The sequence below is a fragment of the Coprococcus sp. AF16-5 genome (assembly GCF_003479365.1).
GTDB lineage: Bacteria > Bacillota > Clostridia > Lachnospirales > Lachnospiraceae > Coprococcus > Coprococcus aceti.
On the sequence record NZ_QUGZ01000002.1, the window covers coordinates 463874 to 579216 of the forward strand.

Sequence of the window (115343 nt, forward strand, 5' to 3'; positions counted from 1 at the left end):
CATGGTTATAGGTACGGCTATCATAGGGCGATATTTTATCACTGGAACTTATGGCCGTAATCACTCACTGCAGCTTTTATATTCGGAGGACGATCCGGTCAATGATGTGTACAAATCTCTGTCCACATTGCGTGAGGAAGTTATAAGCAAGGTGAAGAAGAATCCTTCATACTATACAACCCAGGATAATGCAGATGCACTGGATGAAAAGAGCTCGGTATTAAATACTCATATAGCAGTGAAGAAGGATGGAGAGTACATATATAGTTCCGTTGATCCTTTTTCTGAGAGCCTGAAGGAGCAGTTAAAGAGAAATGATAACAGTTCGAATATCAATGCGATAGATGGTGATTCGATTGATACCGGAAATAACAGTGATATAAAGGTTCAGGAATATCTCATAACCCAGCCGTCATTCTATCTGTGCAACCAGGTATCATATGTGCTGGATGGAAGTCAGGTAGATATTTACATGCTCACATACTATGGTAATTATATGGCGAAGTTCAGGGGAACCATCATGGGTTATTCCATACTGATGGTTCTAATGATGATGCTCCTGAGCGGTGTCGTGGCATTCCTTGTATACCAGCAGTTTGTGAATCCTCTTGTCAAGCTCAAGGAGGCAGCAGAGCGTATGGGCTCAGGCAACCTTGACGAGAAGATAGACTTTGGCGATAACAGAGTCGATGAGGTTGGTGAGCTCTGTGAGTCATTTGAGGATATGAGACAGAAACTGTCAGACTTTACCAAGGCGAAGATGAGATATGAGGAAGAGAACAGGCAGCTCATAAGCAATATATCACACGATCTCCGTACTCCTATCACGACCATCAAGGGTTATGTGGAGGGAATCATGGATGGAGTTGCAGATACCCCTGAGAAGCAGGAGAGATATCTGAAGATGATATACAGCAAGGCAAATGAGATGGACAGCCTCATCAATGAGCTTTCACTGTATACGAATATCAACAACAACGCCATACCATATGAGTTCCACAGGGTATCGGTGAAGGATTATTTTGATGACTGTATGGAGGAGGTATATACGACGCTCCTTTCCAAGAACATGACGCTCACATACAAGAACTATTGTGATGACGATGTGAAGGTCATAGTTGATCCTGACCAGCTCAAGAGGGTCATCAACAACATAATTACAAATGCTATCAAGTATACCGATAAGGAATATGGACAGATAGATATCAACATATATGACAATGACGCGGAGGTTAAGGTATCCATAAGCGACAATGGCCGTGGAATAGATTCAGAGAGCCTGCCTCATATATTTGACAGAATGTACAGAGCTGACAGCGCAAGACAGTCAAGAGGCGGAAGTGGTCTTGGACTTGCTATATGCAAGAAGATCGTTGAGGAGCACGGCGGCAACATATATGCCACAAGCCAGCTTGGTGTTGGAACAACGATAGTATTTACCCTGAAGAAGTATATTCCAAAGGTTGAGGAGATCGAGGGTGATACTTCTGACGCCAGCGGTGAACAGCAGGCAAATGTAAAAAAGGATACACAGAAAAAAGATGATCAGAGAAAAGACAATCAGAAAAAGGATGGTCAGAGAAAAGGATCATTGCAGATCATAAATACACTAAAGAAAAGGAGAGATACAGATGAGTAAGATATTGATCATAGAAGATGAGCTTAGTATTGCAGAGCTTGAGAGAGATTATCTGGAGCTCAATGATTTCGAGGTAGAGATAGAGACAAATGGACTTAAGGGTCTTGAGAAGGCATTGGATGAGGAATACAGTCTTATCCTTCTGGATCTCATGCTCCCTGAGGTGGATGGATTTGAGATATGCCGACAGATAAGGGAGAAGAAGGATATTCCGATCATCATGGTAACAGCCAAGAAGAATGATATAGACAAGATCAGAGGTCTTGGTCTGGGAGTTGACGACTATGTCACAAAGCCATTCAGTCCAAGTGAGCTGGTGGCAAGAGTCAAGGCGCACATATCCAGATACGAGAGACTTGTTGGTTCAACGGCACTCAAGAATGACGTCATCGAGATCAGAGGTCTTAAGATAGACAAGACGGACAGAAGAGTGTATGTTGATAACGAGGAGAAGGTATTTACGAATAAGGAGTTCGATATACTGTGCTTCCTTGCCAGCAACCCAAACAAGGTATTTTCCAAGGATGAGCTGTTCAGCAAGATATGGAATATGGACAGCATAGGAGATATAGCCACGGTTACTGTTCATATCAAGAAGATCAGAGAGAAGATTGAATTTGACACATCGAATCCACAGTACATAGAGACTGTGTGGGGCGTGGGCTATAGATTTAGGATGTGATAAGAAAGCCCCAGACGGCGAACATGCAGCGTTCATGCTTGCATGAAACGCTGCATGTTCATCGGATGGGCAGATATTCATGAGCATGTATGCCGATAGGCAGGAATGCGAATGAATGTGCGATTACGAGAGCCACGAAGTGGCGAAGTAATCGTAAGGCTTTCTTATCACAATTATAATAAGCCCCAGACGGCGAATGAGGAGAAAATAAATGAAATTAAACATTTTACATGAGGATAATGATATAATCGTGGCTGTAAAGCCATGTGGTGTGCCAACTCAGCCGGACAAGACCAATTCAGAGAGCATGGTGAGTATGCTCAAGCTCAGGATATACGAGAAGGAGAACAGAAAAGAGGAGCCATATCTTGTGCCTATACACAGACTGGACAGGCCTGTAGGCGGAGTTATGGTATTTGCCAAGACTCCTGAGGCGGCTGCAAATCTCTCAAAGCAGAGCGAGGATGGTTCTATGATGAAGTATTATCAGGCGATCCTCACTGGTGAGCTTTCAAATGACCAGGGAGTTTTGAAGGATTATCTTCTTCACGATACTAAGGACAATGTGACAAAGGTCGTGGACAAGGACACACCTGGAGCAAAGTATTCCGAGCTGGAATATGAGGTGCTGGATGTCATGGATACGGACGAGGGAGTTCTGTCATATATACTTGTTGAACTCATAACTGGAAGACATCATCAGATCAGGGCACAGTTTGCAAAGAGAAAGTGTGGAATCTGGGGTGACACAAAGTACAATCCTAAATTTCAGAGGACAAATAAGAAGTACAAGGAGATAGGACTTCACGCGTCCAGATTGGAATTTGACCATCCGACAACAGGGGAACACATGGTGTTCAAGCATGAGCCGGAGGGCGGAGCATTTGCCATTCTGGATCTGGATGAGTTTTAGTTAAAATGGTATTTACAGGGCGGATGTTGGCATGTTTCGTGTTGACATACGTCCTGAAATTTTGTAGATTAAAGAGTGTATGCATTAGGTAGTTCAGCTATGCAGCAGATATAGAATGTTTTAGAATTAAGGAGATAAATAAGATGGCAAACGATAAGAAGATGGTTGAAGCTATCACTTCCATGGATGAAGATTTTGCACAGTGGTATACAGACGTTGTCCTCAAGGCAGGACTTATCGCATATACCAACGTGAAGGGATGTATGGCTATCAAGCCCGCAGGATATGCAATCTGGGAACTTATACAGAAGCAGCTTGATGAGAGATTCAAGGCAACAGGCGTGGAGAATGTGTACATGCCTATGCTTATTCCAGAGAGCCTTCTTGAGAAGGAGAAGGATCACGTTGAGGGATTTGCACCTGAGGTAGCATGGGTTACTTATGGCGGACTCAATCCACTCACAGAGCGTATGTGTGTAAGACCTACATCAGAGACTTTGTTCTGTGATTTCTACAAGAATGATATCCAGTCATATCGTGATCTGCCAAGGGTATATAATCAGTGGTGTTCAGTTATGCGTTGGGAGAAGGAGACAAGACCATTCCTTCGTTCAAGAGAGTTCCTGTGGCAGGAGGGACACACTGCACATGCAACAGCCGAGGAGGCTGAGGCAAGAACAATACAGATGCTGAATCTGTATGCAGACTTCTGTGAGGATGTACTGGCTATGCCTGTTATCCGTGGACAGAAGACAGAGAAGGAGAAGTTCGCAGGAGCAGAGGCAACATACACAATAGAGGCACTTATGCACGATGGCAAGGCGCTCCAGTCAGGAACAAGCCATAACTTCGGAGACGGATTTGCCAAGGCATTTGGAATACAGTTTACAGACAAGGACAACAAGCTCAAGTATGTTCATCAGACGTCATGGGGTATGACAACAAGACTTATCGGAGCCATCATCATGGTTCACGGAGACAATTCAGGTCTTGTACTTCCTCCAAAGGTTGCTCCAACTCAGGTCATGATCATTCCTATCATGCAGAAGAAAGCAGGAGTGCTTGAGAAGGCAGCAGAGCTCCGTGAGAAGCTTGGAGCATTCAGAGTAAAGGTCGATGACAGCGACAAGAGCCCAGGCTGGAAGTTCTCAGAGCAGGAGATGAGAGGTATTCCTATCAGAGTTGAGATCGGACCAAAGGATATCGAGGCCAATCAGGCAGTTCTGGTACGCCGTGACACAAGAGAGAAGATCACAGTATCACTTGATGAGATAGATACAAAGGTTGGAGAGCTTCTTGAGACTATCCAGAAGGATATGTTCGAGAGAGCAAAGGCTCACAGAGATTCACATACACATGCAGCTCTTAACTGGGATGAGTTCAAGAATATCATCGACAACGAGCAGGGCTTTGTAAAGGCTATGTGGTGCGGCGAGACAGCTTGTGAGGAGGCTATCAAGGATGAGACAGGAGCATCCACAAGATGTATGCCATTTGCACAGGAGCATCTTTCAGATGTATGTGTACACTGCGGCAAGCCGGCCAAGAAGATGGTATACTTCGGAAGAGCATACTAAAATATAGATAATAATCATGTATAATAACTTCTTCAGCATTTTGCTGGAGAAGTTATTATTTTACAGATATAAAGATGCGGAGAGAAAATATATGAGAATAGACATTCCAGAGGGAGCAAATAAAGTTATAGAGGGTCTTGAGGCAGCAGGCTATGAGGCCTATATAGTCGGCGGCTGCGTGAGAGACAGCATACTCGGAAGAGAGCCGGGGGACTGGGATATCACCACATCTGCCAGACCTGAGCAGGTCAAGGAGATATTCAGGCGAACCGTAGATACAGGAATAGAGCATGGAACCGTAACAGTCATGATGGGCAAGGAAGGCTATGAGGTCACGACGTACAGGATAGATGGAGAGTACAGTGATCACAGGAGACCGGATCAGGTGGAGTTCACAGCCAGCCTTGAGGAGGATCTGAAGAGAAGAGACTTCACCATAAATGCCATGGCGTACAGCCACAGCAAGGGCATAATAGATATGTTTGGCGGTGTGCAGGATCTGAATGACAAGGTTATAAGAGCTGTCGGTGTGGCAAGGGACAGATTCGATGAGGATGCACTTAGGATACTCAGAGCCATAAGATTTGCGGGACAGCTTGGATTTGACATAGAGAGGGATACCCGAAAGGCCATGATCATCCAGGCACAGTACCTCAAGGATATAAGTGCGGAGAGGATCAGGGTGGAGCTCACAAAGCTCCTTGTATCAGATCACCCGGACAAGCTGCTCGAGGCCTATGTTACAGGGATCACTGCATATATCCTTCCTGAATTTGACAAGATGATGGAGCAGCCACAGAACAACCAGTATCACAGATACAATGTGGGTGTACACTCCATTGAGGCGGTTAAGAATATAAGAGCTGACGTCACCATGAGATGGGCGGCGCTTCTCCACGATATAGGCAAGCCATCCACACACACTGTGGACGAGAATGGAACAGATCACTTTTACGACCACCAGATCGCGGGAGTTCCACTGGCGGAGGCGGTTCTCAGAAGACTGAAGTTTGACAACAATACCATCAAGGACGTGTGCAAGCTGGTGAGATGGCATGACTTTGGCATGGGCTGCGTTCCGAAGAAGAATACCATCAGGAAGCTTCTCGGAGAGGTTGGAAAGGATTTCTTCCCATATATAATCGAGATCAAGAAAGCCGATATGGCTGCCCAGAGCGATTACAAGCTGGAGGAGAGACAGAGCCAGCTTGCGGAGCTTGAGAAGAAATATGAAGAGATCGTGGCAGATGCTGACTGCGTCAGGATCAAGGACCTCAAGGTAAATGGCGGAGACCTCATAAAGCTGGGAATAAAGCCGGGACCTCAGATGGGCGAGATACTTCAGAAACTGCTGGATATGGTTATAGAAGACCCGGAGAAGAACGACAGGGAATATCTTATTGAACAGGTCAAAATGATGTAAGGAGTACGTATTTCCCATATCATATAAAAAAGAATTATTGGATGATGCGATAACAGTCGTAAAAAAATCCGGTAAAATATAATAACTTAAGAATGAATCTTAACAGCCCCTCATACAATAATTTAGCAGGTTATTATTGCTATAAAGTGAGCGACAGTTGTAGGAGGGGGTTTTTATTTGGCTGAAAAAATGGGTGAAGTGTATGAAGCATACGATATGGAAGTACAGGGAACGGGCAGAGGCAGAGGTGCTGTGATCCTGATGACGGACAAGGGGGTCAGACAGGTGTCATCCTTGAATGGAACTGACGAGAGGCTTCAGCAGGAGAAGGAATTCAAGGATAAGATATATGAAAAGGGCTTCTGTAATATAGACCGGGTCGTGGCCAACAGAGAAGACGAGCTGGTGACCTGCGACAGGTATGGAAATCCATTTGTGTGCAGGGAATATTTCCAAGGGCGGGAGTGTAATGCATCAAGCATAAGGGATCTTGAGAAAGCAGTTATAAATCTGGCGTGGTTTCACAGAGCCGGAAGGGAACTGTACATGGAGGAGAATACGTCATACACAAAAAAAACTCCGGGAAATCTGGACAGAAAGGTAAATGAGCTTCGCAGGATAAGAAATTTTGTCAGCAGGAGAACCCTGAAGAATGATTTTGAGATGCTGTACATAAAGACATTTGATTATTTTTACAGCCAGGCAGAGAAGTGCCTGTCGCTGTTTCAGGATAATTTCACATACAACGACAAATGGCTTGGCTATTGTCACGGCTCGTATAATTATCACAGCGTGATGTTTTGTGATGGATACATAGCAACCATAAATTTTGACCGGTTCCATGTGGGATACCAGCTCATGGATCTGTACCAGTTTCTCCGCAAAGCCATGGAGAAGAACAGGTATGATATCGCCATGGCGAAGGACATTCTGAGTGCGTACAGTCAGATCAATTATCTTGAACATGAGGATTATGAATTCATATATCTTATGTACAGTTTCCCGGAGAAGTTCTGGAAGATAAGTAACCGGTATATGAACACCAGAAAGAGCTACATATCCCCGGTTTTGATGGAAAAACTCCAAAAAGTTATCGAAGATGACCAAGAAAAGCTCAAAATTTTGAGTGAAATTAACGATACCTATGGACTTCACAAGCTGACAAATTAAGAGTATAATGTTGGGGCGTGGATAATAATTGAGTTAGACACGTGATACTGAATTGTGATGTATTTTACAGATGGTTTTTTCGTGTGTGTGTTTTCCATTTGTAGGATGCTCTATGGGTAACATAAAGCAATAGATTTCACAGGAGGCAAAATGATGAGCGATTATAATTACAAGGACGTGTATGAGCAGTGGGTGAACAATCCTTTGTTTGGTCAGGAAACCAAGGATGAGCTCTTAGCGATCAAGGACGACGAGAAAGAGATAGAAGAAAGATTCTATTGTGATCTTGTATTTGGAACAGCCGGACTTCGAGGCATCATCGGAGCTGGTACTAACAGAATGAACATATATGTAGTGCGCAAGGCTACACAGGGACTTGCAAACTACATCATCAAGGCGGGCAAGCAGGACAAAGGTGTGGCAATAGCTTATGATTCAAGAAGAATGTCACCTGAGTTCTCTATGGAGGCAGCTCTCTGCCTGGCAGCAAATGGCATAAAGGCTTACAGATTCGAGTCACTTAGACCGACACCTGAGCTTTCATTTGCAGTGAGATATCTGGACTGTGTAGCTGGTATCAATGTAACAGCATCACACAACCCACCAGAGTACAATGGATATAAGGTATACTGGGAGGATGGCGCACAGATCACACCACCTCATGACCAGGGAATCATGGCCGAGGTAAAGGCCATCACAGATTTCGCAGATACAAAGACCATGGACATGGTAGAGGCAAAGAAGAAGGGGCTTCTTGTAACTATCGGTTCAGAGGTTGATGACGCATACATGGGCGAGCTCAAGAAGCTCATTCTCAATCAGGATGCAATTGACAAGTATGGTAAGGATCTCAAGATAGTGTACACACCACTTCACGGAACAGGCAACATCCCTGTAAGAAGGATTCTCAAGGAGATCGGATTTGAGAATGTGTACGTGGTTCCTGAGCAGGAGCTTCCGGATGGAGATTTCCCAACAGTTGAGTATCCAAACCCAGAGGCAAAGGAAGCATTTGCACTGGCACTCAAGCTGGCAAAGGAGGTCGATGCAGATCTCGTTCTGGCAACAGACCCTGATGCCGACAGACTCGGATGCTATGCCAAGGATTCCAAGACAGGTGAGTACAAGGTATTCACAGGTAACATGTCAGGAAGCTTACTCTGCGAGTATGAGGTAAGCCAGATGAAGGAGAAGAATGGCAGCCTTCCAGCAGACGGAGCAATCATCAAGACTATCGTTACTACCAACATGGTAGATGCTATAGCAAAGTATTATGGAACAGATCTCATCGAGTGTTTCACAGGTTTCAAGAACATTGGCCGTGAGATCCTCAGATTTGAGCAGACAGGCAAGGGAACATACCTCTTCGGATTCGAGGAGAGCTACGGATGCCTGATCGGAACCCACGCAAGAGACAAGGATGCCGTTGTTGCAACTATGGCTCTCTGTGAGGCAGCAGCTTACTACAGAGGTCAGGGCAAGACTCTCTGGGATGCGATGATGGATATGTACGAGAAGTACGGATATTATGTAGATGACATCAAGACCGTAACACTCAAGGGTGTTGAGGGATCTAAGAAGATCGGACACATCATGAATATCCTCCGTGCAAATGTACCTGAGGATGTTGCAGGCTACAAGACAAAGGTAGTTCGTGACTACCGTCTTGAGTATATAAGAAACATCGAGACAGGCGAGGTTAAGCCTACCGGTTTCCCTAATGCAAATGTACTCTACTATGAGCTTGAGAACGATGCATGGCTTGCAGTAAGACCTTCAGGAACTGAGCCAAAGATCAAGTTCTACTACGGAGTAAAGGGTTCATCATACGATGAGGCACAGAAGGAGTCAGCAGCATTTGGTGACAAGGTCATGGATCTTATCTACGATATACTTGAAAAGTAATAAAGAAAAATAATCATAAACAAACGGATTGTTACAGTGACGTATAATATACGGTCACAATGTAGCAGTCCGTTTTTTATTTTAAAATAAATTAAGTATACAAAGGAGGTAAACTGCTCTTATTATATGGGCAAAGACAGTGGGAGAATAGATTATGACAGAGAGTGTAAAGAAAAATAAAGAAATCAGGACAAATCGGTATTTCTGGATCGCATGCATAGTGCTGGTGTTACTGCAGTATGGACTGTGCATCCACTACGGGCTTAAGAGACAGTATCTGTTTTGTGATGAGGTGTACAGCTATGGCCTTGCAAACTCCACGGACAAGACTTTTCTCCATCCGGGAGAGGACAACACGCCACTTGATGAGTGGGTGACGGGGTCATATTTTGAGAACTATATGAATTATAACGATGATTCATTCAACTACAGTGCGGCATACAGAAATCAGGAAAATGATGTCCACCCGCCGGTATATTATATGCTGCTGCATACGGTGTGCTACTTTTTCAAAGGAGCGGGATACAGTGCAGTTCCGGGAATAGTGCTCAACCTCATACTCCTGATATTTGTGGATATTCTTCTGTTGTATGTGGCGGCATATCTGCTTGGAAACAGATGGTATGGACTGATGGCGGCAGCTCTGTGGGGCGTATCATCGGTGGGCATAAGCAACTGTATGCTCATACGGATGTATCTTCTTCAGACCTTGAATGTATTGCTGCTGACGGCGGTTCATGTATATATACTGAGACATAAAAAGAAGATGACCGTGCCGTATTTTATATTGCTGGCACTGGCGGTCATGTTCGGCGGACTCACACACTATTATTTCTACTTCTATGTTGCCGGACTTGGATTGTGTGTATGTATATACCTGCTGTATATGCGAAAGGTAAAGCAGATGTTTGCGTATGGCTTTAGTCTTGTTGCTGGACTTGGTGCGGCAATAGCGGTATTTCCCGCGACGATAAAGCACATATTTGGTTACAGGGGAAGCTATGCTACCGATAATCTGATAGGACTTTCCGGTCACAAATTCTTATATTATATCAGTTATATAAACAGGTCGTATTTTGCAGGACTGCTTCCGCTGATCGTGCTTGTGGCACTGGTGCTCATCGTGGCAAGGATAGTGCTTTCATTTGTGGATATAAAGATATCCTTGGTCAGGGAAAATGATGGATTATCCTACAGAGTATGTATACACAGGAGAGATATAGATGCGGACAGAACAGGAAGGATAGAGTCACGCTCACTGTTATTGGCGGGGGTTATCGTGGCTGACGCCGTTCTTGCATTTGTGGGAATACAGGGGTCCGAGCTTGTAAATGCAAGATATATTTACTCGGCACTTCCTATAGTGGCTGTGTTTATGATATGGTGTATGATGAAGCTGGTTCCAGTAATAACCAGGAAGAGATGTGCAGTTGTAACCGCTGTCATATGCCTGGTATTATGTGCAGGCAGTATAGCTGTAAAGGGTATAGACTGGCAGTACATGGGCTACAGCGACTGGAGCACAGCCTTGGAGGAGATGAAGGGACAGGACTGTATCATACTGTGTCACGGAGATGGCAAATGGAACAACGTGTACGCGGGAATGAACGTATTTTCCCAGATGGGAAGATGCCGGTATGTGTACGAGGATGATATAGACAGCATCGCTGATCTGGTGAAGGACTGCGGCGATGAGATATATGTGGCGGTCATCAATGATCCAAAATTTGAAGAGAAAAAGATACACAAGATGACTGAGAAAATAGCAGAGATAACAAAGTATACAAAGAAATCTATAGAATACAGATTTTCAGGAATACGAATTTATAAATTTAAAGCAGGTGAAACAAAATGAAAAAAGTTAGTTTGATAATTCCATGCTATAACGAAGAGCAGGCTCTTCCGATATTTGCAGGGGAGCTGGACAAGGTGAGACAGGAACTCAGACAGTATGATTTTGAGGTTCTTATGGTAAATGATGGTTCGTCGGATAAGACTCTTGAGACCATGAAAAAGATCTCAGAGGAATACGATTATTTCAAGTATTTGTCATTTTCCAGAAACTTTGGTAAGGAGGCTGCAATGTATGCGGGCTTCTGCAATGCAGATGGGGATTACGTGGCGGTGATGGATGCCGACATGCAGGATCCGCCAAGTCTGCTCCCGGAGATGCTCGGTATACTTGAGCAGGGAGAATATGACAGTGTGGCGACCAGAAGAGTCACCAGAAAGGGCGAGCCGCCGATAAGATCTTGGTTTGCGCGGATGTTCTACAAGATCATCAACAAGATATCCGACGCCGATGTCGTGGATGGCGCCAGGGATTTCAGGCTTATGAAGGCAGAGATGAAGGATGCCATCGTGTCGATGTGCGAGTACAACAGATTTTCCAAGGGAATATTTGGCTGGATCGGGTTCAGGACAAAATGGCTGGAATACGAGAATGTGGAGAGAGTTGCGGGCGAGACGAAGTGGAACTTCTGGAAGCTTTTCAAATACGCACTGGACGGAATAATCAACTTCTCCGAGGCGCCGATGAGTATAGCTTCAGGATTTGGAATATTTTGTACATTTGTCGCATTCGTCATGATGCTGTTCTTCTTCATAAGAAAGCTGGTGTGGGGAGACCCTGTTGCGGGATGGCCGTCACTTGTGTGCATCATACTGTTTGTATCAGGACTCCAGTTCCTGTGCATAGGAATAATGGGTAAATATATCGCCAAGACATATATGGAGACCAAGGGAAGACCACATTATATAATTTCCGACACCAATAAAGACGACGTGAATAAGATAAATTGATAACATTATGAAGCTGTATTGTGATGGAATGGTTATGATACAGCTTTATTTGGATGATAAGACGTTTTATGTAATATTTACATCCGTTACAGGTACATATAGTTGTAATTTGACTACTTGATAGCTTATAATTTAGATGATACAGTTTTAGTCAAATGGGGCTTATGTTTGGTAGACATGGGGGTAACATGCAATGAATCTTACAGTAAAATGTCCATCCTGCGGCGGTGTTGTGGTACTGAATCCTAAGACGAGGCAGCTGCAGTGTACGCAGTGTGATTCGGTGATCAGCAGAGGCATAGGAGAAGAAAACTCTGCCATGGTCAGGAATGAGGATGGAGAGCTTGTAGATAAGAGAAGCTATAAGGCAATTCAGAAGATTGCCAGAATAAAAAGATACATAACGGATGCCACGGATACGATATACACATTGGATGAGATCAATATTGGAAAGGATGATGAATCACCAAGGTATATGGATATGAATCTATATGAATGTACATCCTGTGGTGCAAGACTTATGGTGAAATCCACGGAAACTTCCAGTTTCTGTGCGTATTGCGGGCAGCCGATGATATTGGTTGACAGAGTTAAGGATGAACTGGAGCCGGACCTTATTATTCCATTTGGAATTTCTCAGAAGAGAGCAGAACAGCTTATACGTGACAGGTTCTGTAAGGGGTGGTTTGTTCCGGATGAGATAAAGAAATTTGAGATTGATAAGATACGAGGAATATATATACCATATTGGCTGGCATCTTATCATGTTAGAAAAAAGCTCAAGTATGTATTTCAGGAGAATGAAAAAGGCGAGCGCGTTAGTAATTATGAAAAATGCTTTGGTTCTATAGCAGCAGTTGCACAGAAAACTGCAGACAAAACAGTCACACACAATTGTATGAGAGATTGTGAGTGTACAGTTCCAAGGGTACCTGGTGATGCAACAAGAAGATTGAATGATCACATTTCGGCAAGACTGGAGCCTTATGATTTAGAGAAGGCTTTGACGTTTTCTCCAGAATATCTGTCCGGATTTTACACGGACAGGTACGATGTACCAGCTGCCGAGATCGCAGCCGTTGCAAAGAGAAAGAGCAATGATGCGGTGAAGGAAGAGATGATGAGCGATGTTCCGAAAAACGCCCGGATTACTGAGGAAAAAACGGATATAAAGATGACAGATATCGAGTATGCATTGCTGCCAGCGTGGTTCATGACTTTTCGTTATCAGGGAATACTCTATACCGTGGCGGTGAATGGGCAGACCGGCAAGGTCGTGGGAAATGTCCCATCCAACAGATTTAAGGTTGGGGCATCCATAGCGATACTTATGACAGTGATGGTTGTGCTTTGTACATATGTATCTGTATTTGTTGGGGGACTTATGACGGATCTGTATAGGATAAGTGCAGGTGTGGGTGATTCAGGTGGAGCTTTTATGGTATTTTCCGTGTATGTGGCCGGAGTTATATATAGTTTGGTGAGTTTCTGGCGTGCGATCAACAAGCTTCACAGATCTAGAATAGATATTCACAGATTCAGAAGCTATGGCACTATAGAATACGTTAAGGAAAGGCAGGATAAGACATGGGTTCGATAGTATTTTTGTATGTTGCAATAGGTATCGTGTGCGGGATATGCTTAACGGTATCCATAGTGATTTCTGCTCTTGTAAGATCCAACAATATTGGACAGAATGAGGAGAAGAAAGCGGAATACGTTGATTATACTACATTTGTGTATCATGCAAAGTATGACAGCCACAGCCCGATTAACTATTTCGATGGATATTATAAGGATTGAGTCAGATCCTTCGATATCGCACAGAAGTTTATAGAGCAATGATATGATGACAAAACCAGGGGGATTTGGTATCATATTTTTGATATATTTTCACACAGGCAAAGGAATTGGAGGTAACAGGAATGAACGAGAATCAGGATCAGCAGTTTAGTCAGCCACAGGGAGAACAGCAGGTGGCAGATCAGGCACAGACAAATCAGCAGGCGGCGGAGAACAGCCAGCCACAGGCAGATCAGCAGGCAGCGGCTTACAGCCAGCCGCAGATGAGTCAGCAGGGAGTGTACAATCAGCAAGGCTATGGCCAGCAGATGAACCAGCAGGGTGCATACAATCAACAGGGTTACGGCCAGCAGATGAACCAGCAGGGTGCATACAACCAGCAGGGCTACGGTCAGCAGATGAACCAGCAGATGTATAATCAGCAGGGTTATGGCCAGCAGATGAACCAGGGAGCATACAATCAGCAGGGCTACGGTCAGCAGATGAACCAGCAGATGTATGGTCAGCAGGGCTACGGCCAGCCACAGATGAACCAGCAGATGTACGGCCAGCAGGGCTATGCACAGCCACAGCCGAAGAAGCCATCAGCAGTGGGCAATATGATAAATGATCTTCTCAAGAATGTGATAGGTCTTTTCAAGAGCCCTGCAGATACAGCGGGTGAGATGGTTCAGAGTGACAACATGGTTCCTGGCGGAATACTTGCAGGAGTAAATGCCATCCTCTCACTTATATTTGTAACTGTCGGATTCCTCATAATGGGATTTGACTTTGGCGATTCAATAGCAAAGGGATTCTACATGTTCTTCTTCACTATAATCGCAGCAGTCATCATGACAGCAGCGGTATTTATCGCCGGAGGAATTATATTCAAGGGTGGAATCACATTTGGAAAAGCACTTAACGCCGTTGGTGTATTTGCACTTTATGAGGCAATAGCAATGGTTGCAGGAATCATATTTGAGATCATCTCAGCACTCTTCCACAAGGTTGATTTCCTCAGCGGAATCATCGGAGGCTTTGGATACATACTCTTCCTCGGAATAAGCCTTTGCGGAATCGTGATCGCAGCTCATGCGTTATTCGATAACCTTGAGACAAATGACAACTCAAAGATATTTGCAGTTATCGCTGCTATAGTTATCTCAGTATTCCTCATCACTGTTATAGATAACATCGCAGAAAAGATATTCAGTGACAGCGCAACATGTGCAGAGCAGGTACTCAGCTACTTCAAGAACGCTGCAACAGTATTTGGTTACCGTCACTGGTAAGACATAATTTATAAATATTTTACGGGAAGCAGACAGATCTGAAAATTGACAGGTTTGTCTGCTTTTGTTAAAATATAAAGGTGTTTTTGGTGTTAACTTATATAAAAGGGTGGCAAAGATATGGTAAAGGAAAGGACGGGTTATGGTAAGAAAGGTTGGTTTAACTGACAGTGTTGGTTTTGCTTGTCTGGAAGATCTACAGTTGTCGAACTCCTATATGTGGGGTACCGCAATCAGTCTGGACTATTGTGGCAGAGAGGATTGTATAAAAGGCTGGAAGTTTGGTCCATACGTCAGAGAATCATATGTTATCCATATGGTAAAGAAGGGCAAGGGTACATTTACAATTGCGGGGAAGACTTATGAACTGGGACCTGGACAGGCGTTTATCATCAGACCTGGTGAGGAGACTACTTACAGGGCTGACGATGATGATCCATGGAGCTACATGTGGGTTGGATTTCATGGCTACAGAGCTGAAGATTTTATTGAGGCGATGGGGTATGTAAAGGGCTCACCTATCATCAAGATAGAGCAGATGGATACGTGTGCAGAATGTATCAACAAGATGCTCGAATATTCCCAGATCACACGTATAAACGAGGTGAAGAGAATGAGTGCACTGATGCTTCTCTTCGCAACCATTATGGAGGATAATGCCTCCGATGCGCAGGAAGATGATAACATTGAGTATCCAAGTAAGATATATGTAAAGGCTGCTGTCGACTTCATAACAGAGAAGTACATGAACAAGATCAAGATCGATGACATTGCGGATTTCATAGGAATCAGCAGAAGTCATCTGACAGGAAGCTTCAAGAAGGAGATGGGTGTATCTCCTCAGGAGTATCTTATCAACTTCAGATTGGAGAAAGCTGCAAGTCTTCTCCGGTCATCAAAGGAACAGATCAATATAATCGCATATCAGTGTGGTTATGAGGATTCTCTTTCTTTCTCCAAAGCATTCAAGCAGAAGTTTGGAATGAGTCCTAAGTCATTCAGGAATCTTGAGGTTGAGCTTGAGACGAAGGATGCCAAGTTTGGACATGAGGCTTCGAAGCTGTAAGATATAATTGAATCAAAAAATTTGAATTAAGCAAAAGGCGGGTGTGCGATTTGTCGCACATCCGCCTTTGCTGTATTTACGATATACGGTAAAAACTACTGTCTGCCATGATATGAATTGTCAACGATAAGCTTCTTGGTCACCTTTGTGGATTCGGGATTATCCTCATCTGATTCAGATGTCTGGTCATCGCTGTGCATCCATGAAGCAGGATCGTCGTCCGTGTACTTCTTTGTGACCTCATCCAGATATGGGGTGAATGCCTTCAAAAACATGAATGATGATACATATGCTATAAGGCCAAAGCCACATACTATAAACACGAATATACCTACCATGAATACCTGAGTGCTGGATAGCAGAACATATGCAGGCAGAGTGTAGAGAACCATGATCACTATTGTAAATATGAAGTTCTTGGCCGCCAGGTAAATGGACTGCAAGAGAAGGTTCTTCAATGTGTTCTTAAATGCACTTATGACAGGGAACAGGTAAATTGCGATGAAGCATGTCAATATCATAAGCACGACACTGGTGTAGTACATGAGCTTGTTCTCCTGTGGACCACCCTTGCCAAAAAGGTTGAAATCCAGAGTGAATATAAATGATATAAGAAGGAATAGCAGCCATGAAATCGTTGACTGTTTGAAATTATCCTTGAAGCCTTTGAAGAATAATTTCACTACACCTCCATTTTCGCCTGTCCTCTGCTTCTTTAACAGAGTGAAATACATTGCGCTCATGGAAGCTCCCATGGTGACTATGGGAATACTACACAATATAAATAGAATGTTCACTATTATAATATCGCCGAGCGTTCCAAAAAATCTGGAAAACCAGCCGTCACTGTTGAAAATGTTCATAAAATTCCTCCTGATGTAAAAAGTGATAATATCGTTTGTTTAACTATAGCACAAAAAGGTATGCCAATATATAGCGAATTTTACAATTTACCATATGTATTCTACATTTTACTATAAAATAGCACAAAAACAGCGAACTTAACTACTTAAAAATATACATTTGTGACAAAAACCCATGATATTTTGACATTTTTCCATGTGAAAATGTTCACCAAAATTTTGTAAGTCAATCATAGAAAGCACACAGAACGCCGTAAGGCGAACCGGCAGAACAGGACGCAGAATTCAGGGTATGAAAGAGAATGTGGGTGTCGTAAATCCTGCCGGTGATGTAAAAAGGAGGAAGGTTTTATGAGAAGAACATTAAAGAAAACAGTAGCAGTTGGACTTGCAGCAGCAACAGCATTTTCACTTTGCGCATGTGGCGGAAGCGGCGACGGAAGCAAGAGCGGCAGCAAGGATTCACTTGAGGTAGTTATCTGGGATAACAACCAGCAGAAGGGTCTGCAGCAGATATGTGATCTCTTCACAGAAGAGACAGGCATCAAGGTTGATGTACAGGTTAAGGAGTGGGATTCATACTGGACACTTCTTGAGGCTGGAGCATCAGGTGGAGATATGCCGGATGTATTCTGGATGCACTCCAACAACTCACAGATGTACATGAAGAACAACAAGCTCTTAAAGCTCGATGACTACATTGAGAAGAGCGATAAGGTTGATATGAGCAACTACATGCCAGAGATTACAGAGCTCTACACATATGATGGCTCATATTACGCAGTACCAAAGGATTACGATACAATCGCTCTCTGGTACAACAAGAAGATGTTTGATGATGCAGGACTTTCTTATCCAGATGAGACATGGACATGGGATGACCTCTATGAGGCAGCTAAGAAGCTCACAACTGGCGACAAGTACGGTTTCTGTATGAACACATCAAACGATCAGGACACATACTACAACATGGTTTACTCAATGGGCGGTTACATCGTAAATGATGATCACACAAAGTCAGGATACGATGATGCCAACACTATCAAGGCTATGGATTATGTAGGAAAGCTCCTCGAGGATTGCTGCCCACCGGCAACAACAATGTCAGAGACAGGTACAGACGTTTTGTTCCAGTCAGGTACAGTAGCAATGATCACACAGGGTTCATGGATGACAGCAGGATTCCTTGACAACGAGTATCTCGTTGAGAACTGTGACGTAGCAATTCTTCCATACGACAAGACAACAGGTAAGAGAACTTCTATCTGTAACGGACTTGGATGGGCTGCATCAGCAGACACAAAGAGACCAGATGACTGCTGGAAGCTTATCGAGTGGTTAGGTTCAAAGGAGATGCAGGAGAAGCAGGCTGAGCTTGGTGTAACAATGTCAGCTTACAACAACACATCAGACAAGTGGGTTAACTGCACAGACAAGTTCAACCTCAACGCTTACCTTGACATCACAAAGGATTCAACAGTAGCAGGTGTTACAAATGAGCTCGTGCTCAGACCTTACACATACAACTCAACAGTTTGGTCACAGGCAGCACAGACATTCTTCGCAGATGCATGGGCAGATCCATCAAAGATGGAGCAGTCATGTAAGGACTTCGCAGTTCAGATGAACCAGTACATCGATGAGGAAGACAAGTAATCCTACAGAGCATTTATAAGATAACATAACAGTGGGTAGGATGAAGGTCCTGCCCATTGCTTACCAGAAACAATGGGGTGTTAATTACAGTATAAATGATAAGAGGAGGGATTTTATGTCAGATAACAACAAGAAAGTTGAAGAAAAAGCGGCTGAGATAATTCAGGCTACAGAGACACAGACAGTTAAGCCGGCAGCAGCAGAAGATAAAGAGTTCAAGAAAAAGAAGTCAACAACATGGGAAAGAAACCAGCGCAAATGGGGCTGGGCATTCATCCTCCCAACAATGATAGGAATCATCGTACTTAACTTATGGCCTATAGTACAGACGATATATCAGTCATTCTGCAAGGTCGGTTCATTCGGAGATTCATCATTTGCAGGATTTGCAAATTACAAGAAGATGTTTGCTGACCCTGAGGTATGGCAGTCACTTCTCAATACATTCAAGTATGCGATCATTGAGGTTCCATTCTCAATCGCAATTGCACTTATACTTGCAGTATTCCTGAATCGTAAGATGCATGGAAGAACAATATACAGAGCAATATTTTTCCTGCCAATGGTAGTTGCACCAGCAGCCGTAGCCATGGTATGGAGATGGTTATACAATTCACAGTTCGGTCTGTTAAACCACATCCTTGGTGCAAAGATCGAGTGGATATCCAATCCAAAGATCGCATGGATCTCAGTTGCGATCATCGGTGTTTGGTCGATTATAGGTTACAACATGGTTCTGTTCCTTGCAGGACTTCAGGAGATACCTAAGGATTACTACGAGGCAGCAGATATTGACGGAGCATCAGGAGTAAGAGCATTCTTCAAGATCACTCTTCCACTTCTCTCCCCTACAGTATTCTTCGTACTCGTAACAAGAGTAATCGGAGCACTTCAGGTATTCGACCTTGTATACATGGTAATGGATATTTCCAATCCGGCTCTCAAGAAGACAGAGTCCATCGTATATCTGTTCTACCAGTACTCATTCCAGAATGGTAACAAGGGTTATGGATCAGCAATAGTAGTTCTTCTTCTCGCAGTCATCATGGTACTTACAGTATTCCAGATGATCGGTCAGAAGAAGTGGGTTCATTATAACTAGGAAGGGGGAATCGATATGACAAGAGGCGTACAGTTTAAGAGAAGAATGCAGAGATTATTGATTCACCTCATTCTGATCATATTCTCAATCATTATGATAGTGCCATTTGTATGGATGACACTCACAGCATTTAAGACAGTAACAGAGGCAACTTCGGTAAGTCCATTCGTAATATTCCCATCACAGTGGCGTACAGACGCGTTCACTACTGTTTGGAATAACATGAACTTCCTTGTTCTCTACAAGAACACATTATTGCTCATATTCTTCAGAGTTGTGTGTGCATGTCTCACAGCAACACTCGCAGGATATGCATTTGCAAGACTTAAGTTCAAGGGCAGAGACTTTATGTTCTCCCTGATACTTTTCCAGATGATGATTCCTTCACAGATATTCATCATCCCACAGTTCCTGATGATCAGTAAGATGGGCATGACAAATACAATGTTTGCTCTGGTATTCCCGGGAATTGTAACAGCGTTCGGTACTTTCCTGCTCAAGCAGGCTTACATGGGACTTCCTGGAGATCTCGAGGAGGCAGCGAGACTTGACGGATGTAACATTCCAAAGACATTCGTGTTTGTCATGGCTCCGCTTGCAAGATCATCGATGGTTGCCCTCGGTATATTCACAGCAGTGTTCGCATTCAAGGATCTGATGTGGCCACTGGTTGTAAACAGCAGTGCAAACAAGATGCCGCTCTCAGCAGCTCTTGCAACAATGCAGGGACAGTATCAGTCCAATTATCCACAGCTGATGGCTGCATCTCTTATATCATGTATACCAATGATCGTTATATACCTGATATTCCAGAAGCAGTTCGTAGAAGGTATCGCAACATCAGGTGGAAAGCTCTAAAGAAAGTTAAAGAAGATATTATATATGACCACAGGGTGACGTCAGTTACTGACGCCACCCTTGTGAAATATATCGTAAATACGAAGTATTTACGATGCTGCAGACGCCGCGCGAAGCGCCTCTCATGCGTCTGTTCCAAAATATATCGTAAATACGAAGTATTTACTATGCCGTGGACGCCGCGCGAAGCGCCTCTCACGCGTCCACTCAACACAGAAACAAAAGGAGGACGTCTATGAGAAAGCCGATAATCACGGAAGAAGAAAAACAGAAGATCAAAGAGATGGACTCCACCCGCAAAAAAATAGGATATATCTGGGATTATTACAAGCTTTGGATAATCGGTGCGGTCGTTCTCGTGGGACTTGTAGTGTATTTCACTGTTGTGTTTGCAACGAGGGAGGACAAGCCGATACTGGATGTCGTCCTTGTGAACAACTACGATGATGTTTCAGAGGACTGCAGGCTGACACAGGGATTTGTGTCGTATGTAGGGGAAGAAAATCTCCCGGGAAGGGTTACGTTTGACAACAATGCATTTTTTAATCTGGCAAATAACTCAGATTATAAGAACAGTTACTATATGAAGGTGCTGGCATACCTTGAGGCGGACACTGCTCAGGCAGTCTTGTGCCAGTATGACAATCTCATAGGTCTGGCGAAGAGCGGCAGACTTGCAGACCTGTCGGATGAGAAGGTCGGCGATATATATGATAAGTATAAGGATAGGATAATTTATTACGAGGATGAAGAGGGGAAGAAGATACCTGTCGGAATAGATGTATCTGAAGGATACAAGGCGGCAGGACTTACTGAGTACACAGATGGCAAGGCATATATTGGATTGTCAGCATATGCGGCGGATTATGGATATGTGGAGAAATTTGTGGACTACATGGTGGAACTTGGAATACAATCCGGCGGAGCTGGTTGTAGATAAATTATGAGGAAAGACCAGTCAAATGAAATTTGGCTGTAGAGAAACTGGAGATCACGAAAAGGAGGACTTGGGCATGGCAATATTGATAAATGAAGAGAAAAAGCTTTTCACATTGAACACCAAAAATACTACATATCAGATGAAGGTGATCGACTATGGGTATCTGGCTCATCTGTATTATGGCAAGAAAATGGACGGGGATATGTCATATGTCATAACTCATTACGATAGAGGATTCTCAGGCAATCCTTATGAAGCACAGGAGCACAGAGAATTCTCTCTGGACAACATTCCACTGGAATATAGCTGCTACGGCAACGGAGATTTCAGGACTCCGGCATTCAACATAAAGGACATAGAGGGAATACATGGATGTGATCTCAGATATGTTTCATATGAGGTGATGGACAGTAAGTATAGTCTCAAGGGACTTCCTGCTGCTTACACAAATGACGGCGAGAAGGGTGAGACCCTTAAGATCGTTCTTCAGGATCCTCAGGTGGGAGTGGAGGTTGATCTTCTGTATGGAATTATAGAGGATAAGGATCTGATCACAAGATCAGCTATAGTCAGAAATATAAGCGATGCGGATATATTTGTGGCAAAGGCATCAAGTGTGAGCCTGGATTTTGTGACAGGTGATTATGATCTCATCCACTTCCACGGAAGACATGCTATGGAGCGCATGTATGAGAGAGAAGCTATAAATCATGGTGTGAAGAAGATCGGAAGCACAAGGGGTACATCAAGCCATCAGCACAGCCCATTTGTGGTTATAGCAGGCAAGGATGCGAATGAGGATGCAGGTGACTGCTATGGAATCTCACTTCTCTACAGCGGAAGCTTCAACTGTGAGGTTGAGAAGGATCAGACAGATCAGGTGAGACTCAATATGGGTGTTCAGGATGAGATGTTTGAGTATGTGCTCTATCCTGAGAGTGAGTTTGTGGCACCTGAGGTAGTTATGGTTTATTCACCTGATGGATTTGCTGACATGTCACATAAGATGCATGACGTTGTGAGATACAATATCTGCCGCGGTGAGTACAAGACAAAGAGGAGACCTATTCTCATCAACAGTTGGGAGGCAGTATACTTCGATTTCAATGGTGATGATATAGTTAATATAGCAAAGCAGGCTTCGGAGCTCGGCGTTGAAATGCTGGTTCTGGATGATGGCTGGTTCGGTGTGAGAAATGACGACAAGTCAGGTCTAGGCGACTGGTTTGTAAATGAGGATAAGATGGGCGGCCCTATGGCTGATGTTGTCAAGAGGGTTAAGGCTCTCGGCATGAAGTTCGGTATCTGGATCGAGCCTGAGATGGTATCCGAGAAGAGTAACCTGTTCAAGGAGCATCCGGATTATGCATTTGTGATCCCTGGAAGAAAGCCTGTCATGGGAAGAAGCCAGCTCAATCTGGACTTCTCAAGAAAAGAGGTCGTAAACTGCATATTTGACCAGATGACAGCAGTGCTGGACAAGATAGATGTTGATTACATAAAGATGGATATGAACAGAAGCATCTTAAATGTATACTCCATGACTGAGGGAATCCAGAACAATGGAACTATCCTCTACAAGTATGTACTCGGTGTATATGACTTTATGGAGAGGCTTCAGGCGAGATATCCAAAGATGTTCATCGAGGGCTGCAGCGGCGGCGGCGGAAGATTTGATGCCGGAATGATGTATTACACACCACAGATCTGGTGCAGTGATGATACAGATGCCATCTGCAGACTTGACATACAGTATGGAACTTCATTTGGCTATCCTATATCGGTGGTTGGTTCACACGTATCAGCGGTTCCAAATCATCAGACAGGCAGGACAACTCCATTCAATACAAGAGCCGTTGTTGCCATGGCAGGAAGCTTTGGCTACGAGCTTGATCTGAACAAGGTCAGCGATGAGGAGAAGGAAGAGGTAAAGGCTCAGGTAGAAAACTACAAGAAGTACTGGAATCTTCTTCATAATGGACTTTACTACAGACTGACGGATGCGGATAAGAGCAAAGGTGTAGCTGCATGGTCATTTGTCGCAAGGGACAAGTCAGAGACCCTTGTCAATATCGTGACGGTGGAGAGCTTCTGCAATGCCCCTGTACCTTTTGTCAGAGTAAAGGGACTTGATGTGGATGCCACATATGTTGACGAGGAGACCGGCGCAGAGTACAGCGGACAGGGACTTGAACAGATAGGACTTCCTGTACCACTCAAGTTCGGCGAGTACAATGCTTACCAGATCCATCTGGTTAGAAAGTAAAATTGCATAAGTGATATTGTGTTATTTATACATAAATATTAATTATATTGTATTAAATTACAGCTTCATGATAATATGAGGCTGTAATTTTTTGTGCTTATATATTCGGCATAAATGTGCTGAATATGTATGGGAGAAAAAGGGAGGTTACATATGAAATTGAAGGGGATAATGGCTGCGGCTGTAACTGTAGCCATGGTGTCGTCGTGCATTCATATACCGATGACGACTGCACAGGCACAGACTTTACTGTCAAATATGACAGCGTATGCCGTACAGATGAATGAAGCTGAGATATCAGCAGCTACAGAGGATATTTCAGAGCTTGAGGGTGACTATGGGGTTGTGAACATAGTTAATGGCAAGGAGAGTAAAATATCATTTGTCACGGATGAGACAGGATATTATGAGATAATATTGCAGGGAAGCCAGTCACGGCTGATGCTTCAGGAGACCTTGTATAACAGTAAGAGTAAGCGCCTTGCTACAGGTAAAAAGGATGGCAGTGGATGCTGCAGGCTGGTATACAAGTGCACTGCGGGGGAGAAATACATTCTTGGGTCTAAGTATGCCCGTTCTTATACAGTTTCCGAAAGTGCAAATATAAGCGTGAGAAAGCTTCCGGATGTGGCGGCAATAAAAATGGTGCCGGATAATACAACGATACTGGAGGGAACACCAGACTCCATAACATCGGCGTACGCAACGGTAACCTATTCCGGTGGAAAGGTGCGCAGTTCAGGTATCAGCGGCTCAGACTGTAAGATAGATGGAGTTACATACAGTCTGTGGGTGAAGGATTCCAAGGGAAGTTATTATTATGAGGGCGATGAAGGGGATATGGTATCGTATGCGGATGCGGAAAAACTTCCGGCCGGTACGTATACTGTTCAGCTTACAGATAAAATGGATAGTGAGCCGAACCAGTCGACCAAGATATACGATTCGTACACTGCAAAGGTGCAGACTCCTGCTGAATATTTTGTAGGAAAAAGGAATATCAGTGAGACGGATACCTACGCATATGATACCAGGGTGGACGGTTACGAGTATTACAGATTTATACCATCTGCAACTGCTGACTTTGTGTTTGAAGTAGATAAATCATCAACTGCATTTATAGATGTATATGATTCGGACATGGCGGTGGTTGAGACCGATAATGACAGGTATTCATTTGTCAAGGGAAAGACCTATTATGTCAGACTTTCAGGAACAACGGATGATGACAATGAAACATTGAATGAGGTCAGGCTCAAGGCGAAGAAGTATGCGGCACCTTCAGGGGTGACATTGAAGCTGGCAAAGAGCGAATGGGCAGCCGGAACGCCGATAAGCTTCATGAATGGTGCGAGCAGTACAATAAAGTATAATGATAAGTCCACGGAAAGCATAGATCTGACCGGTGGAAGTGGATACAGTAATGGAAACAGATATACAGTATATTATTCGTCATCTGATGATAACTGGAAAGAGTACGAATATGAAAAAGGTGTAACTCTTTCAGAGGGCGAGTACAAAGTAGCTGTGGGATATGATGCGGCTGAGGAAGATCAGGAGCTGCTCGGCACGGCAGTGCTTAAGGTAGTGTCCATAGACAAGCTGAGCGCAGGACAGCTCTCCGAAGGTGACAACAATGTGAGTGTCGGAACGGATGAGTATGACAAGGCCTATTACAGTTTTGTCATGCCATTTGACGGAAGTGTGGTAATAGAAAGCGACAGTCCTTATTGTGTATATGAGTCCGGTGATGAGGGCCCGGTAGAGGTTACAGGAAAACTTACTGGAGGCAGCACTTATTACGTAGGCTTGTATAATGAGTTATCTACTTCCAAGACAAATGTGAGACTGAGCTTTATTCCGAAAGTAACAGATATGATTGCTGTTCCCGAGAACACAGATTTTATCAGAATGGGCAGCTATGATAAGGATATCAGCAGTTATGTAGATGGAACCAGAGTAAAGATCTCGTATGCTGACGGAAAAACAGAGGAGCTGGTGTTTGACGATTCGGACAGTGTGGAAACCTCCAGAGGAGACGAGGTACGTGCTGAGATAGTTACAGATATGGAAAATGAGTGCCCTGTCGGAGAGGCACAGATTAGGATATACACACTGTATAGTGAGGACTCTTATGCATATGACATAGAGATAAAGGATATAGAGGATGTTGCTGTCGGAAGTCTTGCGGAGGGATCTAATCAGGTAAGTCTGTCGGAGAATGGCAGTGTATATTATACGTTTAAGCCTTCGACATCCGCCAGGTATACATTTGCCCCAGTGGGTGGCATGGAGATCTACAGCAAGATCGACGCTGACGATGAGACAATGTATGATCTGAAGAAACTTAGTGTATCGGATGGCGAGGCTGCACTTGAGAGCGGCAATACATACTATATCTGTCTCGATGGCGGAGTAGAGGACAAGTGGGGAGATACGCAGACCAGTTGGAGCATGAATGTGACAAGGGGAGAAACTTTGTCAAATTCAAAGATCAGTTCATGGAAGCTGAGAGATAACAGAACCTATGAATTCCTTCCAAATATGAAATTATCAGGTATCAAAAACCTTCTGGATAGAGAGACTCTCCAGTTTGTATATGATGATGGCAGTGTAAAAGAGGCCAGTGTCGGTGACAGCGAGGATAATGAGCTGATCACGAGTACATGGTACAGATATAACGAGAAAACTGGAAAGTATGTCGAGATCGCAGGCTTTGGCAGCAGGGTTGATACTGGCAGATACATGGTTGAACTTGCAATCGCTGGTGCGGATGGCATGGATACGGTTGATATACCATTTGCAGTGAAGACTGCACAGAGCATGAGCCTTGGAACATGGGACGGCTCAAAGACGCTTGATATTTCAGGCGACAGATATGTGTATGTATATAAGGTAAGTGCCCAGGCGGGTTCGTATGTGGTATCCGCTGATGAGAAGATCGATGGCATCAGGATTTTAGATGCAAATGGAACAGAGATAACGACTAACAACGTGGCTTATTCATCTGATGGATTTGGCAGTGCGGGATTTGACACAGCAGGCGGGGATCTGTATGTATGTGTGTATCCGGGAAAAAATGTAAATAAATGCGGCGTGACAATGAAGGAGATCGTCAAGGCTGTAAGTGTAAGCACAACCGTTTCTAAGACTGAATATCTGAGGAAATTTGATGAGATCAAGGGCAGCATAAAAACCGTTGTCACATATTCTGATGGAAGTACCAGAACATTTGGCGCGGATGACGATGATATAAGCTTTACGATCAAGAAAAACGGCAGGGTGAGCAGCTATTTAAGCATCGACACGATAACAGAACAGACCGGATCATATGAGATAATACCTTCCATATGGGGAATGGCTGACGATTGTGAAGTTCAGGGAGCATCATTTGACGTCGTAGATCTGAATGTGGATGAGCTGGAGTACCTGATATCAGATGAGCCTGTGGTGCTTTCAGGTGTTGAGAACACTGGGGATGTAAAGCTGTACAGATTTGATATTGCGTCAGATGGAGTGGTATCCCTTCAGAGACAGGGCTTTGAGCTTAAGGGTATATATACCATTGAGGATGATGGCAGCTTTTCAGATACATATAGCAGTGGAGATGCTTTCTCTCTGAAAAAGGGAAGCTATATTATAGCACTCTATGCGAGAGAGAAAGATGATCAGATAACATTTACATATCACGATTCGTATGTGACAGGTAATGGAAAAATAACACCGGGTCAGAAGACAACAGCGGATATAAGCTATGACGGAGAGGGCATCGAGTATGAATTTATCCCAACGGAGACCGGAGAGTACAGATTTACGGTGGACTGCGGAGATAATACAGTATACACCAGAATCTATGCTGATGGGGTTCTGGAAAAGACATACTCACGGAACGGCGGACAACTCATTATAGACAGGACATTTGAGGCGAACCGCAGTTATACATTCAGGATCAGCCTTGCGTCGCAGCAGACAGGAAGCGTGACGATCACTCCTGAGAAGGTGGAGGCAGAGGTAGAGAACGAGTACGATATCTCCGCTGTGAGCATATCAGGATGCAAGGTGAAGAAGACGGAGGACGGATACAGTGTAACCGGAGATATAAAGATAACATATGCAAATAATGAGAGTCAGAAGACACCATTTATCAGCGGAAGATGGACAGATGCATATGGAAATACCATTCAGGGAATCATGTCTGTTGTGGAAAATGACACATACACAGATGTGACCTTGGATCTCAGATATAAGAATACGGGTTCATCAGAGTGGATATATGCTGAGTCAAAGACCCAGAAGTTTGGGGCTGGAGATGACGAGGGATGGATCATAACCAAGACTCCGACATGTACTGAGAACGGAGAGAAGACAAGGTACATTGAGGATGAGGATATATATGAGACCGAGGTGATCCCTGCTACAGGACACAGCTTCACAAAGTATGAGTCAGATGGAAATGCCACATGTTCGCAGAAGGGAACCAAGACGGCAAAGTGTGACAATAACTGCGGAGAAAAGGATACTATCATAGACGATGAGACCACAGTTCCTCACGATTATCAGACGGTGTGGACGGTTAAGAAAAAGGCATCACAGACCCGTGACGGATATAAGGTGCATGTGTGCAAAAACTGCAAGTCAGCCAGCAAGGAAACTCAGAGTATATACAGGATAAAGAGTATCAGGCTTGCATACAGCGCTGTTGAGTATGATGGTACAGCTAAGAAGCCTGCTGTAGAGGTCAAAGACTCAAAGGGCAGAAAGGTTGCCGCAGGAAATTACAGCGTTTCATATTCAAATAACAAGAATATCGGCAAGGCCAAAGTTGTCATCAAATTCAAGGGTGACTATGAAGGGGAGAAGACACTCACATTTGACATCAAGATGGGTGTGAGAAAAGTTGAGTCCATTGACAACACAGCAAATGGAATAAAGTTGAGCTGGAAGAAGTATAAAGCGGCATCGGGATATGTTGTTTACAGAGGAGTAAATGGAAAAGCATATACGATAGCAGGTGTTGTTCAGAATCCGGATACAACATCGTTCGTGGACGTCACAGCTAAAAATGTGGGTGTAAAGTATACATATAAGATAAGAACTTATAAGACATTTGGCGATGTGACATACAATTCGGCATTTGGCGGCGAGAAGACAGGAAGTTATGTACCTGCCGTGAAGCTGAAGAAATTCACAAGTGCATCGGCCGGAACAGCCAAGGTTACATATAATAAGGTAGCCAAGGCCACCGGATATCAGATACAGTATGCAGACAATGCATCGTTTAAATCTGCAAAGACGGCCAATGTAAACGGAGGTTCAGTTACAAGTAAGACCATCAAACGACTTACTAAGGGCAAGAGATATTATGTCAGAGTACGAAGCTTTAAGAAGATTGATGGTAAGGTTTACTATTCCGCATGGAGTGGAAAGAAATCGGTTGTAATAAAGAAGAGATAATATCAAAAGAAATAGAAGAATCCGCCATGGATACAATTTGTATCCGTGGCGGATTGTTTTTTTATTCTGTGTGTTCATCATCATAACGCCTTTTATTACATAATAGCGAAAGAAAACAGGTAATAAAGTGTAAAATTTGAGGTAATGTGATGTTTTTAGTTGGACATGGCAGATATAAAATGCTACCATGATTCTATGGGAACATTATTGTTCCAGAGCAGCAAAAGGGATGAGCAGAATAAGGAGAGAAAGATGGACGAGAATAACGTAAATGGATTTAATGATATGGACGACGATGAGGACGAGGGAACTACTGTCCTCACGACTCCGGGAGTGAGCGCATTTTCTCCGGTGCAGAACAGTGCACAAGGGCAGCCGAACCCGGGTCAGCCACAGCAGAATCAGCAGCCGGGTGGATTTGGACAGCCGATGGGCGGACAGTATGGAGGATTTGGACAGCCACAGTATGGTCAGCCGCAGTACGGTCAGGGTCAGCAGTTTGGTGGAAATGTCCAGTCGACAGGTGGACAGTATGGAGGATTTGGACAGCCACAGTATGGTCAGCCGCAGTACGGTCAGGGTCAGCAGTTTGGTGGAAATGTCCAGCCGACAGGTGGACAGTATGGAGGATTTGGGCAGCCACAGTATGGGCAGCCACAGTACAGCCAGCAGCCGGGCATGACTCCGGGTGTTATGGAGCCGGGTAAAAAGGTGAACAAGAAGCTTATAGCAATAATAGGAGGAATCGCAGCGGCAGTCCTGATCGCGATAATAGTCGTTGTTCTGATCCTGGCGGGTGGTTCCGGTGAGAGAAGTGCCAAGAAGGTCGGAGACAAGCTGGTGACAGCCTATGAAAAAGGCGATGCCGATGCCATGGTTGATCTGATGGACAAGGAATATTACAAGCTGTATAACAGAATAAGAAGCTATACAGGCAGTGATGACTATGTCAAGGATACATTCAACGAGCAGGTCAGCGACATGGTAGATGAGGTAGGCAAGGTCAAGAGTATCAAGGTCGAGGACCGATCAGAGAAGGAATATGACGAGGATAAGCTTAAGGATGTAAATGATACATTTGACATGCTGGATGTCGACATGACGGTTGACAAGTGCTACGAGGTGGACCTTGATGTCAAGATAAAAGGATCTACTGACGAATCAGATGGCGAGATCATATACACAGTTATAAAGACTGGCGGTAAGTGGTATCTTGTAGACTATGATCTCTACGTATATTAGAAAATAAATCTCATGGATTGAGGATTGATTTCTCAGTTCATGAGATTTTTGTATATATTAGATACATACGAACGTGTTTTGTAGTAAATATGTATAAAAAACAAATTGTATTTGTATATGCATGGTGATAATATAAAAAACGTAAGAAATTTTTATATGTATCTTAATAATGGAGCTGGTGGATATATCGTATACAGAAAGGCTGGAAAGGGAAAGTACAGCAAGCTGGCCAATATAAACAAAAACACAATACTGAGCTATACAGATAAGTCAGCTAAAAATGGAACGGTATACACATATAAGATTGTTGCGTGCAAGACGGCAGGCAAGACAAGTTACAATGCGGCTGACAGCAATCAGAAAACCATTATGAGAATCACTTCGTCAAAGGTTACCAAGACCACGAACAAGGCAGGAAAGAAGATGACTGTTAAGTGGTCGGTAAATTCCAAGGTAGGAGGATATCAGATACAGTATTCTGTAAAGAGCAATTTTGCCAAGGCAAAGACTGTAAAAGTGACCGGAGCTAAAAAGTCAAATGTCACAATAGCAAAATTGGCTAAGAAGAAATATTATGTGAGAGTCAGAAGCTTCAAGAAGGTAGGAAAAACAACTTACTATTCTGCATGGAGCACAACAAAGAATGTGGTTATAAAGAAGTAGAATAGTAAATTATTTGCGCATATTGCGATTGACAAACCACAAATACTTGCTATACTAATGAATGGATAGGTTCAGAAATGGCTTATACAGGCGGTTTTCTGGAACATATAAGTTAAAAACGATGACAGAGACAGTACGGAGTCTGCGAGATCAACAGCGAGCCGGGGGCGGTGCGAGCCCGGTGACAGTAGAGACTTTCGGAATATCACTCTGGAGTTGCAGACCAAAAGAGATTTGCTCAAGTAGGCTCTGACGTATTTCCTGCGTTAAGGGGAGCGCATATGTTAGTATGTAAGTAATAGGTGGTATAACGAACTCAAAGCCCTTCGTCCTGATTACGACGAAGGGCTTTTTTATATTTATCACAGAAAGGAAAGACGACATGTACGACAAGGTTTCGACTAAACTGGAATTCGTGAACAGAGAGCAGAAGGTATTGGACTTCTGGAAAGAAAATCAGGTATTTGAGAAGAGTGTTGAAGAGACAAAGGATCTGCCAACATACACATTCTATGATGGCCCTCCAACAGCAAATGGTAAGCCACATATCGGACACGTTCTCACACGTGTAATCAAGGATATGATCCCTAGATATCAGACAATGAAGGGACATAACGTAGTCAGAAAGGCCGGATGGGATACACACGGTCTGCCTGTTGAGCTCGAGGTTGAGAAGCTCTTGGGAATCGACGGCAAGGAGCAGATAGAGGAGTACGGACTGGAGCCATTTATCCAGAAATGTAAGGAGTCCGTATGGAAATATAAAGGCATGTGGGAAGAGTTCTCAGGCAAGGTAGGTTTCTGGGCTGATATGGACAACCCATATGTAACATACCATGATGACTTCATCGAGTCAGAGTGGTGGGCGCTGAAGAAGATCTGGGATCAGGGACTTCTGTACAAGGGCTTCAAGATCGTGCCTTACTGCCCAAGATGTGGTACACCTCTTTCAAGCCATGAGGTTGCACAGGGATACAAGACAGTCAAGGAGCGTTCAGCAGTAGTAAGATTCAAGGTTATCGGAGAGGACGCATATTTCCTCGCATGGACAACAACACCTTGGACACTTCCTTCAAACGTAGCACTCTGTGTAAATCCAGATGAGACATACGTGAAGGTTAAGGCAGCAGACGGCTACACATATTATCTTGCACAGGCGCTTGCAGACAAGGTTCTCGGCGGTCTTGCAAAGGAAGCAGCAGACGATCAGGCAGCAGTTCCTGCATACGAGGTTCTTGAGACATATGTCGGTAAGGATCTTGAGTACAAGGAGTATGAGCCACTCTATGAGTGCGTAAAGCCTGTATGTGAGAAGCAGCACAAGAAGGGCCACTTCATCACATGTGACACTTATGTAACTATGACAGATGGTACCGGTATCGTTCATATCGCACCTGCATTTGGTGAGGACGATGCAAATGTCGGAAGAAACTACGATCTTCCATTTGTACAGTTTGTAGATGGCAAGGGTGACCTCACTGAGGAGACTCCATTTGCCGGAATGTTCGTAAAGGATGCAGATCCTGAGGTACTCAAGGATCTGGACGCAAGAGGACTTCTCTTCGATGCGCCTAAGTTCGAGCATGAGTATCCACACTGCTGGAGATGTGACACACCACTTATCTATTACGCAAGAGATACATGGTTCATCAAGATGACAGCAGTCAGAGACAAGCTGGTTAAGAATAATGACACTGTAAACTGGATCCCGGAGAGCATCGGTAAGGGACGTTTTGGCGACTGGCTGAAGAATGTTCAGGACTGGGGACTTTCAAGAAATCGTTACTGGGGTACTCCGCTGAACATCTGGGAGTGTGAGTGCGGCTGCAGACATGCCATCGGATCAAAGGAAGAGCTCCGCTCAATGAGTGACAACTGCCCTGAGGACATCGAGCTTCACCGTCCGTTCATCGACGCTGTAACTATCAAGTGTCCTGAGTGTGGCAAGCAGATGCACAGAGTCACAGAGGTTATCGACTGCTGGTTCGATTCAGGATCAATGCCATTTGCACAGTGGCACTATCCATTTGAGAATCAGGATATATTTGAGAAGCACTTCCCTGCTGATTTCATCAGTGAGGCTGTTGACCAGACAAGAGGATGGTTCTACTCACTTATGGCGATCTCAACGCTGCTGTTCGACAAGGCTCCGTTTAAGAACGTAATCGTTCTCGGACATGTCCAGGATAAGGACGGACAGAAGATGAGTAAGTCCAAGGGAAATGCTGTAGATCCTATGGATGCTCTGAACAAGTACGGTGCAGATGCCATCAGATGGTACTTCTACAGCAATTCAGCACCATGGCTTCCTAACAGATTCCATGAGGATGCGGTTGTTGAGTGTCAGAGAAAGTTCATGGGTACACTGTGGAACACATATGCGTTCTATGTACTCTATGCAAATATAGACAACTTCAATCCACTTGAGCATGAGCTAGAGTACGACAAGCTGTCACTTATGGATAAGTGGCTTCTGTCCAAGCTGAACTCAACAGTCAAGGCAGTTGACGCAAACCTTGGCGCATACAAGATCCCTGAGACAACAAGAGTTCTCGAGGAGTTTGTGGATGACATGAGTAACTGGTATGTCCGTCGTGGCCGTGAGAGATACTGGGCAAAGGGCATGGAGCAGGACAAGGTAAATGCTTACATGACACTTTACACAGCGCTCGTTACTATAGCACAGACAGTAGCTCCTATGCTCCCATTCATGGCAGAGGATATTTACCAGAATCTGGTTAGAAATATAGACAAGGATGCACCTCTCTCAGTTCATCTGTGCTCATTCCCTGAGGTGGATGAGAAGATGATCGATCCAGAGCTCGAGGTAGCTATGGACGAGATCCTGAAGATCGTAGTTCTGGGACGTGCAGCAAGAAATACAGCAAATATCAAGAACAGACAGCCAATCGGCAAGATGTATGTCAAGGCTGACAAGAAGCTTTTCGGTGAGGAGAAGGCTATCATCGAGGATGAGCTGAACGTGAAGAACGTTGAGTTCGATGATGATGTAAGCGCTTACACAACATACAGCTTCAAGCCACAGCTTCGTACAGTCGGACCTAAGTACGGTAAGCACCTTGGTAAGATCAAGGAGCATCTGTCAGCACTGGATGGCAACGCAGCCATGGCAGAGCTCAAGGCAGAGGGCGCTCTGAAGTTTGAGGCAGACGGAGAGGAGATCGTACTCACTGAGGCTGATCTTCTGATCGACATGGCTCAGATGGACGGTTTCGTATCTGAGGCAGACGGCGGTGTGACAGTAGTTATCGACACAAATCTGTCAGAGGAGCTTCTTGAGGAAGGATTTGTCCGTGAGATAGTATCCAAGGTTCAGACTATGAGAAAAGAGGCTGGATTCGAGGTTATGGACAAGATCACTGTATACGCTGACGGAAGCCAGAAGGCAAATGACATCATCGCAGCAAATGCGGATGCCATCATCGGCGACGTTATGGCAACAGAGATCATAACCGGCTCGGTTGACGGATACACCAAAGAGTGGAACATCAACGGTGAGAAGGTAACTCTTGGAGTGAAGAAGAACGACTAAGGGATATAATATTAGGGTTTAAAACAGGCATTTTGGAAAAAATATCCCTGATCAAGAGAATACGGCTCGAAAGGTACAAATCTTAAAGATTTTGTATCTTTCGGGCTATTTTTATGTGATTTAGGAAAATTTTGTACTTTCTTTAAATATATTTGGATATTAGGGGATGACGGTGGAATTACGATTTATTAAGTTTGTGTATGTGTGGTGTTGGGAGTATATTATTGTATGAATAAATCGTACAAAGGACTGCCGTCAATATGTATATTGGCCAGTCAGAAAAACAAAGGAGAAAAAAGATGATAGCAATTTTCATTGCACCTTTTTACATAGCGTTAAATATATATTTGTTCTGGAGAATAAAGGGCTGGGTACAGGCATATTTCCCGAAACTCAAAGGCAAGAAGGGCTGGATAGTCCCGATAGTGCTATATGCATTTCTGGCGTCGGCGCTGGTGATCGCATTCTTCCTGCCACAGGGAAGGTTCAAACGTGGCATGAAGCTGGTGGGAAATTACTGGCTGGGTGTTCTGCTTTATATGATATTCTTCATAGTGATAGCCGAGCTTGGAAGATTCCTACTGCTTCATGTATTCAGAGTGAGCAAAGATAAGATATGTGTGCCGCGGATTCGCAGGATAGTAGGCTGTGTGTGCGCAACACTCATCATGTGTATATCATTCTGGGGAGTGGTAAATGCGAGACTTGTGCGGGTGACGCCTTATGATGTGACCATCAATAAGGAAGCACGGGATGAGAATGGTCAGAAGATGGATTCCATGAAGATAGTGCTGGTTGCAGATCTTCATCTTGGATACAACATAGGCGTCAGGCAGGTTCAAAGAATAGTGAATTCCATAAATAAGCAGGACGCAGATCTGGTGCTGATAGCGGGTGATATATTTGACAACGAATGGGAAGCCGTTGACCAGCCGGAGGAGCTTGAGAAAATACTCCGGGGGATCAAATCAAAGTATGGAGTGTATGCCTGCTATGGTAACCACGACATACAGGAGCAGGTGCTTGCCGGATTTACATTTGGCGGACAGAAGGAGAAGACCAGCAGTCCGGAGATGGACGAGTTTATGGAGAAAGCGGGAATCACTCTTCTTCGTGACGAGGGAGTGCTGATAAACGATTCCATATACATCTATGGCCGCCGCGATGCCCACAGACCGGGAAATGGAGTCACAGACAGAGTATCCGCAGACGAGATCACGAAAAATATGGACAAATCAAAACCTATCATAATCCTTGATCATGAGCCAAAGGAGCTGGAGGAGCTGTCGTCGGCAGGTGTGGATATGGACCTGTGTGGACACACCCATGACGGACAAATGTTCCCAGGCAACATCCTTGTGGCGATGATGTGGGAAAATTCCTGCGGTTACCTGAATGTTGACGGTATGCATAACATAGTGACATCCGGAGTCGGTGTGTTTGGCCCCGATATGAGAGTTGGAACCAAGGCGGAGATATGTCCGATAACGGTGAATTTTAAATGACCACCACACCGCATTATATTTTGCCAACCGCCCACATAACTTAATTAATAAAGGAAAATAACCATAACACCACAATACTCTGGACTTTACGGCAAAAATAAAGTAAATTTACGGGTATATAAACTGATTCGGGACAAAAAATGAGGGGAGTGCCGGGTCGGATGATATGGATAACCTGGAAAGAGGAGGCGGTTGTATGGAAAAGTTAAATGAGATCGTGTCGGCGGTGGATGGATTTGTCTGGGGACCGGTCATGCTGGTGCTTCTGGTTGGAACGGGAATATTTCTGACGATCAGAACAGGGTTTCTTCCCTGGAGGAATCTCGGCTATGCGCTGAAGAGTACACTTAGCAAGGAGGCAAGGACAAAGAGCAGAGGAACCGGAGACGTGTCACCATTTTCGGCACTGACCACCGCGCTTGCTGCAACCATAGGAACGGGAAATATCGTTGGTGTTGCAACGGCCATGGTATCGGGAGGTCCGGGAGCACTGGTGTGGATGTGGATATCCGCAGCATTTGGTCTGACATCCAAGTTCTCAGAGTGTATGCTTGCTATCAAGTATCGTGAGGTGAATGCCAAGGGCGAGATGAGCGGCGGTCCTATGTACACTATGAAGAAGGCATTCAAGCATAAGAAGTTTGGTGCAGTGCTGGGCTGGCTGTTCGCACTCTTTGCAGTCATCGCCTCATTTGGAATAGGAAATATGACACAGGCCAATTCCATATCTGAATCTCTTAGCAGCACATTCAGCGTGCCTACATATGTGACAGGAATTATACTTACGGTTTTTGCCCTTCTTATAATAGTTGGAGGAATCAAGACTATATCTAAGGTGTCATCAGTTGTTGTTCCTTTGATGGCGATATTCTATGTTGTAGCCGGACTTATTGTAATAATCGTCAATATCCAGAATCTTCCGGCAGGAGTTGCCATGATATTCAAGATGGCATTCTCAGTCAAGGCAGTCGGTGGCGGTCTGTGTGGTACGATCACAGCAGCTATGATGAATGCCATGAGATTCGGTGTTGCCAGAGGAGTATTCTCAAATGAGGCTGGAATGGGCTCTGCGGCCATCACGGCGGCAGCTGCCACAACAGACAATCCTGTCCGTCAGGGTTACATCAATATGACAGGTACATTCTGGGATACCATAGTAGTCTGTACCATCACAGGTCTCTGTATTGCATCATCGGGTGTGCTTGGTATTACTGAGAACAGTACAAAGGGCAGCTATCAGGTGAGCGGAACGGCGGTTACTGTGGAGGCTGTTGATTCTGATAACAAGACTACCACGACGGATTATACATATGAATTCACAGATGACCAGCTCATTCTGACAGATACATCCAATTCGTCAAATACCCTGACGCTTTCAGTTCTTCCATCCGACGAACTCAACAAGGATGAGAATACAAAGCTTGCAAGTGAGCTTGCGGTGGAGGAGAGTCAGGCAGCCATAGGAAGTCTTACCGGTACATGGACTGATGCAGCCGGAAACCATTATACATTTGCTGAGGATGGAACATTTGCCTGCTCAACTGTTATAAAAGGTGCAGCTCTCACGATACTGTCATTTGGCTCTGCACTTGGCAAGGTGGGAGGCTGGCTCGTAACTATAGGAATTGTGCTCTTCGCATTCTCCACGATCCTTGGATGGGAGTATCACGGAGAGAAGGCGTTCGAGTACCTGTTCAAGTCGCACAAGTACAATATGATATACAGGATAGTGTTCTCGCTCGTTGTATACGTAGGCGCGACGATATCACTGGATCTTGTATGGAACTTCTCAGATATAGCGAATGCGCTCATGGCGATTCCGAACCTTATCTGCCTGCTGGCATTAAGCGGAGAGATCGCAAAGGATATAAAGGAATTCCAGGCGGTTATCAAGGCAGAGAAAGCATCAAAGTAGAATATTAAGTCCGGGGACGGAGGGGTCAGAAACCTCCGTCCTCTTTTTTTATACTCTCTTAACCTAACTTTATACTTACTTTATTTTTTGTCCAAATTATGTTCATAAGTGATGGTTATTATATACGATAGATGGGGACGGAGGTGCCTGACCCCTCCGTCCCCATGAGTAGATTAGAATACCATTACAGAGAGGTTGACATATATGAGCAGAGTAGTAGGAATAGACCTAGGAACAACAAACAGCTGTGTGGCAGTGCTTGAGGGCGATCAGCCAACTGTCATACCGAATTCGGAGGGCGGCAGGACCACACCTTCCATAGTAGCCATCACAAAGAATGGAGAGAGACTGGTGGGTGAGGCTGCCAGGAGACAGATGACTGTGAATGTGGACAGAACTATCACATCCATCAAGAGAGCGATGGGAACAACATACAGAAAGAGGATAGACGGCAAGGACTATTCGCCGCAGGAGATATCCGCCATCATACTTGCAAAGCTGAAGAGCGATGCTGAGAGTTATCTGGGCGGACCGGTATCTGATGCAGTCATAACAGTTCCGGCTTACTTTGACGACAGCCAGAGACAGGCCACAAAGGACGCCGGAAGAATAGCGGGACTGAATGTGCTTCGAATCATAAATGAGCCTACATCGGCGGCTCTCGCCTATGGTCTTGACAATGGACAGGCGCAGAAGATACTTGTATACGATCTGGGCGGAGGAACATTTGACGTGTCTGTTATAGAGATAGGGGACAGCGTAATAGAGGTTCTTGCCACCGCGGGAGACAATCATCTGGGCGGAGATGATTTTGATGAGAGATTGCTGGATCACGTCATCAAGACCTTTAAAAAGGAGACAAAGGTCAATCTGGCGAAGGATATCACGGCATCCCAGAGAGTGAGGGAAGCCTGTGAGAATGCCAAGAAGGAGCTCTCATTTGCGCAGACTGCACACATCAATCTGCCATTTATATCGACAGTGAAGAATCAGCCGGTGCATCTAGACATGACGATAACAAGGGAACAGTTCAACGAGCTAACCTATGATCTGGTGGAGAGAACGGCGGGACCTGTAAACCAGGCATTATCCGATGCGGGCATAACGAGAAATCAGATAGACAAAGTGCTGCTGGTGGGTGGCTCCACCCGTATACCGGCGGTTGTGGATAAGGTACGTGCCATAACCGGCAGGGAGCCATCCAAGAATATGAACCCGGACGAGTGCGTTGCCATGGGTGCGGCGGTCCAGGGAAGCAAGCTCAGCGGCGAGCTCACTGTGTCGAACAAGGTGAATGACATTCTCCTCATGGATGTGACACCTCTCTCGCTGTCCATTGAGACCCTTGGAGGCGTGGCAAATGTCATCATTCCGAGAAATTCAGCCATTCCGACCAGAGCATCAAAGATATTTACCACGGCGGGCAATTTCCAAAGGGATGTCGAGATCAAGGTATACCAGGGCGAGAGGCATTTCACAAGGGACAACAAGCTGCTAGGCAACTTCAGACTCAGCGGTATCAAGAGAGCCATGGCGGGCGTTCCTCAGATTGAGGTCACATTTGACATGGATGCAAATGGTATTCTCAAGGTCTCAGCTAAGGATCTTGGCAGGGGTGTGGAACAGCAGATAGTGATCACATCCAGCACCAACCTCTCGGAGGAGGAGATCCGCAGAGCAAGGGAGGATGCGAAGAAGTACGAGGATGATGTGGCTGGAGCTAGAGAGTTCAAAGACATTATGAACGAGGCCGAGGCGTATGTATATAAGGTAGAGAATCTTCTTGAGACCAAGGGCGCACAGCTCGACAAGAAGGAGATGAAACGGATCAAGAGCGACTGCGAGTATCTGAAGAAGCTTGTGACACGAACTGACATGAATCATGTAGATGATGTGGAGATGGGCAGGATGAAGGAAGCCTACAGGCAGCTTCAGGAATCCGCAGAGAAGCTGGAGACAATGTAAGAATTTGCGAGGAGAATGGTGAATTATGAAAGACAAATTTATAAGATTTATGAGATCCAGGTACGGCAACGATCAGTTGTCATCATTCCTTACCTGGGGCGGATTGATTTTTATGGTGCTGGATGCATTTATCAAGACAGGGATATTTTATCTCCTTGGACTTTTCATGTTCGCTTATGGATATGTGAGGATCATGTCCAAGAACTATGACAAGCGCGCGGCTCAGAACAGATGGTTCATGGAGCATACCGCGGGCGTGAGAAATATATTCAAGCGTGCGAAGAAACAGAAGGAAGCCGGCAAGGAATACAAGATATTTGTCTGCAGCAAATGCCAGCAGATGATCAGAGTTCCAAGGGGAAAGGGCAAGATAGAGATCAGATGCCCTAAGTGCGGCAACAGATTTGTGAAGAAGTCTTAGTGATGATGCGGACTTTAGATATTTTGAGTTGAAATACAGTGTGGAGATTGAGAGATGTTTGGATATATAGTGGTGAACCAGCCTGAGCTTAAGATGAAAGAATATGATGAATACCGTAGGTATTATTGTGGCCTGTGCAAATCGCTGAAGGACAGATACGGTGCGAGAGGACAGATAAGTCTCAGCTATGATATGACATTTCTGGTCCTTCTTCTGACGGGACTGTACGAACCGGAGAAGCACTCGGGCAGCAGAAGATGTATCGCACACCCGACATCGAAGCATACTTATGTACAGAACGAGTACACAGATTATGTTGCTGATATGAACGTGATCCTTACCTATTATAAATGTATAGATGACTGGGATGATGAGCATATGCTTACCCGAAAGCTGTATGCGGATGTACTGCTCGCAGGACAAAATGGCAGGAGGCTCAAGGAAGATTATCAACAGAAGATCCAGGTTATTGCGGAGAACCTCAAGGCGATAAGTGAGCTTGAGGAGGTGGGATCCGATGACATGGATGCATTGTCAGGGCATTTCGGCAATATAATGGCAGAGATATGTGCCCCGAAACATGATGAGTGGGAATCATATCTCCGCACCATAGGCTATTATCTGGGCAAATTTGTCTACATAATGGACGCGTATGACGATATAGAGAAGGATATAGGTGCTGGAAATTACAATCCATTCGTGTGCAGGCTTGCGCATGAGCTGGGTGTTGAGGTACAATCAGTGGGGGCAGATAAAACCATAGAACAGGACAAATGGCAGGAGCTTGCAGAGTGGACGAAGGATGTTCTGATGATGATGGTGGCACCACTTGCAAAAGAGTATGAGATGCTTCCTATTATTGAAAATGTAGGTATACTCAGGAACATAATATACTCAGGAATATGGGAAGCATATTATTCGACTACAAATAGAAGATGCGGCGATGAGGAATAAATTATGAAAGATCCTTACGAGGTGCTGGGACTCAAAAGAGGTGCCAGCGAAGAAGAAGTAAAAAAAGCATATAGAAGGCTGAGCCGGAAGTATCATCCGGATGCGAATATCAACAATCCTCACAAGGATGAGGCTGAGGAAAAGTTCAAGGAGATACAGCAGGCTTACAAGTCCATAGTGAGCGGCGAGGCTGACCGTGCAAGTTACGGTGGTGCTGGTGGGTATGGAACTGGAAGCTCGCAGGGCTACGGCGGCGGTTATGGATCTGGCGGTTCATATGGTCCGTATGGTGGAAGTTCTTACGGCGGTTCGTCAGGAGGCTACGGACAGTATGGTGATCCATTTGGCGGTTTCGGAGAATTTGGCCCATTTGGTTTCGGTGGCTATCAGAGACAGAATGACTACGATCCGAATGATAAAGATTCCAGATATTTTCAGGCCGCGAAGAACTATATGAACAGCGGAAGCTATGAGGAGGCGAAGAACGTCCTCAATCAGATAGAGAATCACGATGCCAAGTGGCACTATTACAGTGGCGTGTGCAACGCCGGACTTGGCAATCAGATAAGAGCCATGGAGATGCTGAAGCGTGCAATGGAGCTTGAGCCGGGCAATCAGGAATACCGCCAGGCGTATGAGTCCATCAAGAGCGGCCGTCAGTGGTACATGGACAGAGGTGCCGGGTATGGAATGGATATGCCGACCGGCGGAAAGTTTTGCAACAATATTTGTACTATATGTGCTCTCATGTCGTGCTGCATGGGCGGTATGCCTTGCGTGTGCTGCATGCCGAGTGGATACGGACGAAGTTAGATATAAAACCCCTGGGAGTTGCCTCTCCCAGGGGTTTTATATCGTATACGTGGTGCATTTACAATATTCTGGTAATCATTGAAAACGCAAGAACCCCCAATTAATCTCGATATTATCAGACATTTATCGCCTTTTATGTAAAAAAACTGCAAATTCTATTTGACTATAGTCTAATTTTATAGTGTTATTTAACAAATTTTTTCTCATGTATTGTTAAAAAAAAAGGTTGATGATAGAATGAAACAGTGAAAATGGAAAAAATTATATCTATTTATCCAAGGAGGGAATGAATCAGATGAAGATGTTAGCAGATTTCGATAAGGAAGGCTTCAAGAAGGAAGTCATTACTAACGTAAAGACCCTTTTCCGCAAGCCTATCGAGGAGGCTACTCCACAGCAGGTATTCCAGGCAGTCAGCTACGCAGTAAAGGACGACATCATTGACAGATGGATTGCTACACACAAGGAGTATGAGAAGAAGAACGTCAAGACAGTTTATTATCTGTCTATGGAGTTCCTTATGGGTAGAGCACTCGGTAACAATCTTATCAACTTGACTTACTACGATGCAGTTAAGGAAGCACTTGACGAGTTAGGATTTGACCTGAACTTTATAGAGGATCAGGAGCCTGATGCCGCTCTGGGTAATGGCGGTCTCGGACGTCTTGCAGCTTGTTTCCTTGATTCATTGGCAACACTTGGTTATCCTGCATACGGTTGTGGTATCAGATACAAGTATGGTATGTTCAAGCAGGGTATCAAGGATGGATATCAGGTTGAGATGCCGGATGACTGGCTCAAGGATGGCAACCCATTCGAGGTTAAGCGTTCAGAGTACGCTGTTGAAGTTAAGTTCGGTGGATATGTCAGAGTTGAGAACAAGAATGGCAGAAACTACTTTATACAGGATGGATATCAGTCAGTTCGTGCCGTACCTTATGACCTTCCAGTCATCGGTTATGGCAACAACGTTGTAAATACACTTAGAATCTGGGATGCTGAGGCAATCCAGGAGTTCTGCCTTGACTCATTTGATAAGGGTGAGTATGAGAAGGCAGTAGAGCAGCAGAACCTTGCAAAGACTATCGTTGAGGTTCTCTATCCAAATGACAATCACTACGCAGGTAAGGAGCTCAGACTGAGACAGCAGTATTTCTTCATCTCAGCTTCAGTTCAGAGAGCAATCCTCAAGTTCAAGGAGCTCAACAAGGACATCCACAAGTTGCCAGAGAAGGTGACATTCCAGATGAATGATACACATCCAACAGTAGCAGTTGCCGAGCTCATGAGAATCCTCATGGATGAGGAAGGCCTTGAGTGGGATGACGCATGGGATATTACAACAAGAACATGTGCATACACCAACCATACGATCATGGCAGAGGCACTTGAGAAGTGGCCTATCGAGCTGTTCTCAAGACTGCTTCCACGTATCTACCAGATCGTTGAGGAGATCAACAGAAGATTCGTTCTCAAGATCCAGGAGATGTATCCAGGCAACCAGGATAAGGTTAAGAATATGGCAGTTCTGTACGATGGCCAGGTTAAGATGGCTCATCTTGCAATTGCAGGTTCTTACTCGGTAAACGGTGTTGCAGCTCTTCATACCAAGATCCTTGAGGAGAGAGAGCTTAAGGACTTCTATGAGATGAGACCAGAGCAGTTCAACAACAAGACAAATGGTATCACTCAGAGACGTTTTCTGCTTCATGCTAACCCACTTCTTGCAAACTGGATCACAGACAAGATCGGTGACGAGTGGATAACCAATCTTTCACACCTTAAGAAGCTTAAGGTATATGTGAACGATGAGAAGTGCCAGCATGAGTTTATGAACATCAAGTACCAGAACAAGATCCGTCTTGCAAAGTACATCAAGGAGCACAACAATGTGGATGTAGATCCTCGTTCAATCTTCGATGTACAGGTTAAGAGGCTTCATGAGTACAAGAGACAGCTTCTGAACATCCTTCATGTTATGCATCTGTATAACAGACTGAAGACAGAGCCAGAATTCGATATGTACCCAAGAACATTCATCTTTGGAGCAAAGGCATCAGCAGGATATAAGAGAGCTAAGCTTATCATCAAGCTCATCAACTCAGTTGCAGATGTTGTCAACAACGATGCTTCAATCGAAGGCAAGATCAAGGTTGTATTTATAGAGAACTACAGAGTATCCAATGCCGAGATCATCTTCGCAGCAGCAGATGTATCAGAGCAGATCTCAACAGCTTCAAGAGAGGCTTCAGGTACAGGTAACATGAAGTTCATGCTGAACGGTGCACCTACACTTGGAACCATGGACGGAGCAAATGTAGAGATCGTTGAGGAAGTTGGCATCGAGAACGCATTTATCTTCGGACTTTCAGCAGAAGAGGTTATGAAGTATGAGCGCGAGGGCGGCTACAACCCAATGGATATCTACAATAACAACCAGGCTGTAAGAAGAGTTCTCACACAGCTTATCGATGGTACTTATGCACCGGATGATCCGGACAGATTCAGAGATCTCTATGATTCTCTTACAAAGGAAGATGTATACTTCATCCTTAAGGACTTCGATTCATATGCAGAGGCTCAGCAGAAGGTTGATAAGGCATACCAGGATGAGAAGGGCTGGGCAAAGATGGCTATGCTCAACACAGCATGTGCTGGAAAGTTCTCATCAGACAGAACTATCGAGGAGTATGCAAAGGAGATCTGGAAGCTTAAGAAGGTTAAGGTTTCCCTTGATAAGTAATTATCAGATAGAATGAAATAACAAAATAAAGGACGGACATCATATGGTAAGGATCGTATGGTGTCCGTTTTTATTTTGCATCTGTTAATACATCCGCGCCTATGTTATGATATATATATGTTACGTTGTGATGAAAAGGGGGTTATAAACATATGAAAGGTAGAAAATTGAGACACAGACTCACGGCTCTGCTGCTCGCATTTGCAATGATATTTACAGCGGTTGCCGTACAGCCGAACTGTGATGCATTTGCAGCTACGAAGGTAAAGACGCCGGTGGCGACACATGGAAGACTGTCTGTGAAGGGGGCAGATCTGGTGGATGCCAAAGGCAAGAAATTCCAGCTCAGGGGAATCAGCACACACGGTATCAACTGGGATGTGGGATATCCTTATGTGAACAAGGCGGCGTTCAAGACTCTGAGAGACGACTGGGGAGTTAATGCGGTAAGACTTGCCATGTATACATCTGAATACAACGGCTATTGTGCGGGCGGCAGCAAAGCGGCACTTCGAAATCAGATATACAAGGGCGTGAAATATGCGACCGACCTCGGCATGTATGTGATCATCGACTGGCACATACTCAACGACGGGAATCCTATGACACAGGTTGCAGAGGCAAGAAGATTCTTTGCAACTATGGCGAAGAAGTATAAGAAACAGAAAAATATCATTTATGAGATATGCAATGAGCCAAATGGCTGCGACTGGAAGACCGTCAAGCGATATGCGTCCCAGGTCATAAAGGTCATAAGAAAGTATGACAAGAAGGCGATCATCGTAGTGGGAACGCCGACATGGTCCCAGCTCGGTTCGGATGGCACACACAATGAGGTTGCGGATAACCCTATCAAGGGCTACAAGAATATAATGTACTCACTCCATTTCTATGCAAATGAGTGGAGCCACAACCGGTATCTTCCTGCGAAGCTTGCATACGCAAGGAAGAAGGGGATAGCGGTCATAGTCACAGAGTTCGGAATGTCCGCGGCAAGCGGCGATGGAGGCATAAGCAAAGCCTACACCGGCAAATGGCTGACCAGACTCAACAAGGCGAATGTCAGCTATTTCTGCTGGAGTCTCAGCAACAAGAATGAATCGGCATCCCTCCTGGCGTCGTGGACGAGCAAGACGAGCCGGTGGAAGACGAGTGAACTGTCTGAGGCAGGCCGTTATATCAGAGCGAAATACAGAGCCCGCAAGAAGGCTCTCGGAAGCAGGGCGTAACGGGAAGCCGTGAGGAAACCGTGATATTAACAAGCAATAAAAAACAGGCGCTATATAGATCAAAGATCTGTATAGCGCCTGTTCTTGTGTTAATGGTTATATGTGAATTAAGCTACAACTGTTACGTTAGTTGCTCTCTCCTTAGAAGCGTCCTTAGGATCAGCCTCTACGTCAAATGTAACCTTCTGTCCCTCGTTAAGAGTCTTATATCCATCAGAGTTGATTGCTGAAAAATGAACAAATACGTCCTTTCCTGTCTCATCATCTGAGATGAATCCATAACCCTTTTCTCCGTTGAACCACTTAACTGTACCGTTCTTCATCACGAGTACCTCCTAAAAATGAAAATTTGTACTCAATGAAAACACTACAATATACCTTATAGAGAATACTCCAAAGAAAAGCTTACCTTATATAGCAATCGAACCGTTAATCTTGAATACGCTATTATCATATTATGTCATGTTGCATTTGTCAATAAACGATACGACTAAAATTTGCGTTAAGATTTCTCAGTAAAAAGGGTATATGAGCAGTGTAAAAACGATATATATATAAGAGGTATAAAAATGCGGGAGGGTGAAATGAGGAATGCAAAGACGATCATTATAGGGATTGCGTGTGCTATGGCACTTGCTTACATAATATCAGGAATATACGACAAGGCGGTTGGGGGAGATGACACTGACGGATCGGTAAAAAGCGGACGCAATGTGTGTATTTATGATAATGGGGAGTATTCCCTCGTGGATGTGGAAGAGTATACAACATCGACGCTGGCGGGAATGATGAGTGACAAATGGAGCGATGAAATGCTCAAGGCGGTCGCAGTTGTGGTTAGGACCGGAATCTATTACCAGATGGATGAAAATGACAGAAATTCCGCCACACAGGGGCAGACAAAGAATCTTATAAATGAGTCCCAGCTCCGGGAGATAAGATATACGGAATCGCAGCTCAAGAAGAAATGGGGAGGCGAGTGTTCCGGGATAATGAGAAGGGCGGAGAAGGCGGTGTATGCGACCGGTGGACAGGTTATGAAATACGGTGGAGAGGTAATACTTCCGGCGTATCATATGATAAGTACAGGGCATACTGTGAGTGCACAGGAAATATATGGGCATGACATACCGTATCTCAGGCAGGTGGCAAGTGATGTGGATCAGATGGCGGAGGACTTTTCGACCACTGAGATATACAGCGGGGACAGGCTTCAGAAGATATTCAGAAAATGGATAGACGCTGACAATATGACGGATGAGGTCAAGGTTATGACAGCCACAGAATCTGGATTTGCACAGACCATAAATGTATTTGGGAGCGAGCTGGAGGCTGATGTTTTCAAAGAACAACTGGGACTTGCCTCGACGAATATACACATAGATAAGGTTAAGGATGGATACAGGATCATAACGGTGGGCGTTGGAGATTCTCTGGGAATGTCACTGTATGGGGCGTCTGTATTGGCGGAAAATGGAGAGAAGTATGATCAGATCCTCAGGTATTATTATACTGGAATAGAGATTGCAAAATAAAGGTTGATAAAAAATATTTACACATTCAAATCATCTGTATATAAGTGCCAATAAGTGGACATGATACAGATGAGGTGATGAATATGAAGAAATTTTTGGGCGGCATAAAGAAGAATATATTTTATATCTCGCTCATCACAGGCATGGCAGTGCTTGTGACAGTGCTCGGACTTTATAACGCACAGACCAATTCAAAGGAGAAGACCATAACAATAGGACAGAATACGCCGAATGACAGTACGACAGAAGCCGATGCGAAGGAAGCTTTGAACGATAAGAAAAATGATAAGAACAGCGGAGTGTCGGATGAAGGTACATCAGAGCAGAAAGATATTGAGACGGATAATACCATAGAGGATTCCACTGCATCCACAGTGGAGAGTGAGAGTGCTGAGACTGGAGCTTCAGGAGTTTCAAATGACAGCCTGCATTACGATCCAAAGGATAGCATATCATGGCCTATAAATGGCAATGTGATAATTCCTTACAGCATGGATACGACAGTGTATTTTGAGACACTCAAGGAATACAAGTGCAGCCCTGCAATGGTAATTGAGGCGCAGACGGGCGATGAGGTCAAGGCTGTATATGAGAGTAAGGTAGCGGAGGTCTCAAGCAACCCAGAGCTGGGCAATTACGTCAAGCTTGAGCTTGGAGACGGCTACACCGTGACACTTGGACAGCTTCAGGATGTGAAGGTTGCACTTGGCGAGCATCTGGATGCCGGCCAGGTAGTGGGAACCGTTGGCGAGCCAAGCAGATTCTACAGCGAGGAAGGAAGCAATCTCTATTTTGCAGTCGAGAAGGACGGCAATCCTGTGGATCCGATGCTGCTTATACAGTAGAGGTAGGGTTGGACAGGTTGCTAATTTGTATCTTTTACGAGGACAACACAGCGTTTGGCGACAATCCCGTGGCGGGATGAAGAAGATAGGCCATATAAACAAAAAAGCCCCACAATATCTAAAATAGATATTGTGGGGTTTTTGCACTATATACTTACGTATATTTTCTTAAATGTGCTTTATAATCCACGGTCTATATTAGCCCATTACAACCTCTACTGAGTGAGTCTTGCCATCGCCAAATGCTGGGATAACGTTGCCCTCGATAGCGTTGCCATCAACGAGTACGCTCTTAACGCCCTTGTTGATGTGATCTGGGTTAGAAACCTTGATGTCGTATGTAGCACCACGGAACTGACGTGTAGCTGTCATTCCATCCCATGCAGCAGGAATTGATGGATCGATCTTCAGACCATCGAAGTCTGCTGAGATACCAAGGATGTACTGTGATATAGCTACCATGTTCCAAGCAGCAGTACCAGTCAGCCATGAGTTCTTACCCTGACCGAAGTGGTTGCCCGGCTTGCCGATATCAGATCCGGCATCCTTACCACCGATCATCTGGCCGTATACATATGGCTCAGTCTTGTGTATATCTGATGTCTCCTCAGTGAAAGCTGGAGCTATCTCTGAGTAGTACTTAAATGCCTGATCACCGGCACCTGCGTAAGCAGCAGCACAGATGATCCATGCATTGTTATGTGTGAAGATTCCGGCATTCTCCTTGTATCCACCTGGGTATGTAGAAATCTCACCATACTGGATGTAATACTTTGTAAATGCTGGGTTGTTGAGTACAAGTCCGTGCTGTGTATTAAGTCTCTCATCGATTGCAGCAAGAGTCTTCTTGTCGCAGCCCTGATCCTTACCGATGTCTGACATGATAGCGAATCCCTGTGGCTCGATGAAGATCTGACCTTCCTCGCACTCCTTGGATCCCATCTTCTCACCGTTTGCATCGTAAGCTCTGAGGAACCAGTCGCCGTCCCATGCTGACTCCATGATGTTGGCCTTCATCTTGTCAATCTCAGCCTGAGCAGCATCAGCCTCAGCGTCCATTCCAAGGTGCTTAAGGATAGCAACGTAGTTAGGACCTGCATATGTGAAGAGTGTAGCAACCATAACTGACTCAGCAACCTTTGAGTATCCACCCTCAGCAGCGAACTTAGGGTTGGTGTATGTCTGGAAGCTCTCACCTGGTGTATCTGAGAAGCATGAAAGGTTGATACAATCGTTCCAGTCAGCTCTCATTGCAAGTGGAAGTCCGTGTGGTCCAAGGTTGTTCACGATCTTGTAGAATGAAACCTTGAGGTGGTCAAGCATAGGCTTTGCAATTGACATATCGTTGTCATATGGAACCATCTCGTCAAGGATGCCCCAGTCGCCAGTCTCCTTGATATAAGCTGAAACTGAAAGGATCAGCCATAATGGATCATCTGAGAAGTCTCCACCGATATCTGCGTTACCCTTCTTGGTAAGTGGCTGGTACTGATGGTAGCATCCACCGTCTGGGAACTGTGTTGAAGCTATATCGATGATTCTCTCTCTTGCACGATCAGGGATCTGATGAACAAATCCAAGCACATCCTGGTTGGAATCACGGAATCCCATACCACGGCCGATACCTGACTCGAAGTATGAAGCTGAACGTGAAAGGTTGAATGTAACCATACACTGATACTGATTCCAGATGTTGACCATACGGTTAACCTTGTCATCAGGTGTGTTAACGTTGAGAATGCTCAACAGTCTGTTCCAGTGCTCCTTGAGCTCCTCAAGACCTGCAGCAACCTTCTCAGGAGTGTTGTACTTCTCGATCATCTCGAGAGCCTTTACCTTATTGATAGTCTTGCCGTCTGCCTCGAACTTCTGGTCAACAGGCATCTCAACATATCCAAGTATAAATACAAGAGTCTTTGTCTCGCCTGGAGCAAGAGTGATCTTCTTGTAGTGTGAAGCGATAGGCGACCATCCATCAGCAAATGAATCATTTGACTTGCCAGCCTCAACAGCCTGTGGGTTGTGGAAGCCGTTGTAAAGTCCGATGAATGAATCTCTGTCTGTATCGTAACCATCGATCTCGTCATTCACTGTGTAGAATGCGAAGTGGTCACGTCTGTCTCTGTACTCTGTCTTGTGGTAGATAGTTGATCCGACAACCTCTACACGACCTGTACTGAAGTTCCTCTGGAAGTTGGTGCAGTCATCCTGTGCATCCCAGAGACACCACTCCTCAAATGAGAAGAATGAGAATGTCTTCTCCTCTGAGCCTTCATTTGTAAGAACGACCTGCTGAACCTCTCCAGCGTAGTTCTGAGGAACAAAGAAAGTAACCTCAGCCTTAAGGTCATTCTTCTTACCTGTGATGATTGTATATCCCATACCATGACGGCACTGATACTCGTCAAGCTCTGTCTTTACCGGTGACCATCCCGGATTCCATATTGTACCATTGTCGTTGATATAGAAATAACGTCCGCCCATATCTATAGGCACGTTGTTATAACGATATCTTGTGATTCTACGAAGACGAGCGTCCTTGTAGAAGCTGTAACCTCCTGCAGTGTTGGAGATCAGTGAAAAGAAATCCTGTGTTCCAAGGTAGTTGATCCAAGGATAAGGAGTTCTAGGAGATGTGATGACATACTCCTTGTTGGCATCATCAAAATAACCAAATTTCATGTAGCATATACCTTCCTTCCAATGTTTTGTGAAGGCTTCCAGATGGCTATGCCAGCCCCCCTGAAGCCGCTTTTGTATCGACTTGTGCTAAATTCTCCCTTAAAGTCAGCCATACACTCTGATTATATAATAAAAGACTTTAAAACACAACAAAGTTATAGTGAAAATTGCACAATTACTAAATGTATTAATTCCTGTATTTGAGTAATTAATTGATGCTTATGCTGTGTTATACTGTGTAATATCAAAACAGTATAGGAGTTATTTACTATGGGAAAAAATGAAACTAAGAATTATGTAGGCGGAAGCGGAATGGATGATATGGAGCTGGACGAGCGTGATATACAGCTTATGGAGGAGAGCAGAAAAGAAGGCAAAAAGAAGCTGTTTATAGCACTTGGTGCGATCGTGTTAGCAGTGATAGTAGTGGTGATATACATAGTTGTCAGAAAAAATATGACCGGAAAATCAGAGAGCGAGGATCTGATAAAGACCTACATGGAGGGCCTTGAGGAAGCGGATCTTGACAAGGTGGAGAGTGTTATGGATCCTGATACCATAGACAGCGATTCGTCAAAGGATCTGGTCACTGTGTTCCAGACTTATAAGGAAAATAATATAGAATATACAGTCAGCTATACCATGGGTGATGGGCATGTGGCAGAGTCCGGCGATCTGGCGGCAGTCAGCAGCACTGTATATGGAAAGACCCAGAAGGAAGCAGGTATATCAAAGGGTTATGTCATTCCGGTTACCGGAACGATAATGATGACATTCCAGGGTCAGACTTCACCGTATGATCTGGACATGGATATCATTTGTTATGAGAAGGATGGAGAGTGGTATCTCGGCGGAACAGTTATGACTACGGGAGATACGACTACAGATGATACGACAGAGTAGTCACGAGAAGGACAACTGCTGGATACAGATATTGAATACAGAAACTGAATATATGGACATGGATACATGAACAGACGACAAATGGTGCGGATATTAAATGTAATATTCGCACCATTTGCTGTCTTCTGCCAGTGTGCAGCTATCTCTCTTGATGAGCTTGCACTGGAACTCAATTCTTGCGACTCCCTTGTGACCGCCCTTGAGGCTGTCCATTAGAAGCTGCAGGGCGAAATGCCCCATGTCCGTCTTGGATATCTCCACGGTGGTCAGCATCGGAGTTGTGTACTGGGCTTCCTCGCACATCCTGCGGATTACAGAATCCACGTTCTCATACCTGCATCTCCTGTCGTCGGAGAAGATGGACCGATACCATGCCTTGGACAGGATGCATCCGTTCTTGTGGATCTCACTCTCTATGACATGCAGCAGTTCTGTAAAGAATGGGTCCGACGCTCTGGGCGATGTCTTTTATGGATGCCACGGTCGTTTCTTATGTTCATGCTGTTACCTACCTTCAGTCTATGCCGCTGACTATTCTGACGTGCTGCCTTATTGAACTTTTCGGTATTATTTCTTCTTCATACCTGAAATTATGATTATCACAAACGAGATTAGAATGGTCGCAAGCACTGTTATAAGGATTATGAGCTGAAGGTTATGTACCTTACTCTTACTCTTATCAGTGGAAGAGTAGCTGCCCACGGTGAGTGTGCTCTTTTCTGTTGTGACCTCAGTGGTCGTCTCGGTTGTGGTACGCTCTATCGTGGATATCTCAGTTGTGGTCGCCTCGGTCGTCACAGGGGTAAATGTATTTCTATACTCTGTGGTGACCTCGGTCGTACTTGCCGTTGTCGCCTCGGTTGTGGCTCTGGTAGTTGTCTGTGTGGTTGTGGAAGTCTTCTTCTTGGACACTGTAAATGTTGTCACAGCATCTCCGGTCTTGGATCTGATGGTTATGGTGTGGCTTCCGACCGAGAGGGATTCAAGATAGCTCGTCTTGAGCTCGATTATGATGCTTCCCTCTTTCTTGTTGTAATATGAAGGGTCAAGTTCCTTGTCATCTATGAGGACACAGACAAAGTCAGCGTACTCAGCGTTCGATCTGAACTTGATAGTGTTCTTGCTGGCCTTGCTCCATTTGCTTCCCTTGCCGCCGATGATCTCGGGTGCTGCCTTGTCGATGACTGTGTCAGCCTTGCTTATCTCCTTTGTACAGCCCTTGTTGCTGAAATATTTCTTGCAGGCTGAGCAATACCAGTATTCTATATTGCCCTTGCTGGAGGTGGTTGCTGCTACATAATCAGTTTTCTTAAGGTCTGTGTGGTTCGTTGTGCTGAGTTTGCCGTAGCTCTTGCCGCACACAGAGCACACTGCCTTCTTCTGGCAGGTTGCGGTTCCGCCGGAGCAGTCCTGGATGACCTTATATCCACAGCCCTTGTTCTTGCACTTGCGGGAGTGGGTTTTGCCGTTGCCATCACTTGTCCAGTTGCCGAGGTCGTGGCTGCTCTTGCCCTCCACGACGATCTCACCGCAGTAGCGGCATTTCTGAGGTGTCGTGCAGTCACCGTCGTCGGTTTCTGCGGTGTGTTTCTTGTTTACTGTTACAGTCAATTTGGTTTCATTTCCCGCCTTGTCGGATACGATGATGGTCTGCTCACCATCTGTGGCTTCCAGAGCAAGTGAGTGATCGTCGTCAAGGGGTTTCTCCTCGCCGTTCACTGTGACCTTTGCCAGATGGGATTCCTTCACGGTCATCACGGCTGACAGGCAGTAAGTCTCTCCGTCGGCGATTCCTGTGACCTTTGGCGCGTGTGTGTCGATGATGAAACCATCTGTGGATAAGTATGTTGTTTTGCCGTCCTCTGATGAAAGCTTTGCGTATACAACATATTTGCCCTCGTCCTTTATGGAAAATGCTTTCTTATACTCGGTAAATGTTGCTGCACCCAGATCGTCCGATGACAGAGCTGAGTCGCTTATCAGGTAGCCGACTGTGATGGAAGGGTCGGAGTTGTTGTCACAGGTGATGGTAACCTTCTGGGCCTTGTTGTAATACTGCTCAAATGATGATACATCCTGGAGACCGTTCCAGCTCTTATCGCCCATGCTGATGGTGCCTGTAGGAGCAGAGTCTGATTTCCACATCGCATAAAATACCAGGTTTCTTTTAGCCGATGAGTCATCAGTATCGGAATACTCATATCCGTTATCTGCCGCCTTCTCAAAGGAAGAGGTGTATATGATGTTCACGGTCTTGCCTGATCCGTCGGACTTCGTGTTCCAGCCCTTGAACTCATAGCCCTCACGGGTCGGTGGGTAGTCGTTCAGTGCCACGCCATATCCTGATCCTGCTACATCAAAGTCATATGTTCCGCTGTCCGCATCTCCGAGCTTGCCTCCATTTGCATTCAGTGTGAAGGTGAGCCCTGAACCGGAGAAGCTGTCCTTGGTGTACATCGCTGTCAGCTTTATACGGTTTGTAGACTGGAAGTATGATGTGTCAATGCTGGTGACCTTTGTCTTGTCGTTGTACCATCCTGTGAATGTAAAGCCGTCTTTCTCCGGCTTGTACTTTGACAGGTCAACAGTCGTAAATTCTGCTGATGGGCTGCTTATCACAGTGGAAGTCTCCCCCGATAACTGTCCTCCTGCTGCATCAAACTCCAGATAGTATGTGTCTGGATCGTCGGTATCTTCTGCAAATGCTGTGAAGCATGTCATACAGAACATTGCCGCGAAAACTAGTAAAAATCTAAGCATCTTTTTCATAGAATCCCTCCTTGCATATGGTATTATAATAATTTTATTATACTGGGGGGAGAAAAACAACGAGACAGGGGAAAAATTAATAATATGAAAGAACGGCCTCCGCCGGGAGACCGTTCCATAGAAAATGTCATGTTTTATGCCATTGTGAATATTCTTTCTTTTACTGTCTTGGACTCGCCTGGAGCAAGCTCTGTGTAGCCTGTGATCTCCGGTGCTCCTGAGAGATTTGGAGCGTCAATATTCCAGCTCATTGGCTCAGGACAGAAGTAACCCTTGTCGCCGTGATCGTTCCACATGATCCAGAATTTCATTGTGTCGTCAACCTCATAGCAGACCTTCTTGCCTGTGGCAACATCAGTTGCGTATACTCCGTAGAAAGGCTTGCCGTCCAGCTCGTTCATCTCCGCTGTGTAGAGATCGTTGTCGATGTCCTTCAGAACAGGTACCATGGTTCCGTTCTTGTACTGGAGATCGTAATCTGTTATAGGAAGGTTCTTCTCTGTAGGGATAGCGTGCTCATCAAGCTCCCATTTGTCTCCAACAGGTACACAGAGACGTACATCCTCGCCCTTTCCTGTGCTTGTGAAAGGCCCCTTGAATGCAACGTGGTTACATACGCCGTATGGCATCTGCTTGTCGGAGAGGTTGGTGAGTGTGAACTCATAGTGCATACCGTCCGGAGCAAGAGTGAATGTGAAGTCTGCTCTGAAGCTCACAGGGTATGTAGCGAAAAACTCATCCTTCTCATCATATACATATGAAGTCTTGCCGATGGCCTTGTCTCCATCCACTGACACGCTCTCTATGCTGTGGTTTCTGAGATGAAGGAAACCGTGGAGATGGTTGCCGAGAGGATCATTGCATGGGAAATGATACATGGCATCGGAGGTTCTTAAGTTGCCGTGTGACAGTCTGTTAGGGAGATACAGGGTAGGCATTCCGTAGATCTCTGCTGCTGCTTTGAGCTGTGCAGGAGTCAAGGAAGGATCGTTCCTGAATATATCAATATCCAGAGCGGTGTTCTCCATCTTCATAATGTTGCTTCCGTTAAATGGTGCGATCAGTGCACGGTAATCGCCTGATATAAGTTCAATACAAGTCTCGCCCTTGTAGTCTATTGTACGTGCTGTAGTGTTCATCGTGTTCTCCTCTTCTATAAATATGTTGTGTTTAAGTTGTATGCTGAAATCCACAAAAACAGTGAACTTTCCTATGTAAAATAGTAACACGGAAAAAATTGTATGGCAACAATGAGGTTCACAAAACGCGGCGTTCTTGATTATTTTATCATTAATTGCTATACTATCATAGGATATTTTGCGAAAGACATGAAAGTTAGTTAATTCGGAGGTCGAAGGTGACTAAGAATAATAACACTGATTATAGAAAAAAGATATACAGACAGCGGCATCACCGCAGAATGAAACTCGTCGAGAGCGGAATAGGAGTGATCGTCGCAGTCATAATGATATTTGCGCTTGGACAGGGCAACCTGAAAAAGAATGTGAACGGTCAGGAGGAGTTCCAGCCTGAGAGCGGAACATCGGCAGATATAAGTGAGAGCAGCAGTCAGAATATGTCATACAGTGACACGGAGGAGGCTGCACAGCAGTATCTGGCAACTGCGGAGGATGCGGCCATTCCGGATCAGCGGAATGGTCAGTATGTACAATTTGTCAATTACACCAACCCTGATGTGAGCGGCAAGGGAGCGGACAAATATGACAGCAATATATACATGCCGGCGAATGCTACGGATGACCAGTATTTCTCGACATCTCTGCTCATAGGTGATTCCAGAGCCGAGGCGCTGGGACTGTACAGCGGTGTAGACAACTGGGATATGTGTGTGGCGAAGAATTTGGACATAGAGAAGGTCGCTAATACCAAGATGTTCACCTGCGATTCAGGAGAACAGTGTACGGTTGTCGAGATGCTTGGCATGAAGAGCTATGAGAATATATACATTTCATTTGGGCTTGAGGAGCTTTCGTGGTATAACAAGCGGTACATGTCGGCCTACAAGACTTTACTGGATCAGATCTCCCAGTTACAGCCTGCGGCAAATGTATATGTGATGTCAGTACTTCCTGTATCGGCGGAGCTTTCATCAAAAGACCAGGTGTATAACAACCCGGGTGTGGACAAGCTCAATTCTCTCATGCAGGAGATGTGTGGCAGCTACGATCAGGTGATCTATCTCGATGTGGCTCACAGCGTGTCTGTGGATGGTGTTCTGCCGGAGGATGCGGGAATAGATGGAAAACATTGTAATAAGAAATATTGTCTCAAGATGATGGAATACATCAGAAAGAACGTGTATGTCAGAAGATAGTGGAGACGGAGGCATATGATAAAAAGAATAATATATTTGTTTGCATGCTGTCTGATGATCTGTTCGCTTGCGGGATGCGCAGGAAATGGAGACGACGAGGCAGATACGCCGGATGTGCACTCTCTGGCTGATATGCTCATGCAGAACGTGAAGTTTGAGGATTCCGTGGAGGAGGTCTCCTCTGAGACGGCGCTCAGATATTATGGTATAGACAGCGCTCAGGTGCAGGACAGTGCAGTGTACATGTCAACGGGAGCCACCGCCGAGGAGCTCGCAGTATTTCAGGCGTCGTCAACGGTCGATGCCCAGGGCATACTGGCGGACATGAAGAAAAGACGCGACTCACAGTTGCAGATGTACCTTGATTACAAATCGTCGGAGACCGCCAGACTTGATGATGCGGTTCTGTATGTGCATGATACATTTGTGGTATACATGGTGTCCGATGACAGCGAAACGGCACAGGGAATAATAAGTGATTATCTGGAATGATCTTCTGGGTGATCATTTTTTTTGTCTGCATTTCCTTGTGTAACACCGGGACAGATCATTCATATTATAGTAATAAATCCGCTGTCAATAAAATAAGATAAATAAAGAGCGCTGTATGCGGTTGTAATTTTATGCACTGGCATGTATTATTATGTATAATGTATACAATATACAAAATACGAACAATTGACAGCTTGAGATATCAGCACTGTGGTGCGTTGCGCCACAGTGACTGAAAGTGGCTGAAAATGAGTTGAAGGTCAATAGAGAAAGAGGTATAGACATGGCAAAACAGAATTGGAAACCAGGAAATATGTTGTATCCGGTTCCGGCAGTTATGGTGAGCTGCCAGAGACCAGGAGAGAAGCCAAACATAGTGACGATAGCGTGGGCCGGTACCATATGCAGCGATCCTGCAATGGTGTCCATATCGGTGCGTCCGGAGAGATATTCCTACGACATAATCAAGGAGACAGGAGAATTTACCATAAATCTCGTCACCGAGAAATTGGCATTTGCAACTGATTATTGTGGTGTGAAGTCAGGAAGAGACGTGGATAAATTCAAGGAGATGAACCTCCATGCATGTGACGGCGTGAATGTGTCATGCCCGGCTATAGAGGAGAGTCCGGTGAACGTAGAGTGCAAGGTAAAGCAGGTAGTTGAGCTTGGATCCCACCACATGTTTATCGCTGAGGTGGTCGGAGTCCAGATAAGTGATGAATACATGGATAAGACCGGCAAATTCAACCTCAACAGCACGGGACTTGTCGCATATTCACATGGAGAGTATTTTGCACTTGGCGACAAACTCGGCAAATTTGGATATTCTGTTAGAAAAAAGTGATTGCAGGCTGAAAAGCTGCAGGGGAAATGTCACGGACAGGAGAGAAAATGGAAATATCATTAAAGGCATATGGAAAGATAAACCTCGGTCTCGACGTGGTCAGGAGACGCGAGGATGGATATCATGAGGTGAAAATGATCATGCAGACGGTCGATCTGTGGGATGAACTGACATTTTGCGATGTCACCACAGACGAGATCGTTATAACATCGGATTCGTCGGAGCTGCCGGATGTGAAGGATAACATCATATACAAGGCGTGCCGGATGATGAAGGATATATATGGAATAGACAAGGGTGTTCATGTAACCGTGGATAAACACATACCGGTTGCAGCCGGAATGGCAGGGGGAAGCGCTGATGCAGCGGCAGCCCTCAAGGCGATGAATATGCTGTTTGGACTGAACCTTTCCGATGAACAGCTCATGGAACATGGAGTGAAGCTCGGCGCAGATGTGCCTTACTGTATCATGCAGGGTACGGCACTCTCGGAGGGAATAGGAGAGATCCTTACACCACTTCCACCTATGCCGGACTGCCTGATCGTCATAGCGAAGCCGGCGATCGGAGTGTCCACAAAATGGGTATACCAGAACCTGAAGGTGGATCTGCTGGAGGAGCATCCAGATATCGATGGCATGGCGGATGCACTCAAGACCGGAGATCTGAAGGGAATAACAGACAGAATGGCAAATGTGCTCGAGACGGTTACGATACCTGCAAATCCTGTGATAGATTCAGTCAAGAAGCTCATAGCGGAGAACGATTCCATGGGAGTGCTCATGAGTGGCAGTGGGCCGACAGTGTTCGGAATATATGACAACAGGGATAAAGAACTGGCACAAAGGGTAGTAGATATGCTGCGTGAAAAGGACGAGATACAGGCTGCGTATGCCGTCAGCCCGTATAACATAAGAAGAGGTATGTGATGGATCTTAGATTGAATATGGATGAGTACCTGCCTCTTCGAGAGGTAGTGTTTAAGACTTTGAGGAATGCTATAGTTCACGGTGAGTTTGAGCCGGGGGAGAGACTTATGGAGGTCACTCTTGCGAAGAGGCTTGGCGTAAGCCGTACCCCTGTCAGGGAGGCCATGAGAATGCTTGAGCTTGAAGGGCTTGTGGTCATGATCCCGAGAAGGGGAGCAGAGGTTGCCAGGATAACGGCAAAGGATCTGAGCGATGCGCTTGAGATCAGGATGGCGCTTGAGGATCTTGCGGCAGGGCTTGCCTGCAAGAGGATAGACGACGAAGGAAAAGAGCGGTTGAAGCAGTCCTATGCCGACTTCAAGAAAGCGGTAAGCTCCAAGATAATCCCGGAGATAGTAGATGCGGATGTTGCATTTCACAATACTATAATGGACATGACGAACAATCCGAGACTGATCAGCATGTCCCAGAGTCTTCGTGAGCAGGTGTACAGATACCGCGTGGAGTATGTAAAGGATTTCAGCTATCACGACAAGCTTATAGCGGAGCATGAGGCTCTCATGAATGCGATAATAGCCAGGGATGAAGAGAAAGCCAAGGAGATAACCCGTATACATATATACGATCAGGAACAGATCGTGATCACAAATGTTGTCAAAGCACAGAAATAACAATATGCATAATAATAAATACCTGTATAAGAGGCGGAATGCGTGAAAACGTGTTCCGCCTTTTTACGTGTATGTCTGAATAAAAACTCATCCGTTGGACAAGATAGATTACAGAAGATAAACGGTATGTTGGAGGTGTTTACGGCGGACGATGGCTTCAATCAGTAAAAAAATAGACGAAAACATCACACAAATTGAGACAATGTTCGGTAACTGGAGCGATATCGTGGAGCGAAGGTTTGATCTGGATCGCTGTGCCTGGGGAGATGATCCGGCAATATACGTGGTGTATATAGATGGACTGTGCGATCATGAGTTGATTGAGAACACATTAATAAAACCAATAACCTGGGAATGGCGGAATAAAGACACGGCAGATCTGTGGGAGCATATAATCTCCTGCGAGGGTCAGACGGCGGATTATACCCAGGAAAGTGACATGGACAACGTTGTCAGGGCGGTTCTCAGGGGGGATACGGCTATATTTGTATCCGGGAGCAATCAGGCAATAGTAGTGTCATCGAAACATTTCCCTGTGAGAGGTATAGAGGAAAGCTCCACCGAGGGAGGAATGAGAGGGCCGAGGGACAGCTTCAATGAGAACTTTAGGACATCCACAGCTCTGATAAGGAGAAGGATCAAGGACGTACATCTGAAGCTGGAACAGGGGACAATGGGCGTCAGATCCAGAACAGAGTACGGGATATTCTATATGGAAGATATAGCGGAGCCTGAGCTGGTACAGCAGATAAGGGACACCATCGATAAGTATGAGATAGATGCGGTGTTTGACAGCGGTATGGCTGAACATCTGATGGAGAAGAAATGGCAGGAGATATTTCCGATATACCAGGCGACCACAAGACCTGACAAGGCGGCCGCGGCTCTGGTGGAGGGCAGGGTTGTCGTTGTGTTTGACAATTCCCCTGAGGTCATAATTGCTCCAGCCACCATCAACACTCTGTTTCAGACGGCGGACGATTATTATAACAGATGGCCGGTGGCGACATTTGCCAGAATGATAAGGTATGTGGCAGCGTTCATTGCGGTGGGACTGCCGGGACTTTATATTGCGATCACCTGTTATCACAGGGAGCTGATACCCGACAAGCTTCTGTATGCGATAGCCGATGCGAGAAGCCAGCTATCGTTCCCCGTTGTAGTTGAAGTGCTGATAATGGAGCTTTTGTTTGAATTGCTCCGGGAGGCCGGGATACGACTGCCGAGCCAGCTTGGAAATACGATAGGAGTGGTTGGCGGTCTGATAGTTGGTCAGTCAGCCGTGGAGGCGGGGATAGTCAGCACCATGGTTGTGATAGTTGTGGCACTCACGGCTATAGCTTCATTTGCCATTCCGAATGAGGCGTTTGCGTCTGTTTTCAGATTGCTTAAGTTCGTAATTATAATCACCAGCGCACTTTATGGGATACTTGGATTTATCCTTGCGATGCTGGTTCTCGTGTTTCATCTTGCATCCCTGGACAGCTTTGGCGTGCCGTATATGTCACCTGTCGTGACCTGTGGATACACTGGCGAGGGATATAAGGACTTTGTTGTCCGCGCGCCTATAAAGAAAATGATCAACAGACCTAAATGGAGCAATCCTGATGAGCGGCGCAGGTTGGTCAGAAAGAGAAAATAGATATGAATGATAAATATAATGTGACGTTTCCTGCCTTTTTTAAGATGACTTTGCTTGTTTTGCCAGGGATGATAACTTTTGTAGCTACATTAATACCCTCATATTTTGGAAGAAATTGCCTGATTTTGTCACTTTTTTTGACGCTATGCATGGCTTTTGCTTACGTGATAGCACTATATATTGTATACATGAAGATTGATGAGAGAGGGAACAGAGAAAGCGGTAAAGTCAAAAATAGGACTATTGAATTGATTTATGGGGCGAGAACTGCCGTTAGGATGGGCTTGCTGCTGTTTGTCCTTGCCGAGTGTTCCAGGCAGTTGATGTTGAAAAGATACACGGTAATTGCTATCTCAATCCCCTTGCTGCTTGCATGTCTGTATATGGGTAGCCGTGGCACAAGGGGGATGGTCAGGTTTGCGGAGTCCGTGTTCTGGTTCGCTGTCGCGGCGGGGGCTGTGGTCATTCTGTCTTCTGTGAGTAACCTTGATCTGTCAGTGCTTAAGACTGTGACTGAGATAGGAGACGAGGGCGGGGCGAATTTCACCATAAGCCGTGTCATGGCTAGGGGAGGACTGCTTTTTCTTGGATTCTCGGCTATGGAGACGGTGGTGCTGGTGTATATACACGTCATTCGGAGGCGAAGAGGAATGTTGTGTGCAGCCGTAGGCACAAGTACCATAATAGGCATTATCTGTTCGATAATTGTGATATGTACACTGGGTACGGGTGCGCTCATGGCTAAGGAGAAAAATATACTATATATAGTGGGAGCCATGGAACTGCCTGGCGGAGTGAAGCTCAGGCCGCTCATGCTGGTGTGTTACCTTGTCATCGTGTTCGGTGTGATGGCACTGGTTCCAAACGTCATAGGTGGATGGGGCGCTGTGGACAGACTGGGTGTTCGGCACAGATGGCTGTGGAAGACATTGTGGGCAGTCCTTGCATTTGCCGTATGCCTGTGGGCCGGGATGCTGCCCGGACAGCAGGACCGTATAAAGATCATCTCCGGATATCTTATTCTGATGGATGTACCCCTGTCGATAATATTGCCGGCGGCATCACTTGCCGGGAAATGGCCTGTAAAAAAATCTGCCGGACTGGCGGCGGTGTTATTGACGGCGTGTATATTGAGTGGGTGTGAATACAAGCCGGTGGAGGATGTGGACTATGTGAATGCGGTCATCATAGAGCGCAGCACGGAGGAGCCTGCCGGCGGCGGGCTGAGATACAGTCTGGTCGTAACAGGACTGGACGACGATGAGGATTCCCTGACCGAGGAGGGGGTGTACCAGGTGGACGCCGGTTCATTTGCCGATGCTTGCAGAAGTTATAATGAGAGTCATGCGAAGTCCCTCGATACGAGTCATGTGGAGTATATAGTAGCGGAGGATACCCAGGTAATGAACGAGGCTGCAGCCGAACTTGAGAAGGAATTTGCTACAAGCTATGTGACTGTGGTGATAGAACAGAATATACTGGAGAAATCCGGGGATAACAATACAAATGAATATCTTAAGACACACTATGAAGGCCAGTGTCTGGCGACATACGCGAGAGATGGGATAGGTGAATAGAGACTTAGATGATCAGGAGGTATTGTTTATGTGGAGAATGTTCAGGGCGGCCATACTGGGTGTCCTCATAGGAATTGTCGGCGGTGTGATATTTGGACAGGTTTCTTATGTGAAGAAATATAAGGATAAGGTGTCGAGGGAGATAATGGCGGATGCGGTCATGTACAACAATTCACTGGATGACAGTGGAAGGGTCATAAGGCTTAAGGTCGATTATGATGGCGATATGAAGTCTGAGGATGAGAGAGATGAGCTTGAGAGCTATGTGGGCAACACAGTCATGAAGCAGATCGGCATGTGGCTTGGGGACGACTACAATGAGAATCTGAGTTATATACAGATGCGCCACAATCTTGTCATGGCGATGGAGGATATAAATGACATTGCCCAGAGCGCGGCAAATGCGTGGGGCGTGGATGCCGATGCAAACTCCGGATTTTCTTATGAGTATTTTGGCGATTCCGGGGAGGACTGTCCGCCCGGAATGTATGAGACATTATGTATAGATCTGGGGGATAAGTGACGTTGAAAAGTTGATTCCCAGGTGTTATACTTTGACCTGTGGTGTGCCCCGGGTGCACCGCGGATTAAAGTATAAGGAGCACATGTCATGGCTAAGGAAAATTTGGTTGTAATATTTGGAGGAAGATCATCAGAGCATGAGGTTTCATGTATATCGGTACAGACAGTTGCCAAGGGGGTTGATCTTGAAAAGTATAATATGACATTGGTTGGCATTACCAAGGATGGAAGATGGTTAAAGGCAGATAATATAGAGAGTATAGCGGATGGAAGCTGGTATGACAGCAAGGTCACAGCAGTGATCTCACCGGACACCAGAAGAGAGCTTATAGTTTTCTCCGATGCAGGTGTGGAGCGCCAGAAGGTGGACGTCATATTCCCTGTACTTCACGGTATGTATGGCGAGGATGGAACTATACAGGGATTGTTCGAGATGGCAGATATTCCATATGTTGGATGTGGCGTTCTGGCATCGGCAGCATCCATGGATAAATTCTATACGAAGATAATCGTTGATCACATCGGTGTTTCACAGGCGAGATTTGTACCTGTGCTTGCAGAGGATTTCAGCGACATAGACAGTGCTATGGACAGAGTTGAGGCTGAGCTTGATTACCCTGTATTTGTAAAGCCTTCAAAGGCCGGATCATCAAAGGGTGTAAATAAGGCGACTGACAGAGCAAGCCTTCTGTATGCGCTGAATGAGGCCGTAAAGCACGACAACAAGATCCTCGTTGAGGAGACGATAGTTGGACGTGAGCTTGAGTGCGGAGTCCTCGGTTACAAGGACAATACCAAGGCTTCGGGAGTTGGCGAGATACTTGCCGCTGCTGAGTTCTACGATTTCGATGCAAAGTACAACAATGCTGAGTCGAGAACGGTTATCGGCGCCGACATCCCTAAGGAAGCAGAGAACGAGATAAGGGAAGACGCTGTGAAGATATTCAAAGCACTTGACGGCTTCGGACTCTCCAGAGTGGATTTCTTCCTTGAGAATGGAACAAACAGAGTTGTATTCAATGAGATCAACACACTTCCTGGATTTACAGGAATAAGCATGTATCCAATGCTGTGGAATGCTCAGGGATACGATATAAAGACTCTCGTCACAACGCTTATTGAGATGGCAAAAGAGAGATAAATTTATAAAATTACATAGATTGGAAGTTTATATGGTAAAGAATGTTACTGTGACAGTAGTTGGAGAGCAGAGGACGAGCAGGGAAGAGAACAATGTTGAACCCATAGAGCTTGTTACCAGGGGAAGCCTTCATGAGAAGGATGGGGTATTTTACCTGAAATACGATGAGTATTATGAGGATCTTGAGAAACCGGCGAGAAATCTGCTGAAGTTTGACAAATTAGGACTTGACCTGACAAAGAAGGGCGAAGTCAGTGCTGCCATGTCATTCAGACCGGGAGAGACCAGAGAGGCATTTTATTCTACTCCGGTTGGTATGATGAATATAAGCATACTCACTGAAGGCTATCAGCTCGTGGAGACGGAAAAGGGGTTTGGTTTGGTCGTGGTGTATGTGATGGATTATGGCAATGAATGTGTATCGTTTAACGTACTCAGGATAACCGTGGAGTGAGGATAGCTATATGGATGACGAGAAGGCGTTTGATGATTTTTTGTCTATAGATACGACGCTGTGTATAGGTGCGGAGCAGCCCACCGAGGAGAATAATATATATCAGGCGACTTACTACAGGGATCTTGTGACCCTGTTCAATGCCGTGTCCATGGAGCCGGAGGATACACTTGTTGATTTTGGCTGCGGACTGGGGCGTGTGTTGTTCTATGGCAACTCAAGGCATTACTGCCGCGCCACGGGTATAGAGGCAGATGCTGACATATACGAGAAGCTTCTGGAAAATGCCGCGGGTTATCAGAGCAGATTTTATGATCAGGAAGACAGGATGAACTTCTATAACATTCCGGCGCAAGAGTATGAGGTTGCAGATGAAGATAATTATTTCTATTTCTTCAATCCATTTTCCCCGGAGGTGTTCAAGAAGGTCATAGACAATATAATAGATTCCGTGCGCAGGGCACCGAGAAATATATATCTAATGCTGTACTACCCGACATTTGAATATCAGAGAGTCATGAGGGACAGCAGGTATTTTGTGTTGAAGAATATCATCAAGTTGTCAGGATACGAAGAGGATCCCGATGAAAAAGTGTATGTGTATCACATGTCAAGATACTTTGTGTGATTTGCCACTTCGGCGCAACAGCAGATATAGGGCGATGAAGCCTGCGGCTGACGTGATACCAGTTGCAAGTATACAGCCTGTATGTGGCAGTGCAAATGGCAGCATCCCGGTGAAATAAGAAGATACGTTGATCGTTATGTGAAGAAGGATCGATGGCAGCAGGGAAGACGTCCATGTGGCGAGCAGCGCGAGAAGGATTCCCATGGGAAGGGCGTAGCAGAACTGGACTAAATTGCCGTGATAAAGGGCGAACAGCAGCGCTGACAGTAGGATGGCGATGGCATCTGAATGTCTGCATGTAAATGCACGTCTGGAAGAACTCAGAGAGATCCCTCTGAACACAAGCTCCTCACAGACCGGTGCAAGCAGCATGACTGTTGTAACTCTGAAGATACCGTTGTTTAGAGAGAATGATGAACGAACCATGTCTCTGTAACTGCCGAGAAGCTCTGGACGATGGAGCTCAATGGCGTTCAGTATTCCGGTCGAAAAGAACTGCAGACTGAGGCCTGTTATGACAATAAGTATAAAAATACAAAAACAGAACAGGAATGAGAGTGATCTCGTTCCTGTTCTGTTTTTATTGTTACGGTTATCTCCTGTGGTGAATATCCAAGGATATATATGGTGTATACATCCGCAGAGAATAATTATTATAACACATGATACCAGAGATGATGGAATAAGCCCATGGACAAAAGTTATGCATATCGGTGCGAGTAAAGCTATTCCAAGTTCGCGGAGGTTAATATGACATTTCTTCATATTGGGAATCTCCTTTCAAGCTGTTACATCTTCAGGATCTTTTTAGCTCTCTCTTTTTCTTCCTTGGCCTTAGCCTTGGCTGCGGCCTTCTGCTCCTTGCTGAGCTTTGACTCGGCTACATCCTTATCGTACATATCCTGATACTTTCTCTGCTTTGCACGAAGCTTCTCACCAAAGGTCTTCTTGCCCTTCTTCTCCTCGATCTTACCACGAACATTCTTGACGCTCATGATATAGATACCGCTGACCATAGCCTTTACCTCTCCGCGGACAGGCATCTGATCATATATACCGTCATCACAGATAAGATTCATGATCTGAGGTCCGATCTTGGCCTTTACTATAGGCATCTTGGCCTTCTGGTAACGCTTTGGTGTCTGTTCCATTACCATCTTAGGCAATCCGGCATCCTTCATAGGGAGCATCTTCTTGTCGATGACAAGCATCGTCACAGGCTGTGCCTGTTCCTTCATCATTTCCTTCTGTGCAGACTGCTTTTTCTGAAGCTTATTGCCCACTATGTATAATGCAATAAGACCTCCGATAAGTATAACTGCAACTATTATCAACCATACCCACCATGCCATGTTTAGTTCCTCCTGATTATATTTAGTTATTGGTGTTTTGTCTTGCCGTGATCAGATTATTATAGTCTGATCACTTTTTTGTTGCAAGGGGAAGATTCTTAACCCTTGCTTCCTGAATGAGCCCTGGAATGGTTTCAAGAACCTCCTTGCGCTCCTTTGGTTTCATTCCGTTTATGTCTATAGGGTCAAGAAATTCGATGACCACCTTGTGACTTCTGATAAAGTTGTGCTTGTTGGCCTCCATGATATTGTCTGTTCCGCATATGGATACAGGTACGATAGGACATCCGGCCTTCTGTGCGATCTTGTATGCTCCGTCCTTGAAAGGAAGAAGTTCTTCGCCGTTATTTCTGTGTCCTTCAGGAAATACCATCATGGAATGTCCGGATTTTACGATATCAGCCGACTGCATGATAGTCTCCAGTCCCTTCTTCAGGTCGGATCTGTCAAGGAATGTACATCCTATGTCCTTCATATACCATGGAAGGATAGGAACCTTCAGGATTCCGTCCTTGGACATAAATCCCAGAGGTCTGTCCAGTGCGTTGTGACAGCACAGTATATCAAAGAAGCTTCTGTGGTTGCCGACAAACAGAATAGGCTGATCTTTGGGCACCCGTTCCAGACCTATGACAGTGCACTTGGCACCGCATATGAACATGACTATTCCAAAGAAGCCTTTGACCAGTTTCTGGGCATGGCGGTACGCCTTTTCCTGATCCTTCTTAGCCAGAAGGTACAGATACAGGTGATACGGAGTACACAGGATGATGCCCAGAAAGGCAAATAAATATGCAAATATTGTTCTCAATATTATAATTCTCCTTATGCTATTTTAAATGTTCCAGCATTGATTTGACTCGTCGTATGATTACTTCTCCTCAGAATCCTTCTTCTCCGGTATTGGAGTATATCTTCCATAGAGCTTTGATGTCTCAAGAAGCCTGTCTGACAACTGCTTGCCCAGGTCTGAGGCTTTGAATCTCCATGCCCAGTTGCCCTCTCCAACGCCTGGCGTGTTCATACGTGCCCATGAGTCGAGCTTTAGCACGTCCTGCATAGGAACGATGGCCATGTTGGCAACAGAAGAGAAGCATGCTCTTATCATAACCCAGCAGATATCACTTGCATCAGTGCTGTAGTATCTTCTGAGCTTATCCTTTGAAGCTTCATAAGCCTGCGTATACCATCCAAGGGTGGTGTCGTTGTCGTGTGTTCCTGTATAGCATACACAATTAGGTGTATAGTTATGTGGAAGGAAGTCGTTCTCGTTTGGATTTTCAAATGCAAACTGAAGGATCTTCATTCCAGGAAGTCCGAATTTGTCTCTGAGTTCTATGACTGAATCATCTATCTCGCCGAGATCCTCGGCGATGATAGGAAGATGGTAGCCGAGATTAGCTTCGAGCTGTGTGAAGAAGTTCAGCCCTGGAGCTGGCTTCCACTCGCCGTTGATGGCGGTCTCCTCACCGTAAGGAACTGCCCAGTAACGGTCAAATCCCCTGAAGTGATCTATCCTGAGGAAATCTGTTACTGTGAGCTGATATTTGATTCTCTCTATCCACCATGCATAGCCTGTCTCGGTATGCTTTTTCCAGTTGTACAGAGGGGTGCCCCAGAGCTGACCGGTAGCTGAGAAATAATCTGGTGGAACACCTGCAACCTCGATAGGGTATCCCTTTGAATCCAGCAGAAACAGTTCCTGATTGGACCATACGTCTGCGCTGTCCCATGCGAGGAATATAGGTGTGTCACCTACTATACTGATTCCGAGATCATTTGCATATGTCTTGAGGGCCTGCCACTGCTCTGTAAAAAGGAACTGTAGGAAGTTGTAGTAGCCGATGCCGTCTGCAAGCTTCTTCTTCCATGCGGTCTTCTGCCTTGCGGTCGGCTTCTTCAGTGAATCATCCCACATGTACCAAGGCATTCCCTCGTGCGCATCCTTGCCTGCCATGAACAGAGAGTAGTCAGCAAGCCATGATGTATTCTTGACAAATGCATCGAACTTTGCCATGAGATCCTCGTCTCCTGACATATCATCTGCATAGTCAGCGTCGATAAATCTCTCGTACGCTTTCTTCAGAAGGCCAGTCTTGAATTCTATAAGTGTTCCATAGTCGATCTTCTCAGGATCCCAGTCAGGCATAGCTGAGAAGTCCTCGTCCAGAAGTAACTTCTTCTTTCTGAGGTAGTCGATATCGATGATAAGTGGTTGTCCTGCAAATGCTGAAAATGGCTGATAAGGTGAATCGCCAAAGCCCGTGTGACCGAGTGGAAGCACCTGCCACAGATTTAATCCTGAAGCTGCAAGAAAGTCGATAAACTGATAAGCGCCCGGACCCAGATCTCCGATTCCATAAGGACTTGGGAATGATGTCGGGTGAGCCAGAATACCAGCGTACTTCTTAGGCTTTTTTCCGTTGTTCTGCTCTAACATAATCTATCCTCTTTTCATAATGTATACACAGAGCCATGCCACCTCACAGTCTCTTCGAGCCTGTTCGAAGTGTACGACTCCGCTGTGTTCAGAGCCATGCCACCTCACAGTCTCTTCGAGCCTGTTCGGCTGGTGTGCCCTGCGGCATTCAGAGCCATGCCACCTCACAGTCTCTTCGAGCCTGTTCGGTGCGGCGTATCCGCCGTATAGCACAATATAAGAAATGTCTTGTTCATGCAAGCATGACAAGCCACTTCTTATATTGTGCTGCATGGCTCTGAACGGTAACATTATACAATACTATATGTAATAGTTGCAAGGTAATAGTGCTTGACAGCGGGCTGTGTGCTAACTTATTATAAGTGGAAGTATTTGAACTTGCGTATACTTCCGTATTTCCGTGATATATGGCGGTTAAGTCGTATGTGTGGAGTGGATAAAAAGAGAAAGAAGAGTATAAAAATGGAAAGAATAATCACAAGCCTGCTTGAAACGGATATGTACAAGTTTAGTATGGGACAGGCGATTTACCATCAGTTCAGTGACTATAAGACAACATGGTCATTCAAGTGCAGGAATACTGACGTGTTCTTCACAAAGGAGATGGTTGATGAAATCAAGAGACAGATACAGCTCTACTGTGATCTGAGATTTACAGAGGAGGAGCTTGAGTATCTGCACAATATCAAGTGGATAAAGGGTTCTTATGTTGATTTTCTGAGACTCTGGAAGGCAAGATATGAGGACTTTGAGATATCAGATGACGCTGAGTGTGGACTGAAGATAGAGGCGAGAGGCACTTGGCTCAATACTTCCATGTATGAGATACCTACTCTGGCTATAGTGAATGAGGTCTACTTCAGAATGAACGATGACTATGATAAGCTGCTTGCATCATTCAGGGAGAAGCTTGATGAGAAGGTCCGAAAAGTCGAGACCGGAGAGTATAACCTTGGAGCTTTCAGTGAGTTTGGACTCAGAAGAAGACTTTCGGCTGAAGCTCAGGAGCTTGCAGTCAAGGAACTCAGCAAGCGCAAGTATCCGGGTTCAACATTTGTCGGAACAAGTAATGTATATCTGGCAAGGAAGTATAATCTGGTTCCGGTTGGAACTATGGCGCATGAGTGGATCATGTGTGTTGGACAGGGTAATCATAAGCACAATCCTGCATATTCCAACTGGTATGCATTGGATGCATGGGTTAAGGAGTATGGAGTGCTGAACGGAACAGCTCTCACTGATGCCATCACAACAGATTGCTTCCTGAAGGATTTCCAGCTCACATATGCGACACTTTTCAGTGGGGTGAGACACGACAGTGGCGATCCTTATGAGTGGGGCGACAAGATGGTTCATCATTATGAGAAGCTTGGACTTGATCCAAAGACCAAGACACTTCTGTTCAGCGACAGCCTTGATTTCGAGAAAGCGGACAAACTCAACAGCTATTTTAAGGACAAGATCAAGGTTGCATTTGGAATAGGAACATATATATCCAACGATACGTGCGATGAACCGCTCAACATAGTTATGAAGACTACAGCATGTAACGGCATGGATGTTGCCAAGATATCTGATGATAAGGGCAAGGGTATGTGCAAGAACCCTGATTATGTTCATTATCTCAACAGATGTATCAAGTGGCGTATGGAGAATGATAAGTAAATTTTCGTAAGGAGGTGGCGCACTGGGTGCGCCGTCACTAAGCTGGGCTTAGTGACATCTTATGAAGCACGCAGACGCCGCGCGCAGCGCATTTCATGCGTCTGCTCATTAGCAAAAAATGGAGTTTTGTGAATTATGGGAAAAATTATTATAATGACAGATTCTGCCAGTGACATTTCAGAGAATGAGGAGAAGGAGCTTGGAATCAAGATTCTTCCTTTCCCGGTCGTAATAGGTGGCAAGTCTTATCTGAGCAGAGTCGATTTTGACAATGAGGGCTTCTACAAGCTCATGGCAGAGAATGATGATCTTCCAAAGACATCACAGATCACAGCGTACCAGTTCGGCGAGGTGTATAAGGAGCTGGTGGAGCAGGGTTACACGGATATTATATATGTAAGCATCAACAAGGATGGTTCTGCCTCATATGCAAATGCGCAGATGGCCGCAGATCAGTTCGAGGAGGAATATCCTGAGTGTGCCGGAAAGTGCAATATATATGTATTTGACGGAATAGGCTACAGTGGACAGTATGGCTATCCGGTGGTTGTGGCAGCTAGAATGGTTCAGGAGGGCAGGGATGCCAGGGATATAGTGTGGTATCTGAAGGAAGAGCTTCCAAAGAGAAGGATATACTTCGGAATATATGGCCTCAAGTATGCAGCCAAGTCAGGAAGAATCCCAAGTGCGGCAGCTCTGGTTGGTGACGCACTCGGCGTGAAGCCTATCATGAAGATCTGGGCAAATGAGATCGTGACAGCTATCAAGTGCCGCGGCGAGAAGAAGCTCATGGCAAAGATGGTGGATGTCACAGTGGAAGAGATGGAGCCGGGTTCAGAGTACCAGATAGTATATGGAAACGATGAGACCGTAAGAGACGAGCTGACAGCCCGTATGACGGAGAAGGTTGGATATGGCCCATCAGACTATTTCCAGATCGGGGCAGCAGTTGCATCCAATGCAGGACCAAAGGTTGTTGGAACTATCTTCAATGTGAAGAAAGAACTGAGATAGAAGATAAATATGAGATGTAATTAAAAGTGGCAGATGTCTGTATATATGACGCCTGCCACTTTTTCTTTGAACAGATTATTAATTATACGTAAGATAAACTGCCCTCTGAATGAAGAACTTTCAAGGCAGTTGAGTGTACAAATGCGCACTACTATGACGGTAGCAAGGTTTGTATCCCAGGCGTCAAATAAGAATAATGGATGGGCGAAGGTCCCATGGATGACCTCTAAGTACCCAAGCCTTTGCCCGGCTCTAATCCAGTGATCCCATACCTGTCATAGATTTTTTCCAGGGCATCCCGAATCTTTGAGATCAGCCCTGAAAAATCGAATTTCTGCGCCGCCGGATCATACCACTCATCCGCCACTACCTTATGTGACATGCAAAATTATTTGGTAATAAAATACCATTACACTTTATACAGACGTATAATTGCCCCTCTTTTGTTCCCTGGCTTTTGCATTTTTTAGTCGCTCTCCTGAAGCCCGGTCCCAGACTGATACTCCCCTGTTTGATATATCTGAATGTTTATATATATTGATTCAGAGAATGGCTAATTAGGGAAGGATCACCCTCATCCCCATCAAAAAAAATAAGACCAATGCTGTTACACACTGGTCCTATCTCTTCACCACGCTTTTCTCCCCTTTTTTTATCAATTCTACAATTTATCTTACCATACATTTTCGCATAAACAAATAAATTATAGTGTAAAAACTTGCTGTAAAAATCCCAGAAGGTCAAACGAGATTTTCCTCTCGTTTGATATGTCTGAACGTTTGTATATATTGATTCAAGAAGAGGATTAATTAGGGCAAATCACCCTCAAGTTCTAGTCCGGACTTAGGCGACACATTTGCATAAAAAAAAGAATCCCGATGTTTTCACATCAGGATTCCTGTATCAGCTACTGCCATGCGCCGCAGGTGCTACATTTTCTGCCTACGAGTACCTTTTCCTTCTGGATCTCGTACTCGGCAGGGTGGTGGATGGTGTCTACCTTGGTAGGTCTGATTATTGCGCTTGAACCTTCGTAGATCTCTTCGCCGATATCCTCATCGTAGTATTTTCTACCACATCTAAAGATATGGTTTTCATCGTATGTGATGTCTTTTCCACAGTATGAGCAAAAATCTCGATCCTCGTATACATCCTCATCCCAAGCCTCAGATACGCAAACTTTCTTCTCCTGAGTCTCATACACATCTTTCCAGGTATGGACATGCTCAGTGGTCGTTGGCTCCGACTTTGGTTTCTCAGTTGTAGGTCTCTCGGTTGTAGCAGCTGTGGTAGGTCTCTCAGTTGGCGTCTCAGTCGTTGACCTCTCGGTGGTAACTGGCTGGCTGGTCGTTACCTTGCCATCCTCTCTGCCCGGTGTCTTTGCCTCGGTTGTTGTCTGGCTGCTTGGTTTCTTCGTTGTAGATTCTGTAGTTGTAGCAGAACCCTTCTTGTCCTTCTTCGCAGTTTTAGCAGAACCCTTCTTGCTCTTTTCCGAGGTAGCAGCCTTGGTTGCCTTCTCGGTGGTTGTAGCCTTGGAAGTCGTCTTGACATCCGCCTTTCTCTCTGTTGTACCCTCTGTCATCTTTTCAGTGAATGTACCTCCCTCATGGACACCCTCCTTGGTGTCATCCCTGAAAAGAATGATGGCACTTATAATAATCGCTGCAAGCATTACCCCTATAATAATGCCTATTAACAGGATCTTTTTCTTTTTCTTGTCGTTCATAATTGTTTCGCCCCTTTCTGTTTAAGTAAAGTATAAATCAGAATATGGTAAATTACACTAAATATTTACAGTAAAAAATAAACCAGCCGTCGTTACAAAATGTAGCAGCAGCTGGTTTATTTATTTTGGTGGTTAGTATACCTACTCTTCCGATACTAATTCCTCAAGCTCGTGATAGACTCTGGCAAGCGGCAGCCCGACAACATTGTTGTAGTCGCCATCAATTCCCTTGACGAACAGACCGCCCTTGCCCTGAATTCCATAGCTTCCGGCTTTGTCAAACGGCTCATTTGTGGCGAGGTACTGGATTATCTCGTCGTGGGATACTGGATAGAAGGTGACATCCGTCTTCTCATAGAATGAGCTGGATGACTTGGCTCTTCCGTTCACATATATCAGACACACGCCGGTGTACACCTGATGCGTCTGGTCGGACAGACTGTTCAAGGTGTTGTATGCATCGTCGTAGTCGTAAGGCTTACCAAGAATCCTTCCGTTCAGCGATACAACAGTGTCTGCGCCGAGGACAACGAAGCGTTCAGGAAGCTTTTTAACCCGTCTTACAACATCCTGGGCGATGATCCTGTTGCACACTTCATCTGCCTTCTTCTTAGCCAGAAGCATTACATATTCAGATGGAGCCATCGGTTCAAGATCTTCATCAGAAAGACTTGGACACACATCGAAGTCGTATCCCGCCTGGGCCAGAAGTTCCTTTCTTCTAGGCGATCCCGAGGCGAGAATTATCTTTATGTTAGTCATATGCTATATCTCTATACTTTCCTAAAATAATTTTGTACAAACAAGATCTATTATTGTCGTACACACAGATCATTATTTACACATCTTAATAGCCTTCTCAAACAGTGGCAGAGAGCGCTCAACCATATCTGTTGTAGTACAGTAAGCCAGTCTCATATGTCCCGGACACATAAAGCTGTCGCCAGGAACAAGGATCAGATCAAGCTCATGGGCAGTCATGTTACAGAACTCATTTGCATCTGCGATAGGAGTCTTAGGGAACATATAGAAGGTTCCGCCTGGCTCAACACACTCATATCCCATAGCTGTGAGCTCCTTGTACAGGATGTTCTTGTTCTTCTCGTAGATAGACAGATCAGATGTCTCATCAAGCACCTTTGCAACTCCGAGCTGTATCAGAGATGAAGGACAGTTGTGTCCTGTGAAACGTGATACCTGTCCGCACATGTTGATGATGAGCTCGGCATCCTTGCACTTAGGGTTTACAGCCACGTATCCGATACGCTCTCCAGGCAGTGACAGAGACTTGCTGAATGAGTAGCAGCAGATGGTGTTGTCGTAGAACTTTGAGATGAATGGCGAATCAGTTCCCTCAAATACGATCTCTCTGTAAGGCTCGTCTGATATAAGGTAAATGTCATGTCCGTACTCCTCCTGTTTCTCTGTGAGGATCTGGGCAAGACGTGTTATGGTCTCTGTTGAGTAGACGATTCCGGATGGGTTGTTAGGCGAGTTGATGAGGATTGCCTGAACATTTGGGTTCATCATCTCGAGGAATGCGTCAAAGTTGATCTGGAATGAAGTTATGTCCGCGGGAACGACCTTGAGAACAGCACCGGTTCCGTCAACGTATGGTACATACTCAGGGAAGTAAGGCGCAAATGTGATAACCTCGTCGCCCGGCTCTGTGACACATCTGATGGCGTGGGCCAGGGCTCCGGCAGCACCTGATGTCATGAAAATGTCCTCAGGAACATACTCCATGCCGAAACGGCGGTTCAGTGATTCTGCGACAGCCTTTCTTACAGAGTAGATGGTAAGTGTAGGGCTGTAGCCGTGGAGTGCCAGTGAATCCTCATTCTGGATAAGGTCGATAAGTCCCTTGTTGAAGTCGTCTGTGGTAGGCACAGATGGATTGCCTATAGTATAGTTGAACACATTCTCAGCACCGATCTCAGCGGCACGCTTTGAAGCATACTGTGCAAATTCCCTGATGATGGAAGTGTTGTTTAACATTGATGAATATTTCTTTGAAATCATGAAAGTCCTCCTGTTATGTAAAATGTTATGATAAATATACAGTTTTGGACACAAAAAAACAAGAGGTAACAGAACGGGGAAGATCTGCTGCCTCTTGCAAAAAAATGAGGGGAGAGAGGATTCAAATAAATGAAAAACTCTTTACAATTGTTAGTATATCCAGGATTTGTGAAAAAAATGTGTTTAAAGATTAATCTATTTATAAAGATTAATAACTAATCATAAACAAATAATTAAACGTTCACAAAGTGCGGGTATTTCTGTATAATACAGCGTGACGGATACGATATTGCGGTACTATAAACAATGCATTAGTACCATAAGAGAGGTTTGAGATATGATATTTGAGACACATGGTCATTATGACGATACTCAGTTTGATGAGGACAGAGAACAGTTAATTGCAGAATTCCTTGAGAAAGATATAGACAAGGTCATGAACGTCGGAGCGGATATGCAGTCATCGAGGAATTCGGTGGGGCTTGCCGCAAAATATCCGCATTTTTATGCGGCAGTCGGCGTACATCCGAGTGAGGTAGGAGAGCTGACGGAGACGGATATACAGGAGCTTAAGAGCATGGTGCTGGATAATCCAAAGGTGAGAGCCATAGGAGAGATAGGTCTTGATTATCATTTTGATGATGATCCTCCGAGGGATGTTCAGAAGAAATGGTTTCTCAGGCAGCTTGAGCTTGCGCAGGAGCTTGCCATGCCGATCATTATACACAGTCGTGATGCGGCATCAGACACTATGGAGATGCTTAAAAGAATGGATGGCGGCAGAAATGGCGGTGTGATACACTGCTATTCATACAGCGTTGAGCAGGCCAGGGAATATATTAAGATGGGATTCCATATCGGTGTTGGCGGAGTTGTCACCTTCAAAAACAGCCGGAAGCTTCAGGAGGTCGTGGAGGACATCCCTCTGGAAAAGATAGTTCTCGAAACAGACTCCCCATACATGGCTCCGGTTCCATTCCGGGGAACAAGGAACTCTGCCCTCAACATACCTTATATAGCTGAGAAGATAGCCGAGATCAAGGGCGTTCCGGTTCAGAAAGTGTATGACCAGACATACGCGAATGCCCTGAAAATGTACAAGATGTAATAAAAACGTAGATTACAGGCAATGGAGGTTTCGTAATGTGAATTGAGACCAGGACTTTGTGGTATTCCCCAGACAGGCATACCACAAAGCCCTGGTCGTGACAAAAATCTTGATGAAACCGCCATTGTCTGGACGCAGGAAAGGACAAAGCATGGAGAAGTTAAGCAATCCACAGGTTACGATAGAGACGATAAAGAAATACGAATTTGCATTTCAGAAGAAGTTCGGTCAGAATTTCCTCATAGATGCCCATGTCATAAATAAGATAATCAGCGCAGCGGACATCACGAAGGACGACTGCGTGCTGGAGATAGGTCCGGGAATAGGAACCATGACCCAGTATCTTGCGGAGAGTGCCGGACAGGTTGTGGCGGTGGAGATAGACAAGAATCTTCTCCCTATTCTGGACGAGACCCTTGCGGAGTACGACAATGTGACCATCATCAACGATGACATACTGAAGGTGGATATCAACAAGATCGTGGAGGAGAGAAATGGCGGCAGGCCTATCAAGGTGGTTGCGAATCTTCCATACTATATAACCACACCGATCATCATGGGACTTTTCGAGAAGCATGTGCCGCTTCTCTCGGTGACGGTCATGGTGCAGAAGGAGGTTGCGGACCGCATGCAGGTGGGCCCGGGAACCAAGGATTACGGAGCACTGTCCCTGGCAGTTCAGTATTATGCCGAGCCGTATATAGTGGCAAATGTTCCGCCAAACTGCTTTATACCGAGACCGGGTGTGGGCTCAGCGGTCATCAGACTGAACAGATACCAGGAGCCGCCGGTCAAGGTGAAGGACGAGCAGCTCATGTTCAGGCTGATAAGAGCATCATTTAACCAGAGAAGAAAGACTCTTCAGAACGGCATAGCCAACAGCGGAGAACTGTCATTTACCAAGGAGCAGATCGCAAAGGCACTGGAATCCCTTGGAATATCAGCAAATATCCGTGGAGAAAGTTTGAGTCTGGCGGAATTTGCAGCTTTGAGCGACATTCTCACGGACAAATAATGTCATAGGTGGTGAGACAGAATCATAGATAATTGATAAAGCCCCCGGAAAAGGACGCAGAATTCCGGAAGGGAGAGGAGGATTATCTATGGTGTACTGGAACCGATTTATATCGTATATTTACAGGTATCACGACGGATACAAATGTGAAAATTCAGGATTTGCCAAGGTGGCAAAGGTGGGGAGAACGGGAAGACTCACGGTTGGACTGAGAAACGGAATGAACAGCAGAGAGGAAATCTATGGCGTGTTCATTTACAGGGAGACGCTGGCCGACGAAGGCGCAGTGGGCGGTGAACAGACAAATGAGCCCGTGATGATCCCTCTGCCGGTGCTCGTCGGTAAGATGAGACTCAGAAATGGACACGGTGAGGAGTGCTTCTCATTCTGCTGGGATGATGTCATGGAGAGCGGACGGCCTGTGACTGCATTTGCCGGTATCGTCATAAGGCGTATACAGCCGGATGGAAATATGGGGCAGGAGTATTACGACAGCGATATATTCTGTTCGTCCTGGACGGACAGTGTGATAGATTATTCTAGAATGTGGGATGCGAAACGTGCGGTCCGCGATGCTGAGGAACTGAGCGAGGCGGTGAGAGAGGCCTCCATAACAGATACGGTCACGGCAGAGTTGGAGCTTGAGAGCTGTGCTGCACCGGCGGAGCCTGTATGTTCTGATGAGGTCGAGACCTCCGAGACCGGAACGGCGATAGACAAAATGTTTGAGAACTATGAACGTCTGCCACTTCTTCCGGGAAGCTCCCTGGATGACGGGTTGGACAGCGTCATAGAGAGCGTGAAGATATCCCCGAATGACATAGGTCTGCTGGACATGTGCAACTGGAAGCTCGGGGTGAACAGCTTCCTGACACACGGGTATTACAGCTACAAATACCTGATGTTCGGCAAAGTCATATTTTCCCCAGATAATGACCGCGTCAGTTATATACTTGGAGTTCCGGGGGTGTATTCCTCGAGGGAGAAATACCTTGCCGGGATATTTGGATTTGACAGATTCGTGCCGGAGAAGGAGACACATATCAAGACCGGAAGCTTCGGCTACTGGATAGTGGATATAAGATAGGAAGAAGAGGATAAAGAGAATGGAAGATACCAATATAGATGAGCTGACGCCGGAGGAGCGGCGTATCCATGAGAAGTATATGGATAAAGCCATAGCCCAGGCAAAGAGGGCTTATGCAAATGGCGATGTTCCGATAGGCTGTGTCATAGTCCACGATGACAGGATAATCGCAAGGGGCTTCAACAAGAGAAATCTGAAAAAGACCACACTTGCACATGCGGAGATACTGGCCATAGAACAGGCGTCAAAGAAGCTCGGCGACTGGCGGCTGGAGGAGTGCACAATGTATGTGACCCTTGAACCGTGCCAGATGTGTGCCGGGGCCATAGTGCAGGCCCGTATCCCAAATGTGGTGATAGGATGTATGAATCCCAAGGCCGGATGTGCGGGCTCCATAATAAACCTGCTGGACATGAAACAGTTCAATCATCAGGTTGAGGTTATACGTGGTGTGCGGCAGGATGAATGCAGTGAGATGATGAAGAGCTTTTTTCGCGACCTGAGACAGGGAAAAGCGAAGAATGCTTGACGGCGGGCGGCATGTCAGATATAATGTAGCCTGCGGTGCATCTTGTGCACAGCCAATTAAATATGTTTTAAAGTTTCCATGCAACCGGGGAGGTAGCGGCGCCCTGTACCTGCAATCCGCTATAGCAGGGGTGATGGTCTTCCTGAGGGGTGGCCGCTGTAGGGCTGCCCTCAGTAAGTGATGTTGATGTCTGGGTCTCGCGCAACAGGAATCTTCGAACCGTGTCAGGTCGGAGACGAAGCAGCACTAAGGGGAATCTCCTGTGTGCCGTGAGGGTGCCTGGGCTGAGTTAACTGCTGAGGTAACGTCTATGGTGACGCTTCGAAGGAAGATCGCATGGATTTTTTTATTTTTAACATTATTTATTAAAAATTTAAAAAAATATAGCAAAATCCCACAAAAGATGTTATCATCAAGTATGATACTTTTGCAGTGTTATTATGCGCTGCAGAATAGTGATTTCCAAGGGGCGAAACGGATATGAATTACGCTGAAGTAATTGATTTTGTAAAGGAACAGACAGCCGTTAATGGTAGGCCGCCTAATTATCCATTCAGGAGCAGATTTGAACATACTATGCGGGTGTATAGATGGGCGATAAAGCTTCAGTCGAAGTTAGGTGGAGATCTGGATATAATAGTTCTCGCGGCACTTCTTCATGATGTGGGCTGGGATGACGAGAGACCACATGGGGAGGTCGGAGCAGAGATAGCTGTCAATTATCTTGACAGTCTGGGAGTCGATCCACAGAAGATAGCCAAGATAGGCGAGATAATCATGATCCATGAGGAGAAGGATACTGATGCAGATCTGTCACTTGAGTGCAGGATAGTTATGGATGCAGACCTGCTGGATGAAGTGGGAGCGATCAGTGTTCTGTGGGATTCCATGGCTACGGCTATAGAGGACGAGGCAAGCTATAAGCGCGCATATTACAGAATCAAGAATTTTTATAAGATCAATAAACCAAAGATCAAGAGATGTAAGACGGAGGCTGGACGACTTGAGTACAGCAAACGCATGCAGCTCCTTGAGGATTTCATATTCCAGCTTGAGAAAGAACTGTTCTAGTATCGATTGATGAATTTGATTGTGGATAGGAGAGATAATTATGAAGACATTTGTTAAGATCCTTGTAGCCATTATTGTGGTAGCAGCTATCTGTGGCGGTGTGTATCTGGTTCTTCCTGAGACAGCTCAGATATTTGTAAAGGGTAATATTCAGTATCGTACTAACGATGAGGCAAAGGACAAGATAGACAGCCTTAAGAAGAATGAGATCGTCTATACAGATGTACAGAGCAACGGAACAGAGAAGAAGGTTCCTACAGGTGTTACATATGGAGACGCTCTTGATAAGAAGGCCAAGACAACAGTATGGTATTATGAGGACACAACAAACGGTGGATTCAGAATCACATATTATGGAACAAAGGTCAGCATGGATCTTGCAAAGTATGGTTCAGATGGAACATATATAGACAAGACACTGAAGGCAGTATTTGATTTCCCTGCAGGCGGAAAGAGTACAGTTACATTGTACATAGGAGATGAGCAGTGTGACGATGCGATGAAGGCTGCTGTACTTCAGGCTCTGGCTAACTAATAATAGTTAATATACAATAAAACTCCACACCGACTATGATTTAGACGGTGTGGAGTTTTATTTTGCCTTTTTATAATTGCTTATGCAGATCTTATGCAGATCAGTCGTGGTCGTTTACGAGATCCTCTATCATGTTGATGATGATTCCCGTTGAGTCGGTCAGGTTGCTGGACTCCATAGCCTGGATATATTTCTCTTTGTTGTTGTACACTTCATTTATTCCGGCGAACAGGGAATCTGTGTTCAGCTCTTCCTCCTGGATCACATAGCTGTATCCGCTCTTCTCAAATGACTGGGCGTTGAGAATCTGATCACCTCTTGATGCAGCCTTTGACAGAGGAATGAGGATGTTCGGTTTTCTGAGTGCGAGAAGCTCACAGATGGCATTGGCTCCTGCACGTGAGATGATGATATCGCACAGTGCAAGCATGCTTGCAAGTTCCTTCTTTACATATTCGTACTGGACATAGCCCTTCTTATCCTTGAGGGATTCATCCAGATTGTCCTTGCCGCACAGGTGGATGACGTTGAAGGTCTCCAGAAGACGGTCGATATTGTCTCTTATTGCGTTGTTGATTATGACGCTTCCTGAACTTCCGCCCACGATAAGGAGAACAGGCTTGTTGTCAGTGAAACCGCAGTAGTTATATGCAAATGCGGAATCGCCGCGGAAAAGTTCCTCTCTGATAGGGGTTCCGGTTACTACTGCCTTGCCCTCAGGGAAGAGATCCTTTGTCTCAGGAAAGTTACAGCATACCTTTGTCGCCTTTGGAAGGGCGAGCTTATTTGCAAGGCCGGGAGTCATATCTGATTCGTGTATCACCACAGGGATACCTGCTGAGTGTGCGGCAAATACCACAGGGACTGTGACAAATCCTCCCTTTGAGAATACTACATCAGGCTTGAGCTCTTTCATGAGCTTCTTTGCTTCAGATATTCCTTTAAGTACCTTGAACGGATCTGAGAAGTTCTTCATTGAGAAGTATCTTCTGAGCTTTCCTGAAGCTATGCCGTGATAAGGGATGCCCATATCTTCTATAAGCTTTTTTTCCATGCCGTCATATGAACCGATGTACTGGATGTCATATCCGTGCTTCTTCAGCTCCGGCATAAGTGCCATGTTTGGTGTGACATGACCTGCTGTACCGCCGCCTGTCAATATAATTCTCTTCATAATGATTGTTAATCCTCCTGTTACTGTGCTGAAGCCAGATACTGCTTGAGTGCCTGAGCCAGTTGATCCGGGCATGAAGTCGGCTTGAAACCGCAGGTTGTGCCCTCAAGTCTGGCGATGACGTCCTCTGGCTTCATGCCTTCTACGAGAGCTCCGATACCCTTGAGGTTACCATTGCATCCTCCGGTGAACTTTACATCATGCAGCCTGCCATCGATGACGTCAAAGTTGATCTCGACAGAGCAGGTTCCTTTAGTCTTATAAACCATAACAATACCTCTTTTCTATTGTACTTAACCAATCATTTTAATATTCGCTGATACATTCTAAGATGTATGTATCCTGCTTTTTTCATCTTGAAGTATATCAAAAGAGCATGCAAAAGACAAACATTTGTCGAGCGAAAATAATTGTATACCCCGGAATGTCACTCATATAATACTACCATCCGGACCGGCCAAACGGATGTGGGGTTAAGCCCTGACAGGATATGATCGAATAATTGAAAAGAGAGGGAAAACTATGTTTGAAATTTTGTTGAATCAGAATGTGTGTATGTATGTGATGATAGTGTGTGGGTGTATAGGGCTGACAGGACGGGCTGTGATGAGCAGTTATCTTGCAAGACTGGCAAAGGCGGCTGAGCGCATGGGAACGACGCGGAAAAAACAATTGATGGAGATGCGCAGGCGGTATGAGGATATAACATCGCTGGATGTGAACATACATGACACTGCCGCATTTGTGGACAAGTACATAGACAGGCTGAAGATAGGTTTTATACCGATAAATGTGTGGAATGGATTTGTGAAAAATATGGGAGTGGCCGCAGCTGGGACAGGCATATTTGCAGCGGCGTATCAATATTATGTAGTAGGCGATGGCGTGGAGACATTGAAGATGCTGGGGTGTGGACTGGCAGCCTGCATAGTGCTGGTGGCTGCTCATAACCAGTGGAATTGTGAATGGCATATGAGGACTCTGCGTGACAGCGCCAGAAATTATCTGGGCAACAGCCTGGCAAACAGATTGAAAAAGGAAGAAGGGAAACAGACAACGAAGCAGGATACTGTTGAGGCCATGGCAGCATGCAGTGAGACAGATGAAAATGAAAGGATAAAAAGAAATGAGAAGCCTGCGCGGAAAGCACAGCGGAGTGATAAGTCAGATTATGATGCTCTGCTTGACGGGATCATGAAGAAGATGCTTGCGGATGGATAACCGGCGAGTGGACATGTGCAGGTGGGCTGCAGATGAAATGCGGGTGAGAACAGCCTGTATGAGCCAATAAATTCAGGATGGTAGATAGTGAGAAAGCTGTACTTGATAGCAGGACTGTATGCTGCCTGCGTGATCGGGGCCGTGCTCAGCGGATGCTCCATATATGACAAGGAGGATCTGTCCAAGATGGTGGCGACTCCGGGGGACGCAGAGTGTCAGGCAGACGGTGCGAAGAATGGGGAAGGTGATGCGGAAGGAAAAGAAAAATCGGGAGACAAGACGGAAGATGCGGAGAGTAACACGGACACAGACGGGGAGAGTCAGGGTGAGGATATGACCAGACTAAGGGATTACAGCCAGATATCGACAAAGAAATATTCATGGTACATAGTGCGGGACAAAAATCATGGAATGAGTGGCTGTGACAACAGCTTTCCGCTGGAGCAGTACGATGCGTTCTACGTGGACAGAGTGTGTGCTGAGAAGAATGAAAAGGTGATGTATCTGACATTTGACTGTGGGTATGAGAACGGATATACAGAGCAGATGCTGGATGTGCTCAAAAAGCACAATGCAAAGGGCTGCTTCTTCGTGACGATGACTTACATAAGGGACAATCCGGATATAGTAAAGAGGATGAAGGAGGAGGGACATCAGGTGGGAAACCACACGGTGCATCATCCGTGCATGCCGGAGAAGAGTATGGAGGAGCAGAAAAGTGAGTTAAAGGAGTGCTCAGACTTTATGAGGAATGAAACTGGGTATGAAATGGATATGTATTTCAGACCGCCGAGTGGTGAGTACAGTGAACAGGTTCTGCAGCTGGCTAAGGATATGGGGTATAAGACCATATTCTGGAGTATGGCTTACCTTGATTATGATGTGAACAATCAGCCGGGGACGGACTATGTCATTGATCATTTTGCGAAATATCATCATCCGGGAGCCATTCCTCTAATACACAATGTGTCGTCGTCAAATGCGCAGGCACTTGATACGGTTCTCACAAACCTGGAGAAGGAGGGATATGAGTTCAGGTCTTTGAATGAGATGAAAATTGAATAGTAGTATCAGAAACAGAAGCTCTCTGTGCGGATCATGCCGATCCGAACGGAGAGCTTTTGTGTATTGGCAGTGCGATCTGTGTGATATAAGCATCTTTATTTGCTCCGTGGGTTGGAGGACCCTCCATAAACGAATTGCGAAAATAACCACAGGTAGCAAGATTGTTTTCTTTTGCATAGTCCAATAGTTTCTTCTGGACGGTGTCGAAATTTTCATATGGACCACGATAGTATATACAGATAGCTGCAGTCTGTGGAAGTTTTTTTATGTGTTCGTCATTGGTGTCAGGACCTGCTGCGACAGGTATGACATATCTTCCGGCTGATGCTGACTCGATAAAAACCTCTGTACACATTTTGCCTGTGGTGTCCAGTTGATATTTTTTTGTTGCCTCGATAAAGGTCTTGCGCAGATCTTCAGTTTTTCTGGCCAGATCAGAGTCTTTGAACTCCTGACAAAATGCAGTGAATGAGGGAAGAGTGGTAAAATGGATCTCCGGTTCTGGTGTCTGGGACTGACGCAGCTGAAGCTGGGCTATGCACAGATCCAGCTGGGAACGGAGCGCAGTCATACGTTCAATGACATCCTCAAGCTTTTCGGTATTATTGAAGTACTTGTTAATCTCGGATAACGATAATCCTAGTCCCTGAAGAACTTTTATAATTCGTATATGTACGATGTTATCGGCAGAGTAGTAGCGGAAACCGCTGCTCTCATTTTTGTATGCGGGTGTCAGAAGCCCCAGGTCTTCGTAGTTTAACAGCATTCTTCTTGTCACTCCAAGCATTTTAGTGACTTCCCCAATTTGATATAGATTTTTATTTGCGTGATTCATATGATTTCCCTCCCCTTAAAAATAGACAAAAAAAATTGTGAATATTGCATAAATACCGCAAAAATATTGTTGACTTGAACATTGATGTACGAATTATAATTATCATAAATTGTTAAAGGGAAAGAGTCAAGAATTAACAGGAGGTAGTGGTTGCAGAGAGAAAACATTAACGGACACACGAAAAAGAGGTTTTATTGAAAAAGAGAGGGAAGTGTATGAAAGAAAGAATTCTATGCAGAAAAGTTATGGCATGGCTCATGACAGCTTTCATGGTCATAACGTGTTTGATTTCGATAGGTTGTAAGAATACTGCCTACGCAGCGGCTATGGAGAATATCAAGGTAACAGACGTGGATATAAGCACAGATGGACATATGAGAGGTCTCAAGTGGGGGTGGACAACCAGCGGTTATGCCAGCGCGAGCTGCAAGCTTGGCATTCAGTCTGAGAAGTTCACGACTGGAGATCTCACAAACTTTGGTGATTATCTGAGCAGCCATAGGTACAGTGGATGGGCGAGTGCCGAGTCACCTGAAGGCTGCGGATTTAAAGGCTGGATAACAGAGAACTCGTTCTCAAGGAGTTCAGGTACATATGACAGAACGGATACCATTTCCGGAGAGGGAATAGATATGGGTACCACGGGTGTGTATTATCTGTATACGTGGACATATTATAATGGTTATGTATTCCCTGATATTTACATAGGAAGTATTGATCTGAATGCTGGCAAGATCGTGGACGCCAGCGGCAATGAAATAACATTTCAGATCGGTGGCTTTTCAGGCGGAGGCAATACAGATCCTTCGGAGGAAGAAGTTGTATTCATGAACAATGGATATCCATATGGCAAGAATATGACGAATAGTTCAATCACTCTCGTTATGGACGTGACAGGGGAAGCTGCAACATATCAGTGGCAGAGCGCAACCAGTAAGCGTGGACCATTTACAGATATTGAAGGTGCAAATGGAAGTACATATACGTTCACCCCGACTCATGGATACTGGTACAGGTGCGTGGTGGATGGTACAGCCAGCAGAGCGGTAAAGGCAGTTATCCCTACCAGTGACAATGGAAATACGTGGACAAAGCCAAATACTTGCTGGTATATAAGCAATGGAGTTATGGCCTATATGGCCAATGGCAATGGGTTTGATATTGTTGGCTTGTATACCAAGGACGGAAAGAACTATATGCTTGGAACAAGCTACGACAAAGTATGGAGATTGTACAGCAGAAGCGATTCAGAGCCTTCAGCTGAAACGGCTACATCACAAGTATCTGTGGCTTCGCTTGCAGCTCTAAGATTGTCGTTTGATCCTATGAATACTCACGATCTGATTTTTGATGCTGAACTTGGTGAGGGACAGCATTCATTTGCAATAGGAGCGGATGCGAACATTGGAAATAGTATTACAAGCTCTGACAGTGCAGATGAAGCGGTGCTTGCTGCCACTGTCAAGAATGGTGAATTACAGCAGATAGCGATGATGGGAGTTGCTAAAGCGGCGGATGCGGCAGATGATACTCCATCATTTGTTCTTTCACCTATAACACAGGCAAGTAATTACTGGATCGGGGACTATGATTCCAGAAGAATATTTGAGTACAATACAGGTTCATCAAGTTACATAAAGGAAACTGCTGAAATAAATGGTCAGAATGCTGCATCCCTGGTTGAAGGAATAGATTCGGGATTGACAATGTCATGGACAAATGTTGAAGATGGCGGACATATAGGTTTCAAATTCAGCGTTGGAGCAGTGGCTGATGTAGGAGCAGTTACAGGACAGGTTGATTATATAACAGAAAAGCTGACAGAGCTTGATGGCGATACATCATATATCATCACTGTTGATGGCGAGTCATATGACATTGTGAGTGATATGTATGGTGATATAGCTCTTGAGGGAACAGATGATAACGACGTATCATATAGTTTGTTTGGTAAAAATATAAGTATCCGCAAGAAAGACAGTCAGGATACACCTGCTGATATAACTGTTGCAGCAAGACCGGAGGCACCATCTGCACCGAAGACTCTTGCAGACATACAGAATCCAACACCAGCCGATATGGAAAGTGCTGCAGACGGCGAAGGCGTTGAGATAGTAAGCGTGACTGGCGATTCTGTGACTGTAAGCCCGCTTGGCGGACAGCAGTATCAGTATTCGACGGATGGAGCGACCTGGACAGTTCTCGATGATCTGAATGTGTCAGATAATTATGTTATCTCAGGACTTGAAGAGAATCAGAGGGTATATGTTCGCACAAGATACGTGGCTAATACGACAAAACCAGCTTCATTGTGGTCAGATGCCAAGGCAGTCTCACGTGACCTGATCGCCGGAGTAACTGCAGAAGATACAACCTGCACTTATGATGGATTGATACATAGCCCATCTGTTACAATTGCAGATGGCCTGGATGGAGCTTCTATCAGTTATTCATTGGCAGCAGATGAGCCGTACACACAGACGGTTCCAGAACTTAAAAATGCCGGAACATATAAGGTGTATTACCTTGTTACAGCAGATGAGTGTTCACCGGTATTTGGCGATGTGACTGTGACTATCGAAAAGAAAACGATCACAGCGGATAAGGTAATCGTTGATGAAAATGCATATATACAGGGAATCCAGTTCTCAGGATTGCTGGATGGAGAAGAACTGGTATATGACGAGGATTATACTGTAGTACTGTGGGACGTTACACCAGGAATAGAGAAGGTTGTAACTACATACAGATTTGGGCTTGCAACTACGGGAAATGCAGCCAATTACATGCTTCAGAACAAGTCATGGGATATGGTTCATTATCATGACTGGACGTATGAGATAAAAGAAGGCCACAGTAACAAGATAATTGCATATTGCAATGAAACTGAGAATCCGGCACACTGCGCATATCAGGGCAGAAACGAGGCGGTCAGCTGTACTGTGACAGCAGAAAGCAGAGCGTATGACGGCACAGAATATGCAGGTGCAGTTGTTAATAACTGGATAACAGAGAAGACCGGAGATGCAGCTGTTACATATTATGAGGGAACAGGTGACACCGATTATCCGGAAAATGAGAATGCGCCGGTAAATGCAGGTACTTATAAGTTTGTTGTGAAGATAGCTGATGTTACGGCATATGCAGAATTTGAAATACAGAGACTTGACCAGAATGTTGAATTTGATGTATGCAATTACACATTTGGCGACAGTGTAGAGGCTCCAGAGGTTACAGGAGCACAAGAGGATCCTGTTATAGAGTATTACTACACAACAGAGAACAGCAACACGGATGGAACATTGTGGGAGAACTCCAGATCGGCAGATCCGGGCACATATTATATGTATGCCAAGGTTTGTGCTACAACCAATTACAATGAGTATGTAACACAACCGGTTCAGTTCACAGTTGCAAAGAGAGAAGCTCCGACAGACATAACAGCGGCAGATATTGTAAAGACATATGACGGCAAGGCTTATGGAATAACTGTTACAGGTGATATTCCTGAGGATGCGGTTGTGACGTATGGAACTTCTGAGGATGCATGCGATAAGACTGTAAGTCCGAAGTACAGTCAGGCTTCAGATGAACCGTACACTGTATATTATAAGGTTGCAGCAAGGGGATATGACACGATATCCGGACATGCAAATATCACCATCAACAGAAGACCACTTGCTGTATCGGGAATTAAAGCTACATCAAAGGCTTACGATGGACAGACAGAGGCAAAGCTTGACTATTCAGGCGTTGTTCTGAATGGTAAGGTCAGCGCAGATGTGATTGCAGTTACAGCTACAGGAACATTTGACAGTGCAGATGTGGGAACAGGCAAAACTGTAAGCATCACAGATATAAAGATCAGCGGAAAGACCGCTTCAAACTATATACTTACAGAAGATGCCCAGCAGCAGACAGTAAAGGCAGATATCACTCCTGCGGGAACAACTCTTACTGTAGGAAAGGTTGGAGCTAAGACATATGGAGGTGCAAAGTTTGCCCTCAATGTGAAGTGCAGTAGAAATGACAAGAAAACATTTACAAGCAGCAATACAAAGGTTGTCAAGGTGGATGGCACAGGCAAGGTAACTATAGTTGGTGCAGGCAAGGCGGTTGTGACAGTATCCGTTGCGGCAAATCAGAACTATAAGGCAGCTGCTGCAAAGGTAGCGATCACGGTAAACAAAAAAGCCATCAGAGTAACTGCAAATGACGCATCTAAGTATGAAGGCAAGGCGGATCCGAAGTTTACATTTACAGCGGAGGGACTTGTTGGCAAGGATAAGCTTACAGGAATTGTTCTCAAGAGAGCTGCTGGTGAGAAGTCCGGAACATACACGATCACAGCAAGCCAGAAGAAGGGTGCAAATCCAAACTACAATATAACATTTGCCATTGGCCGTCTTGTTATAAAGAAATCTCCAAATGTTGAACCTAGTGGAACAGAACTCTATAAGAAGACACTTCCGTTCTTCCTTATGAAAGGAAAGGGAACAGGAACAAGAATAGATCTGACATGGGATAAGGTCAAAGGTGCAACAGGATATGATGTATACTGGTCATACTGTAATGGAAAGAACAACTTCAATAAGCTTGCTAATGTACCGAAGTCCCAGAAATATGCCGATAAGAACCTCAATAATAAGAGAGAATACAAGTATTTTACAGTCGCATACAAGATGTCGGGTGGCAAGAAGGTATATCTCGGCAGGACAAATACAGTCCATGTTGCAATGCCTTATGCAGCAAAGACAAATGTCCTGAAAGTTACTGTGAACAAGACCAAGGCTAACCTTGCAAAAGGTAAAACATTTAAGATCACCAAGAAGGTTAAGCTTGAGAATCCAAAGAAGAAGGCGTTAAACCATCTTACGAAGAAGGAAAGGTTCATAACATCCAATGCAAAGGTGGCAACTGTTTCATCTGCAGGAGTTATAAAGGCAGTGCGTAAGGGCACATGTACGGTTTATGTAATGTCTGAAAATGGTGTTTGTGCAAAGATCAAAGTGACGGTTAAGTAGTGCTTTAGACATGGTTATAATTGAAAACTCCTCCAAACCGGTTGTGGCTTTGGGGGAGTTTTTTGAGATTAATAGTTGATTATGGTATACCTATTTGCTAAAATTGATTCAATGTGAAAAATTTAATACAAGTAAGGAGAGAAAACAAATGGCACAGACAGTAAGTTTCGATTTTAAGAATGCAAAAGCCATGGCTACAGACGCTGATATCGCAGCAATCAAGGATCAGGTAGTAGCTGCAAAGGCAACACTTGTAAACAAGACCGGTGAGGGAAATGATTTCCTTGGATGGATCGACCTTCCAGTAGACTATGACAAGGAAGAGTTTGCGAGAATCAAGAAGGCAGCAGCTAAGATCCAGGCAGATTCAGACGTGCTTGTAGTAATCGGTATCGGTGGTTCTTACCTGGGTGCAAGAGCAGCCATCGAAGCTTTAAGACACAGCTTTTATAATTCAGTTGACAAGTCAATCCGTAAGACTCCTGAGATCTACTATGCAGGATCAAACATCAGCAGCACATACATGGCTCATCTGCTTCAGGTGATCGGTGACAGAGATTTCTCTATCAACATCATCTCCAAGTCGGGTACAACAACAGAGCCTGGTATCGCTTCAAGAATCTTCAAGAAGAAGCTTGTTGAGAAGTATGGCAAGGAGGGCGCAGCAAAGAGAATCTACGCCACAACGGACAAGGCAAAGGGAGCTCTCAAGACACTTGCAACAGAGGAAGGCTATGAGACATTTGTAGTTCCTGATGATGTAGGAGGACGTTTCTCAGTTCTCACAGCAGTTGGTCTTCTGCCAATAGCAGTAAGCGGTGCTGATATAGATAAGCTTATGGAAGGCGCAGCTTCAGCAAGAAAGGATTGTCTTGCACAGGACTTCGACGATTCAGATGCTATGAAGTACGCAGCAGTAAGAAATGTACTGTACAACAAGGGTAAGTCAATCGAGATCCTTGCTAACTTTGAGCCAGCACTTCACTATGTATCAGAGTGGTGGAAGCAGCTCTACGGCGAGAGCGAGGGTAAGGATGGCAAGGGACTTTTCCCAACAGCTACGGACTTTACAACAGACCTTCATTCACTTGGACAGTTCATCCAGCAGGGTTCACAGAACCATTTCGAGACAGTTATCAATGTTGTTAACCCAACATGTGAGATTGTTATGGAGGAAGAGGACTCAGATCTTGATGGACTTAACTATCTTGCAGGCAAGACAGTTGATTTTGCAAATAAGAGTGCTATGAACGGAACTATCCTTGCACACGCAGATGGTGGAATTCCTATCATCCAGATCAACATCGACAAGATTGATGAGTTCACTCTCGGTGAGCTGTTCTACACATTTGAGTTTGCATGTGGTGTGAGTGGATACACACTTGGTGTAAATCCATTCAATCAGCCAGGTGTTGAGAGCTACAAGAAGAACATGTTTGCTCTTCTCGGCAAGCCGGGCAACGAGGAGCTTGGCAAGAAGCTTCTTGCAAGAATCAACGGTTAATAGATCTTTACAGATTAATATATAAGAGATGCAGGTGTGTTTTGCCACACCTGCATTTTTTTGCAATTCTATATTTCTTGTAATCAGAATCGCACAATGTTATACTTATGAAGTGTATAGGCTCAGAATTGAGCCTGATCATTTGCATTGTGAATGGAAGGATAAGAAGGGCAGTGACATATGAATGAAAAGAGAGATGTAGAGGGGCTGTACAACCGATATAGACAGGTTCCATTGTATCTGATAGGAATGTTCTGTCTGATGACAGTGTTCATGTATTTTGTCGGAATAGGAGCCGGCGTTATAGCCACCATTTTTACGGCAGTATACGGAGCGGTGAGCATTGTTGTTTTCCTGAGGATGAATGCTTTGTCCCGCGACAGATATGTGGAATTTGCCATGGAGCACGGCAAGATGCAGAAGGAGCTCATAAAGGAGTTTCCGGTTCCGTACGCATTGCTTGACGAGGATGGAAAAGTTGTGTGGGTGAACGACGAGTTCTCAGGTATAACGGAGACCAGTAAGAGAAAGCTCATGAAGCTGAATATAGTTCAGGTATTTGAGGAGGTTACCGAGGAGAGTCTTCCTTATCAGGAGGATGTCACCGAGGGAGAGATAGCATTTAACGGAAGAGAATACCGTTATGAGATCAGACGTGTACAGGTGAATAAGGTTGAGCCTGCTATGGAAGAGACGGATGCCCAGCCGGGTGAGGCCGGCACAGACGGAGATGGGGCTGATGAGCAGAAGAAAGATACGAAGGCTTCGCACGGTGGTTCAAGACACCACGGCAAGACGGACACCTTCCTTGCGTTCTACATGTTTGATGTGACAGTGGTGAATCAGCTCGCTCAGGAGAACCATGACCAGAAGCTGGTTGCGGGTCTCATATATATTGATAACTACGATGAGATATTTGAGTCGCTTGAGGAAGTACGACACTCTCTTCTTGTTGCCCTGGTCGACAGAAAGATTAACAAATACATGGCAAATGTCGACGCCATAGTCAAGAGCCTTGAGAAGGACAAGTACATGTTCGTGATGCCACAGAAGTATCTGGATCAGCTCAAGGAGAACAAATTTGCCCTGCTCGATGAGGTCAAGGCTATAAATATCGGAAATGATCTTCCGCTTACACTCAGTATAAGTCTTGGTACTGATTACAAGAGCTTTATAGAAAACTTTGAGGCAGCGCGTTCCGCCATGGAGCTTGCTCTGGGCCGAGGCGGCGATCAGGCGGTTATCAAGTCCGCCGACAGGATCACCTACTTTGGCGGTAAGAGTCAGGGAACGGAGAAGTCCACGAGAGTTAAGGCGAGGGTTAAGACTCTTGCGTTCAAGGAGCTTCTTGAGACCAAAGAGAAGGTTATAATCATGGCCCACAAGAATCCGGACATGGATGCTTTTGGTTCAGGTATAGGAATATACAAGATGGTGACTGCGCTGGGCAAGACGGCGCATATAGTTGTAAATGAGGTGTCATCGGCCATAAGTCCGATATACGGCAATTTCACTTCGAGCAATTCCTACCCGGCAGATATGATAATCAACAACGATCAGGCGCTCAGTCTGGTCGATGACGACACGGTCGTAGTTGTGACGGATGTGAATAATCCTACGCTCACGGAGTGTGAGGAACTACTGGCATATGCGAAGAGCATAGTGGTGTTCGATCACCACAGGCAGACAAAGGATGTCATTGCAAATGCGACACTGTCGTATATAGAGCCATTTGCGTCATCTGCATGTGAGATGATCGCAGAGATGCTCCAGTACATGGATGAGAAGATAAAGCTCAGGCCTACAGAGGCGGACGCCATGTATGCCGGAATACTCATTGACACCGACAACTTCCTGAGCAAGACCGGTGTCAGAACCTTTGAGGCAGCCGCGTTCCTGAAGAGAAGCGGTGCGGATGTCATGCGAGTAAGGAAGATGTTCAGAACTGACATAGAGACCTACAGACAGAAGGCGGAGGGTGTCAGCCACGCAGAGATGGTGCTTGATGCATTTGCCATATCAATCATTACACCTGGGGATGGCCCTGAGTCGCCGGTGGTACTCACCGCCAAGATTGCAAATGAGATGCTGAACATCGCAGGTGTCAGAGCTTCGTTTGTAATAGCGCAGATGGGTGCGGATGTCAAGATAAGTGCAAGAGCCATTGACGATGTCAATGTCCAGATAATCATGGAGAGAATGGGTGGCGGCGGTCATGCAAATATCGCGGCAGCTCAGTTTGAAAATGCGAAAGCAGAGGATATAAAGAAGGAGCTTGTTGGGCTCCTGAATGAGATGTATAAGGAAGGAGATATTTAGGATATGAAGGTCATATTATTACAGGATGTTAAAAGCCTTGGAAAGAAAGGCGCAATGGTAGAGGTAAATGAGGGCTACGCAAGAAATTTCATCATTCCTAAGAAGCTCGGCATGGAGGCAACTCCAAAGAATATGAATGATTTCAAGCTCCGCAAGGCTCATGAGGAGAAGGTGGCAGCAGAGAATCTTGCTGATGCCAAGGCACTTGCGGCAGAGCTTGAGAAGGCTTCAGTAACTGTTAAGATTAAGGTTGGAGAGGGCGGAAGAACATTTGGCTCAGTATCCACAAAGGAGATCTCAGATGCCATCAAGAGCCAGCTCGGTAAGGATATAGACAAGAAGAAGATCGTTATGAAGGACTCCATCAAGGCGTTAGGAAGCTTTTCAGTGAAGGTCAAGCTTCACCCTGAGGTTCAGGCAGAGCTTGCTGTAAAGGTCGAGGAAGCATAAGGAGTATAGATAAAATATGGAAGATGCATTTGCAAGAAAAAAGCTTCCCTACAATCTGGATGCCGAGAAGTCTGTTATAGGTTCCATGCTCATGGACAGAGACGCCATAGTAGAGGCGTCCGATATGCTGACCAAGGAGGATTTCTACTATGGTCAGTACGGAATATTGTTCGAGAATATGGTAGAACTGTTCAAGGAGGGTAAGGCGGTCGATCTGGTAACCCTGAAGAACAAGCTTGAGGAGAACAATGTACCTGATGAGGTCATAAGCACCAAATCCATAGCGGAGATATTGGAGACGGTTCCGACATCGGTGAATGCCAAGCATTACGCAGAGATCGTGGCGGACAAATCCATACTCAGGAAGATGATAAAGCTGTGCGAGGAAGTGGAGAAGGACTGTTATCTGGATTCTGAGGGAGTTGAACAGCTTCTTGAACAGGCCGAGAGCGGTGTGTTCAATCTGATAAAGGAGAGGAACGGCTCCAGCAAATTTGTGGGGATCGACAGGATCGTCATGAACGTTATCGAGCAGATAGAGGAGGCTTCCAGAAAGAACACAAGAGTAACAGGTATCCCTACGGGATTCATAGATCTGGACAATATGCTCACCGGTCTCCATGGATCGGAGTTTATACTGGTGGCTGCTAGACCTGCCATGGGTAAGACGGCATTTGTTCTTAATATTGCCCACCATGTTGCCGTGCGCAAGGGAATTGCCACTGCGATATTCAACCTGGAGATGAGCAAGGAGCAGCTTGTAACGCGTATGATAGCCATGGATTCCCTGGTTGATTCCCAGAAGGTACAGACGGGACAGTTGGCTGAGGACGACTGGGATCAGGTGCTTGCCAGTGCGGAGAGTATAGCTGCCGCACCGCTGTACATAGAGGATAGTTCAGCACTCACCATATCCGAACTGAGATCAAAATGCAGACAGCTCAAGAGCAAGAACAATCTTGGACTCATCATCATCGACTACCTGCAGCTTATGAGCACGACGGGACGAGTTGAGTCGCGACAGCAGTTCGTATCTGATATGTCAAGATCGTTGAAGATGCTTGCCAGGGAGCTGGATGTGCCTATCATAGCGCTGTCACAGCTTAACCGAGAGGTTGATAAGAGACCGGATCACAAGCCTGTGCTTGCGGATCTCCGAGAGTCGGGATCTATCGAGCAGGATGCCGATGTGGTTATGTTCATATACAGAGATGATTATTACAATCCTGATACCGACAAGAAGGGTATCTCGGAGATAATCATAGCTAAACAGAGAAAAGGTGCCACCGGATCTGTGGATCTGGTATGGCTGCAGGAATACACGAAGTTTGCCAACAAAGAGCACTAAATATATTATGTTTTATAAGGAGAATTGAAAATGGTAGTTGAACCAAGAGTTAAAGATTTTATTTGTACAACAGCTCACCCGGTGGGATGCGCACAGAATGTAAAGAATCAGATCGAGTATGTCAAGTCAAAGGGAGCAGTTAAGAGCGATAACGCACCTAAGAAGGTTCTGGTGATCGGAGCGTCAACAGGATACGGACTTGCATCACGTATCGCAGTTGCATTTGGCTATGGCGCAGATACCCTCGGCGTTATGTTTGAGAAGGAGTCAAATGGACGCCGTACAGCAACCGCTGGCTTCTACAACAACAGAGCATTTGAGGAGGAGGCTCACAAGGCCGGACTCTATGCAAAGTCCATCAATGGCGACGCGTTCTCAGTCGAGATTAAGGAGCAGGTTATCGAGACCATCAAGGCAGACATGGGCAAGATTGATATGATCGTATACAGTCTGGCAGCGCCTAGAAGAACAACTCCGGATGGAACAAAGTACACATCTGTACTCAAGACAGTAGGTGAGGAGTACACCAACAAGACACTTGTACTCAAGGACAACACCATCACAGATGCACATATAACAGCGGCAAATGATGACGAGATCAATGCCACCATCAAGGTAATGGGCGGTGAGGACTGGATCGACTGGATGCAGGCACTCTCAGATGCCAGAGTTCTGGCAGATAACGTGATCACAGTTGCATACTCATACATAGGACCAAAGATCACATTCCCTATCTACGCTGAGGGATCGATCGGACAGGCAAAGAAGGATCTGTACAAGTCAGCAGACATTATAAATGAAAAGTTCCCTAACATAAAGGCGAAGATAGCCATCAACAAGGCTCTTGTCACACAGTCAAGTGCAGCTATCCCTATCGTACCTCTGTATATCACACTTCTCTACAAAGTTATGAAAGAGAAGGGACTCCACGAGGGATGCATAGAGCAGATGCAGAGACTGTTCATGGATAAGATCCTGGATGACACCCAGGTGGACGACAACGGATTCATCCGTATGGACGACTGGGAGATGAGAGATGATGTTCAGGAAGTTGTTGCTGAGCACTGGGATACAGTCAACAATGACAATGTCAAGGATATAGCAGACATCGATGGATATTGGGAGGATTTCTACAACATGTTCGGTTTCAAGATCGACGGTGTGGATTACTCAGCAGATGTTGATATCATGTAATATTCATGGGTAGTTTCAATATATAAATACTACAAATGCCCCACAGATTCATAGAATTTGCGGGGCATTTCGGTAAGCGCTTTTTTGGTGTGCCTGACCCATTATTTTCGCAAGGAGGAAGACGGTATATGTACAAATATTTATTATTTGATCTTGATGGAACCATCACCAAGTCTGAGGAAGGAATATTCAACTGTATAAAATACGCTCTGGACTGGGCTGGGATTCCATATCCTGAATACAGAGTATTCAGAAGCTTTATAGGGCCGTCCCTGTATGATTCTTTTGTGAGAGAATTCGACATGGATGATGCAAGAGCAAAGGAGATGGTGGCCAAGTACAGAGAGAGATACAACGTGGTAGGTCTCTTCGAGGCTGAGGTGTACGACGGAGTGGCAGACACCCTGCGTGCCCTTAAGGAGAAGGGCTGCATACTCTCAGTTGCAACCAGCAAGCCGACAGAGCCGACACTCCGTATCCTTGAGAAGTTCGGTGTGGGAAAATATTTTGACGTTGTAGTTGGAAGTAATCCCGACGGAACAGGATCAGACAAGAAGCACATCATATCCCAGGTCCTTGAAAGCCTCAAGAAAGATCACGGACTGACAGAAGATATGATAAAATCAAACCAGGTTGTGATGATAGGCGACAGACGCTACGACATAGAAGGTGGCAAAGCCTGCGGCCTCCAGACCATAGGAGTCCTCTACGGCTACGGCAGCAGAGAAGAATTCGAAGCAGTCGGTGCCGACAACATAGTAGAAAGCCCAGAGGAAATCCTGAATCTGTAGATAGAAAGGTAGCTTATAGTTTATAGATGTCTGTGTTGATATATATTTTTTATTAAATATCTATGATTATTTTTGTGGGATGACACTCTGGGGAACTGAATAAAAGAAAAACAGGTAAGAGTCGATATCTATAATATAGTGTGGTGTATAAAATATATTTTTCAGCGAAATATGTCAGGAGAATGATCTGAAAAGTATATATCCAACAAGATCAGAATGACATACTCTCCAGGGATATAAAAATTGGGTCTCTATATATGTAATCGGTAGCGAAGACGCCTGAACTTTGCTGCTTATTGCTAAGGCGGAGCTCGCAACGCCCTTATAGCGAGCGGGAGCCGCGTGCAGATATAAGCAAAGCAAAGTGAGGTAAGTCGAGCGTGATTACATATATAGAGACCCAATTTCTGTCCCTGGAGAGTATGTCATCCGTCCGTTCGTCATATCATCTCCTGACATTTGAGATATACCCGAAGAACGCTCCGATAATCCCCCCGATAATGTGGGTGAGATTCGACACATTGTCCTTCACAAACACTCCGTCAGCCACCTGTCCGCCGATATAAAGCACTGCAACAAGTATGAAGGTGAGCGGTATGGAGCCGTCCTTTATACATGCAAAAGAAGACAGAAGAATGTATGCGAATACCACTCCGCTGGCGCCGAGCAATGCTGTACCAGGGAAGAATATAAAATGCACGATTCCTGTCACCAGTGCGGTGGTGATGGTTACGATGAGCAGATCCTTTGAGCCGTATTTTTCCTCAAGTAGTGGGCCGATCACAAGCAGCAGCGTCATGTTGTTGATAAGGTGACTCCAGCTTGCGTGACCAAACACATGGGCAAACATGCGGATGTAGGTTAAAGGATCGGTGAGAGGGGCTCTGTATACTTCAAATAGAAGAAAGTTACTTTTGCCGCCTGTGAGGATATTCAGGAGGTAAGCTCCCAGACAAATGAGTGCAAATGTAAGTACCACAGGTGAGTTAAAGGATATTCTTAATATGGTTTTGGATTTTGTCTTTGACATGGATCGGTTCCCCTCTTATTCATATAGTATAGAAAAATATTACCAGCGGTCATCCGCTGGTAATATTTTTTAAGCGTCATAATCTGGCATATCGTTAAAGTACATCTTGTAGAAGTTGGTACTCTGTTCGAGAACCCTCATGGTTGATGGAAGCGGTACGGCGATGAGGTCGTTGAACTCATACTCTCCGGCTGCTGAATCAATCACATGTCCCATCTGAGTCTCATTATGTGTGTAATCGGCGTTGAAACCGCCGTATTTATTGCCACGGGCATCAAGACGTATCCACTTCTTGAGATCCGGATGATATACCGCATTAAGTGCATGCATAGCCATAAGTCCGCCCTTGTGCTTGATACGGATATAGCAGAATCCTGTATATAAGTTGTTGGCACGAAGCAGTGCTGCCAGCAAATTGGCCTTTGAATAGCTGATGCCCGTGCTGGCTTCCAGTACATCGGAAGCGCTGATAGTTATTACTGAAAAGTTGCTGTCATATGTGTGAGAAATCCTATCCCGGACAAAATAGTAACATGCCTGTATGATCTCATCACTGCTCTTGCAATCTGCAGCAAGTTCCTTTGCCTTTGCAGCAACGATAGGATTGTCATAATTTACATACTTGTCGTATTGCAAATATGCTGAATCCTTATTTCTCTGAATTAGTTGCATTGTGTCATCTCTCCTTTATTACTTGGAATATGTAGAACTTCAGATAATAAGATTCATCTGCAGCCCATAATATTGGGTGATCAGGAGCCTGTGTGCGGAACTCTACCTGGCGAAGTCTTACATGTGAATTCATGGCGGCCTGTTTTATGGTCTTGGTAAATAACTCGAAATCCATAAAATGTGAACATGAACAAGTCGCAAGGAATCCACCATCCCTTACGAGTTTCATAGCACGCAGATTAATCTCGCGATAGCCTTTGACTGCGTTCTTTATTGAATTTCTTGATTTTGTGAATGCCGGCGGGTCAAGTATGACAACGTCAAACTGTTCGCCTTTTGATTCCAGTTCAGGAAGAAGATCAAATACATCTCTGCACTCAAAAGAGACAGTGCTCTCCAATCCGTTGAGCGCTGCATTCTCTCTGGCCTGGGCAATAGCAAGTTCTGAAGCGTCTACTCCCAAAACGCTGGAAGCACCGGCTATGCCTGCGTTGAGAGCAAAGGAGCCTGTGTGTGTAAAGCAATCAAGAACCTTTGCATCTTTACATATTCTCTGAATAGCAAGACGATTATACTTCTGATCCAGAAAGAATCCGGTCTTCTGACCGTCTTTCACATCAACAATATATCGAACGCCATTTTCATTTATATGAACCTTTGTGTTAAATTCGTCACCAATAAACCCTTTATAGGTATCCATCCCCTCGTGTTTTCTGACTTTTGCATCGCTTCGTTCATAAACACCCTCGATTATTATACCATCATTTTTAAGTATATTTTTTAAAATATTTATTAACAAATTTTTAACTTTGTCGATGCCGAGTGCCAGTGATTCGACAACAAGCACGTTTTCAAACTTGTCAATGACGATTCCCGGCAGAAAATCAGCCTCGCCAAATACGACACGGCAGCTACTGGTGTCGACGGTTTTCTTGCGGTAATCCCATGCATCCTGAAGTCTCTTTGTGAAGAATGCCTCGTCGATCTCGGTGTCCACATGTCTTGTGAGCATGCGGATGAGGATCTTGGAGTTGGTATTTATGAATCCTTTGCCGAGTGGATAACCGTCGAAGTCCTTTACTATGACGATGTCGCCGTTCTCAAAGCTGCCGACTATGGTGTCGACCTCATTGTCAAATATCCATGCTCCGCCGGACTTCAGAAGTCGTCCCTCTCCCTTTTTTAATGTAACAATAGCTCCCATAATATATGTATCCTTTCTCTGTACTGCCGTTGGCAGACATTTTTCGTTGTCTGTTTTTGAATTTTGCGGATTTATTTTACCATATGTAGACAAATAATCCAAGATGGGGCAGCTTAACACATTTGTAACAAAAAACTTGTAAAAAAGTTATACTTGTAAAAAATATGTAACACGTGTATACTACGAGCGTAGCAGAATGCACACAAACGTCAGATTTCCTGCGGAAACTGATGCTTAATAAAAAGGAGGACAGTAAAGATGTCTATAATGAAGACTAATATTGCAAAGAGAGAAAAGAGCCTGATGGCGGCAAAAGCTATAGGCAGTCTTATGGCGATTGCTGTATTGGCTATTGTGATTTTTTCTACAAATGTGGTGACACAGGCAGATGAGATGGGAGCTGACGGCACGGCAGTTCTGGCCATAGCATCAGATGCAGTTCAGAGTGGAGTGATACAGGATGAGGATGGTTACTTCAGATATTATGTTAATGGTGAAGTGCAGAAAACTGCAGGCTGGATAGATGCCGATGATGGCACCAGATATCTTATAGATGAAAATGGCGTGGCAGCTATGAAGTTTACACGTTCTGGCGATACCATCAAGATATACAGATTCAGCGCTGATTCAAAGGACTGGACGATCTGCAAGAACGAGTGGCAGACAGTGGATAACGTTCTCTATTATCTGAACAATTCCGGACTGTGTGAAAAGATATACGATAATAGCAGCAAGAAGGCAAAGTCACTGAGCAGCGGCAAGCTTGTCCAGGTGAAGAACCAGATGCTTATTCTCAACGATAGCAGAACATATTATTTCAATTCAAATGGTGACAAGGTCACAAAGGGCGGTTGGTATCATATAAATTATGACAATATGGTATTTGTAACAGGCGGTGGATCCCACTATGTAAAGGAGAGGATCTACAAGGCATCAGGCATTTTCAGAAAGTATTCATTTAACGATTCAAAGAAGAGCTGGGATATGAACAAGAACCTGTGGAAGAATACAGGCAGAAAGCTGATGTATTTTGATGGATCAGGCACATGTACCATTCTGTATGATCAGGCATCGAATATATTGTACAGATACATATCAAGCAGCAAGTCATACAAGAGAGTCTCAAATGTGATCGACAAGCTCAACGGAAGCAGATACTACTTCTATGATGCAAATGGAAACAGACGTACATCATCAGGATGGAAGAAGGTAAATGGAAGTACCGCTTACTACGTATGTGACGGCGGATATGTTACCTCAAGATATACAGATCAGAAGGGTACAAAGAAGGTATACGACTTTGATTACTCGAAGAACACATGGGTGCAGAAGAAAAATATGTGGAAGACTGTCTACCGCAGCAGATATTATTTCGGCTCTAAAGGCGTAGCCACAATGAGCTATAACAACAGCACCAAGAAGGCATACAAGTTTACAGGCAGAAAGTGGAAGCCTGCAAAGAAGCTCATAATGAAGATCGGAAATGCCAATTACTATTTCAACAGCGCTGCAAAGCGAGTTGTAAAGGCTGGAAAGTATAAGACAGCCGATGGCTACATAGCATATGTCAACAGAAGAGGCGTGGTATATAAGAGAGAGTACGATCTCTCGGTCAAGAGATATTACACTATCGATCTTGGTAAGGGCAGAAAGACAAGAGTATATGGATATTATGATATAGGCGCGGCAAACAGACTGAGTAAGATGGTCAACCAGCATCGTGCAGAAAATGGACTTTCAAGCCTTAAGGTGTCAACATCTCTGACAGAGACCGCTACCACAAGAGCAAAGGAGATAAGCAACAAGTACAGCCATTACAGACCAAATGGAACACTGTGTCTCAACTCCATGTACGAGTTGTACGGAGAGAATCTTGCATGTGGTTTCAGTGGTGGAGATCTCGTGTTCAGAGCATGGTCCAAGTCGACCGCACATGACAGCAATATGCTGAATACTACATACAAGACCATGGGCGTTGCAGTATTTGTGGCTCTCAAAAATGATAAACAGGGATATAAGAGATATTATGTCCTTACATTTGGCAAGTAATTTTAATTAGGAAATTAGTGGAAAATAAGACTGTTAAATCCCTCAAATTAAATTGAATTATATGGAGAAATAGAGTACCATACATAGTATAAGGCAAATAGTCGGATATAGATTTTGGCTAGTTTGGGAATGGAGATTGTGTGTGGGTTTCATATATTCGTCTTTAAATAGAGGTGCCGGCGAGAGTGTGGCACTATTTGACAATAGAATAGCCAGGATGCTTCCTTTTGTCACGGGAAAGGCATATTTTGACCTCAGAAATTATGATGCCCAGACTGGAGAATTCGGAGTATATATTGAATGGGATGGTGAGCTTGATGCAGTGCTTGGATATTCACTGCCGGCGGGAGGATATTTCGTCAAAGCAACCACACCGCAGGCGTACAGATTCCACAGGCTCGACAAGGGACTCCCGGTATATATGAAGTTGATAGCGCAGAATGGCAGACTGTATCCTTACAGGACATATGTCATGATGGACGGCAGACCTTTCAGTGTGGAATTCGGCGGTGGAGTTCTGATCCCTTTTGAGGACAGATACGAAGAGCTTGGATGCGAAGCTGCGAAACAGACTGTGGATACTGGAAGCCAGAAGCTTTTGATGGGAAGTCAGAGTGGAATGACAGGAAGTCAGAGGTTCCGGTGGAATGGCAGTCAGATGAGACTGCTGTTTGGAAGTCAGGGAGGCTTCAGATACCTGGCGGGAAGTCAGTACAGAGTGTTTGGCAGCCAGCGTATGTTGTTGGGTAGCCAGAGAATATTGTCAGGCAGCCAATATAGAATATTTGGAAGTCAGCGGATAAAAAATATGCCGATGGTGCTTGAAAGTGACACACAGCAGCCACAGGACAGTATGGATTCAATCAGAACAAGCCAGGAGCTGATGGTTGAGTTCCCTCAGGAGTGGCAGCTTATCAACAGAAGCAGAAGACCGACCAGCCGGATTGGTGGCAATGCTAAGTTTGGATATGGACTGGATCTGATCTAGTACATGACCGGATCTTGGAGGATATATGAAGGATATAGAGGGATTCCACATATTGTGGACTGCTCCTTATTTGGAGAAAAGTAAAGATGACACTTACAGCATGCAGGATTATGAGCTTTTGACCATGATCCTGTCTGCTCTTATGTGGAGAAAAATGAATGGCCCTATCACACTTTACGGTGATGCAAGGGCCATTGATTATGTTGAGGGACAGGGATTGTCGCATATATGGAATGGCGGCATAAAAGAGATACAGGTTCCTGACAGCATATCCCCGGGAGTGTTCTGGGCTGCGGGCAAGCTGTATGCGCTTAAGGCGGCGCATATGCCGGCGGTCATGGTGGATCTGGACCTTATAGTGTGGAAGAATATAGGGGAATACATAGCGGGGACGGATATTTGTGCAATACACAGAGAAGGAATATATCCGGATGTATATCCCGGCAGGGACTTCTTCAATATGGACAGTTCGTACAGCTTTGATCCCCTGTGGAGCTGGGATGTTCCGCCGGTAAATACCTGTATGCTATATATGGCTAAGGAGCAATTTAAGAACTATTATGTGGACAGCTCCATACAGTTTATGGAGAATTGTAGAGAGACTGAGGAAAATCTGTGCCACATGGTATTTGCGGAGCAGAGACTGCTTGCGATGTGTGCTGCGAGAAAGGGAAAGATCATTGCTTCATTTTTTCCTGAGGCGGCGGATATAGAGAGACAGGATGTGTTCACACATTTGTGGGGATATAAGAATATTCTGAAGTTTAACTATGGGAAAAGGGTTGAGTTTAACGGGCGTCTCTGCGAGCGGATAGAGCGGGAGTTTCCGGAAGAGGCGGATGTTATAAGGGAGTTACATGTTTGTAGATAAAGTGCTGAAGAAGATACCCAGGGAGATATACATATATATACTGTGGGGAATTGTCGTGGGAGCGGTAAATCTTGGCTCCGCCTGGATATTTATGTACAAATGCGGGATAGAACCTGTCAGGGCCAACTTCCTGGCATGGATACTGTACAATTTTGTGTCATTCATAACAAATAGAAAATCGGTGTTCCACACTGTCGCAGAGACTGCGTGGGAGTTCATAAAAGAACTGGTGTCATTCTACGTGAGCAGGGTGTTCACACTGGTGGTGGAGGAGGGCCTGATCTATATACTGGTTGACAGGCTTCACCTGTGGGCGATGGGCATAAAGACGTTCACATCAGTGCTGGTGATATTCCTCAATTATTATATAAGCAAGAAGTTTATATTCAGAAAGGTAAAGGAAAAACTGTAAGAGATATGTATAAATGCGAATGTTTATCGAAATTTTATAGAAAAACATGGACACAATTACTTCCAAACATTTGACAGTTGGAGTATAATTGAATGGTTAAATATGTATAAAAAGCAGAATAAGTAATGCAAGGAGATAAGTATGAAGAAGAGAGTAGTAATAACAGGCATAGGAGCCATAACTCCAGTCGGCAATACAGTTGACGAGTATTGGGATTCACTTAAGGAAGGAAAGCATGGCTTCGGACCTATTACACAGTTTGACGCTTCAGCATACAAGTGCAAGCTTGTCGGCGAGGTTAAGAACTTTGTAGCAAAGGACTACATTGATCCAAAGTCTGCAAGACGTATGGCTAGATTCACACAGTTTGCTGTGAAGGCAACCCAGGAGGCTATGGCAGATTCAGGACTTGATATGACAAAAGAAGATGCTTACAGAGTTGGTACATGTATTGGTTCAGGTGTTGGTTCACTTCAGGAGCTTGAGAACGCATATGGAACCATACTTACAAAGGGACCACTTCGTGTAAGTCCATTCGTAGTTCCTATGATGATCAGCAACATCGCAGCAGGTAACGTTGCGATCCAGTTTGGTCTCAAGGGCAAGAGTATAGATGTTGTAACAGCATGTGCTTCAGGAACAAACAGTATCGGTGAGGCATTCAGAACTATCCAGTACGGAGACGCTGATGTCATGGTAGCCGGCGGATGTGAGGCAGCAGTTTCACCTATTGGTATATCAACATTTGATTCACTTACAGCACTTACATCATCAACAGATCCAGACAGATGTTCTATTCCATTTGATAAGGACAGAAGCGGATTCGTTCTCGGCGAGGGTGCAGGTATTGTTATTCTTGAGGAGCTTGAGCACGCAAAGGCAAGAGGAGCAAAGATCTACGCAGAGCTTTCAGGTTACGGATGTTCAAGTGATGCACACCACATCACAGCACCTGAGGAGTCAGGTGAGGGACCAGCAGTTGCCATGACCAATGCGGTTAAGGATGCAGGACTTCCACTTGATGCGGTTCAGTACATCAATGCTCATGGTACAAGCACACATCTGAACGATCTTGTTGAGACACGTGCTATCAAGAAGGCATTTGGCGATCACGCAAAGGACATCAAGATCAATTCAACAAAGTCTATGACAGGACATCTTCTCGGTGCAGCAGGAGCCATCGAGTGTATTGCCTGTGTCAAGAGTATAGAGGAAGGTTATATCCACAGAACAAGAGGTCTTGTGGAGAGCGAGGAGGAGCTTGATCTGGATTATTGTAAGGAGCCATGCGAGATGGACGTTGATGTTGCGATCAGCAACTCACTTGGATTTGGCGGACACAATGCATGTATCGTCTTACAGAAGTATAAGGAGCAGTAAATATCATGTTATTTATCAAAAAAAAGGCAAAGGATGCCGAGATAATTGCAGCAAAGGCTGCAGAGGAGGCAAAGGCTGCTGAGGGAATTCAGGAAGCACCAAAGGTGGAGCTTGTAAAGTGCCCTAAGTGCGGAAGAGAAGTTGAGAAGGAAAGAGTGAAGAACGCAAAGTACATTTGTTATGAGTGCGGTTCTTACTTCAGAGTTAAGACCAAGAACAGAATAAGAATGGTCACAGATCCAAAGTCATTTGAGCCATGGTTTGAGGATATGCCAAGCTCAAATCCTCTTGGAACAGAGGGCTATGAGGATAAGGTTGCGGCTGCACAGGCCAAGACAAACCTCAAGGAGGCTGTTACTATAGGAAAGGCAACCATCAATGGTGAGCCTGCTGTAGTTGGTGTATGTGATGCAAGATTCCTCATGAGCAGCATGGGATATGTTGTGGGTGAGAAGATTGCCAGAGCTGTCGAGAAGGCTACAGAGGAGAAGCTTCCGGTATTCATGTTCTGCTGTTCAGGCGGTGCACGTATGCAGGAGGGAATCATTTCTCTGATGCAGATGGCCAAGACATCCGCTGCATTCAAGAAACATTCTGATGCAGGACTTCTGTATGTATCTATTCTTACAGATCCTACAACAGGTGGTGTTACAGCCAGCTTTGCAATGCTTGGAGATATTATCCTTGGAGAGCCAGGTGCGCTCGTAGGATTTGCAGGACCACGAGTTATCAAGCAGACTATTGGTCAGGAGCTTCCAGAGGGCTTCCAGAGATCAGAGTTCCTTGTTGAGCATGGTATCATAGATGGCATAATCACAAGAGACAAGATGAAGGACACAATGTATGATCTCATCGTCACACATAAGCAGAGACAGGGCTATGCTAACTTTGACAGTGCTGTTGAAGATGAGAAATTTGACATAAGCGAGATCCTCAAGGAGAGACTCAAGGATGACGAGCCTAAGACTCCGTGGGAGAAGCTCAGAGGTGCTCGTCAGATGAGCAGACCTTCAGGTTTCGACTATGTGAAGTATATATGCGATGATTTCCGTGAGATCCACGGAGACAGAACCATGAATGATGACAGAGCCATTGTGGGTGGTATCGGTCATATAGATGGACAGCCTGTAACAGTTATATCACAGGTCAAGGGAGCTTCCATGGCAGAGTGCATGGAGAGAAACTTTGGTATGCCTCTTCCTGATGGCTACAGAAAGGCTCTTCGTCTGATGAAGCAGGCTGAGAAGTTCGGCAGACCTATCATTACATTTGTAAATACACCGGGTGCGTTCTGTGGACTTGAGGCTGAGGAGCGAGGAATGGGTGAAGCCATAGCGAGAAATCTCTATGAGATGTCATCACTCAAGGTTCCTGTACTCTGTATCCTTATCGGAGAAGGCGGAAGCGGTGGAGCACTTGCCCTTGCAGTAGGCAATGAGGTATGGATGCTTGAGAATGCGACATACTCAATCCTTTCGCCTGAGGGATATGCGTCTATCCTCTGGAAGGACAGCAACAGAGCTGAGGAGGCTGCAGAAGTTATGCAGATTACAGCGCAGGATCTCAAGAGACTGAACGTTATCGAGCAGGTCGTACCTGAGTACGGCGGAGCAGATGAGCAGTCAGTTCCATATATAGGCAAGTACCTTAAGATGAACATTAAGGAATTCCTCAAGAAGTATTCAGACAAGACTCCTGAGGAGATTGCACAGGACAGATACGACAGATTCAGAAATCTGTAGATCACAGATATACTATAGATGAAAGGCATTTCTCAAGTGAGAAATTTATCTCACGGGGGATGCCTTTTATTCATGCATATGTTGAAGTGATGGTGTTTTTTTGGTAAACTTTATGTATATGGCTGAAGATACAGCTTGAATTGGAGGAGCGTTTATGAAGAAACAGATAAAGGTTACTTTGATAGTTATCGTGGCCGCCATCATTGCGGCAGCAATCATATGGTACGTGATGTACCTGCGGGGCAAGGAGCAGGATCTGCTGACACCTGTGGGAACACGTGCAGAATTTATCGGTGATACAGACAAATATCCTACCATGCTTACAGCGAAGGGGACTCGGATCCTGAATGCAGACGGAGAACAGGTTGTTCTCAAGGGTGTGATGGTTCCAGAGTCGCGCAGTCTGTATGAGGAGAAGAAGTTTAATGAGGATTTCTACAAGGATGTATTTGCCAAGGGTGGTAATGCCATAAGGGTGCCAATAAGCCCTGTGGAGTACAAGAATGACGATTACTATATGTGGAGATATCTTGACCGCATAGTTACCTGGGCCGGAGAGAACGATAACTATGTTATTCTCGATTGGGATTATACAGGTAACCCGATAGATGGTTCCGGGGATGAGATGCCGGATCTCGACGAGAATCCGCTGGATTATTCTGCTGAATTCTGGAAGAACATTGCGGATTATTTCAAGAACACTCCAAATGTTATATTTGAGATATACAATGAGCCGGTTGGCATGAGTGATTCAGAGTGGAAGAGATGCGCGGAGAGCCTTATAGGAGTTATAAGGGATGCCGGCGCAAAGCAGCTTATAATCGTTGGAAGTCCGGATTACTGTTATGATCTCGGATGGCTTGACGAGCTCGGCGTGAAGAATGACAATACTGCGTTCTCTGTTCATGTTTATCCGGACAAGGTGTTCTGGCAGAAGTTCCTGTCGGGCTATGTGACAAGTTATCCTCTTATAGTGACAGAGTGGGGATATGCAGACGATGATGTCGAGGTCAAGAATGAGAAGCTGAAGGGCACCAGAAATGTATTTGGAATAAAATTTACCAGATATCTGGAAAAGCATGATATAGGATGGATTGCAGTTGGATATGACGATACGGTGGAGCCATCCATGTTTACTAAGGGATATAAGGAACTCACAAAATGGGGCGAGTATGTGACTGAGCTGCTTGGAGACAAGGAAGAATAAAGAGAATAACGGATAAAAGGGAGAAAATATATAATGGCAATCAGAATATTAGGAACAGGAAGCTACCTTGCGGAGAAAGAGGTATCAAATGATGAGCTTGCAAAGTATGTTGATACATCTGATGAGTGGATATCTTCAAGAACAGGTATAAAGAACAGAAGAATAGCTGTTAAGGAGACGACGACGAGCATGGCTGTTGAGGCTGCTGAGAGGGCACTTGAGATGGCAGGGAAGTCCGCAGAGAATGTGGAGCTTATAGTGCTTGCCACAGTCACCCCGGATTATTACACACCAAGCGGGGCGTGTCAGGTTCAGGCGGCTATAGGTGCGGATAAGGCGATTGCGTTTGATGTGAATGCGGCATGCTCGGGCTTTGTATTTGCCCTCAATGTTGCAAAGATGTATATAGAGACAGGGTTTGTGAAGAATGCTCTTGTAATAGGTTCGGAGACGCTGTCAAAGATACTTGACTGGAATGACAGAGGTACATGCGTATTGTTTGGAGATGGCGCAGGTGCCGCTTATATAGAGGAGTCTGACAAGGGAATCATAAGCATTGTCCAGGGTTCAATCGGCAAGAAGGGTATGGTGCTCAACTGCGAGAGCAGAAAGACCAACAATATATTTGTAAAAGATGAGATCAATCATGACTATCTGTATATGGATGGACAGGAGGTGTACAAATTTGCGGTGAGACAGTGTCCTAAGTGCCTCCAGGAGGCTCTTGACAAGGCTGGAATGACCGTTGACGATGTGGATTACTTCGTACTCCACCAGGCAAATGTAAGAATTATTGAATCTGTTGCCAAGAGACTTAAGGCACCGCTTGAGAAGTTCCCTACGACTCTCGACTACACAGGAAATATGTCTGCGGCGAGTGTACCTGTACTTCTCGACCAGCTCGTGAGGGAGCACGGCCTGAAGCGCGGCGACAAGATCGCCATGTCGGCATTCGGCGCAGGACTCACATACGGCGCTGTGGTTATGGAGTGGTAGAGGCTTTAACACCTGTAATTTTTGAGGGCGGAACGGAGCTCCTTGTATTTTGGGAGTACTTTTTCTACCTCGGCCCAGAAAAGTGCGGAGTGGTTCATCTGCTTTCTGTGACACAGCTCGTGGACTACCACGTAGTCTATGATTTCGGGAGTGGTGTTCATCAGTGCACAGTTGAAATTCAGGTTACCGGAGGAGTTGCAGCTTCCCCAGCGAGTCTTCTGATGCCTGATGGTGATCCTTCCGTAGGTCACGCCTATTATCTGAGCAAAATGTTCTACACGTGAAGGAATATATATCCGAGCCTGTTCTGACAGTGCCTTTATATCGGCATCTGTCAGGGCAGTGCTTGGATTTTTTTCGTCTGACATATTGGAAATTCTTTTCTGCATGATTTCCAGATGGCTGCGGATCCAGTTTTGTCTGGAATCCACAAAGCTTTGGATCTGACTGTCGGTCATTCTGAGGGGCGCACGAACCTTTATGTTGAGGTCTCTGTCTATCTCGATACAGATAGATTTGCGCCTGCTCCTGACGACAGAATATTCGAATTTATCAGAATTGTTCATGGCATATTACCTATCTTTGATAGGTACGTAGTCCTTAGGCTCTACAAGACTTGGATAAGCCGGACGCATTATCTTGTAGCTGTTGATCAGCTCCTCCATACGATGCGCACTCCATCCAACCACTCGGCCAATGGCAAATAGTGGTGTGTAGAGGGCGTAAGGGATCTTGAGCATCTTGTATAACAATCCGCAATAGTAATCTATGTTGATACACACACCCTTGTAGATCTTGCGCTCCTCGGCAATGACCTCAGGTGCGATGCGCTCTATGAGCTCGTATAATTTGAATTCGTCCTTCTCGTGCTTCTCCTCGGCGAGCTTTTCTACATACTCCTTGATAATGACAGCTCTTGGATCTGACAGAGAGTATACAGGCTGGCCCATTCCGTATACCACGCCCGATTTGTCAAATGCTTCGCCGCGAACGATCTTCCTGATGTACTCACGGATCTGCTCCTCGTCCGTAACATCCTCGACATTGCAGTGTATGTTCTTCATCATCTCCATGACCTTGAGGTCTCCACCGCCGTTGAGCGGTCCCTTGAGTGAGCAGAGTGCTGCTGCGACTGTGGCGTATGTATCTGAGCCAGATGATGTGACAACACGTGTTGTAAACGTAGAGTTGCTTCCGCCTCCGTGTTCCATGTGGAGAACAAGGGCAAGATCGAGAACCTTTGCCTCAAGCTGTGTGTACTTTCTGTCTGAACGGAGCATGCTCAGGATATTCTCCGCAAATGAAAGCTCAGGATCCGGCTTGTGTATATAACAGCTCTTGCCAAGCTCATAATGTCTGTATCCCTGGAAAGAATATACAGCGAGTCTTGGGAATACACTTATTATCATAAGACACTGCTGAAGAACGTTGTCCAGAGATATATCCGTCTCAGACTTATCGTATGATCCGAGGGCAAGGATACTCTTGGTCATATTTGAAATGATATCCTTGGTAGGGTTCTTCATTATGACATCTTGTATAAAGTTGTGTGGAAGGTCGTATGCAAGGTTGAGGACCTGTTTGAACTTGGCAAGCTCATTCTCGTCCGGAAGCTTTCCAAACAGTAACAGATATGTACACTCCTCGAAACCGAATCGTCCTTCCTTTGTAAATCCGTCTATCAACTGGCGGATCTCGTAACCTCTGTAATATAATTCACCGTCAGCAGGAGTATGCTTTCCGTCCTCCATTGTATACGCCCGGCTTAGTGAAATGTTGGTGATGCCGGCATTTATTCCTATTCCATTCAGATCACGAAGTCCACGCTTTACGCCGTATTCCTCGTAGAGGTTGTTATCTATGGTATCGTTTTCAATACAGAGACCAAGACGCTCCTTCGTAAATGAACTAAGATTATTGATTGACATATATAATACTCCTTTCAGGTAAGTCTTCATTGAATTATCTCACTTATTTACAACTATTGCAATCCGAAATGATTGTATGGGTGTAAAATATTATGTATAATGTACTGAGAATAAAGTTAAGACAAATGTTTTAGGAGGTAATATAAATTGGCAGACAGACAGGATATGGGGCAGAATAAAGGGAGCGCAGGAGCTCATAAGGGAACTGTGAGCCGTGCAACAACGAGCAGTGTGAAAAAGACACAGCCGGGCAAGGGAGTAGCGTCAGGCAGTCGGTCAGCATCAGGCAGCCGTCCTGTGTCGGGAAATCGTCCGGCATCGGGCAGCCACTTATCATCGGCGAGTCGTCCGAAAAGTGCAACTGCGCAGGACAAAAGGCGCACAAGTACGGGACGTCCACTTGAAAAGTCGGTGAAGTCCGTGTCTTCAGGAAGCAAGACCAGGAGACCGGCGAATAGCAGATCGTCAACAGGTTCCGGTAAAAAATCCGCGCAGAGCAGAAATAAAAAGAAGCGATATGAGCTGAATACGAAAATGATGGCCGTGGCGGCTCTGGTGGTTGGAATAGTGCTTGCACTTGTGATCACGATGATCATGAGATCCAGCATGCTCAGGGTCAAGCAGATCCAGACGGATTATAATATGGGTGATATATTTGATATAACAAACTATATTGAGCCGGACAGCAATGATGCCAGGCTGGAATATGACAACTCAGAATTTGCACCGGATAAGCTTGGTAAGTACACCATCAAATATAAGATCAGACGTGGAAAGTTAAGCAAGACAAAAAAGGCTGTGATAAATGTTGTTGACGAGGTAAATCCATACATAGACGGCCCGGACGAGATAGACGTTTCTATGGGAACGGATATAAACTGGAGTGATTATTACAATGTCACAGATGAGGATCCGGATGTGCAGGATTCGCTTAAAGCTTCTCAGGATGTGGACACAAGCAAGGAGAGAACCGTAACAGTGACTCTCACATCGGAGGACTGGGCAGGCAACAAGGCGTCCAGACAGATCACCGTAAATGTACTCAAGAGTAACTTTGATGAGTAGGGTGTAAACGAAATAAAATATCTTGAAAAATGACAGAAAAAAGCTCAATGCTGACGGGGATGAAATCCGAAAGCATTGAGCTTTTTGATTTTAGTATTTTATGAGATAGGCGGCTTTCTCAGCTCTGCATCCAGCTCTGAGTTGTCAACCACTGTTGTCTTGGTCTTTTTAACCTTTTCCTTTTTCTTCTTCGATCTGCTCTTGTGTATGTTCTTGATGAACATTACCACCAGAAGCAGGATAAGACCTATGCTTATGAGGACTACGGATAAACCGTATTTGTCCAGTATCTTGTCGATTATGTTGTAGCTTGACTTCTCCCACAGTCCATCCGCTTCAAGATCTGCCTGAACCTTTGAGAGGCAGTACTTTGTTCCGGTACACTTTGGTATACCCGGAAGTCTTGATGTGATGGCTGTAAGGTTGCTTGCCTGTTCGTCGGTTACATTGAAGTATGTATATGACAATGCCTCCTTACCTGTTGTGGTTATAGGATCGTCCAGACCGAGATTGATGAGATACCACTCTCCGCCGAGATAAACGGCATTCCATGCACAGTTGTTGATGTAACTCTCTTCTTTGAGCTGCTTCTGTGTGTCCATCGAGTCGTCCAGAAGATCTGAATTCTGTCCCTCAATGTACAGACATGGCACACCGACGTAATCCATAATGGCCTTGAAAGCCTTTGCATATCCGTAGGTGACTGCCGACTGATACTTGGAGTTGAACACGCCGTCTGCGGTGTATGCGTATATGTTGTCCTTGCTCTTAGATGTTGCATCTGAGGCATAATAAACTTTGTTGATGATCGAATTATGTATGAGATATACCTTCTCGTAATCCTTTGCGCTCTCATCCAGAGAAGCTGCATAATTCTTGACGGTCAGGTCAAAGTTGTTCTTGTATATGGAACGTGTATCTCCGTTGGCATACAGTGAATAG

Annotated in this window: 92 protein-coding genes and 1 other RNA gene (2 of these 93 running past the window's edge); 71 read left to right on the top strand and 22 right to left on the bottom strand. The window is 45.1% G+C overall.

Annotated elements, in window-relative coordinates:
• The 13 genes from DWW70_RS06985 to DWW70_RS07045 all read left to right on the top strand — a co-directional run.
• On the top strand, positions 1-1639 hold the 3' portion of the coding sequence (locus DWW70_RS06985) for a sensor histidine kinase (RefSeq protein WP_117874346.1). It extends 62 nt beyond the left edge of the window; 1639 of the gene's 1701 nt are visible here — the last part of the coding sequence; its start codon lies beyond the left edge, outside the window; it ends in the stop codon at positions 1637-1639.
• Entirely contained in the window at positions 1632-2321 is a 690-nt protein-coding gene (locus tag DWW70_RS06990; RefSeq protein ID WP_022217373.1) for a response regulator transcription factor, read from the top strand. The genes DWW70_RS06985 and DWW70_RS06990 overlap by 8 nt, the downstream gene beginning before the upstream one ends.
• 211 nt (positions 2322-2532) lie before the next feature.
• A complete protein-coding gene (locus DWW70_RS06995) occupies positions 2533-3234 on the top strand; it encodes an RluA family pseudouridine synthase (RefSeq protein ID WP_118649530.1) in 702 nt (233 codons plus the stop codon).
• A 143-nt stretch (positions 3235-3377) separates the two neighbouring features.
• Entirely contained in the window at positions 3378-4811 is a 1434-nt protein-coding gene (proS, locus tag DWW70_RS07000; protein ID WP_022217371.1) for a proline--tRNA ligase, read from the top strand.
• A 91-nt stretch (positions 4812-4902) separates the two neighbouring features.
• The gene (locus DWW70_RS07005) at positions 4903-6234 is read left to right on the top strand and encodes a CCA tRNA nucleotidyltransferase (RefSeq protein ID WP_022217370.1); all 1332 of its coding nucleotides are present in this window, start codon (positions 4903-4905) and stop codon (positions 6232-6234) included.
• Between the two features lie 177 nt (positions 6235-6411).
• Complete coding sequence (locus DWW70_RS07010; RefSeq protein ID WP_022217369.1) at positions 6412-7404, top strand: spore coat protein CotS family; 993 nt, start codon at positions 6412-6414, stop codon at positions 7402-7404.
• A 153-nt stretch (positions 7405-7557) separates the two neighbouring features.
• Positions 7558-9309 (top strand): phospho-sugar mutase, encoded by a 1752-nt coding sequence (locus tag DWW70_RS07015; protein ID WP_118649531.1) that lies wholly within the window; start codon positions 7558-7560, stop codon positions 9307-9309.
• Between the two features lie 154 nt (positions 9310-9463).
• Positions 9464-11164: a hypothetical protein gene (locus DWW70_RS07020; RefSeq protein WP_055222362.1), complete on the top strand. Its 1701-nt coding sequence runs from the start codon at positions 9464-9466 to the stop codon at positions 11162-11164.
• A complete protein-coding gene (locus DWW70_RS07025) occupies positions 11161-12111 on the top strand; it encodes a glycosyltransferase family 2 protein (protein WP_015534450.1) in 951 nt (316 codons plus the stop codon). Before DWW70_RS07020 ends, DWW70_RS07025 begins: the two co-directional genes overlap by 4 nt.
• Before the next feature lie 193 nt (positions 12112-12304).
• A complete protein-coding gene (locus DWW70_RS07030; protein ID WP_118649532.1) occupies positions 12305-13711 on the top strand; it encodes a hypothetical protein in 1407 nt (468 codons plus the stop codon).
• Complete coding sequence (locus DWW70_RS07035; protein WP_015534452.1) at positions 13699-13914, top strand: hypothetical protein; 216 nt, start codon at positions 13699-13701, stop codon at positions 13912-13914. The genes DWW70_RS07030 and DWW70_RS07035 overlap by 13 nt, the downstream gene beginning before the upstream one ends.
• Before the next feature lie 122 nt (positions 13915-14036).
• On the top strand, positions 14037-15188 hold the full coding sequence (locus tag DWW70_RS07040; protein WP_118649533.1) for a YIP1 family protein: 1152 nt from the start codon (positions 14037-14039) through the stop codon (positions 15186-15188).
• Positions 15189-15330: 142 nt separating this feature from the next.
• Entirely contained in the window at positions 15331-16254 is a 924-nt protein-coding gene (locus DWW70_RS07045) for an AraC family transcriptional regulator (RefSeq protein WP_055280386.1), read from the top strand.
• A gap of 95 nt (positions 16255-16349) precedes the next feature.
• Here the strand turns inward: DWW70_RS07045 and DWW70_RS07050 are convergent, their stop codons facing one another.
• Positions 16350-17117, bottom strand: a complete 768-nt coding sequence (locus tag DWW70_RS07050; protein ID WP_015534455.1) for a YesL family protein — start codon at positions 17115-17117, stop codon at positions 16350-16352.
• A gap of 351 nt (positions 17118-17468) precedes the next feature.
• Between DWW70_RS07050 and DWW70_RS07055 the strand changes: the two genes are divergently transcribed.
• The 17 genes from DWW70_RS07055 to DWW70_RS07135 all read left to right on the top strand — a co-directional run bounded on the left by DWW70_RS07055 (position 17469) and on the right by DWW70_RS07135 (position 46396).
• A complete protein-coding gene (locus DWW70_RS07055) occupies positions 17469-18773 on the top strand; it encodes an ABC transporter substrate-binding protein (RefSeq protein ID WP_118649534.1) in 1305 nt (434 codons plus the stop codon).
• Positions 18774-18888: 115 nt separating this feature from the next.
• Complete coding sequence (locus DWW70_RS07060; protein WP_022217361.1) at positions 18889-19875, top strand: carbohydrate ABC transporter permease; 987 nt, start codon at positions 18889-18891, stop codon at positions 19873-19875.
• A 15-nt stretch (positions 19876-19890) separates the two neighbouring features.
• The gene (locus DWW70_RS07065) at positions 19891-20733 is read left to right on the top strand and encodes a carbohydrate ABC transporter permease (protein WP_004852646.1); all 843 of its coding nucleotides are present in this window, start codon (positions 19891-19893) and stop codon (positions 20731-20733) included.
• A 235-nt stretch (positions 20734-20968) separates the two neighbouring features.
• On the top strand, positions 20969-21673 hold the full coding sequence (locus DWW70_RS07070) for a hypothetical protein (protein WP_055145898.1): 705 nt from the start codon (positions 20969-20971) through the stop codon (positions 21671-21673).
• Positions 21674-21746: 73 nt separating this feature from the next.
• Entirely contained in the window at positions 21747-23939 is a 2193-nt protein-coding gene (locus DWW70_RS07075; RefSeq protein WP_118649535.1) for an alpha-galactosidase, read from the top strand.
• Positions 23940-24092: 153 nt separating this feature from the next.
• The gene (locus DWW70_RS07080; protein WP_118649536.1) at positions 24093-29393 is read left to right on the top strand and encodes a hypothetical protein; all 5301 of its coding nucleotides are present in this window, start codon (positions 24093-24095) and stop codon (positions 29391-29393) included.
• A gap of 165 nt (positions 29394-29558) precedes the next feature.
• On the top strand, positions 29559-30635 hold the full coding sequence (locus tag DWW70_RS07085) for a hypothetical protein (protein ID WP_055222357.1): 1077 nt from the start codon (positions 29559-29561) through the stop codon (positions 30633-30635).
• A 156-nt stretch (positions 30636-30791) separates the two neighbouring features.
• A complete protein-coding gene (locus tag DWW70_RS07090) occupies positions 30792-31298 on the top strand; it encodes a hypothetical protein (RefSeq protein ID WP_055272037.1) in 507 nt (168 codons plus the stop codon).
• 382 nt (positions 31299-31680) lie between these two features.
• Entirely contained in the window at positions 31681-34851 is a 3171-nt protein-coding gene (ileS, locus tag DWW70_RS07095; RefSeq protein ID WP_004852635.1) for an isoleucine--tRNA ligase, read from the top strand.
• Positions 34852-35150: 299 nt separating this feature from the next.
• The gene (locus tag DWW70_RS07100) at positions 35151-36356 is read left to right on the top strand and encodes a metallophosphoesterase (protein WP_022217355.1); all 1206 of its coding nucleotides are present in this window, start codon (positions 35151-35153) and stop codon (positions 36354-36356) included.
• A gap of 196 nt (positions 36357-36552) precedes the next feature.
• Positions 36553-38271: an alanine/glycine:cation symporter family protein gene (locus DWW70_RS07105; RefSeq protein WP_118649537.1), complete on the top strand. Its 1719-nt coding sequence runs from the start codon at positions 36553-36555 to the stop codon at positions 38269-38271.
• Between the two features lie 204 nt (positions 38272-38475).
• Positions 38476-40236 (top strand): molecular chaperone DnaK, encoded by a 1761-nt coding sequence (dnaK, locus tag DWW70_RS07110; RefSeq protein WP_055145876.1) that lies wholly within the window; start codon positions 38476-38478, stop codon positions 40234-40236.
• Positions 40237-40261: 25 nt separating this feature from the next.
• Positions 40262-40657 (top strand): hypothetical protein, encoded by a 396-nt coding sequence (locus tag DWW70_RS07115; protein ID WP_055145873.1) that lies wholly within the window; start codon positions 40262-40264, stop codon positions 40655-40657.
• 54 nt (positions 40658-40711) lie between these two features.
• A complete protein-coding gene (locus DWW70_RS07120) occupies positions 40712-41611 on the top strand; it encodes a DUF5685 family protein (protein ID WP_055145870.1) in 900 nt (299 codons plus the stop codon).
• A 3-nt stretch (positions 41612-41614) separates the two neighbouring features.
• A complete protein-coding gene (locus DWW70_RS15320; RefSeq protein WP_118649538.1) occupies positions 41615-42424 on the top strand; it encodes a J domain-containing protein in 810 nt (269 codons plus the stop codon).
• 301 nt (positions 42425-42725) lie between these two features.
• Positions 42726-45167, top strand: a complete 2442-nt coding sequence (locus DWW70_RS07130) for a glycogen/starch/alpha-glucan phosphorylase (RefSeq protein WP_055222480.1) — start codon at positions 42726-42728, stop codon at positions 45165-45167.
• A 152-nt stretch (positions 45168-45319) separates the two neighbouring features.
• Complete coding sequence (locus tag DWW70_RS07135) at positions 45320-46396, top strand: glycoside hydrolase family 5 protein (RefSeq protein WP_055145864.1); 1077 nt, start codon at positions 45320-45322, stop codon at positions 46394-46396.
• Between the two features lie 107 nt (positions 46397-46503).
• Here the strand turns inward: DWW70_RS07135 and DWW70_RS07140 are convergent, their stop codons facing one another.
• Positions 46504-46719, bottom strand: a complete 216-nt coding sequence (locus DWW70_RS07140; RefSeq protein WP_015534471.1) for a cold-shock protein — start codon at positions 46717-46719, stop codon at positions 46504-46506.
• A 261-nt stretch (positions 46720-46980) separates the two neighbouring features.
• Between DWW70_RS07140 and DWW70_RS07145 the strand changes: the two genes are divergently transcribed.
• Both DWW70_RS07145 and DWW70_RS07150 read left to right on the top strand, forming a co-directional pair.
• Positions 46981-47931 (top strand): SpoIID/LytB domain-containing protein, encoded by a 951-nt coding sequence (locus DWW70_RS07145; RefSeq protein ID WP_243017689.1) that lies wholly within the window; start codon positions 46981-46983, stop codon positions 47929-47931.
• Positions 47932-48014: 83 nt separating this feature from the next.
• A complete protein-coding gene (locus DWW70_RS07150) occupies positions 48015-48776 on the top strand; it encodes a M23 family metallopeptidase (RefSeq protein ID WP_022217347.1) in 762 nt (253 codons plus the stop codon).
• Positions 48777-48974: 198 nt separating this feature from the next.
• Here the strand turns inward: DWW70_RS07150 and DWW70_RS07155 are convergent, their stop codons facing one another.
• The gene (locus tag DWW70_RS07155; protein WP_055145855.1) at positions 48975-51458 is read right to left on the bottom strand and encodes a GH36-type glycosyl hydrolase domain-containing protein; all 2484 of its coding nucleotides are present in this window, start codon (positions 51456-51458) and stop codon (positions 48975-48977) included.
• A 270-nt stretch (positions 51459-51728) separates the two neighbouring features.
• On the opposite strand from DWW70_RS07155, the gene DWW70_RS07160 reads away from it, so the two are divergent.
• A complete protein-coding gene (locus tag DWW70_RS07160; RefSeq protein WP_118649540.1) occupies positions 51729-52361 on the top strand; it encodes a nuclear transport factor 2 family protein in 633 nt (210 codons plus the stop codon).
• A 93-nt stretch (positions 52362-52454) separates the two neighbouring features.
• On the opposite strand, the gene DWW70_RS07165 is transcribed toward DWW70_RS07160, so the two are convergent.
• From DWW70_RS07165 to DWW70_RS07175, 3 genes are all read right to left on the bottom strand, one after another.
• Positions 52455-52685, bottom strand: coding sequence for a substrate-binding domain-containing protein (locus tag DWW70_RS07165; RefSeq protein ID WP_242992646.1), 231 nt, complete (start codon positions 52683-52685; stop codon positions 52455-52457).
• 243 nt (positions 52686-52928) lie between these two features.
• Positions 52929-55130, bottom strand: a complete 2202-nt coding sequence (locus tag DWW70_RS07170; RefSeq protein ID WP_118649541.1) for an InlB B-repeat-containing protein — start codon at positions 55128-55130, stop codon at positions 52929-52931.
• A 134-nt stretch (positions 55131-55264) separates the two neighbouring features.
• Positions 55265-56269: an aldose 1-epimerase gene (locus DWW70_RS07175; protein WP_015534480.1), complete on the bottom strand. Its 1005-nt coding sequence runs from the start codon at positions 56267-56269 to the stop codon at positions 55265-55267.
• 218 nt (positions 56270-56487) lie between these two features.
• On the opposite strand from DWW70_RS07175, the gene DWW70_RS07180 reads away from it, so the two are divergent.
• The 11 genes from DWW70_RS07180 to DWW70_RS07230 all read left to right on the top strand — a co-directional run bounded on the left by DWW70_RS07180 (position 56488) and on the right by DWW70_RS07230 (position 66368).
• Positions 56488-57465: a hypothetical protein gene (locus DWW70_RS07180; protein ID WP_117549991.1), complete on the top strand. Its 978-nt coding sequence runs from the start codon at positions 56488-56490 to the stop codon at positions 57463-57465.
• 15 nt (positions 57466-57480) lie between these two features.
• Positions 57481-57957: a DUF4358 domain-containing protein gene (locus DWW70_RS07185; protein ID WP_118649542.1), complete on the top strand. Its 477-nt coding sequence runs from the start codon at positions 57481-57483 to the stop codon at positions 57955-57957.
• A gap of 283 nt (positions 57958-58240) precedes the next feature.
• Positions 58241-58804, top strand: coding sequence for a flavin reductase family protein (locus tag DWW70_RS07190; protein WP_015534482.1), 564 nt, complete (start codon positions 58241-58243; stop codon positions 58802-58804).
• A gap of 47 nt (positions 58805-58851) precedes the next feature.
• A complete protein-coding gene (ispE, locus tag DWW70_RS07195) occupies positions 58852-59733 on the top strand; it encodes a 4-(cytidine 5'-diphospho)-2-C-methyl-D-erythritol kinase (RefSeq protein WP_022217339.1) in 882 nt (293 codons plus the stop codon).
• A complete protein-coding gene (locus DWW70_RS07200; protein ID WP_055222341.1) occupies positions 59733-60404 on the top strand; it encodes a GntR family transcriptional regulator in 672 nt (223 codons plus the stop codon). Before ispE ends, DWW70_RS07200 begins: the two co-directional genes overlap by 1 nt.
• A 151-nt stretch (positions 60405-60555) precedes the next feature.
• Positions 60556-62046: a spore germination protein gene (locus tag DWW70_RS07205; RefSeq protein ID WP_118649543.1), complete on the top strand. Its 1491-nt coding sequence runs from the start codon at positions 60556-60558 to the stop codon at positions 62044-62046.
• A gap of 149 nt (positions 62047-62195) precedes the next feature.
• Positions 62196-63623: a hypothetical protein gene (locus DWW70_RS07210; protein WP_147360142.1), complete on the top strand. Its 1428-nt coding sequence runs from the start codon at positions 62196-62198 to the stop codon at positions 63621-63623.
• Between the two features lie 28 nt (positions 63624-63651).
• Complete coding sequence (locus DWW70_RS07215) at positions 63652-64146, top strand: hypothetical protein (RefSeq protein ID WP_022217336.1); 495 nt, start codon at positions 63652-63654, stop codon at positions 64144-64146.
• An 87-nt stretch (positions 64147-64233) separates the two neighbouring features.
• Positions 64234-65286, top strand: coding sequence for a D-alanine--D-alanine ligase family protein (locus DWW70_RS07220; protein ID WP_022217335.1), 1053 nt, complete (start codon positions 64234-64236; stop codon positions 65284-65286).
• A gap of 31 nt (positions 65287-65317) precedes the next feature.
• Positions 65318-65740 (top strand): DUF1934 domain-containing protein, encoded by a 423-nt coding sequence (locus DWW70_RS07225; protein WP_055145825.1) that lies wholly within the window; start codon positions 65318-65320, stop codon positions 65738-65740.
• Positions 65741-65750: 10 nt separating this feature from the next.
• On the top strand, positions 65751-66368 hold the full coding sequence (locus DWW70_RS07230) for a histone methylation protein DOT1 (RefSeq protein WP_015534489.1): 618 nt from the start codon (positions 65751-65753) through the stop codon (positions 66366-66368).
• Here DWW70_RS07230 and DWW70_RS07235 read toward each other — a convergent pair.
• The 4 genes from DWW70_RS07235 to malQ form a co-directional block, all read right to left on the bottom strand.
• Entirely contained in the window at positions 66351-67133 is a 783-nt protein-coding gene (locus DWW70_RS07235) for a CPBP family glutamic-type intramembrane protease (RefSeq protein ID WP_022217334.1), read from the bottom strand. The two genes, DWW70_RS07230 and DWW70_RS07235, sit on opposite strands and share 18 nt — an antisense overlap.
• Before the next feature lie 23 nt (positions 67134-67156).
• Entirely contained in the window at positions 67157-67720 is a 564-nt protein-coding gene (locus DWW70_RS07240) for a hypothetical protein (protein WP_022217333.1), read from the bottom strand.
• A 70-nt stretch (positions 67721-67790) separates the two neighbouring features.
• Positions 67791-68531, bottom strand: coding sequence for a lysophospholipid acyltransferase family protein (locus tag DWW70_RS07245; protein WP_055145816.1), 741 nt, complete (start codon positions 68529-68531; stop codon positions 67791-67793).
• A 60-nt stretch (positions 68532-68591) separates the two neighbouring features.
• Positions 68592-70160, bottom strand: a complete 1569-nt coding sequence (gene malQ / locus DWW70_RS07250) for a 4-alpha-glucanotransferase (protein ID WP_118649545.1) — start codon at positions 70158-70160, stop codon at positions 68592-68594.
• A 423-nt stretch (positions 70161-70583) separates the two neighbouring features.
• On the opposite strand from malQ, the gene pncB reads away from it, so the two are divergent.
• A complete protein-coding gene (gene pncB, locus DWW70_RS07255) occupies positions 70584-71825 on the top strand; it encodes a nicotinate phosphoribosyltransferase (protein WP_117874370.1) in 1242 nt (413 codons plus the stop codon).
• Between the two features lie 135 nt (positions 71826-71960).
• Entirely contained in the window at positions 71961-72839 is an 879-nt protein-coding gene (locus DWW70_RS07260; RefSeq protein ID WP_118649546.1) for a DegV family protein, read from the top strand.
• 907 nt (positions 72840-73746) lie between these two features.
• Here DWW70_RS07260 and DWW70_RS07270 read toward each other — a convergent pair.
• From DWW70_RS07270 to DWW70_RS07280, 3 genes are all read right to left on the bottom strand, one after another.
• Entirely contained in the window at positions 73747-74565 is an 819-nt protein-coding gene (locus DWW70_RS07270) for a hypothetical protein (RefSeq protein WP_118649547.1), read from the bottom strand.
• Positions 74566-74706: 141 nt separating this feature from the next.
• Entirely contained in the window at positions 74707-75327 is a 621-nt protein-coding gene (locus tag DWW70_RS07275; RefSeq protein ID WP_118649548.1) for a Maf family protein, read from the bottom strand.
• 72 nt (positions 75328-75399) lie between these two features.
• Entirely contained in the window at positions 75400-76587 is a 1188-nt protein-coding gene (locus tag DWW70_RS07280; RefSeq protein WP_118649549.1) for a pyridoxal phosphate-dependent aminotransferase, read from the bottom strand.
• Positions 76588-76924: 337 nt separating this feature from the next.
• Between DWW70_RS07280 and DWW70_RS07285 the strand changes: the two genes are divergently transcribed.
• The 7 genes from DWW70_RS07285 (at position 76925) to DWW70_RS07315 (ending at position 81932) form a co-directional block, all read left to right on the top strand.
• Positions 76925-77695: a TatD family hydrolase gene (locus DWW70_RS07285; protein ID WP_118649550.1), complete on the top strand. Its 771-nt coding sequence runs from the start codon at positions 76925-76927 to the stop codon at positions 77693-77695.
• A gap of 151 nt (positions 77696-77846) precedes the next feature.
• A complete protein-coding gene (gene rsmA, locus DWW70_RS07290) occupies positions 77847-78710 on the top strand; it encodes a 16S rRNA (adenine(1518)-N(6)/adenine(1519)-N(6))-dimethyltransferase RsmA (protein WP_015534498.1) in 864 nt (287 codons plus the stop codon).
• Positions 78711-78798: 88 nt separating this feature from the next.
• Positions 78799-79797 carry a DUF6128 domain-containing protein gene (locus DWW70_RS07295; RefSeq protein ID WP_118649551.1) on the top strand — a complete coding sequence of 333 codons (999 nt, stop codon included), beginning with the start codon at positions 78799-78801 and terminating at the stop codon, positions 79795-79797.
• Positions 79798-79816: 19 nt separating this feature from the next.
• Positions 79817-80326 carry a tRNA adenosine(34) deaminase TadA gene (gene tadA, locus DWW70_RS07300; RefSeq protein WP_015534501.1) on the top strand — a complete coding sequence of 170 codons (510 nt, stop codon included), beginning with the start codon at positions 79817-79819 and terminating at the stop codon, positions 80324-80326.
• Positions 80327-80402: 76 nt separating this feature from the next.
• An RNA gene (gene ffs / locus DWW70_RS07305) (signal recognition particle sRNA large type) lies at positions 80403-80666 on the top strand.
• A gap of 140 nt (positions 80667-80806) precedes the next feature.
• Entirely contained in the window at positions 80807-81397 is a 591-nt protein-coding gene (locus tag DWW70_RS07310; protein WP_015534503.1) for an HD domain-containing protein, read from the top strand.
• A gap of 40 nt (positions 81398-81437) precedes the next feature.
• Positions 81438-81932, top strand: coding sequence for a hypothetical protein (locus DWW70_RS07315; RefSeq protein WP_015534504.1), 495 nt, complete (start codon positions 81438-81440; stop codon positions 81930-81932).
• 100 nt (positions 81933-82032) lie between these two features.
• On the opposite strand, the gene DWW70_RS07320 is transcribed toward DWW70_RS07315, so the two are convergent.
• Both DWW70_RS07320 and DWW70_RS07325 read right to left on the bottom strand, forming a co-directional pair.
• Positions 82033-83106, bottom strand: coding sequence for an undecaprenyldiphospho-muramoylpentapeptide beta-N-acetylglucosaminyltransferase (locus DWW70_RS07320; RefSeq protein ID WP_118649552.1), 1074 nt, complete (start codon positions 83104-83106; stop codon positions 82033-82035).
• Positions 83107-83126: 20 nt separating this feature from the next.
• Positions 83127-83375, bottom strand: a complete 249-nt coding sequence (locus DWW70_RS07325) for a TIGR03905 family TSCPD domain-containing protein (protein ID WP_015534506.1) — start codon at positions 83373-83375, stop codon at positions 83127-83129.
• A 253-nt stretch (positions 83376-83628) separates the two neighbouring features.
• Between DWW70_RS07325 and DWW70_RS07330 the strand changes: the two genes are divergently transcribed.
• Both DWW70_RS07330 and DWW70_RS07335 read left to right on the top strand, forming a co-directional pair.
• Positions 83629-84327, top strand: a complete 699-nt coding sequence (locus DWW70_RS07330; RefSeq protein ID WP_118649553.1) for a hypothetical protein — start codon at positions 83629-83631, stop codon at positions 84325-84327.
• A gap of 87 nt (positions 84328-84414) precedes the next feature.
• Positions 84415-85392, top strand: a complete 978-nt coding sequence (locus tag DWW70_RS07335; protein ID WP_243017690.1) for a polysaccharide deacetylase family protein — start codon at positions 84415-84417, stop codon at positions 85390-85392.
• Between the two features lie 31 nt (positions 85393-85423).
• Here the strand turns inward: DWW70_RS07335 and DWW70_RS07340 are convergent, their stop codons facing one another.
• On the bottom strand, positions 85424-86227 hold the full coding sequence (locus DWW70_RS07340) for a MerR family transcriptional regulator (protein WP_118649554.1): 804 nt from the start codon (positions 86225-86227) through the stop codon (positions 85424-85426).
• A gap of 215 nt (positions 86228-86442) precedes the next feature.
• Between DWW70_RS07340 and DWW70_RS07345 the strand changes: the two genes are divergently transcribed.
• From DWW70_RS07345 to DWW70_RS07375, 7 genes are all read left to right on the top strand, one after another.
• The gene (locus DWW70_RS07345) at positions 86443-91251 is read left to right on the top strand and encodes a YDG domain-containing protein (RefSeq protein ID WP_118649555.1); all 4809 of its coding nucleotides are present in this window, start codon (positions 86443-86445) and stop codon (positions 91249-91251) included.
• Between the two features lie 148 nt (positions 91252-91399).
• Complete coding sequence (locus tag DWW70_RS07350) at positions 91400-92755, top strand: glucose-6-phosphate isomerase (RefSeq protein ID WP_015534510.1); 1356 nt, start codon at positions 91400-91402, stop codon at positions 92753-92755.
• Positions 92756-92935: 180 nt separating this feature from the next.
• On the top strand, positions 92936-95074 hold the full coding sequence (locus tag DWW70_RS07355) for a DHH family phosphoesterase (RefSeq protein ID WP_118649556.1): 2139 nt from the start codon (positions 92936-92938) through the stop codon (positions 95072-95074).
• 3 nt (positions 95075-95077) lie between these two features.
• Complete coding sequence (rplI, locus tag DWW70_RS07360) at positions 95078-95524, top strand: 50S ribosomal protein L9 (RefSeq protein WP_015534512.1); 447 nt, start codon at positions 95078-95080, stop codon at positions 95522-95524.
• A gap of 16 nt (positions 95525-95540) precedes the next feature.
• Positions 95541-96872, top strand: a complete 1332-nt coding sequence (gene dnaB, locus DWW70_RS07365; RefSeq protein WP_015534513.1) for a replicative DNA helicase — start codon at positions 95541-95543, stop codon at positions 96870-96872.
• Positions 96873-96902: 30 nt separating this feature from the next.
• Positions 96903-98066: an enoyl-ACP reductase FabV gene (gene fabV / locus DWW70_RS07370; protein WP_118649557.1), complete on the top strand. Its 1164-nt coding sequence runs from the start codon at positions 96903-96905 to the stop codon at positions 98064-98066.
• A gap of 128 nt (positions 98067-98194) precedes the next feature.
• On the top strand, positions 98195-98857 hold the full coding sequence (locus tag DWW70_RS07375) for an HAD hydrolase-like protein (protein ID WP_118649558.1): 663 nt from the start codon (positions 98195-98197) through the stop codon (positions 98855-98857).
• A gap of 445 nt (positions 98858-99302) precedes the next feature.
• Here the strand turns inward: DWW70_RS07375 and DWW70_RS07380 are convergent, their stop codons facing one another.
• The 3 genes from DWW70_RS07380 to DWW70_RS07390 all read right to left on the bottom strand — a co-directional run bounded on the left by DWW70_RS07380 (position 99303) and on the right by DWW70_RS07390 (position 101763).
• Positions 99303-99887 carry a rhomboid family intramembrane serine protease gene (locus DWW70_RS07380; RefSeq protein ID WP_015534516.1) on the bottom strand — a complete coding sequence of 195 codons (585 nt, stop codon included), beginning with the start codon at positions 99885-99887 and terminating at the stop codon, positions 99303-99305.
• Between the two features lie 69 nt (positions 99888-99956).
• A complete protein-coding gene (locus DWW70_RS07385) occupies positions 99957-100559 on the bottom strand; it encodes a transglutaminase-like domain-containing protein (protein WP_015534517.1) in 603 nt (200 codons plus the stop codon).
• Between the two features lie 4 nt (positions 100560-100563).
• Positions 100564-101763: a class I SAM-dependent rRNA methyltransferase gene (locus DWW70_RS07390; protein WP_015534518.1), complete on the bottom strand. Its 1200-nt coding sequence runs from the start codon at positions 101761-101763 to the stop codon at positions 100564-100566.
• A 258-nt stretch (positions 101764-102021) separates the two neighbouring features.
• Between DWW70_RS07390 and DWW70_RS07395 the strand changes: the two genes are divergently transcribed.
• The 8 genes from DWW70_RS07395 to DWW70_RS07430 all read left to right on the top strand — a co-directional run bounded on the left by DWW70_RS07395 (position 102022) and on the right by DWW70_RS07430 (position 111408).
• A complete protein-coding gene (locus DWW70_RS07395) occupies positions 102022-103812 on the top strand; it encodes a CAP domain-containing protein (RefSeq protein ID WP_118649559.1) in 1791 nt (596 codons plus the stop codon).
• A 142-nt stretch (positions 103813-103954) separates the two neighbouring features.
• Positions 103955-104800: a hypothetical protein gene (locus DWW70_RS07400; protein ID WP_118649560.1), complete on the top strand. Its 846-nt coding sequence runs from the start codon at positions 103955-103957 to the stop codon at positions 104798-104800.
• Between the two features lie 25 nt (positions 104801-104825).
• Positions 104826-105671, top strand: a complete 846-nt coding sequence (locus DWW70_RS07405; protein ID WP_118649561.1) for a DUF6734 family protein — start codon at positions 104826-104828, stop codon at positions 105669-105671.
• Positions 105658-106083 (top strand): GtrA family protein, encoded by a 426-nt coding sequence (locus tag DWW70_RS07410; RefSeq protein ID WP_118016995.1) that lies wholly within the window; start codon positions 105658-105660, stop codon positions 106081-106083. The genes DWW70_RS07405 and DWW70_RS07410 overlap by 14 nt, the downstream gene beginning before the upstream one ends.
• Positions 106084-106224: 141 nt before the next feature.
• A complete protein-coding gene (gene fabF, locus DWW70_RS07415; protein WP_117550046.1) occupies positions 106225-107463 on the top strand; it encodes a beta-ketoacyl-ACP synthase II in 1239 nt (412 codons plus the stop codon).
• 5 nt (positions 107464-107468) lie between these two features.
• Entirely contained in the window at positions 107469-109205 is a 1737-nt protein-coding gene (locus DWW70_RS07420) for an acetyl-CoA carboxylase carboxyl transferase subunit (protein WP_015534523.1), read from the top strand.
• A 154-nt stretch (positions 109206-109359) separates the two neighbouring features.
• Positions 109360-110412 carry a glycoside hydrolase family 5 protein gene (locus tag DWW70_RS07425; RefSeq protein WP_118649562.1) on the top strand — a complete coding sequence of 351 codons (1053 nt, stop codon included), beginning with the start codon at positions 109360-109362 and terminating at the stop codon, positions 110410-110412.
• Positions 110413-110445: 33 nt separating this feature from the next.
• Entirely contained in the window at positions 110446-111408 is a 963-nt protein-coding gene (locus DWW70_RS07430; protein ID WP_118649563.1) for a beta-ketoacyl-ACP synthase III, read from the top strand.
• A 5-nt stretch (positions 111409-111413) separates the two neighbouring features.
• Here DWW70_RS07430 and DWW70_RS07435 read toward each other — a convergent pair whose 3' ends face one another.
• Positions 111414-111974 (bottom strand): M48 family metallopeptidase, encoded by a 561-nt coding sequence (locus tag DWW70_RS07435; protein ID WP_118649564.1) that lies wholly within the window; start codon positions 111972-111974, stop codon positions 111414-111416.
• A 6-nt stretch (positions 111975-111980) separates the two neighbouring features.
• Positions 111981-113336, bottom strand: coding sequence for a citrate synthase (locus tag DWW70_RS07440; protein ID WP_015534527.1), 1356 nt, complete (start codon positions 113334-113336; stop codon positions 111981-111983).
• A gap of 147 nt (positions 113337-113483) precedes the next feature.
• On the opposite strand from DWW70_RS07440, the gene DWW70_RS07445 reads away from it, so the two are divergent.
• The gene (locus DWW70_RS07445; protein ID WP_118649565.1) at positions 113484-114401 is read left to right on the top strand and encodes a hypothetical protein; all 918 of its coding nucleotides are present in this window, start codon (positions 113484-113486) and stop codon (positions 114399-114401) included.
• A 98-nt stretch (positions 114402-114499) separates the two neighbouring features.
• Here DWW70_RS07445 and DWW70_RS07450 read toward each other — a convergent pair whose 3' ends face one another.
• Positions 114500-115343 carry the 3' portion of a transglutaminase domain-containing protein gene (locus DWW70_RS07450; protein ID WP_118649566.1) on the bottom strand. It continues 431 nt past the right edge of the window, so only the last 844 of its 1275 coding nucleotides appear in the window; the start codon falls outside the window, past its right edge — the gene reads right to left on this strand; the stop codon is at positions 114500-114502.

What these genes read in the sequence shown, in the direction of transcription:
- DWW70_RS06990 (WP_022217373.1), top strand. Translation starts at nt 1,632, where the DNA reads ATGAGTAAGATATTGATCATAGAAGATGAGCTTAGTATTGCAGAGCTT.
- DWW70_RS06995 (WP_118649530.1), top strand. Translation starts at nt 2,533, where the DNA reads ATGAAATTAAACATTTTACATGAGGATAATGATATAATCGTGGCTGTA.
- proS (WP_022217371.1), top strand. Translation starts at nt 3,378, where the DNA reads ATGGCAAACGATAAGAAGATGGTTGAAGCTATCACTTCCATGGATGAA.
- DWW70_RS07005 (WP_022217370.1), top strand. Translation starts at nt 4,903, where the DNA reads ATGAGAATAGACATTCCAGAGGGAGCAAATAAAGTTATAGAGGGTCTT.
- DWW70_RS07015 (WP_118649531.1), top strand. Translation starts at nt 7,558, where the DNA reads ATGAGCGATTATAATTACAAGGACGTGTATGAGCAGTGGGTGAACAAT.
- DWW70_RS07020 (WP_055222362.1), top strand. Translation starts at nt 9,464, where the DNA reads ATGACAGAGAGTGTAAAGAAAAATAAAGAAATCAGGACAAATCGGTAT.
- DWW70_RS07025 (WP_015534450.1), top strand. Translation starts at nt 11,161, where the DNA reads ATGAAAAAAGTTAGTTTGATAATTCCATGCTATAACGAAGAGCAGGCT.
- DWW70_RS07030 (WP_118649532.1), top strand. Translation starts at nt 12,305, where the DNA reads ATGAATCTTACAGTAAAATGTCCATCCTGCGGCGGTGTTGTGGTACTG.
- DWW70_RS07035 (WP_015534452.1), top strand. Translation starts at nt 13,699, where the DNA reads ATGGGTTCGATAGTATTTTTGTATGTTGCAATAGGTATCGTGTGCGGG.
- DWW70_RS07040 (WP_118649533.1), top strand. Translation starts at nt 14,037, where the DNA reads ATGAACGAGAATCAGGATCAGCAGTTTAGTCAGCCACAGGGAGAACAG.
- DWW70_RS07045 (WP_055280386.1), top strand. Translation starts at nt 15,331, where the DNA reads ATGGTAAGAAAGGTTGGTTTAACTGACAGTGTTGGTTTTGCTTGTCTG.
- DWW70_RS07050 (WP_015534455.1), bottom strand. Translation starts at nt 17,117, where the DNA reads ATGAACATTTTCAACAGTGACGGCTGGTTTTCCAGATTTTTTGGAACG.
- DWW70_RS07055 (WP_118649534.1), top strand. Translation starts at nt 17,469, where the DNA reads ATGAGAAGAACATTAAAGAAAACAGTAGCAGTTGGACTTGCAGCAGCA.
- DWW70_RS07060 (WP_022217361.1), top strand. Translation starts at nt 18,889, where the DNA reads ATGTCAGATAACAACAAGAAAGTTGAAGAAAAAGCGGCTGAGATAATT.
- DWW70_RS07065 (WP_004852646.1), top strand. Translation starts at nt 19,891, where the DNA reads ATGACAAGAGGCGTACAGTTTAAGAGAAGAATGCAGAGATTATTGATT.
- DWW70_RS07070 (WP_055145898.1), top strand. Translation starts at nt 20,969, where the DNA reads ATGAGAAAGCCGATAATCACGGAAGAAGAAAAACAGAAGATCAAAGAG.
- DWW70_RS07075 (WP_118649535.1), top strand. Translation starts at nt 21,747, where the DNA reads ATGGCAATATTGATAAATGAAGAGAAAAAGCTTTTCACATTGAACACC.
- DWW70_RS07080 (WP_118649536.1), top strand. Translation starts at nt 24,093, where the DNA reads ATGAAATTGAAGGGGATAATGGCTGCGGCTGTAACTGTAGCCATGGTG.
- DWW70_RS07085 (WP_055222357.1), top strand. Translation starts at nt 29,559, where the DNA reads ATGGCAGATATAAAATGCTACCATGATTCTATGGGAACATTATTGTTC.
- DWW70_RS07090 (WP_055272037.1), top strand. Translation starts at nt 30,792, where the DNA reads ATGTATCTTAATAATGGAGCTGGTGGATATATCGTATACAGAAAGGCT.
- ileS (WP_004852635.1), top strand. Translation starts at nt 31,681, where the DNA reads ATGTACGACAAGGTTTCGACTAAACTGGAATTCGTGAACAGAGAGCAG.
- DWW70_RS07100 (WP_022217355.1), top strand. Translation starts at nt 35,151, where the DNA reads ATGATAGCAATTTTCATTGCACCTTTTTACATAGCGTTAAATATATAT.
- DWW70_RS07105 (WP_118649537.1), top strand. Translation starts at nt 36,553, where the DNA reads ATGGAAAAGTTAAATGAGATCGTGTCGGCGGTGGATGGATTTGTCTGG.
- dnaK (WP_055145876.1), top strand. Translation starts at nt 38,476, where the DNA reads ATGAGCAGAGTAGTAGGAATAGACCTAGGAACAACAAACAGCTGTGTG.
- DWW70_RS07115 (WP_055145873.1), top strand. Translation starts at nt 40,262, where the DNA reads ATGAAAGACAAATTTATAAGATTTATGAGATCCAGGTACGGCAACGAT.
- DWW70_RS07120 (WP_055145870.1), top strand. Translation starts at nt 40,712, where the DNA reads ATGTTTGGATATATAGTGGTGAACCAGCCTGAGCTTAAGATGAAAGAA.
- DWW70_RS15320 (WP_118649538.1), top strand. Translation starts at nt 41,615, where the DNA reads ATGAAAGATCCTTACGAGGTGCTGGGACTCAAAAGAGGTGCCAGCGAA.
- DWW70_RS07130 (WP_055222480.1), top strand. Translation starts at nt 42,726, where the DNA reads ATGTTAGCAGATTTCGATAAGGAAGGCTTCAAGAAGGAAGTCATTACT.
- DWW70_RS07135 (WP_055145864.1), top strand. Translation starts at nt 45,320, where the DNA reads ATGAAAGGTAGAAAATTGAGACACAGACTCACGGCTCTGCTGCTCGCA.
- DWW70_RS07140 (WP_015534471.1), bottom strand. Translation starts at nt 46,719, where the DNA reads ATGAAGAACGGTACAGTTAAGTGGTTCAACGGAGAAAAGGGTTATGGA.
- DWW70_RS07145 (WP_243017689.1), top strand. Translation starts at nt 46,981, where the DNA reads ATGAGGAATGCAAAGACGATCATTATAGGGATTGCGTGTGCTATGGCA.
- DWW70_RS07150 (WP_022217347.1), top strand. Translation starts at nt 48,015, where the DNA reads ATGAAGAAATTTTTGGGCGGCATAAAGAAGAATATATTTTATATCTCG.
- DWW70_RS07155 (WP_055145855.1), bottom strand. Translation starts at nt 51,458, where the DNA reads ATGAAATTTGGTTATTTTGATGATGCCAACAAGGAGTATGTCATCACA.
- DWW70_RS07160 (WP_118649540.1), top strand. Translation starts at nt 51,729, where the DNA reads ATGGGAAAAAATGAAACTAAGAATTATGTAGGCGGAAGCGGAATGGAT.
- DWW70_RS07170 (WP_118649541.1), bottom strand. Translation starts at nt 55,130, where the DNA reads ATGAAAAAGATGCTTAGATTTTTACTAGTTTTCGCGGCAATGTTCTGT.
- DWW70_RS07175 (WP_015534480.1), bottom strand. Translation starts at nt 56,269, where the DNA reads ATGAACACTACAGCACGTACAATAGACTACAAGGGCGAGACTTGTATT.
- DWW70_RS07185 (WP_118649542.1), top strand. Translation starts at nt 57,481, where the DNA reads ATGATAAAAAGAATAATATATTTGTTTGCATGCTGTCTGATGATCTGT.
- DWW70_RS07190 (WP_015534482.1), top strand. Translation starts at nt 58,241, where the DNA reads ATGGCAAAACAGAATTGGAAACCAGGAAATATGTTGTATCCGGTTCCG.
- ispE (WP_022217339.1), top strand. Translation starts at nt 58,852, where the DNA reads ATGGAAATATCATTAAAGGCATATGGAAAGATAAACCTCGGTCTCGAC.
- DWW70_RS07200 (WP_055222341.1), top strand. Translation starts at nt 59,733, where the DNA reads ATGGATCTTAGATTGAATATGGATGAGTACCTGCCTCTTCGAGAGGTA.
- DWW70_RS07205 (WP_118649543.1), top strand. Translation starts at nt 60,556, where the DNA reads ATGGCTTCAATCAGTAAAAAAATAGACGAAAACATCACACAAATTGAG.
- DWW70_RS07210 (WP_147360142.1), top strand. Translation starts at nt 62,196, where the DNA reads ATGGCTTTTGCTTACGTGATAGCACTATATATTGTATACATGAAGATT.
- DWW70_RS07215 (WP_022217336.1), top strand. Translation starts at nt 63,652, where the DNA reads ATGTGGAGAATGTTCAGGGCGGCCATACTGGGTGTCCTCATAGGAATT.
- DWW70_RS07220 (WP_022217335.1), top strand. Translation starts at nt 64,234, where the DNA reads ATGGCTAAGGAAAATTTGGTTGTAATATTTGGAGGAAGATCATCAGAG.
- DWW70_RS07225 (WP_055145825.1), top strand. Translation starts at nt 65,318, where the DNA reads ATGGTAAAGAATGTTACTGTGACAGTAGTTGGAGAGCAGAGGACGAGC.
- DWW70_RS07230 (WP_015534489.1), top strand. Translation starts at nt 65,751, where the DNA reads ATGGATGACGAGAAGGCGTTTGATGATTTTTTGTCTATAGATACGACG.
- DWW70_RS07235 (WP_022217334.1), bottom strand. Translation starts at nt 67,133, where the DNA reads ATGAAGAAATGTCATATTAACCTCCGCGAACTTGGAATAGCTTTACTC.
- DWW70_RS07240 (WP_022217333.1), bottom strand. Translation starts at nt 67,720, where the DNA reads ATGGCATGGTGGGTATGGTTGATAATAGTTGCAGTTATACTTATCGGA.
- malQ (WP_118649545.1), bottom strand. Translation starts at nt 70,160, where the DNA reads ATGTTAGAGCAGAACAACGGAAAAAAGCCTAAGAAGTACGCTGGTATT.
- pncB (WP_117874370.1), top strand. Translation starts at nt 70,584, where the DNA reads ATGTGTGGAGTGGATAAAAAGAGAAAGAAGAGTATAAAAATGGAAAGA.
- DWW70_RS07260 (WP_118649546.1), top strand. Translation starts at nt 71,961, where the DNA reads ATGGGAAAAATTATTATAATGACAGATTCTGCCAGTGACATTTCAGAG.
- DWW70_RS07270 (WP_118649547.1), bottom strand. Translation starts at nt 74,565, where the DNA reads ATGAACGACAAGAAAAAGAAAAAGATCCTGTTAATAGGCATTATTATA.
- DWW70_RS07275 (WP_118649548.1), bottom strand. Translation starts at nt 75,327, where the DNA reads ATGACTAACATAAAGATAATTCTCGCCTCGGGATCGCCTAGAAGAAAG.
- DWW70_RS07280 (WP_118649549.1), bottom strand. Translation starts at nt 76,587, where the DNA reads ATGATTTCAAAGAAATATTCATCAATGTTAAACAACACTTCCATCATC.
- DWW70_RS07285 (WP_118649550.1), top strand. Translation starts at nt 76,925, where the DNA reads ATGATATTTGAGACACATGGTCATTATGACGATACTCAGTTTGATGAG.
- rsmA (WP_015534498.1), top strand. Translation starts at nt 77,847, where the DNA reads ATGGAGAAGTTAAGCAATCCACAGGTTACGATAGAGACGATAAAGAAA.
- DWW70_RS07295 (WP_118649551.1), top strand. Translation starts at nt 78,799, where the DNA reads ATGGTGTACTGGAACCGATTTATATCGTATATTTACAGGTATCACGAC.
- tadA (WP_015534501.1), top strand. Translation starts at nt 79,817, where the DNA reads ATGGAAGATACCAATATAGATGAGCTGACGCCGGAGGAGCGGCGTATC.
- DWW70_RS07310 (WP_015534503.1), top strand. Translation starts at nt 80,807, where the DNA reads ATGAATTACGCTGAAGTAATTGATTTTGTAAAGGAACAGACAGCCGTT.
- DWW70_RS07315 (WP_015534504.1), top strand. Translation starts at nt 81,438, where the DNA reads ATGAAGACATTTGTTAAGATCCTTGTAGCCATTATTGTGGTAGCAGCT.
- DWW70_RS07320 (WP_118649552.1), bottom strand. Translation starts at nt 83,106, where the DNA reads ATGAAGAGAATTATATTGACAGGCGGCGGTACAGCAGGTCATGTCACA.
- DWW70_RS07325 (WP_015534506.1), bottom strand. Translation starts at nt 83,375, where the DNA reads ATGGTTTATAAGACTAAAGGAACCTGCTCTGTCGAGATCAACTTTGAC.
- DWW70_RS07330 (WP_118649553.1), top strand. Translation starts at nt 83,629, where the DNA reads ATGTTTGAAATTTTGTTGAATCAGAATGTGTGTATGTATGTGATGATA.
- DWW70_RS07340 (WP_118649554.1), bottom strand. Translation starts at nt 86,227, where the DNA reads ATGAATCACGCAAATAAAAATCTATATCAAATTGGGGAAGTCACTAAA.
- DWW70_RS07345 (WP_118649555.1), top strand. Translation starts at nt 86,443, where the DNA reads ATGAAAGAAAGAATTCTATGCAGAAAAGTTATGGCATGGCTCATGACA.
- DWW70_RS07350 (WP_015534510.1), top strand. Translation starts at nt 91,400, where the DNA reads ATGGCACAGACAGTAAGTTTCGATTTTAAGAATGCAAAAGCCATGGCT.
- DWW70_RS07355 (WP_118649556.1), top strand. Translation starts at nt 92,936, where the DNA reads ATGAATGAAAAGAGAGATGTAGAGGGGCTGTACAACCGATATAGACAG.
- rplI (WP_015534512.1), top strand. Translation starts at nt 95,078, where the DNA reads ATGAAGGTCATATTATTACAGGATGTTAAAAGCCTTGGAAAGAAAGGC.
- dnaB (WP_015534513.1), top strand. Translation starts at nt 95,541, where the DNA reads ATGGAAGATGCATTTGCAAGAAAAAAGCTTCCCTACAATCTGGATGCC.
- fabV (WP_118649557.1), top strand. Translation starts at nt 96,903, where the DNA reads ATGGTAGTTGAACCAAGAGTTAAAGATTTTATTTGTACAACAGCTCAC.
- DWW70_RS07375 (WP_118649558.1), top strand. Translation starts at nt 98,195, where the DNA reads ATGTACAAATATTTATTATTTGATCTTGATGGAACCATCACCAAGTCT.
- DWW70_RS07380 (WP_015534516.1), bottom strand. Translation starts at nt 99,887, where the DNA reads ATGTCAAAGACAAAATCCAAAACCATATTAAGAATATCCTTTAACTCA.
- DWW70_RS07385 (WP_015534517.1), bottom strand. Translation starts at nt 100,559, where the DNA reads ATGCAACTAATTCAGAGAAATAAGGATTCAGCATATTTGCAATACGAC.
- DWW70_RS07390 (WP_015534518.1), bottom strand. Translation starts at nt 101,763, where the DNA reads ATGGGAGCTATTGTTACATTAAAAAAGGGAGAGGGACGACTTCTGAAG.
- DWW70_RS07395 (WP_118649559.1), top strand. Translation starts at nt 102,022, where the DNA reads ATGTCTATAATGAAGACTAATATTGCAAAGAGAGAAAAGAGCCTGATG.
- DWW70_RS07405 (WP_118649561.1), top strand. Translation starts at nt 104,826, where the DNA reads ATGAAGGATATAGAGGGATTCCACATATTGTGGACTGCTCCTTATTTG.
- DWW70_RS07410 (WP_118016995.1), top strand. Translation starts at nt 105,658, where the DNA reads ATGTTTGTAGATAAAGTGCTGAAGAAGATACCCAGGGAGATATACATA.
- fabF (WP_117550046.1), top strand. Translation starts at nt 106,225, where the DNA reads ATGAAGAAGAGAGTAGTAATAACAGGCATAGGAGCCATAACTCCAGTC.
- DWW70_RS07420 (WP_015534523.1), top strand. Translation starts at nt 107,469, where the DNA reads ATGTTATTTATCAAAAAAAAGGCAAAGGATGCCGAGATAATTGCAGCA.
- DWW70_RS07425 (WP_118649562.1), top strand. Translation starts at nt 109,360, where the DNA reads ATGAAGAAACAGATAAAGGTTACTTTGATAGTTATCGTGGCCGCCATC.
- DWW70_RS07430 (WP_118649563.1), top strand. Translation starts at nt 110,446, where the DNA reads ATGGCAATCAGAATATTAGGAACAGGAAGCTACCTTGCGGAGAAAGAG.
- DWW70_RS07435 (WP_118649564.1), bottom strand. Translation starts at nt 111,974, where the DNA reads ATGAACAATTCTGATAAATTCGAATATTCTGTCGTCAGGAGCAGGCGC.
- DWW70_RS07440 (WP_015534527.1), bottom strand. Translation starts at nt 113,336, where the DNA reads ATGTCAATCAATAATCTTAGTTCATTTACGAAGGAGCGTCTTGGTCTC.